Source organism: Acidobacteriota bacterium, from assembly GCA_020853395.1.
Classification (GTDB): domain Bacteria; phylum Acidobacteriota; class Vicinamibacteria; order Vicinamibacterales; family SCN-69-37; genus JADYYY01.
In genome coordinates, this window is record JADYYY010000002.1 from 57,672 (window position 1) to 173,014 (window position 115,343).

The 115,343-nt window shown below is 69.9% G+C and carries 105 protein-coding genes and 1 tRNA gene (2 of these 106 cut by a window edge); 59 read left to right on the plus strand and 47 right to left on the minus strand.

Features of this window, described 5'->3' with window-relative positions; genetic code table 11:
* The 3 genes from IT184_00800 to IT184_00810 all read left to right on the plus strand — a co-directional run.
* Positions 1-1,031: the 3' portion of a hypothetical protein gene (locus tag IT184_00800; GenBank protein ID MCC7007332.1), read on the plus strand. It extends 1,009 nt beyond the left edge of the window; the window shows 1,031 of its 2,040 coding nt (coding positions 1,010-2,040); its start codon lies off the left edge, out of view; its stop codon occupies positions 1,029-1,031.
* A gap of 74 nt (positions 1,032-1,105) precedes the next feature.
* Entirely contained in the window at positions 1,106-2,266 is a 1,161-nt protein-coding gene (locus IT184_00805) for a radical SAM protein (GenBank protein MCC7007333.1), read from the plus strand.
* Positions 2,263-3,222, plus strand: coding sequence for a flippase-like domain-containing protein (locus IT184_00810; protein MCC7007334.1), 960 nt, complete (start codon positions 2,263-2,265; stop codon positions 3,220-3,222). Before IT184_00805 ends, IT184_00810 begins: the two co-directional genes overlap by 4 nt.
* Here IT184_00810 and IT184_00815 read toward each other — a convergent pair.
* Both IT184_00815 and IT184_00820 read right to left on the minus strand, forming a co-directional pair.
* On the minus strand, positions 3,216-4,187 hold the full coding sequence (locus IT184_00815) for a hypothetical protein (GenBank protein ID MCC7007335.1): 972 nt from the start codon (positions 4,185-4,187) through the stop codon (positions 3,216-3,218). The two genes, IT184_00810 and IT184_00815, sit on opposite strands and share 7 nt — an antisense overlap.
* Positions 4,188-4,206: 19 nt before the next feature.
* On the minus strand, positions 4,207-4,719 hold the full coding sequence (locus tag IT184_00820) for a hypothetical protein (GenBank protein ID MCC7007336.1): 513 nt from the start codon (positions 4,717-4,719) through the stop codon (positions 4,207-4,209).
* Between the two features lie 164 nt (positions 4,720-4,883).
* Between IT184_00820 and IT184_00825 the strand changes: the two genes are divergently transcribed.
* The 7 genes from IT184_00825 to IT184_00855 all read left to right on the plus strand — a co-directional run bounded on the left by IT184_00825 (position 4,884) and on the right by IT184_00855 (position 12,727).
* Complete coding sequence (locus IT184_00825) at positions 4,884-6,026, plus strand: hypothetical protein (protein ID MCC7007337.1); 1,143 nt, start codon at positions 4,884-4,886, stop codon at positions 6,024-6,026.
* Entirely contained in the window at positions 6,023-6,757 is a 735-nt protein-coding gene (locus IT184_00830) for a hypothetical protein (GenBank protein ID MCC7007338.1), read from the plus strand. The genes IT184_00825 and IT184_00830 overlap by 4 nt, the downstream gene beginning before the upstream one ends.
* A 24-nt stretch (positions 6,758-6,781) precedes the next feature.
* Positions 6,782-7,834, plus strand: coding sequence for a hypothetical protein (locus tag IT184_00835; protein MCC7007339.1), 1,053 nt, complete (start codon positions 6,782-6,784; stop codon positions 7,832-7,834).
* Positions 7,835-8,173: 339 nt separating this feature from the next.
* Positions 8,174-9,268 (plus strand): radical SAM protein, encoded by a 1,095-nt coding sequence (locus IT184_00840; protein MCC7007340.1) that lies wholly within the window; start codon positions 8,174-8,176, stop codon positions 9,266-9,268.
* A 36-nt stretch (positions 9,269-9,304) separates the two neighbouring features.
* Positions 9,305-9,982, plus strand: a complete 678-nt coding sequence (locus tag IT184_00845) for a glycosyltransferase family 2 protein (protein ID MCC7007341.1) — start codon at positions 9,305-9,307, stop codon at positions 9,980-9,982.
* A 4-nt stretch (positions 9,983-9,986) separates the two neighbouring features.
* Positions 9,987-11,720, plus strand: coding sequence for a glycosyltransferase family 39 protein (locus IT184_00850; GenBank protein ID MCC7007342.1), 1,734 nt, complete (start codon positions 9,987-9,989; stop codon positions 11,718-11,720).
* A 116-nt stretch (positions 11,721-11,836) separates the two neighbouring features.
* The gene (locus tag IT184_00855; GenBank protein ID MCC7007343.1) at positions 11,837-12,727 is read left to right on the plus strand and encodes a hypothetical protein; all 891 of its coding nucleotides are present in this window, start codon (positions 11,837-11,839) and stop codon (positions 12,725-12,727) included.
* Between the two features lie 8 nt (positions 12,728-12,735).
* Here IT184_00855 and IT184_00860 read toward each other — a convergent pair whose 3' ends face one another.
* Positions 12,736-14,259 carry a hypothetical protein gene (locus IT184_00860; GenBank protein ID MCC7007344.1) on the minus strand — a complete coding sequence of 508 codons (1,524 nt, stop codon included), beginning with the start codon at positions 14,257-14,259 and terminating at the stop codon, positions 12,736-12,738.
* A 30-nt stretch (positions 14,260-14,289) separates the two neighbouring features.
* On the opposite strand from IT184_00860, the gene IT184_00865 reads away from it, so the two are divergent.
* A complete protein-coding gene (locus IT184_00865; GenBank protein ID MCC7007345.1) occupies positions 14,290-16,038 on the plus strand; it encodes a hypothetical protein in 1,749 nt (582 codons plus the stop codon).
* A 204-nt stretch (positions 16,039-16,242) separates the two neighbouring features.
* Here the strand turns inward: IT184_00865 and IT184_00870 are convergent, their stop codons facing one another.
* Positions 16,243-16,887, minus strand: a complete 645-nt coding sequence (locus tag IT184_00870; GenBank protein ID MCC7007346.1) for a hypothetical protein — start codon at positions 16,885-16,887, stop codon at positions 16,243-16,245.
* On the opposite strand from IT184_00870, the gene IT184_00875 reads away from it, so the two are divergent.
* Positions 16,859-17,224 carry a hypothetical protein gene (locus IT184_00875; protein MCC7007347.1) on the plus strand — a complete coding sequence of 122 codons (366 nt, stop codon included), beginning with the start codon at positions 16,859-16,861 and terminating at the stop codon, positions 17,222-17,224. The two genes, IT184_00870 and IT184_00875, sit on opposite strands and share 29 nt — an antisense overlap.
* A gap of 95 nt (positions 17,225-17,319) precedes the next feature.
* Here the strand turns inward: IT184_00875 and IT184_00880 are convergent, their stop codons facing one another.
* A complete protein-coding gene (locus tag IT184_00880) occupies positions 17,320-18,336 on the minus strand; it encodes a glycosyltransferase family 2 protein (protein MCC7007348.1) in 1,017 nt (338 codons plus the stop codon).
* 15 nt (positions 18,337-18,351) lie between these two features.
* Positions 18,352-18,963, minus strand: a complete 612-nt coding sequence (locus IT184_00885) for a DedA family protein (protein ID MCC7007349.1) — start codon at positions 18,961-18,963, stop codon at positions 18,352-18,354.
* Between the two features lie 5 nt (positions 18,964-18,968).
* On the opposite strand from IT184_00885, the gene IT184_00890 reads away from it, so the two are divergent.
* A complete protein-coding gene (locus IT184_00890; GenBank protein MCC7007350.1) occupies positions 18,969-20,462 on the plus strand; it encodes a hypothetical protein in 1,494 nt (497 codons plus the stop codon).
* A 215-nt stretch (positions 20,463-20,677) separates the two neighbouring features.
* Here the strand turns inward: IT184_00890 and IT184_00895 are convergent, their stop codons facing one another.
* The 3 genes from IT184_00895 to IT184_00905 all read right to left on the minus strand — a co-directional run bounded on the left by IT184_00895 (position 20,678) and on the right by IT184_00905 (position 22,844).
* The gene (locus IT184_00895) at positions 20,678-21,448 is read right to left on the minus strand and encodes a hypothetical protein (GenBank protein MCC7007351.1); all 771 of its coding nucleotides are present in this window, start codon (positions 21,446-21,448) and stop codon (positions 20,678-20,680) included.
* 154 nt (positions 21,449-21,602) lie between these two features.
* Positions 21,603-22,394 (minus strand): inositol monophosphatase, encoded by a 792-nt coding sequence (locus IT184_00900; GenBank protein MCC7007352.1) that lies wholly within the window; start codon positions 22,392-22,394, stop codon positions 21,603-21,605.
* Positions 22,395-22,409: 15 nt separating this feature from the next.
* Positions 22,410-22,844 carry an ATP-binding protein gene (locus IT184_00905; protein ID MCC7007353.1) on the minus strand — a complete coding sequence of 145 codons (435 nt, stop codon included), beginning with the start codon at positions 22,842-22,844 and terminating at the stop codon, positions 22,410-22,412.
* Between the two features lie 71 nt (positions 22,845-22,915).
* Here IT184_00905 and aroA point away from each other — a divergent pair, with 71 nt between their 5' ends.
* From aroA to IT184_00920, 3 genes are read left to right on the plus strand one after another with little or no spacing between them, the layout of a single operon-like run.
* Positions 22,916-24,271: a 3-phosphoshikimate 1-carboxyvinyltransferase gene (aroA, locus tag IT184_00910; GenBank protein ID MCC7007354.1), complete on the plus strand. Its 1,356-nt coding sequence runs from the start codon at positions 22,916-22,918 to the stop codon at positions 24,269-24,271.
* Entirely contained in the window at positions 24,268-24,804 is a 537-nt protein-coding gene (locus tag IT184_00915; protein MCC7007355.1) for a shikimate kinase, read from the plus strand. Before aroA ends, IT184_00915 begins: the two co-directional genes overlap by 4 nt.
* Positions 24,805-24,806: 2 nt before the next feature.
* Positions 24,807-25,544, plus strand: a complete 738-nt coding sequence (locus IT184_00920) for a metallophosphoesterase family protein (protein MCC7007356.1) — start codon at positions 24,807-24,809, stop codon at positions 25,542-25,544.
* A 36-nt stretch (positions 25,545-25,580) separates the two neighbouring features.
* Here the strand turns inward: IT184_00920 and IT184_00925 are convergent, their stop codons facing one another.
* The 10 genes from IT184_00925 to maf all read right to left on the minus strand — a co-directional run bounded on the left by IT184_00925 (position 25,581) and on the right by maf (position 33,228).
* Positions 25,581-25,733 (minus strand): hypothetical protein, encoded by a 153-nt coding sequence (locus IT184_00925; protein ID MCC7007357.1) that lies wholly within the window; start codon positions 25,731-25,733, stop codon positions 25,581-25,583.
* Positions 25,730-25,888, minus strand: coding sequence for a CcmD family protein (locus IT184_00930; GenBank protein MCC7007358.1), 159 nt, complete (start codon positions 25,886-25,888; stop codon positions 25,730-25,732). The genes IT184_00925 and IT184_00930 overlap by 4 nt, the downstream gene beginning before the upstream one ends.
* Positions 25,889-26,007: 119 nt before the next feature.
* A complete protein-coding gene (gene ccsA / locus IT184_00935) occupies positions 26,008-26,679 on the minus strand; it encodes a cytochrome c biogenesis protein CcsA (protein MCC7007359.1) in 672 nt (223 codons plus the stop codon).
* Positions 26,680-26,681: 2 nt separating this feature from the next.
* A complete protein-coding gene (locus tag IT184_00940; GenBank protein MCC7007360.1) occupies positions 26,682-27,365 on the minus strand; it encodes a heme exporter protein CcmB in 684 nt (227 codons plus the stop codon).
* Complete coding sequence (gene ccmA / locus IT184_00945; protein ID MCC7007361.1) at positions 27,362-28,072, minus strand: heme ABC exporter ATP-binding protein CcmA; 711 nt, start codon at positions 28,070-28,072, stop codon at positions 27,362-27,364. Before ccmA ends, IT184_00940 begins: the two co-directional genes overlap by 4 nt.
* A 44-nt stretch (positions 28,073-28,116) precedes the next feature.
* Positions 28,117-29,151: a hypothetical protein gene (locus IT184_00950; protein ID MCC7007362.1), complete on the minus strand. Its 1,035-nt coding sequence runs from the start codon at positions 29,149-29,151 to the stop codon at positions 28,117-28,119.
* Complete coding sequence (locus IT184_00955; protein ID MCC7007363.1) at positions 29,148-29,726, minus strand: zinc ribbon domain-containing protein; 579 nt, start codon at positions 29,724-29,726, stop codon at positions 29,148-29,150. Before IT184_00955 ends, IT184_00950 begins: the two co-directional genes overlap by 4 nt.
* A complete protein-coding gene (ccsA, locus tag IT184_00960; GenBank protein MCC7007364.1) occupies positions 29,701-32,181 on the minus strand; it encodes a cytochrome c biogenesis protein CcsA in 2,481 nt (826 codons plus the stop codon). Before ccsA (IT184_00960) ends, IT184_00955 begins: the two co-directional genes overlap by 26 nt.
* On the minus strand, positions 32,182-32,589 hold the full coding sequence (locus IT184_00965; protein ID MCC7007365.1) for a cytochrome c maturation protein CcmE: 408 nt from the start codon (positions 32,587-32,589) through the stop codon (positions 32,182-32,184).
* A gap of 12 nt (positions 32,590-32,601) precedes the next feature.
* On the minus strand, positions 32,602-33,228 hold the full coding sequence (maf, locus tag IT184_00970; protein ID MCC7007366.1) for a septum formation inhibitor Maf: 627 nt from the start codon (positions 33,226-33,228) through the stop codon (positions 32,602-32,604).
* A gap of 20 nt (positions 33,229-33,248) precedes the next feature.
* On the opposite strand from maf, the gene IT184_00975 reads away from it, so the two are divergent.
* Genes IT184_00975 through IT184_00985 form a run of 3 tightly spaced genes read left to right on the plus strand, consistent with a single transcriptional unit; the run spans position 33,249 to position 35,599 of the window.
* Positions 33,249-33,533: a DUF721 domain-containing protein gene (locus tag IT184_00975; GenBank protein ID MCC7007367.1), complete on the plus strand. Its 285-nt coding sequence runs from the start codon at positions 33,249-33,251 to the stop codon at positions 33,531-33,533.
* 42 nt (positions 33,534-33,575) lie between these two features.
* Complete coding sequence (locus IT184_00980; GenBank protein MCC7007368.1) at positions 33,576-34,754, plus strand: acetyl-CoA C-acetyltransferase; 1,179 nt, start codon at positions 33,576-33,578, stop codon at positions 34,752-34,754.
* Complete coding sequence (locus IT184_00985; protein MCC7007369.1) at positions 34,754-35,599, plus strand: 3-hydroxybutyryl-CoA dehydrogenase; 846 nt, start codon at positions 34,754-34,756, stop codon at positions 35,597-35,599. Before IT184_00980 ends, IT184_00985 begins: the two co-directional genes overlap by 1 nt.
* A 34-nt stretch (positions 35,600-35,633) precedes the next feature.
* Here the strand turns inward: IT184_00985 and IT184_00990 are convergent, their stop codons facing one another.
* From IT184_00990 to IT184_01025, 8 genes are all read right to left on the minus strand, one after another.
* Positions 35,634-36,269 (minus strand): response regulator transcription factor, encoded by a 636-nt coding sequence (locus IT184_00990; protein MCC7007370.1) that lies wholly within the window; start codon positions 36,267-36,269, stop codon positions 35,634-35,636.
* Complete coding sequence (locus IT184_00995) at positions 36,266-37,582, minus strand: sensor histidine kinase (GenBank protein ID MCC7007371.1); 1,317 nt, start codon at positions 37,580-37,582, stop codon at positions 36,266-36,268. The genes IT184_00990 and IT184_00995 overlap by 4 nt, the downstream gene beginning before the upstream one ends.
* Before the next feature lie 130 nt (positions 37,583-37,712).
* A complete protein-coding gene (locus tag IT184_01000; protein ID MCC7007372.1) occupies positions 37,713-38,450 on the minus strand; it encodes an amino acid ABC transporter ATP-binding protein in 738 nt (245 codons plus the stop codon).
* Positions 38,447-40,471, minus strand: coding sequence for an ABC transporter permease subunit (locus IT184_01005; protein MCC7007373.1), 2,025 nt, complete (start codon positions 40,469-40,471; stop codon positions 38,447-38,449). Before IT184_01005 ends, IT184_01000 begins: the two co-directional genes overlap by 4 nt.
* A 138-nt stretch (positions 40,472-40,609) precedes the next feature.
* On the minus strand, positions 40,610-41,233 hold the full coding sequence (locus IT184_01010; protein ID MCC7007374.1) for a Spy/CpxP family protein refolding chaperone: 624 nt from the start codon (positions 41,231-41,233) through the stop codon (positions 40,610-40,612).
* A 73-nt stretch (positions 41,234-41,306) separates the two neighbouring features.
* Complete coding sequence (locus tag IT184_01015; GenBank protein MCC7007375.1) at positions 41,307-41,801, minus strand: hypothetical protein; 495 nt, start codon at positions 41,799-41,801, stop codon at positions 41,307-41,309.
* Positions 41,798-42,301 (minus strand): hypothetical protein, encoded by a 504-nt coding sequence (locus IT184_01020; GenBank protein ID MCC7007376.1) that lies wholly within the window; start codon positions 42,299-42,301, stop codon positions 41,798-41,800. Before IT184_01020 ends, IT184_01015 begins: the two co-directional genes overlap by 4 nt.
* Complete coding sequence (locus IT184_01025; protein MCC7007377.1) at positions 42,291-42,872, minus strand: sigma-70 family RNA polymerase sigma factor; 582 nt, start codon at positions 42,870-42,872, stop codon at positions 42,291-42,293. The genes IT184_01020 and IT184_01025 overlap by 11 nt, the downstream gene beginning before the upstream one ends.
* A gap of 376 nt (positions 42,873-43,248) precedes the next feature.
* Between IT184_01025 and recA the strand changes: the two genes are divergently transcribed.
* Positions 43,249-44,313 carry a recombinase RecA gene (recA, locus tag IT184_01030; protein ID MCC7007378.1) on the plus strand — a complete coding sequence of 355 codons (1,065 nt, stop codon included), beginning with the start codon at positions 43,249-43,251 and terminating at the stop codon, positions 44,311-44,313.
* A gap of 10 nt (positions 44,314-44,323) precedes the next feature.
* Here recA and IT184_01035 read toward each other — a convergent pair whose 3' ends face one another.
* On the minus strand, positions 44,324-46,234 hold the full coding sequence (locus IT184_01035) for a VWA domain-containing protein (protein MCC7007379.1): 1,911 nt from the start codon (positions 46,232-46,234) through the stop codon (positions 44,324-44,326).
* Between the two features lie 49 nt (positions 46,235-46,283).
* Positions 46,284-46,499 carry a DUF2934 domain-containing protein gene (locus IT184_01040; protein MCC7007380.1) on the minus strand — a complete coding sequence of 72 codons (216 nt, stop codon included), beginning with the start codon at positions 46,497-46,499 and terminating at the stop codon, positions 46,284-46,286.
* Positions 46,500-46,648: 149 nt separating this feature from the next.
* Between IT184_01040 and IT184_01045 the strand changes: the two genes are divergently transcribed.
* The 4 genes from IT184_01045 to IT184_01060 all read left to right on the plus strand — a co-directional run bounded on the left by IT184_01045 (position 46,649) and on the right by IT184_01060 (position 48,764).
* A tRNA-Phe gene (locus tag IT184_01045) sits at positions 46,649-46,724 on the plus strand.
* Positions 46,725-47,108: 384 nt separating this feature from the next.
* Entirely contained in the window at positions 47,109-47,486 is a 378-nt protein-coding gene (locus IT184_01050) for a PadR family transcriptional regulator (GenBank protein MCC7007381.1), read from the plus strand.
* Between the two features lie 2 nt (positions 47,487-47,488).
* A complete protein-coding gene (locus IT184_01055; GenBank protein MCC7007382.1) occupies positions 47,489-48,097 on the plus strand; it encodes an RDD family protein in 609 nt (202 codons plus the stop codon).
* A 271-nt stretch (positions 48,098-48,368) separates the two neighbouring features.
* Positions 48,369-48,764, plus strand: coding sequence for a VOC family protein (locus IT184_01060; protein ID MCC7007383.1), 396 nt, complete (start codon positions 48,369-48,371; stop codon positions 48,762-48,764).
* Between the two features lie 599 nt (positions 48,765-49,363).
* On the opposite strand, the gene IT184_01065 is transcribed toward IT184_01060, so the two are convergent.
* Positions 49,364-49,885 carry a hypothetical protein gene (locus tag IT184_01065; protein MCC7007384.1) on the minus strand — a complete coding sequence of 174 codons (522 nt, stop codon included), beginning with the start codon at positions 49,883-49,885 and terminating at the stop codon, positions 49,364-49,366.
* Positions 49,886-50,541: 656 nt separating this feature from the next.
* Between IT184_01065 and treZ the strand changes: the two genes are divergently transcribed.
* From treZ to IT184_01115, 10 genes are all read left to right on the plus strand, one after another.
* Entirely contained in the window at positions 50,542-52,452 is a 1,911-nt protein-coding gene (gene treZ, locus IT184_01070) for a malto-oligosyltrehalose trehalohydrolase (GenBank protein ID MCC7007385.1), read from the plus strand.
* Positions 52,453-52,463: 11 nt separating this feature from the next.
* The gene (locus tag IT184_01075; protein ID MCC7007386.1) at positions 52,464-54,527 is read left to right on the plus strand and encodes a glycogen debranching enzyme family protein; all 2,064 of its coding nucleotides are present in this window, start codon (positions 52,464-52,466) and stop codon (positions 54,525-54,527) included.
* Positions 54,497-55,261, plus strand: coding sequence for a DUF2071 domain-containing protein (locus IT184_01080; GenBank protein MCC7007387.1), 765 nt, complete (start codon positions 54,497-54,499; stop codon positions 55,259-55,261). The genes IT184_01075 and IT184_01080 overlap by 31 nt, the downstream gene beginning before the upstream one ends.
* 176 nt (positions 55,262-55,437) lie before the next feature.
* Positions 55,438-57,153 carry a glycoside hydrolase family 2 gene (locus IT184_01085; protein MCC7007388.1) on the plus strand — a complete coding sequence of 572 codons (1,716 nt, stop codon included), beginning with the start codon at positions 55,438-55,440 and terminating at the stop codon, positions 57,151-57,153.
* A 115-nt stretch (positions 57,154-57,268) separates the two neighbouring features.
* On the plus strand, positions 57,269-58,477 hold the full coding sequence (locus IT184_01090) for a glycosyltransferase family 1 protein (protein ID MCC7007389.1): 1,209 nt from the start codon (positions 57,269-57,271) through the stop codon (positions 58,475-58,477).
* 26 nt (positions 58,478-58,503) lie between these two features.
* Positions 58,504-59,625 carry a UDP-galactopyranose mutase gene (glf, locus tag IT184_01095; GenBank protein ID MCC7007390.1) on the plus strand — a complete coding sequence of 374 codons (1,122 nt, stop codon included), beginning with the start codon at positions 58,504-58,506 and terminating at the stop codon, positions 59,623-59,625.
* A 61-nt stretch (positions 59,626-59,686) separates the two neighbouring features.
* Positions 59,687-60,304 carry an SDR family NAD(P)-dependent oxidoreductase gene (locus IT184_01100; protein ID MCC7007391.1) on the plus strand — a complete coding sequence of 206 codons (618 nt, stop codon included), beginning with the start codon at positions 59,687-59,689 and terminating at the stop codon, positions 60,302-60,304.
* Positions 60,301-60,726 carry a hypothetical protein gene (locus tag IT184_01105; GenBank protein ID MCC7007392.1) on the plus strand — a complete coding sequence of 142 codons (426 nt, stop codon included), beginning with the start codon at positions 60,301-60,303 and terminating at the stop codon, positions 60,724-60,726. The genes IT184_01100 and IT184_01105 overlap by 4 nt, the downstream gene beginning before the upstream one ends.
* 226 nt (positions 60,727-60,952) lie before the next feature.
* On the plus strand, positions 60,953-61,663 hold the full coding sequence (locus IT184_01110) for a BON domain-containing protein (protein MCC7007393.1): 711 nt from the start codon (positions 60,953-60,955) through the stop codon (positions 61,661-61,663).
* Between the two features lie 87 nt (positions 61,664-61,750).
* Entirely contained in the window at positions 61,751-62,647 is an 897-nt protein-coding gene (locus IT184_01115) for an SDR family oxidoreductase (protein MCC7007394.1), read from the plus strand.
* A 119-nt stretch (positions 62,648-62,766) separates the two neighbouring features.
* Here the strand turns inward: IT184_01115 and IT184_01120 are convergent, their stop codons facing one another.
* Positions 62,767-63,489: a DnaJ domain-containing protein gene (locus tag IT184_01120; GenBank protein MCC7007395.1), complete on the minus strand. Its 723-nt coding sequence runs from the start codon at positions 63,487-63,489 to the stop codon at positions 62,767-62,769.
* A gap of 178 nt (positions 63,490-63,667) precedes the next feature.
* Between IT184_01120 and IT184_01125 the strand changes: the two genes are divergently transcribed.
* The 3 genes from IT184_01125 (at position 63,668) to IT184_01135 (ending at position 67,928) form a co-directional block, all read left to right on the plus strand.
* Positions 63,668-66,046, plus strand: a complete 2,379-nt coding sequence (locus IT184_01125) for a TonB-dependent receptor (GenBank protein MCC7007396.1) — start codon at positions 63,668-63,670, stop codon at positions 66,044-66,046.
* Positions 66,047-66,111: 65 nt separating this feature from the next.
* Positions 66,112-66,726: a hypothetical protein gene (locus tag IT184_01130; GenBank protein ID MCC7007397.1), complete on the plus strand. Its 615-nt coding sequence runs from the start codon at positions 66,112-66,114 to the stop codon at positions 66,724-66,726.
* Positions 66,727-66,782: 56 nt separating this feature from the next.
* Positions 66,783-67,928: a hypothetical protein gene (locus IT184_01135; protein MCC7007398.1), complete on the plus strand. Its 1,146-nt coding sequence runs from the start codon at positions 66,783-66,785 to the stop codon at positions 67,926-67,928.
* Positions 67,929-67,930: 2 nt separating this feature from the next.
* Here IT184_01135 and IT184_01140 read toward each other — a convergent pair whose 3' ends face one another.
* The gene (locus IT184_01140) at positions 67,931-68,371 is read right to left on the minus strand and encodes an FKBP-type peptidyl-prolyl cis-trans isomerase (protein ID MCC7007399.1); all 441 of its coding nucleotides are present in this window, start codon (positions 68,369-68,371) and stop codon (positions 67,931-67,933) included.
* 128 nt (positions 68,372-68,499) lie between these two features.
* Between IT184_01140 and IT184_01145 the strand changes: the two genes are divergently transcribed.
* From IT184_01145 to IT184_01165, 5 genes are all read left to right on the plus strand, one after another.
* The gene (locus IT184_01145; GenBank protein MCC7007400.1) at positions 68,500-71,247 is read left to right on the plus strand and encodes a discoidin domain-containing protein; all 2,748 of its coding nucleotides are present in this window, start codon (positions 68,500-68,502) and stop codon (positions 71,245-71,247) included.
* Positions 71,244-72,137 (plus strand): LamG domain-containing protein, encoded by an 894-nt coding sequence (locus IT184_01150; protein ID MCC7007401.1) that lies wholly within the window; start codon positions 71,244-71,246, stop codon positions 72,135-72,137. Before IT184_01145 ends, IT184_01150 begins: the two co-directional genes overlap by 4 nt.
* Positions 72,138-72,176: 39 nt before the next feature.
* Positions 72,177-74,057, plus strand: a complete 1,881-nt coding sequence (gene cadA / locus IT184_01155; protein ID MCC7007402.1) for a cadmium-translocating P-type ATPase — start codon at positions 72,177-72,179, stop codon at positions 74,055-74,057.
* 110 nt (positions 74,058-74,167) lie between these two features.
* Positions 74,168-75,334 (plus strand): cyclopropane fatty acyl phospholipid synthase, encoded by a 1,167-nt coding sequence (gene cfa, locus IT184_01160; GenBank protein MCC7007403.1) that lies wholly within the window; start codon positions 74,168-74,170, stop codon positions 75,332-75,334.
* Positions 75,335-75,416: 82 nt separating this feature from the next.
* On the plus strand, positions 75,417-75,845 hold the full coding sequence (locus tag IT184_01165; GenBank protein MCC7007404.1) for a thioredoxin fold domain-containing protein: 429 nt from the start codon (positions 75,417-75,419) through the stop codon (positions 75,843-75,845).
* 41 nt (positions 75,846-75,886) lie between these two features.
* On the opposite strand, the gene IT184_01170 is transcribed toward IT184_01165, so the two are convergent.
* From IT184_01170 to IT184_01180, 3 genes are read right to left on the minus strand one after another with little or no spacing between them, the layout of a single operon-like run.
* Entirely contained in the window at positions 75,887-78,556 is a 2,670-nt protein-coding gene (locus tag IT184_01170) for a PAS domain S-box protein (protein ID MCC7007405.1), read from the minus strand.
* A 9-nt stretch (positions 78,557-78,565) separates the two neighbouring features.
* Complete coding sequence (locus IT184_01175) at positions 78,566-79,573, minus strand: hypothetical protein (GenBank protein MCC7007406.1); 1,008 nt, start codon at positions 79,571-79,573, stop codon at positions 78,566-78,568.
* Complete coding sequence (locus tag IT184_01180; protein ID MCC7007407.1) at positions 79,570-80,151, minus strand: methylamine utilization protein; 582 nt, start codon at positions 80,149-80,151, stop codon at positions 79,570-79,572. The genes IT184_01175 and IT184_01180 overlap by 4 nt, the downstream gene beginning before the upstream one ends.
* A 129-nt stretch (positions 80,152-80,280) precedes the next feature.
* Here IT184_01180 and IT184_01185 point away from each other — a divergent pair, with 129 nt between their 5' ends.
* The 5 genes from IT184_01185 to IT184_01205 all read left to right on the plus strand — a co-directional run bounded on the left by IT184_01185 (position 80,281) and on the right by IT184_01205 (position 85,575).
* Positions 80,281-81,279, plus strand: a complete 999-nt coding sequence (locus tag IT184_01185; protein MCC7007408.1) for a response regulator — start codon at positions 80,281-80,283, stop codon at positions 81,277-81,279.
* A gap of 122 nt (positions 81,280-81,401) precedes the next feature.
* A complete protein-coding gene (locus IT184_01190) occupies positions 81,402-81,797 on the plus strand; it encodes a PilZ domain-containing protein (protein MCC7007409.1) in 396 nt (131 codons plus the stop codon).
* A 172-nt stretch (positions 81,798-81,969) separates the two neighbouring features.
* Positions 81,970-82,908: a hypothetical protein gene (locus IT184_01195; protein MCC7007410.1), complete on the plus strand. Its 939-nt coding sequence runs from the start codon at positions 81,970-81,972 to the stop codon at positions 82,906-82,908.
* A gap of 64 nt (positions 82,909-82,972) precedes the next feature.
* A complete protein-coding gene (locus tag IT184_01200) occupies positions 82,973-83,902 on the plus strand; it encodes a c-type cytochrome (protein MCC7007411.1) in 930 nt (309 codons plus the stop codon).
* Positions 83,899-85,575: an acido-empty-quinoprotein group A gene (locus IT184_01205; protein ID MCC7007412.1), complete on the plus strand. Its 1,677-nt coding sequence runs from the start codon at positions 83,899-83,901 to the stop codon at positions 85,573-85,575. The genes IT184_01200 and IT184_01205 overlap by 4 nt, the downstream gene beginning before the upstream one ends.
* Positions 85,576-85,578: 3 nt before the next feature.
* On the opposite strand, the gene IT184_01210 is transcribed toward IT184_01205, so the two are convergent.
* Positions 85,579-86,679 (minus strand): beta-propeller fold lactonase family protein, encoded by a 1,101-nt coding sequence (locus tag IT184_01210; GenBank protein ID MCC7007413.1) that lies wholly within the window; start codon positions 86,677-86,679, stop codon positions 85,579-85,581.
* 236 nt (positions 86,680-86,915) lie between these two features.
* Between IT184_01210 and IT184_01215 the strand changes: the two genes are divergently transcribed.
* Positions 86,916-88,964, plus strand: a complete 2,049-nt coding sequence (locus tag IT184_01215; protein ID MCC7007414.1) for a hypothetical protein — start codon at positions 86,916-86,918, stop codon at positions 88,962-88,964.
* Positions 88,961-89,908 carry a tetratricopeptide repeat protein gene (locus IT184_01220; GenBank protein MCC7007415.1) on the plus strand — a complete coding sequence of 316 codons (948 nt, stop codon included), beginning with the start codon at positions 88,961-88,963 and terminating at the stop codon, positions 89,906-89,908. Before IT184_01215 ends, IT184_01220 begins: the two co-directional genes overlap by 4 nt.
* On the opposite strand, the gene IT184_01225 is transcribed toward IT184_01220, so the two are convergent.
* From IT184_01225 to IT184_01240, 4 genes are all read right to left on the minus strand, one after another.
* Positions 89,866-90,861, minus strand: coding sequence for an NTP transferase domain-containing protein (locus tag IT184_01225; GenBank protein MCC7007416.1), 996 nt, complete (start codon positions 90,859-90,861; stop codon positions 89,866-89,868). The two genes, IT184_01220 and IT184_01225, sit on opposite strands and share 43 nt — an antisense overlap.
* A 349-nt stretch (positions 90,862-91,210) precedes the next feature.
* Positions 91,211-93,490, minus strand: coding sequence for a xanthine dehydrogenase family protein (locus IT184_01230; GenBank protein MCC7007417.1), 2,280 nt, complete (start codon positions 93,488-93,490; stop codon positions 91,211-91,213).
* Positions 93,490-93,966, minus strand: a complete 477-nt coding sequence (locus tag IT184_01235; protein MCC7007418.1) for a (2Fe-2S)-binding protein — start codon at positions 93,964-93,966, stop codon at positions 93,490-93,492. Before IT184_01235 ends, IT184_01230 begins: the two co-directional genes overlap by 1 nt.
* A complete protein-coding gene (locus tag IT184_01240; protein MCC7007419.1) occupies positions 93,966-94,832 on the minus strand; it encodes a xanthine dehydrogenase family protein subunit M in 867 nt (288 codons plus the stop codon). Before IT184_01240 ends, IT184_01235 begins: the two co-directional genes overlap by 1 nt.
* 160 nt (positions 94,833-94,992) lie before the next feature.
* Between IT184_01240 and IT184_01245 the strand changes: the two genes are divergently transcribed.
* Positions 94,993-96,201 carry a Tm-1-like ATP-binding domain-containing protein gene (locus tag IT184_01245; GenBank protein MCC7007420.1) on the plus strand — a complete coding sequence of 403 codons (1,209 nt, stop codon included), beginning with the start codon at positions 94,993-94,995 and terminating at the stop codon, positions 96,199-96,201.
* A gap of 13 nt (positions 96,202-96,214) precedes the next feature.
* Here the strand turns inward: IT184_01245 and IT184_01250 are convergent, their stop codons facing one another.
* Entirely contained in the window at positions 96,215-97,168 is a 954-nt protein-coding gene (locus tag IT184_01250; GenBank protein MCC7007421.1) for a PmoA family protein, read from the minus strand.
* A 165-nt stretch (positions 97,169-97,333) separates the two neighbouring features.
* Here IT184_01250 and IT184_01255 point away from each other — a divergent pair, with 165 nt between their 5' ends.
* From IT184_01255 to IT184_01280, 6 genes are all read left to right on the plus strand, one after another.
* A complete protein-coding gene (locus tag IT184_01255; GenBank protein MCC7007422.1) occupies positions 97,334-97,837 on the plus strand; it encodes a universal stress protein in 504 nt (167 codons plus the stop codon).
* Entirely contained in the window at positions 97,838-98,374 is a 537-nt protein-coding gene (locus IT184_01260) for a hypothetical protein (protein MCC7007423.1), read from the plus strand. It abuts the gene before it with no gap.
* 147 nt (positions 98,375-98,521) lie between these two features.
* On the plus strand, positions 98,522-99,043 hold the full coding sequence (locus IT184_01265; GenBank protein MCC7007424.1) for a universal stress protein: 522 nt from the start codon (positions 98,522-98,524) through the stop codon (positions 99,041-99,043).
* 109 nt (positions 99,044-99,152) lie between these two features.
* Positions 99,153-100,832, plus strand: coding sequence for an STAS domain-containing protein (locus IT184_01270; GenBank protein MCC7007425.1), 1,680 nt, complete (start codon positions 99,153-99,155; stop codon positions 100,830-100,832).
* A 95-nt stretch (positions 100,833-100,927) separates the two neighbouring features.
* Positions 100,928-101,377: an Hsp20/alpha crystallin family protein gene (locus IT184_01275; GenBank protein ID MCC7007426.1), complete on the plus strand. Its 450-nt coding sequence runs from the start codon at positions 100,928-100,930 to the stop codon at positions 101,375-101,377.
* A 155-nt stretch (positions 101,378-101,532) separates the two neighbouring features.
* Complete coding sequence (locus IT184_01280) at positions 101,533-102,897, plus strand: sigma-54-dependent Fis family transcriptional regulator (protein ID MCC7007427.1); 1,365 nt, start codon at positions 101,533-101,535, stop codon at positions 102,895-102,897.
* 44 nt (positions 102,898-102,941) lie between these two features.
* On the opposite strand, the gene IT184_01285 is transcribed toward IT184_01280, so the two are convergent.
* Entirely contained in the window at positions 102,942-104,396 is a 1,455-nt protein-coding gene (locus IT184_01285) for a PAS domain S-box protein (GenBank protein MCC7007428.1), read from the minus strand.
* 164 nt (positions 104,397-104,560) lie between these two features.
* Between IT184_01285 and IT184_01290 the strand changes: the two genes are divergently transcribed.
* The gene (locus tag IT184_01290) at positions 104,561-105,061 is read left to right on the plus strand and encodes a universal stress protein (GenBank protein ID MCC7007429.1); all 501 of its coding nucleotides are present in this window, start codon (positions 104,561-104,563) and stop codon (positions 105,059-105,061) included.
* 10 nt (positions 105,062-105,071) lie between these two features.
* Here IT184_01290 and IT184_01295 read toward each other — a convergent pair whose 3' ends face one another.
* A complete protein-coding gene (locus IT184_01295) occupies positions 105,072-107,780 on the minus strand; it encodes a GNAT family N-acetyltransferase (GenBank protein MCC7007430.1) in 2,709 nt (902 codons plus the stop codon).
* A gap of 676 nt (positions 107,781-108,456) precedes the next feature.
* Positions 108,457-109,212: a hypothetical protein gene (locus IT184_01300; protein MCC7007431.1), complete on the minus strand. Its 756-nt coding sequence runs from the start codon at positions 109,210-109,212 to the stop codon at positions 108,457-108,459.
* 148 nt (positions 109,213-109,360) lie between these two features.
* Here IT184_01300 and IT184_01305 point away from each other — a divergent pair, with 148 nt between their 5' ends.
* Together IT184_01305 and IT184_01310 are read left to right on the plus strand one after the other, a co-directional pair.
* On the plus strand, positions 109,361-110,266 hold the full coding sequence (locus tag IT184_01305) for a universal stress protein (protein ID MCC7007432.1): 906 nt from the start codon (positions 109,361-109,363) through the stop codon (positions 110,264-110,266).
* Positions 110,267-110,296: 30 nt separating this feature from the next.
* The gene (locus IT184_01310; GenBank protein MCC7007433.1) at positions 110,297-112,627 is read left to right on the plus strand and encodes a PQQ-binding-like beta-propeller repeat protein; all 2,331 of its coding nucleotides are present in this window, start codon (positions 110,297-110,299) and stop codon (positions 112,625-112,627) included.
* A 3-nt stretch (positions 112,628-112,630) separates the two neighbouring features.
* Here IT184_01310 and IT184_01315 read toward each other — a convergent pair whose 3' ends face one another.
* The 3 genes from IT184_01315 to IT184_01325 all read right to left on the minus strand — a co-directional run.
* Positions 112,631-113,197, minus strand: coding sequence for a gluconate 2-dehydrogenase subunit 3 family protein (locus IT184_01315; protein MCC7007434.1), 567 nt, complete (start codon positions 113,195-113,197; stop codon positions 112,631-112,633).
* The gene (locus tag IT184_01320) at positions 113,197-114,984 is read right to left on the minus strand and encodes a GMC family oxidoreductase (protein ID MCC7007435.1); all 1,788 of its coding nucleotides are present in this window, start codon (positions 114,982-114,984) and stop codon (positions 113,197-113,199) included. Before IT184_01320 ends, IT184_01315 begins: the two co-directional genes overlap by 1 nt.
* Positions 114,985-115,159: 175 nt before the next feature.
* Positions 115,160-115,343 carry the final stretch of a c-type cytochrome gene (locus IT184_01325; GenBank protein ID MCC7007436.1) on the minus strand. It continues 2,522 nt past the right edge of the window, so the window shows 184 of its 2,706 coding nt (coding positions 2,523-2,706); the start codon falls outside the window, past its right edge; the stop codon is at positions 115,160-115,162.

The window sequence follows — 115,343 nt, forward strand, 5'->3', positions numbered from 1 at the left end:
TCGTGCTGGCTGGGGCCTTGACCGCGGCGGCAGCGGCGGCTTGGCTCTTCTCGACGCACCGCCGTGTCGTTCGGCCCTACGTCACGATCCTGGGCATCGGCGCGATCTGCGCCCTGCCCTTTGCATGGCGGGCGTTCGCGCTCTACGCGGATCGCCGCTCGGAGCTGCGGATCGACTTCTTCCTGCTGCCGCAGCGCATGCTCATCAAGCTGGACCTCGCCGACACGTTTCACGCGATGGCCGCGCGCGTGCTGCCGGAATCGCTGACGCGCCCGGTGGTCGTCGCGGCCGCCACGGTCGTGTTCCTCATCATCGGTCCGGCGCTGCGCTGGATCGGCGTGCCCGCGCTGGTGCGGGCACTGACCGGCACGCGATCGGCTGACGCCGCCGGTGATCCATGGCGCTTGTTGGCGTGGGTCGCGCTCGTCGGCATCGCCACGCCGTTCGTGCTCGTGACCGAGCCGTACCACGACACGCTGCAGTTCTATCAGGCTGGCCTGTACGCGCTGTGGGTGTTCGCCGGCACGTCACTCGTGGCATGGGCGCGGCCGCGTGGCAGGGCCGGCACGGCGATCGCGATCGCGGCCGTGGCCATGACGCTGCCCTCGTCGGTCCACTACCTGGCGAGAAAGTGGCGCGACGATGGGCGACCGCCGTTGACGGTGCTCGATGCGCCGGCGCGGCTCGCCGCAGACTACCTGCGCGGTCGCGATCCACAGACCACGGTCGTGCTGCACGATCGGCCGCTCGAGCCGTCACTGCTCCCGGTCGTCGCCGGGCGCCGCGTGGTGCTGGCGTGGGCGCGGTACGCGGTGGGCAGCGAGGAGCGGCTGGCGGACGTCGAGGCGTTCTACGCGTCAGCCGACGGCGATCCCGACCGCGCGCTCGCCCTGCTCCAGCGCTACCGCGTGAGCCACGTGATCGTGCGGGCCCGCCGCGACCGCGTGCATCCCGCCGTCCTCGCGCGGCTGCTGCCCGTCCTCCGCGCCGACGACCTCACGCTCTACGCCGTGCCGGCAGGGCTGCCGTAGCATCTGCCCTTCCCACCCTGCGCCCTGAGCGCGCTGCCCTTTGCCCCGCTCAGGTGGTACTATCGTCTGGCCTGATGTCCACGCAGACTTTCCGGCTCCGCTACCTCACCAAAGCGGCGGCAGGCGTGCCCCGAGACCTGGTCCAAGGAGCGGTGTCTCACGTCACCGCGATCCGGCCGACCGTGCTGATTTTCAACTGCACGTGGGTCTGCGACGCGCGCTGCGAGATGTGCAACAACTGGAAGTGGGGCAACCGGAAGGAAGACCTCACGCTCGAGCAGCTCGATCGCGTCCTTGCCGGCGATTTCTGGCACGCCGTGGAGAACCTGAACGTCTCGGGCGGCGAACCCACGACCAGAAACGACCTGCCCGACATCGTGGAGCTGTTCGTGCGGCGGCTGCCCCGCCTGCGCAAGGTGGGCATCAACACCACCGGGCTGACTCCGCAGCGTGCGATCCCGATGCTCACGCGCATCGTGGAGTTCTGCGGCGCCCATGACGTCCCCGTCAGCATTCGCGTGTCGCTCGACGGCATCGGCGACGTGCACGGCGAAGTGCGGCACGTCAAGAACGGCTTCGACAAGGCCGTCAAGACCATCGAGGCCATGCAGGCGCTCGCCGCGCGGGCGCCGCACTTCCAGTTCGGGCTGGCGTCGACGATCTTCGCGAAGAACCTCGAGGACGCCACGCGCATCCGCGACTGGGCCCGCGCGCGGAATCTCGACATCGTCTTCAACATGCTCCGGTTCACGGACAACATGCTGCACAACCGTGATCTCGAGCGGACCATCGCGTTCGGGAGCCGCGAGGAAGAGTACATGCGCAAGTTCTTCCTCGACCGCGTGGCCGAGGAGTCGGTGCTGAGCGGCCAGGCGTTCATGTACCTGCACTACGCCGACATGATCGCCAACGGGTACCACCGCACCATGCCCTGCCCGTTCCAGCGGCAGGGGCTGCTGCTGAATCCGAACGGCGATCTCTTCTACTGCGAGAACTCGGCGAAGCTCGGCAACGTGCTCGAGACGCCGGCGGCCGATCTCTACTTCGCGGAGAAGAGCCTCGAGCAGCGGAAGGCCCTGAAGCGCGACACGTGCCCCACGTGCCTGAGCCCGTGCCAAGTCAACGTCGGCGCCATGAAGCAGGTCGTGCCCTACGTGAAGTTCCTCGCCCGCGCCTACCAGGTCAAACACGACCCTACGCGCCATCAGGACACGCTGCCAGACCCCGTGCGGTGATCGCCCGCAGCCTGCTGATTCGACTGGCCGTCGCGACGGGGTTGACCGCGATCATCGTCTGGATGGCCGACCCGCGGGCCATCGGCGCCGCGCTCGCCGGCGTTTCCTGGGGATGGCTCGCCGCCGCGTGTGCGCTCGTGCTCGTCGATCGGGCGGTGATGGCCTACCGGTGGTGGGCGCTGCTCACGCCGCTCGCCCAGCATCGGCCGCGCCTCGCTCCCGTCATGCGGATCTTCTTCGTGAGCACGTTCGTCGGCACGTTCCTGCCGGCGAGCGTGGGCGGCGATGCCGTGCGAGCCTGGAGTCTCTCACGCGAGAACGTGCCCGGACCGGCGGCTGTCGCCTCGGTGGTGCTCGATCGCATGCTGGGCGTGGCCGGCGTGCTGCTCGTCGCGGCGGCCGGCCTCGCGCTGGCGCCTCGCCTGGCGGGCAGCACGGCGGTGCGGGCGGCGTTCGTCGTCACGGCGTTGGGATGCCTGCTGTGTCTGGCCGTGATCTTCAGCGAGCGCGTGGACGACGTCGTCAGACGATCGCTCGCTCGAGCGCCAGGCCGGCTCGGCGCGCTCGCGGCGAATGGCCTGTCCGGCCTTCAGCTCTACCGGACGGAGCACCGGCAGTTGCTGCTCGTGCTGATCGCCTCGGTGGCCGTCCAGGCGCTCCGGATCCTGCAGGCTTGGTTCCTCGGCCTGAGCCTCGGCGTGGCGGCGCCGCTCACGGCGTACATCGCGTTCGTGCCGGTGATCCTGCTGGTGATGTTGCTGCCGGTGACGGTCAACGGCCTCGGCACGGCGCAGGTGGCCTTCGTCTGGGCGTTCGCGCAGGTGGGCGTTTCGAGCGCGGACGCCGTCGCGTTGTCCGTGCTGTTCGTCGGCCTCGGGATCGTCGGCAACCTGCCCGGCGGCGTGCTGTACCTTTCGGCCGCCAGGACGCGCCGCCCGTCGCCCATGCATCAGTGACGGACAGGCGGATGCCAGTGCTGGCGAAAGGCCGCGACGATCGCCGCCGCGGCGATGCGGTGTGCCACGGCGTTGGGGTGCGCGTCGAACTGCGTGATCTGGAGTGACGCCGGGTTCCTGACGGACGCGAACGCCGGCAGCAGGTCGAGGAACGGCACGCCCTCGGCCGCGAAGATCTTCTCCACACGGTCGTCGAGGAACCGGAACGGATACGCCGACGGATCGCGCGTCATGCTGTAGAACGCCGGGAACATCACGCCGCCCGCCGGCACGCCGGCGGCGCGCGCGCGTTCGAGGAAGCGCCGCAGCATCGCGGACGTCTCGACCGACTCCGCGGAGCTCGGATCGCGCAGATGTCGGATGACGAAGTCGGGATAGCCCTCGGTGACGCTGAGCTCGACCTGCAGCCGGTACCAGTCGTCGACCGCGAGGTGATAGAAGGCCGACGATTCTCGCAGCGTGTGGTCGAGCGATACCGGCAGCAGCGGGATCATCTGCGGGCGGTGGCGCTGCATGCCCGACGTCTCGAAGTCGTTCTGGAAGAGCTGGAGCAGCACGAAATCCGGGTGGCAGCCCAGCGCCGTGTCCAGCGTGTCGACGTGTTCGGGCAGGTTGTTGCCGGACAGCCCGAAGTTGAGCACTTGGTACGCCGGACCGAGAAGCCGCTCCATCTCGTTCGTGAATCGGGCGTCTTGCTCGACGCCGACTCCCCATGTGAACGAGTCGCCGATCACGGCGATGCGGTACCGGCTGGGTTCGCTGTCGTCGAACTCCCGTTCACGGAAACCGCGACGGTTGACGTAGACGCGAGGCCGGGGCTCGAAGGCGCGGCCTCTCAGCACGAACCGGGCGGCGGCCTCGGCGGCCGCGAGCGCCAGCACGCAGCTGATGGCCGTCACGCCGACACGCGCCATCGTCCGGCCGAGGTCGAGCCGCCGTCGAGAGGAGGGAGAGGTCACGGGCACGCGTCTCAGGCCCTCCGCATCAGGACGTGCGTTTCAGGCCGGTCCGGCGCGTGGCCCGCAGCACGATGATGGTGCGCTCTTCGACGTGCACGGCGCGCGAGACACGAGTATCGCGAAGGATGCCCGCAACGGCCTCGAGCGCCTGTCGCTCTCCGGGCGGGACGCCCTTCTCCAGCGCATCCCGGATCGACAGCTCGAGTTGCGGCACGTTGCACGGCTGCTTGAGCGAGATCAGCGCGCGGCCGTTGCCGATCGGCACGAGCTCGACGCCCGGCAGGCGCTTCAGCGCGCGCACGGGGGTGACGACGATGACCGCGTGCCGGCCGTAGGCGGTGAGCTCGGCCGGCCCGCTCGCGCGGCGCGTGCGCGCCCGGCGTGGAGCCCGCTCGGCGACGTGCACGATCGCTCTGGCCAGGTCGGCGTCGATCGACGCCAGGTTCTGCAGAACGTCTTCGGGCAGCCGGATGGTGATGGCGCGAGCGGGCCGCCCGAACTTCTTCGGGCGGCCGGGACGGGCTTTGACGAGCGTCATCGATTGCCTCGGGACGGGCGCCATTCTACCCCATCGACTTCCACCGGTCAGGTTTTTGCCGAGAAAATCCATCTGACGGCTAATTATGTTTGTGAAATGAGGTGCACCCTGGATACAATCGCCGCCGGCCGCGCGGTCGTGGTCCCGCCGGTGCACCGTGCCGAATGAGACGATTCATTGCCCCGCATCTCCTCGTGCTGAGCGCCGCCGGATTCCTGGTGGCCTGTCAGAGCAAGACGACCGAACCGTCGCGCACCGTTGTCGTTGGAGACACCGGCGGCGTGTCCGCGGCGCTGACGGCGCCGGCGCCCGACTCGCCCGCCGATCGGACGCAGCTCTCGACGTTGCGTCCCACGCTCACGGTGCGCAACGGCACCTCCACGCAGGCTGGCGCACGCGTCTACGAGTTCCAAGTCTCGGATCAGGCGTCGTTCGCCAGCATCGCGCCCGCGTCGCGCTACTTCGCCGTCGTCGCCAATGCGACGGACGTGGCGGAGGGCACCAACGGCAGCACGAGCTTCACGCCCGCGCAGGATCTGCAGCCGACGACCAGGTTCTACTGGCGGGCGCGGGTGCGGCAGGGCACGGCCGTCTCCCAATGGTCGGAGACGCGGACCTTCAACAGCAAGCTCGTCGGGTACAACCGGCCGGGCGAGCTCTACGACCCGCTGATTCACGGCGAGACGGTCGGCGAGCGCATCGGCGCGACCACGTTCGTGGCCGGCAAAGGCCTGCGGATCGAGAACCAGCAGAGCTACGTCCGGTATGCCCTGCCGCAGACGATCGCCGCCGGCGAGTTCTCGGTCGAGATCGAAGGCCTGCGGCCGAACGGTCCGGGCGGGAAGCTGAAGCTGTTCTCGATGTTCAACGGGACGGGCGACCTGCTCGCGAGCAAGTACCTCATGAACGTCCAGTACCGCGGCGTTCCGGGCAACCCCGACAACGCGATCTCCTTCAAGACCCTCTTCGGCGACGAGGACTACAAGCTCGAGCCGGACTTCGGCACGCGCGCCGCGAACGTCCTGATCGCCGATCCGGCCACCGCGTACTACTGGAAGGCAACGTGGAGCAACGAGTTCAGGCTCACCGTCCAGCGGGGCGGCCCGACTGGGTCCACCTTCTACAACGTCGGCGTCGTCTCGCCGGGCGGCAGCTACGGTCCGAGCCCGCACTACGCCTACCTCGGCGCGACTGACGGCAACTACGGCGTCGAGGACGGCTCCTGGCCTGGCGCCATCTATCGCAACGTCTGGATTGGTAATCGTCCGCGGCCCGAATCGCTCGGGAGCGCGCTCCTCTTCCCATGACACATCGGCGGTCGGTGCGATGCTGGTGCGCCGGTGCGATCGCGCTGGCAGGGCTGACCGTGGCCGCGCGTCCGGTCACGGCGCAGGACGAGCCGCGCGCCCGTGCGTTCGTCAACGTCGATGTCGGCGCGGCGTTGACCGCGAAGGCCGACGACACACGGTTCGTGTTTCCGCTCTACGGCGAAGACGCCAGCGTCGGGCTCGCGCGGAAGATCGGCCGCGGCGGCGTGTGGGATCTCACGGGCGGCGTGACGCTGACGCAGCAGTTCGGCGTCGCCGTCCATTACCGCCGGCTCTCGAGTTCGGCCGCCGGCGCACTCGACGCCTCGCTCCCCGACCCGGCGTTCTTCGACACGGCCCACAGCGTCACCGGCGCCGTCGAATCGCTCGTGCACGAGGAGACCTGGTTCGCCGGGCTGCTCGCCTTCCGCGTCCTGACGAGGCCCGGGCTCGACGTCACCGTGCTCGGGGGTCCTGCCGTGGTGCGCGTGACCCACGAAGTCGCGGCGGACGTCACGGCGCCGACGATCGCCAGCGTCGCGTTGACGCTCGAGAAACGGACTCGCGACTTGATGGGGGGCCAAATCGGCCTGGACGTCCGTCGGATGCTCGGCCGGCGAATCGGCATCGGCGGGTTCGTGCGCTACAGCGCCGCGAAGGGCCATCTCGGCGCGTACCGTGCGGACCTCGGTGGCGTCCAGGTCGGCGGCGGTGCCCGGCTGCGGTTCTGACGGCCGGCGACCAAGAGACCGCTCATGACGAGAAACGGATTCCTCCTCGCCAGCGCGATGGCCGCGCTGATCCTTGCGGCCTGCGACAGCGGCAGTAGTCTCACCTCGCCGTCCGGAACGGGCGGTGATGCCGCGGCCGCGGCAGACGGTTCCACGCTGAAGATCGCGGCCCCTACCCTCATCTCACCCATCAACGGCGCACAGGCCGCCGGGCCGTCGATCGTGCTCACGGTCAGCAACGTGTCCGGCACCTACACGACGTTTCCCGTCACCTACGAGGTCGAAGTACGCGATCCGGCTGGGACGATCGTGGCGCACCCGACGTTCCCGAAAGGCAACGCCGGCTCGAGTTCGTATGCGTTGACGACGCCGCTCGCCTTCGACACGACGCACACCTGGCGCGCTCGCGCGACCTACTCGGGGCGCGTCGGGCCGTGGTCGTCGACCGGCGCGTTCAGGACGGGCCAGGCGGCGTTTCTTTCTGGATCGTCCGTCCTGGATCCGCTCACCACCGGCCGCACGGTCGGCAAGCAGCGCGGCGGGCACTTCGTCGCCGGCCAGGGCTGGCAGGCCGACACGCGCAGCGACGGCATCGACTACGACATCGCGACATGCGCCAGTTGTCGGCTCGAGTTCGACGTCACGAACGTCGGCAACGGTCTCGGCAACGGCGCCGATCTGAAGTTCATCTCGATGGGCGACGCGGCGATGTTCGGCGACTTCAACTCGTTCCGCGACCATCCGTGGAAGATGCACCTCGAGCAGCGCGGTGACGGCGACGGCAAGGGGATGAAGCTGATCTGGCGCAACGGCGCCGTCGGCGACGGCGATCCGGGCGACCACCTCGGACAGGTGCCCTCGAATGGCCCCGCCTGGAGCGCGTCGCGCGTGTTCCATTTCGTGATCCAGTGGGGTCGCACGAGCTACACCGTATCGGTCGACGGGCAGGTCTGGTTCTCGGGCTCGTTCGCCGCGCCGTATGCGCCGCCCAATCATCGCATCTCGCTGGGCACCTACCCGCGTTCCGAAACGCTGGCCGGAGCGATCTGGCGCAATGTGACGGTGACGCCGCAGTAGGCTGATTCGCTCGCGGGGCGGCCTCTGTACGGGTCTGTCGGGCCAGGCCGACCGCGGCTGCCAGCCTGCAAGCACCTGTCGTCGCTCGTGCCGTACCCTGATAAGCTGAGTCGGCGCGACCTCGACGCCCTGTCGGGTGGCAGGCGTTCAGGTCTCTTGCGGGATCCGATGCGCGATCCAGCCTGACGAGCGATTCGGTTCGTCCGGCATTTCGTTCGGCAGCGACAGGGGTCACGGCGGGACACGTCGCTGCAGGCGCGGACGGACCCTGGAAACGGCGGCGGCGCGCGGGCGTGGACGCGCCCTCGCGGTCGGCTCCGGCGCAAGACGATTAGCAGCATGCACACCAATCAGATCGGCCTTGGCGCGTCGGTGCTCGGCGCGAACGTGCGCTCCCCGCGTCTGCCCTACAAGGTGACGTTCGTCGCCACCTACCAGTGCAACTTCCGCTGCGTGATGTGCAACATCTGGCAGAAGAAGAGCACGAACGAGATGACGCCGGCCGAGGTGGAGCAGTTCTTCAGCCGCTGGCCGCAGTTCCGTTGGGTGCATCTGACCGGCGGCGAGCTCTTCATGCGGCGCGATCTCGACGACCTCATCGCGGCCATCCAGCGGAGCTGCCGGTCGCTCTTCCTGCTGAACTTCCCCACGACCGGTTGGTTCGGCGACAAGACCGTCTCGCTCGTCGAGAAGACGCTCGAGCGCGGCGTCGGACGCCTCATGACGACCGTCAGCCTCGACGGCCCGAAAGCGCTGCACGAGTCGCTGCGGGGCCTGCCGGGCAGTTGGGATCGCGCGATCGAGACGTTCCGCCGTCTGCGCGGCATCAGGAGATCGAACTTCCAGACCGTCATCGGCATGACCCTGATGGAGCAGAACGCCGACAAGGTGGACGAGACCGTCGCGGCGGTCCGGCAAGTCATCCCCGATTTCCAGCAGAGCGAGCTGCACCTGAACATCGGGCACGAGTCCGGCCACTACTTCGCGAATCTCGGGAAGGGTGGCGTGTCGGGGCACCATGCGGCGATTCTGCGCGCCGTGGAGGCGCACCGGCGGAAGACCGGGTCGCCGTTGCACCCGGTCAAGTTCCTCGAGGACCGCTACCAGGCGCTCATCCGCAAGTACTACGAGACCGGCCGGTCGCCCCTGCCCTGCACTGCCCTCTCGTCGTCCTGCTTCATCGACACGTACTGGGACATGTACGCGTGCTCGATCTGGGACGAGAAGGTGGGCAACCTGCGCGAGAACGGCTTCGATCTCCGAGCGCTCTGGGATGGTGCGCGCCGGAAGGAACTGCGGGAGGACGTCGTCAACGAGCGCTGCTCCCATTGCTGGACGCCGTGTGAGGCCTACCCCACGATTCTCGGCAACCTCGGCCGGGCGGTGTTCAGCCGGACGTCGGCCGAGAAGACCGCGTTGCCGGCGACGAGCTGACCGCCGGTCCGATCGGTTCGCTGTACACTCTTGCGGATGTCCGCGGCCACGGTCACCGTCGTCATCCCGACGCGCAACGAAGAAGGGATGATCGCCGAGATCATCGACGGCGTCCGGCCCTACGCGGACGAGGTGCTCGTCGTGGACGGCCACTCGACCGACCGCACGGCCGAGATCGCGCGATCGAAGGGCTCCCGCGTCGTCCTCGACAACAAGAAGGGCAAAGGCGAGGCGCTGCGCCTCTCGCTCAAGGAAGCCAAGAGCGACATCGTCGTCTTCATCGACGCCGACGGTTCGCACGACGCGCGCGACATCCCGGCCATGGTGGCGCCGATTCGCGCCGGCACGGCGGACCTCGTCATCGGCTCGCGCGGCCGCGGCGGCAGCGACGAGCTGCACGGCACGGTCGACCAGTTCATCCGGTACATCGGATCGCAATTGATCATGCTGGCGATCAACTACCGCTGGCACGTGCGGCTCACCGACAGCCAGAACGGCTTTCGAGCCATCCGGCGCGACGTCGGCTTGAAACTCGGGCTCACGTCGAACCTGACGACCATCGAGCAGGAAATGCTCATGAAAGCGCTGAAACAGGGCTATCGGGTCGACGAGATTCCCAGCCACGAGTACGAGCGCAAGTGGGGCGAGTCGAAGGTCGTCGTCTGGAAGCTGTGGTTCGCCTACGTCTGGTCGTTCCTTCGCAACCTCGTCTGAGGCCATGGAGAGAGGCGCTCGCACCGGGCTGACCCGCGGCCGCGCGCTGCTCCTGCTGTCGCTCGTCACGCTCGCCGGCGGCGTGCTGCGCTTCGTCGGGATCGGCTGGGGCGCGCCGTACTTCCACTTCCACATGGACGAGCACTACGTGTTCATGGGGGCCGACCTGCTCCGCAAGAGCATGCGCGACGCCGCCATGAGCGGCAAGTTCTTCATGTACGGCCCGCTGGCCATGTACGGCCTGAACGTCGTGCGCAGCGTGTACGAGAGCGTCAGCCACGAGCTGGTGCTGACGGTGTTCGACGATCAGGTCACCTACATGCGGATGGGACGCGCCATCTCGGCGGCGTTCAGCACGGCGACGATCGTGCTGGTGTACGCGATCGCCGCGCGCGTCGCCGGCCGGCTCGCCGGCCTGCTGTCGGCGGCGTGCCTGGCCGTCACGGTGCTGCACGTTCGCGACGCGCACTTCTTCTCCGTGGACATGACGCTGACGTTCTTCTGCGTCCTGACGTGGCTGTGCGCCCTTCGGATGGCCGAGCGCGGCACGGCGCTCTGGAGCGTGCTCACGGGCAGCGCGTTCGCGCTCGCGCTCACGGCGAAGTACTCGGCCGCCTTTCTCGCGATCCCGATCGCGCTGGCCCACCTGCTCTCGCCCGCCCGGCCGTCAGCGCTGCGCGCCTGGGCGTCATGGCGCCGATGGGTGCTCCTCGGCGCCCTCATGGTGGCCGTCACCATCGCGACGTTTCTCGTCGTCGATCCGATGGTCGTCGCCTACTACGACAAGTTCCGCGAGGACGTGCGCCAGCAGATCACCGATCCGCTCACGGGCACGACGCGGCCGATGTACATGGCGCACTTCTCGGACCTGACGCACCCGCGCGTCTTCTGGTTCACGAACCTGCTCTGGTGGGGCATGGGGCCGGCGCTCGAGATCTGGGCGCTGGCCGGCGTGATCTGGCTGCTCGTGCGCCGCAACAAGGCGGCGCTCGTCTCAGCGGTCGTGCCGCTCGCCTACTTCACGGTGGCGGGCAACTCGGTGGCGCCGTTCATCCGCTACGCGATTCCGATGGCCACGGCGCTCTCGGTGGCCGCCGGCGTGCTCAGCGCCGATCTCATCGCGCGCCGGCGATGGCGCCCGCTGGCCATCGCCGCCACGGCCGCCGTCATCGGCACGAGCGCGCTCTGGGCCGTCGCCTACACCCACATCTTCCGGACACCCGACACGCGGCTCGTGGCATCCCGCTGGATCATGCGGAACATCCCGCGCGGCGCCCCGGTCCTCGTCGAGCCGTCGCACAACATCCCTCCGACCGGTTCGCATCTGACGAACGTCGATTTCTACGGCAACTACGTCCTCTTCTATCCGGAGACCGAGCGCCGCGATCACTTCCGGCTCATCGCGCTCGATACGTACCGGAGCCTGTACAACCGCGGCCCGACGGACGAGTGGCGGCGCGAGTACATCGCCTCGCGCCTGCAGCTCGCCGACTGGATCGTCATGGACGACACGTACGTGCAGTGGTTCACGCATCTGCCCGCACCGGAGTACGCCGTGATGAAGCAGTACTACCGCGATCTGTTCGGCGGCCGGCTCGGCTTCGAGCTCGTGCGGACGTTCAAGACCCATCCGTCGCTCTTCGGCTACGAGATCGACGACGATGCGTCGGAGTTCTCGTTCCGGTTGTTCGACCATCCGCGGATCTGGGTGTTCAAGCGGACCGGGGACGCCAGATGACGTGCGCGTTCGGCGCGCCGCGTGCGTGCTCGACGGACGCCGGATGAGGCGGCCCTGCCGTCGACCAGCCGCGGCCGTTTGCCGGTCGACGTCTTTTTCGCCACAATAGCTCTCCTGTGAGCTCACGGATCGTCTCGACGCTGGCTGCGGCCACCACGGTCTGGCTGGCGGCCCTGGCGTCGGGTTCCTGCAACGGCAAGTCGCCGGTCACGCCGGGGCCGACACCGCAACCCGTCAACAACGCGCCGCCGGTCATCCAGACGGTGAGCGTCGCCGCCGGCTCAGGTCGCCTGGAGCCCGACACCGACGTCGAGGTGACGGCGCAGGTGCAGGATGCGGAGTCGACGCCGGCGAGCCTCACGTACGTGTGGTCCGCGACGGTCGGGACGTTCACCGGCTCCGGCCCTGCCGTGAAGTGGCGCTTGGCCAGCGGCGTCGTCTCCGCCCCTACCGCCGTGGTGGTTCGGCTCGAGGTCGTGGAGCGCTATCAGAGCTACGATGCCGCCGGCAATGCGATCACGAAGGAGAACCGCGTCAGCAAGGATGCCGCGGCGTTCATCGTCCACGACTCGGTTGCGGAGATCTCGAAGATCACCGTCCGGTTCCTGGTCGATCTCTTCGGCAACTCCAACGTCCCGGCCGAGGCCTGCGTCGTCGACTTCTGGGACGATTGCCGCGGCAAGTCCGATGAGCTCGGCGACATTCAGGTGAATCGGCAGCTCTTCCAGGTGCTGAGCGCGCAGGCGACCGTGCAGTCGGTGACGTTCCGCAACGCCAACACCGCCGACGTCGTCGCGGCCTGCCGGTGGCAGGACCGCGTCATCGCAAACGGCTCGCAAGGCGTCTCGGAAGGCCCGTGCCTGCTGACCGCCGTCTATCACAACGACCGCTGGTGGCTCTGCAGCAGCAGCGTCGATCACGACCTCTTCCGGCGATGGTGTCTCGACGGCACGTCCTCGTGCATCCCGCCGGCGCCGACGACCTTCAGCATCCGACGCTACGTGTAACCGGGCGATCACTTCGCCGCCGGCGGCAGCCGAGTGCACAGGTAATGGGCGTTGACCCGCTCGCCGGCGTCACAGGGCTGTTCGCTGATGGTGACGAGCGCGGGGCCGGCCTCGTTCGCGAGCCGTTGGTACTCGTCGATGCGCGCGAAGTCCGTCGAGGCGACCTTGATCTGCTCGCGGGCGAGAAACGTGATCTTGTAGGCGCGCCAATAGCCCGCTTCCGCGACGTGCGCGTTCCGCGCGCCCAGCGCCGCGATCACGTCGTGAAGATCGTGCGGGACGCCATGAGCCTCGTAGTAGCGCATGAGCGCGGCATGGTCGGCGGCCGACAGCACGCTCCAGCAGAGCACGGCGGCCACCGTCACGGTCCGGTACCACGCGCGCGTCTCGATCGCGAGATGACAGGCCGTCAGGCCCACTGGCACGAGCAGCACGAGCACGAAGTACCGGTCGACGGGATCGTCGGCGGGCCGCGTCAGCACGTAGACGGCGGCGGCGATGACGCCGACACCCGTGAGATACAAGCCGACGGCCGGAACGCGCGCGGGTGGGCCACGCCGCCACAGCACGAGCACTCGTACGCCGATCAGGCTGAGCGCGGTGAGCAGCGGCCAGCGAAGCCACGCGTGACCGCTCTCGCCCAGCCCGTCGTTCCACGCGCGCGCACCCAACAGCCGCGGTGCGTGCTCGCCAATCATGGCCGCGGTGCGCCCGGGCAGCTCCGCCGCGACGAGCTCCATCCGTTGCCGGAGATTCCCGGCCTGCGACTCGTCGAATCCGCGCAGCAGCTCACCCCGGCTGCCCGGCCCGTAGTAGTCGGCGAACGGTTTGAGCGCCTGGACGGTCTGAACGAGGGCGAGCGCCGCGACGGCGGCAAGCATCCAGTGGCGAAGCCGCTCTCGTGTGAAGAGCCTGTGCTGCCACACGTCGACGACGAGCAGCATCGGAATGGCGTACGCGCTGAACTCGCGGTTCAGGAACGCCAGGGCCGCGATCGCGCCGAGCCACACGGGCCGATCGCGCAGCAGCCATAGCAGCAGGACGTACAGGAAGGGCATGCCGTTGGCGCCGCCGGCGTCGAGGAGCCAGAAGACCGCGGCGCGCGGGGCGAGCGCGTAGAACAGCGCCGGGACGATCGCGAGCAGAGGACGCAGCTCGACGCTGCGGCACAGCAGGACGACGAGGATCGTGACGACGGCGAGGTTCGAGGCCAGAACCGAGCCGGTGAGCGCCGCCACGCTGGGGCCCGCCACCGCGAAGAACGGCACGGCGAGCCATGCCTGCACCGCCAGCAGGTACGGCTGGCCGTAGTAGAAGAGCGGAAACGCCCGCCCTTCGAGCAGGTGCTTGGCCATCAGCCCCGTGATCGCCTGATCCGAGTTGAAGAAGGTCTGATCGTCGATGAGGTAGACGATGCTCCGTGCGATGACGAGCGCCCACGCGATCGCGAGAGCGACGGTCAGCTCGGCGAATGGGCGTGCGACCGCCGCGGCCGCGCGGGGCGGCTCGGCCGTGCGTCGCTCGCTGTGCATGCTCCGCGGTATGCTAGCACGCTCGTTTCGATGACCGGCGATCGCGCGCGATGGCAGGAGACGGCGGGTGTGCTGGCGGGCGCTGCACTGGCCGGCAGTGCCGTATGGTGGCTGCACCGCGTGCCGGCCATGCTCGCGCCGCCCGCGCCTTGTCCGGGCGTACTGGAGCTGGCGGCAGCCGCCATGGCGCGGGCGATGCCGGCGCTGCCGCTCGGCGCCGCGATGGCCCAGGCAAATTCCTGGCTCATGGCCGCCGGCGCGGCTGTGCTCGTGTGGGTCGTCGCGCGCGCGTCGGTCCACTGGGCGGTGGCCGGCGCGATCGGCGTTGCCGCTGCAGCCCTGCCCGTCTTCGATCCGAGCGTGTCCGTCGGAGAAGGCGTCGCGTTTCTCGTCGCCGCACTCACCTTCCTCGCGTTCACTGCCGCACGGTCGAGCGTGCGCTGGTGGCGGATGGGTGCCTTCGGCGTCTTCGTGTCGGCAGCGATCGAGCCTCGCCTCGCGCTCGCGCTGGTCCCGGTCGGCGCCTGGATCCTCCTCGCCGTGGCAGAGCCGCATCGCCGGCCGCCGGCGGTTGCCGGCCTCGTCGTCGCGGCCGTGCTCGTCGCCGTTGCGCCGCCGTTCGTCGCACCGCTGCCCGGCGATCGCCAACCGATGAGCGCTGTGGCGTGCCTGCTGCCGTCGCGTCTTCCGGAAGGGCTCGTCGTCGATCCCGCGTTCGCGCTCTTCGATGGCATCACGCCTTATGTCTTCGGGCTCGCGGCGCTCGGGGCATTTGCGTCGAGGGAACGCTGGCGCGATCGAGGCGTGCAGGCGGGCGCGCTCTATGCGGGCGTACCCGTGCTGCTCGCGCTCTGGACAGGTCCCCTGCGCAGCTTCGCGCTGAGCCCTGCCGCCATCGCGCTCTGGGTTACCGCCGCCGTCGGACTCGGCGAACTGGCCCGCGCGTGTACGACCCGTCGTGCAGGCTGGATAGGTGCGGCGTTCTTCGTCGGCCTCGTGCCGTTCGCGCAAGTCAATGCGATCCGCGAGCCGACGCCTCCCGGTGCGCTCGCCGAAGGCCACGACCGCCTCACGCGTGGCGATGTCGCCGCCATCCTGGGCGCCCTGCCTGACGCCAGCGTCCTCGCCATCGACGATGCGACGACGGACGTGCTGCTGCGCGCGTCGTATCGGAGCTGGCGCGGCACGGGGAAGACGCTGCACGTCGTCAGCGGTCCATCGCTCGAGATTCCACCGGCGATCCCTGGTGCCGGTGAGGTGTACGCGTTTCCCTGGACGGCCCGTCATCTCCTGTCATCAGGGTTTCAGGAGGTCGCGGGGCCACCGGCCGCGCCGTTGCTGACGCACCGGCTGCGACAGGCTGGCGCCTGCGTTCCGGTGCCGCGCACGTGGCGGAGGATCGACGGCCTCAGCCCCGCAAGCGACCTGAGCGTCGGAAGCGTACGCGGCCGCGACGAGGGGCCCGTCATCCTCTACGCGGCGACCGCCGCCCGCCCCACGCCTCAGTCGGTGGACTGGCCGGCCCTCGCGAGCCGCGGATTCAATGCGACCGTCTACGACGCCAGCGGGACAGGCGCGCTCGCACGGCAGATGGACGAAGATGCCGTGCCGATCGAGCTGAGGACGTCAGCGTCGTATGTCACCCGATTCGAGGTCTGGCGAACGCCGGGAGCACCGCGCATCCTTCGGGTTCGGCTGGGCGTGCCGGCACAGGACGTCGTCGCGAGGCTGCAGCTTCCCGACGAGCGGCATCGCCTCGTCGTTTGCCCGGCATATTGAGCGAGAATCCGTCGGCGCGAATCCGACCACCTCGAGCACGTACGGCGGCGATGCTGTGGCGGCGAGCGCGGTAGGGTCCATCCAGCGGCCGTCTTGGCACGACCGCTCTTCGCAACACGACAGAACCTGACGTGGTCGCCCGCCAGAGCACGCCGGCAGCGCGCGGCGAGTCCTGGCCGCGACCACGTCAGGTCACGTCCGCTCTCAGGGCTTGATGGCCGGAACGTACAGGCTCGGCGAGACGTAGTCGTTGTCCGCCCAGCCAGGCCCGTTGCTCCCGCCGTCGCCCGCGTCCGTGATCACCTTGAAGATGTGCCCATCGGGATAGCAGATCCGTGAGATCGAGAACGAGTAGCCCTGCCAGCCGATGATGTTCTCGCCGCCGTTCTTGATCAGCAGCCCGCCGCCTTCATGTCGCAGCAGCCACGCCACTCGCTTGGTGACCTCGAAGGCCCGCGCGCCCGAGCTGCCAGGCTGGATCGCCGAATGGACGCAGTCCACGAGCTCGGGCTTGTCGTTGACGAACGCCGCGCAGTCCTCCCAGGGCTCGGACGTGGATGCCGGCGGCTCGGGAGCCGGTGGCGGCGGTTCCGGCGCGGGCGGCGGCTCGGGTGCCGGCGGGAAGAGGTCCTTCCTGTACAGCGTCTCGTTGCCGGAGAACGCTCCCAGGCACGACGTGCCGGTGAACGACAGGCGCAGCGCTTCGCCGTGATCCTCGATCACGCCGTCCGCCGTCACGTGAATCGCGCAGGTCGTTCCTTCGTACTGACCGGTCGCGTCGACCGTGATGGTCCCGGTGGTGTCGGTCGTGAGCTGCGCCGTGCCCGTGCCGGTGATCGGCATCCCCATGCAGACGGCCGTGAAGCCTCCGCTGACGCTCGTCGCGGTTTTCGCCGTGGCTGACCACTGGAACCGGCCGCACGTCCGGGCCTCGAACGATGCCGGCGCGCTCTCGCCGGCCGACGACCAGGTCGTCGCGAACGCCGATGAGGCCGGCGCTGGTGAGGGAGCCGACGCCGACGCCGAGGTCTGGCTCGGCGACAGCGGGTTGCTGCTGAGGTTCTGCACGTTGCAGCCCGTCACCGCGGTGACGAGCCCGAGAAGACAGATGGATCGAACGGCGGAATGTACACGCATGGCGTTGCCTGAGGAGCGAATGTCGTGCCGGGCAAATCGCTCGAAATAGGCGCCGGAGGGAGGGGGACGGCGCGACGTCCTTGAAACCCGGATTTCAGATCTCGACTGCGACTCGTATCCGATATCGGCCGATGCGGCGTCCGACTACAGGTTCGTGTTCGCGTACACGTCCGAGATCCGCGGATCGAGCGGGCCTGCCACGGCCAGCGGTTCGGCGTCGAGCACTCGGCGGATCGAGTACACCGGTTTGCCCTGCGACTCGTGGTACGTGCGAGCCTGCATTTCCGCGAGCAGGCCGAGCGTCACCAACTGCACGCCCGTGAACACGAACAGGATGCCGAGCAGCAGCAGCCAAGTGCGGTCGCCCGACCAAGCCGTGAAGTACTTCAGATACGCCACGTAGGCGCACACGAGCACGCCGGCGCCGCCCATCACGATGCCGTACAGCCCGAACACCTGGAGCGGACGCGTCGAGTAGCTCACGAGGAACTTGACCGTGAGCAGATCGAGCACCACACGAATCGTCCGTCCGATGCCGTACTTCGATCGGCCGTGCCGGCGCGGCCGGTGGTGCACGGCCTGCTCGGCGATCTTCACGCCCATCTCGCTCGCCAGCGCCGGGATGAACCGGTGGAGCTCGCCGTAGAGCCGCAGCGGCTTGACGACCTCGGCGCGAAAGACCTTCAGCGAGCACCCGTAGTCGTTCAGATGCACGCCGGTGGCCCACGAGATCAGCCGATTCGCGATGTTCGACGGGAGCTTCCGGCTGAGCCACGCATCCTGCCGGTTCTTGCGCCATCCGCACACGATGTCCAGGTCGTCGTCTTCCAGCCGCTTGATCATGGCCGGAATGTCGCGCGGGTCGTTCTGCAGGTCGCCGTCGGCGGTGACGATCAGCCGCCCCCGCGCGCGTGCGAAGCCAGCGGCGAACGCCGCCGTCTGTCCGAAGTTCCGGCGGAACTGCACCACGCGCACGCGCGGATCGTCCCGGTGCAGGCGGGCTAGGATCGCGAACGAGTCGTCGGTGCTGCCGTCGTCGACGAAGAGCAGCTCGTACGTCCGGCCCCACGCGTCGAGCGTCGCTGTCAGCTCCCGGTACAGGTCGTCGAGGTTGGGCGATTCGTCATGGATCGGGATGACGACCGACAGCTCGAGGCTCATGGCGAGACCCTCATTCTAGCGTCTCGTCCGCCGCCGCCAAATCGCCAGCGCAACCCCGACGATGCCGACCGAGACCGCTATCCAGATCGAAATGGCCGGCAGATTGTCGCGGATGAACGCCGTCGCGTGGTCGCCGTACCGGTAGGCCAGCCAGGCCTCGCCGAAGAATCGGGACCCGCGCCCGAGCGCCACCGCGGCAAGGAACGTCGCGGGCGTGATGTTGGCGATCCCGGCGAGCAGCACGAAGATCTTGAACGGCGCGGGCGGCGGCAGGATTGACGGCACGATCACCACGAGCATCCCGTAGCGCCGGAACAGGCCCAGGCCCCGATCGATGTGCTCCGCTCGAAAGCGCTTCCGAAGGAACGCCTCGCCGCCCTTCCGCGCAAGGGCGTAGATCGCATAGCAGCCGGCCGTCGAGCCGAGCGTGGCGCCGAGGGCGTAGTACGGCCAGCGCAAGGGCTCGTGCAGCACCGCCAGCACGAGCAGCGCGTCGGCCACCTCTGGCAGCGACAGGAACGACGAATCCAGGAACGCGACGAGCGCGATGCCCGGGGCGCCGAGCGACTGGGCGAGCGGCTGAATCCACTGCGCGAGGCGCTGGAGAAGGTCAGTAACGCGGTGCATCTACAATGACGACGCGGGCCGGAGCGAACGTGCAGGAGTACAACCGCGTGATTATAGACGAGCCGCGCCGCGAGACTCGCCGGAGACTGTTCTGGGCCGTGCTGTGCGCCAGCGTCGTCGTCGGCACCGCCGGCGCCGTCGCCTTCGCGCGCGAGGGCCTCACGCTCAGCCACTACGACGCGCGCGCACACCTGGTGGTTGCGCGCCGCATCGTCGACAGCCTGACGCCCGGATGGCGGCAGATCGGCGCGGTCTGGCTCCCGCTTCCCCACCTGCTCAACCTGCTGCCAGCGCAGGTCGACTGGAACTTCCGCACTGGGTATCTCAGCGCCGGCCTCTCGATCGCCTCGCTGTCGATCGGGCTCGCGGCGCTGTCCGCCGTCCTTCTCAGAATGACCGGCTCGGTCGCGGCGGCGGCGAGCGCGCCGGCCATCATCCTGCTGAACCCCAACGTGCTCTACCTCCAGAGCACGCCGATGACCGAGCCGCTGCTGTTCGGATGTTCCCTGATCGCGCTGGCGGCAGTCGACGCGTGGATGAGGTCCCCGGGCCGCCGCCACGTCTGGGCGGCTGCCGGCGCTATCGGCGCGCTGACGCTATGCCGGTACGAGGGCTGGGCCATCGGCGCCGCGCTGGCCGGCTGGGCTGCGATCCACCGGCGGCAGGCGGCCCTGCCGCTCGTGGGCGCCTTCGTGGGAGCCGTCGCCGCATTTCTGCTGCTCGGGTGGGGCGCAACCGGCCAATGGTTCGTCGCGTCCGGATTCTTCGTGCCGGACAATCCTGCTCGCCACGACATCCTCGCCGTGCTCCGCGACGTGTGGAACACGACACGCGCGCTCGGTGGCAACCTGCTGGCGGTGGGCGCGCTTGCCGGCACGGCGGCGGCGCTCGGTGCGCGCCGGAGCTCGAACGCGCCGATGCTGCTCGCGCTGGCCGCGGCGGCGGCCCTGCCGGTCGCGGCGTTCTACGAGGGCCATCCGCTCCGCGTCCGCTACATGGTGCCGCTCGTCGTCGCGGCCGGTGCGCTGACGGCGCTGGCGATTGCCGAGTGTCCCCGACGCGCGCGGCCGTGGGTGGCGGCCGCCGTGTGCGCGCTGATCGTCTGGAGCCGGCCGCCTCTGGACGCGACGGCACCGATGGTGACCGAAGCGCAATGGGAGACGCCGTATCGCCTGGAGCGTGAGGCCGTCAGCCGCTACCTCGACGTCCGCTATGACGGCACGCCGATTCTCGCGAGCATGGGCTCGCTCGCGCACTACATGCAGGAGTCGGCGGCGCACGGCCTCTCGCTGAGGAACTTCGTGCACGAAGGCAACGGCGACCTCTGGATCGAGGCGGTGCGAAGCCCGCGCCGCCACGTCCGCTGGATCGCGATCGAGCAGCGTGCGGAGGGCGGCGACGTCCTTGCGCACCGGATGCGGGCCGATCCGACGTTTCTCGAGGGCTTCGACGAGGTCGCCGGCGGAGGCGGCATCTCGCTGTTCAGACGCCGCGATTGACGCCACGGCGGTCGCGATCGGGCTGGAAGCGGCCGCGTCGCAGCGTCGGCGGTCCGTGGTTCCGCGTTGGGTCCAACCCTCGCGCGCCCGGCAAGGCTCGTCACCGCTCGAGAACGCTGCGCGGTCCTTGGTTCCACCGCGCGCGGCCTTGGTCTGGCGGTTCGCCGGTCGGTCGGGCTCAAGACCTGGGTTCTCTCACCCAGACCTGGCCGTCGTCAGAATCGAATCACGAACCCCACGTTCAGGTTGGCGCCGCCCAGATCGATCTTGTCGGCGACGAAGCCGCTCTCGGCGCCGCCCGTCTTCCCCTCCGCGAACTGATGACGGCCTTCGATCGAGAGCGCGTAGATGTCGCCGCCGACGGGAATGCGCAGGCCGTAGACGAACACGGTGCCGGGCGTCCATCCCGAGACCGCGTACGGTTCGCCGTCGTTGTCGTGGATTACGAGCGTCTCGGGATCAACGAAGTCGCCGAACTCGCTGTAGCGAAACCTGATCGCGCTCACGCCGACGCCCACGTACGGCTGCACGGTCGACGCGTTCCCGAACGGCAGGAAGCGCACCATCGCTGTGAGCGGCACCATACGCAGCTTTATGGTCTGCTCGATGTCCCCGAGCGTCCGATCGTCGATCAAATCGCGGTAGACCGATGGCACATTGCGCGAGTAGATCCCGAGCCCGGCGCTGACCTCGACGTTCGGGCCGAAAGCGACGACCCACTCGCCGAACGCCTGAGCGCCGCGGAAGTCCTGCACGCGAATCGCCAGGGCGTCGGTGACGGTCGGGTCGCCGGTCAGGTCGGCCGGCAGGAACTCGCCCCGGATGTTGCGCCGGATGACGTCCGTATTCGACCGCGCATCCAGACCCTTTGGGAAGAACCCGCCAAGCCCGAAATGGATCGATTGCACGACCTGCGCGTGCGCCGCCGAGGCCGGCATCGCGAAGGCGATCAGTAGACCAGCCATGCGGCTCCATCTGCGAATCATGTGCATGCTCCTCGAGAGTGGCCGCGGAGTGCGCCCGACGCGGGTGTGAGCAGAAACAGTGCCAAATGGCCGATCGCCGACAGTACGCTCGGCTTCCGGCGCGCTGTCCTCGACGCAGGCCACCGGCGGGCGACGGCAATGGTCGGGCGCGAGGTCAGGGCCGCGCGCCGTGGCGGGTGCGAAGAAACACGTCGAGCATGCCCTGGTGCAGCGGGCCGTTCGACGCCATGATGTGGCCGGCGAACGGCTGGAACGCCGTGCCGTCGCCCCCCGTCACGGTCCCGCCAGCTTCCTGGACGATCAGCGAGCCGGCGGCGATGTCCCAGGCGTGCAGCTTCTCTTCCCAGTAGCCGTCGAGACGGCCGGCGGCGACGTACGCGAGATCCAGGGCTGCGGATCCCAGTCGCCGCACGGCCTGCGCCTCGCCGAGGAAGGCCGCGAAGGCCCTGACCTGCTCCTCGGGACTGTTGCGCACCGTGTAGGGGAATCCGGTGCACAGCAGCGCGTCGACGAGGTCAGTGACGCCGGTCACGCGGATCGGGCGCCCGTTGAGCCGCGCGCCTCCACCACGTTCGGCGGTGAACAGCTCGTCGGCGATGGGGTCGTAGACGACGCCGATCTCGATCGCGCCGTCGATCTGCAGGGCGATCGACACGCAGAAGATCGCCAGGCCGTGCGCGAAGTTCGTCGTGCCGTCCAGCGGATCGATGATCCACTCGCACCGAGCCCGGCCAGGCGCCAACGCGGCGCCCATCTCCTCGCCGATGACCACGTGCTCGGGGAAGCGGCCGGCGATGAGCGATGTGAAGTGCGCCTCCGCGGCGAGATCGGCCGCCGTCACGAGGTCCACCACACCCTTCTTGCGGACCGGAGGGGCCTGGCGGAAATGCTGGCGGTGAATCCGCCCGCAGGCGAGTGCACCTTCGACGGCCGTGGCGAGGAGCAGCGGGTCGAGCGCCACTCAGGCCAGCTTCTTGGTCATGCGGACGTCCATGCCGCCCTCCGGCCGGCGGGCAATCGTGACGTCGTCCATGAAATTGCGCATGAAGAAGATGCCGCGGCCGCTGGACTTGAGCAGGTTCTCCGGGTCGAGCGGGTTCGCGACCGCGTCGGGTTCGAAGCCCGCGCCTTCGTCCAGGACCCGGATGACGAACTCCTGCGGGTTCACGCGCGGCCGCAGCGTGAACTCCACCGTGACGTGTTTGCTGAGATCCTCGCGGTTGCCGTGCTTGATGGCGTTGATGACCGACTCGCGCACGGCGACGCTGACCCAGTGCGTGATGTCCTCGTCGAGCCCGGCCATCGCCGACAGCCGGTCGCTGAGCAACTGAACGAGATCCAGAAGCTCGAATGAACTCGGCAATTCGAGCTGGATCACGTGGCCGTCGGTCGTCATGCGCGCGGAGTAAGTAACATATTACGCGACAGGGGTTCAAGGAAGGGGCCGGTCCCCCGCCGGACACGACTGTGGCACATCATCGACTCGATCTGCGGCCGGTCCGCGCCATTCACGGCGACGTGCCGGTCCCGGGCGACAAGTCCATCTCTCATCGATACGTAATGCTGGGCAGCCTCGCGCAAGGCGTGACGACGATCGAGCACCTCGCGCCGGGCGCCGACGTGGCCAGCACGGTGCGCTGTTTTCGGGGGCTCGGCGTGCAGATCGAGGACCTCGGCCCGAACGCCGTCCGCATCCACGGACGGGGTCGCGCGGGGCTGCACCGGCCGTCCGCGCCGCTCGACGCCGGCAATTCCGGCACGACCATGCGCCTGATCGCCGGAGTCCTGGCGGGTTGCCCCTTCGAGACCACGGTCGTCGGCGACAGCTCGCTGTCGCGCCGGCCGATGCGCCGGGTGATCGAGCCGCTCACGGCCATGGGGGCGGCCATCGAGTCGCAGGACGGCCGGGCCCCGCTCCTCATCCGCGGCGGCACATTGCACCCGATGACCTGGGAGTGCCGCGTCGCCAGCGCGCAGGTGAAGAGCGCCATCATGCTCGCGGGGCTCGTGCCCGCCGGGACGACGACGGTCGTCGAGCCACAGCCGACCCGCGACCACAGCGAACGTGCGTTCCCCACGTTCGGGCTCGCGGTGCGCGTCACGCCGCCGCGCCCGGCCGGGCTGGCGCCGCTGTCGGCCGAGGCCATCCACGCCGCGCTCACGGGGCCGATCGCCGTCGCGGTGGACGGCGGCCAGGAGGCGATCGCCCCCGCGCGGGCGCTCCACGTGCCAGGCGATCCCTCGACGGCCGCCGTGTGGGCCGCGGCGGCAGCCGCCTTGCCAGGCTCCTCCGTCGAACTCCGCGGTGTCTGCCTCAATCCGCATCGGCTCGGCTTCATCCGCGCCCTCGAACGCATGGGCGCAGTGATCACGATCACGGTGGACGACGAGATCGGCGGCGAGTCGGTCGGCCGCGTCAGGGTCGAGCACGGAGGCCATCGCGCGACGTCCATCGAGCCGGCCGAAGTGCCGAGCCTGATCGACGAGCTGCCCGTGCTGGCCGCGCGAGCCGCGCTCGGCGGGTACCTCGAGGTCGCCGGCGCCGGCGAACTGCGCGTCAAGGAGAGCGACCGCATCACCGCGCTCGTCACCGGGTTCCGGGCGATGGGGGTGAACGCGCACGAACGGCCCGACGGGTTCGTGATCGACGGGGCGACGCCCCCGACGGGTGGAACCGCCGATGCCGCCGGTGACCATCGTCTCGTCATGGCGTTCACGTTGGTCGCCCTGGGTTCGACGGGCCCGTCGGCGGTGACGGATGCTGGCGCGGTCGCCGTGTCGTACCCGCAATTCACGCAGGACCTGGAGAGGCTCACCGCGTGAACACCGACAAGATCTACCTCGTCGGGTTCATGGCGAGCGGCAAGAGCACGGTGGCGCGCGCGCTGGCCTCCCGTCTCCACTGGCGCGCCGAGGACGTGGACGATCTGATCGAGAAGCGCGAGCGCATGACCGTCGCGGAGATCTTCGCCAGGCACGGCGAGCCCTACTTCCGTGCCGCGGAGAAGGACATCCTCGCGCTCCTCCGTCCCATGCGCCACGTCGTCGTCGCGACCGGCGGCGGAACGTTCGTCGATCCAGACAACCGCGCCGCCATCAATCTGGACGGCGTGTCGGTGTGGCTCGACGTGCCGCTGGCGGATCTGATTCCGCGCATGCCGCTCGACGGCCGCCGTCCGCTCGCCGCCGATCGGACCCAGCTCGAGCGCCTGTACGCCGCGCGGCTCGACTGCTATCGGCTGGCGACGGTCCGCGTGAACGCCGCGCGTGTGCCGACGGCGGCGATCGTCGATGCCATTCTCGAGGCCATTCAGCACCTGCCGCCGATTCTGCGGCAGCCCGGGCTCGGCGCCTGACCGTGCGCTATCTGCTGATCAGCGACATCCACGCCAACCTCCAGGCGCTCGAGGCGGTGCTCGAGGACGCCGCGCGCATCGGCTACGACGCGGCGCTCTGTCTGGGCGATCTCGTCGGCTACGGCGCGGATCCCGCCGGCGTGATTCAGCGCATCGACGCGCTTCGGCCCGCCGCCATCGTGCGGGGCAACCACGACAAGGTGTGCGCCGGGCTCGAGCCGCCGACGCTCTTCAACGACGCGGCGCGTCAGTCCGCCGAATGGACCTTCGCCACGCTGTCGGCCGGCGAGCGCGAGCGGCTCGCGCGCCTGCCGAAAGGGCCGGCGAGCGTGGAGGGCTCGGTCGAGATCTGTCATGGCGCGCCCTTCGACGAGGACTACTACGTCTTCACCGAGAACGACGCGAGCCGTGCGATTGACGCGGCGACGGTCCCGCTCTGCTTGTTCGGCCACACGCACGTGCCGGCGATCTTCTCGTCCGCGGACGATCCCGTCGTGCACGACAACGGAACGCCTGCCGGCGAGCTGCGGCTGCCCCGTGCCGGGCCCGCGCTCATCAATGTCGGATCGGTCGGCCAGCCTCGCGACGGCGACCCACGCGCCGCCTACGGCATCGTCGACGTCGCCAAGCGGGTCCTCCAACTGCGCCGCGTGGACTACGACGTCAAGGAAGCGCAGCGCCGTATTCGCGCCGCAGGGCTGCCGGAATGGCTCGCCGTGAGGCTGGGCCGAGGGCAATAGGGGCCGGGGCCGGATCGCTGCCGGCGATCCGGAGTCTCACTGTCGCGACCGTTGTTCCCGCTTCCGAAGCTCCGCCGCATACGCATCGCGCGCCGCGCGCGACCCGAGGATCCAGCCAATCACCACCCCGATCAGGAGCACCGACGGGATGAACAGAAAGTGGCTGGCCGGCATCTCCGCGAAGTTCATCGGCGGGCCTGGAGGCGGGAGTTGACGTCGACCAGATCGCGCTCGACACGCGCGACGCGCCGCCACAGCGAGTAGACGTAGACGACGAGCGCGAGCCAGACGAACGCGTAGGCGGCGAAGACGAGCGGCGCGGCGGGCAACTGCTCCTTCGCCATGTCCTCGGGCCGCACGGGCACGAAGCCCTCCACCGACGGCGGCTGCCCCTGCGCGGCGAAGACGAGCGCGGGCCAGATCGTCGTGGCAATCGCCAGCGCGGCCGTCCAGAGACGTCGAATCACGATTGGTCCTCCAGGGCCAGGTAGGCCCGCTCGAGCGCAGCCGACGTTCGCTCGAGCCTGATCCGCATCAGGAGGAGCGCGGTGAAGAGCAGGGTGATCGCGGTCCAGCAGAACCACAGCGGGATGCCCATGTCCACGGGCAACGTCGGCACCACGCTCGTCTTCGGGTGAATCGTGCGCCAGAGGTTCACGGACCAGTAGATGAACGGCACGAGCGCCATGCCGAAGAAGCCGACCGCAGCGGCGAGCGTCTCGCTGCCCGCGCCGCCGAACCGCCGCAGCAGCAGGTACGAATTGAAGACCATCCACATCACGAACGTCGCCGTGATGCGCGCGTCCCACTCCCACCACACGCCCCACGACTTGCGCGCCCAGAGCGGGCCGGTCACGAGCGTGATGAGGCCGAAGACGACGGTCAGCTCGGCCGCGGCGACGGCGAGCCGATCCGCACCGGCGCGGCGCGTGAAGAGGTAGACCGCGCTCGCGCTTCCGCAGACGAGCGCCGCGATCATCATCGTCATCGCCGACGGGAAGTGGAAGTAGAAGATCTTCTGGACGAGCCCCATCGTCGCTTCGGCCGGCGCGCGGTCGATGACGTAGGGCGCGGCGGTGAACATGACCGCCGAGAGGCCGAGCAGTACTGGGACGAGACGATCGGAGAGGCGCATGCCTATTCGCTCATGACCGGCGCGAACGTCCACAGCGCCAGAGTGACGAAAACCGCATCAAAGAATACCAGCATCGACAGCCACGTTTCCGCCAGCGCCAGGTCCGGCTCCGGCGCGAAGATCGCGGCGGTGCCCTGGATGCCGCCGACGAGCGCCGGGAGCGTGACGGGATAGAGGACGACGGGCAGCAGCACGTCGCGCGACTCGGCGCGCACCAGCATGGCGGCGAACAGCGTTCCGACGGCGGCGAATCCGAGGCTGCCGGCGGCGAGCAGCGCGACGAGCAGGCCAGGCGCGCGCCAGACCGGCGCCTGGAACAGCAGGGCGACGAGCGGCACGAGCAGCAGCTCGACGAGCAGCAGCACGCCGACGATGCCGAAGAGCTTGCCGAGATAGACGGCCGACCGCTCGACGGGCGCGAGCAGCAGCGCCCGCAGCGTCTCGGCCTGCCGTTCCCGCTCGAACGTCCGGCCCAGCGCGAGCGTGCCCGAGAAGGCCACCGACACCCACAGGATCCCCGCCGCCGCGTTGTCCACGGCCCGGCCGTCGCGCACGAAGGCGAAGGAAAAAACGAGCACGACCGAGACGGCGAAGAAGAGCGTCGTGTAGACGAGCTCCCGGCTGCGCGCTTCCACGCGCAGGTCCTTGCGCGCGATGAGCCACGCGGTGCGGATCACGCGGATCACCGGGCGGCCCTCGCGACCGCATCGCGATAGCGCTGCCGCAGCGCCCCGTCGCCGTCCATGGCGATCGTCCGTCCCTCGCGCAGGCAGATCGCATCGTCGACCAGCCCGTCGGCGAGCTCGAAGTCGTGCGTCGCCATCACGACGATCGCCCGCTCGGTCCGAAGCGCGCGGATGCGTTCCACGAGGACGGCGGCCGACGCATCGTCGAGCCCGGTGAACGGCTCGTCGAGCAGGACGAGACGGGGCCGATGCAGCAGCGCGCGCTCGAGCGCGAGGCGCTGGCGGAGCCCGCGCGAGAACTTCCCCGCCCGATCGTGCGCACGCTCGGTGAGCCGCGCCGCCGCGAGCGCGGCCTCGACCCGCGCCGCCGCGTCAGGCAGTCCGTAGAGGTTCGCGAAGAACTCGAGGTTCTCTCTGGCCGTCAGATCCGCATACAGGAAGAGATCATGGCCGAGCACGCCGATGTGGCGGCGCAGCTCGTCGCCCCACTTCGCGGCGGGACGATCGCCGTAGTGCACGTCGCCGGACGTCGGGCGCATGAGGGTCGCGAGCACGCCGAGCAGCGTCGACTTCCCCGATCCGTTCGGGCCGAACAGCCCGACGATGCGGCCGGCAAGGCAATCGAGGGTCACGCGCGAGAGCGCGCGGCGCCGGCCGTAGTGCCGCGAGAGGTCGCGGACGTAGACGGCGTCGAAGTCCGCCGGCACCGCTGAACCGGCGGCGGCCGGCGACCGATCGGGCCGGCCGGTCGTCACGCCGCGAGCGGCCGCGCGCGGCGCGTTCCAGGGGCGAACGCCGCCCACAGGCCGAGACACGCGATCGCGCCGGCCGCGACGAGCGCCACGATCCGCGGCCATCGCGCGTGATGCGGCAGGCCCGTGATCTCGATGCGCAGCGGCGTGCCGGCGGCAATGGCCGGGCCGGTGGCGATGATGAGCGGCTGCCCTTGCTCGGTCGCCGACTGCGTGGACGAGAACTGCGGCGACGTCGCGCCCATCTGTCCCGTCTTCAGCGCAAAGAACTGGAGCTGCTGGAGCGGCGCGGGCCAGCGCTGCTCGAGCACGGCCGTGGGCCCGCTGTACGGCAGCTCGAACCTGACGTTCACCTGCGTGGTGCCCGGCTTGAACGGGCCGGTGACGATGACGCGCGGACCGTTGGCGGAGGCCTGGGGCGACGAGTCCTCGATGAGGGACGTCCCACGCGCGCCGGTCGGCATCTCGACGATGAGCGGGCCGCCGATGTCCACCGGCGTGCGCGCCGTGTTCAGAATCGACAGCACGTAGAAGATCAGCAACTGGTCGTTGCTGAACTCGGCGATGACGCGCGAGCCCGGGCCCAGCACGACCGCGCCGCCCGTGGCCGGTCCGGCGGCTTGGCGCTGCTCGTCGGCCGCACGCGCGGCGGCGTCGGGGTCGAGCGCGGCCAGCACGAACCGGAAGCCCGTCTGTTCGATCGTGACCTCCTGCGACTCGAGGCGCTCGCCGTCGACCGTCGCGGACGCCTTCACCCGGCTTCCCGGCTTCAACCCCGAGAACTGCGCACGTCCCTGCGCGTCGGTGTTCAACGTCGTGGTCTTGCCGTCCACGAGGAACTCGACCGGCACCCCAGCGAGGTTGTTGGCGAAGTTCCCGCGAATCACGCGGACCGACACGGTGCCGGCCGGCAGATCGCTCGCCGGCAGCGGAACACCCGACATCTGGCGGAGGTCGGGCATCTGCGCGTGAAGATGGGCCGCCGCGAGCGCGACGACCACGCACGCCACGGCGGCGATGGCGGCGCGCATCATGCCAGCCGCGCCCCGCAGCTCTTGCAGAACCGCGCGTCGGGCTCGTTGCGCGTCCGGCACGTGCCGCACGTGAGCGCCGCACGCGGCTCTGGGCGGGCGTGCGCGTCGGCGGCGCGGCTCTGGGCCCGGCGTTCAGCCGGCCGCGGCCTCTCGGCGGCCCGCTCCAGCTCGGTCATGATCTCCACGGCGCGGCCGCGCAGCCTGCCGCTCAGGTCGGCAAAATCCGCGTCGCCGATCTTGCCCATCGCCCTGTCGAACTCGAGCTCTTTGATGGACCGCAGGACGAGCGCCTTCTCCTGCTCGAGGAAGGCGCGGCGCTGCTCGCTGACGACCTCGGCCTCGCCCGTCGTTCCGCCGAAGAACCCGGCGACCGCGCGGTGCATCGCGCTCGCGACGAGGCCGGCGCACAGCACCGCCGCGCTGATGAGCAGCAGCGCGGCCGGATGCGTGTGCCGCGCCTGGATCACGGCCCACGTCGCGCCGGCGAGCGACAGCAGCATGTAGAAATGCCAGGGCTGGAATCCGGAATCGCCGCCAGGGCGGCTGCGCTCAGTCGAGCTCCCGGAGCTCGTCATCTAGTCGGTCCTCGAGGTCCTTGCGTGGCGCAACGCCAGCCGCGGCGGCTTCGGATTCGGGCTCGTGTCTGCGCGTCCAGCGGAACGCGATGGCTCCCACCAGCACGATGCCGGCCGCGCCGATGGCATACGGCAGGAGCCACGCCAGCCGGTTGAAGCCCTTGTCGATCGGCTCGGCCAGCACTTCCTGGCTGCCGTAGCGATTCACGAACCAGGCGATGACCGCGTCGCGGTTCTTTCCTTCGGCGACCTGGCCGGCCAGCTCGCCGCGCATGCGATCGGCCTCCGAACAGGTGCACTCGGCGATACGGCGGCGCCCGCACGTGCCGCACATGCAGACGATGTGCTCGGCGAGATCCTTCTCGAGCGGCGAGCGGGGCGTCGCGATCACGAGCTTCGGATTGTCCACGTGCTGGGCGCGCGCGGGCAGCACGCCAGCGCCGGCGACCATCAAGAGAACGAGCGTGGTCGTCACCGCCGATTCGGCCGCCACGCGGCTCGTCGCGAAGGCGAACGTCCGTTCCGGCAGGAGCGCGATGCCGGTGCCCAGAATCATGATCCCGACGCCGAACCAGATCCAGTTGACGAGCGGGTTGATCCGGACGAGCAGGTGCGCCTGCTGCTTCGCGACGTCGTAGTTGACGAGCACGAGGTACAAGTCCTCGCCCACCCCGCGCCTGAGCGCGACCTCCGTCGTCGGCTCGCCTTCGCGGCCGAAGTAGAACCAGCGCGCCGGGTACATCGTCCCGAGGGTCTTGCCGTCGCGCGCGACCTCGAGCTCGGCCGTGATCATCTGCTTCAAGGCGTCCTGCGTGACGGTCAGGGCCCGCGACGTGACGGTGAAGGGCGCGAGCTGGACCTGCTGGCCAGGCTCGAGCTGGACGGTGACGTCACGCTCGAACCCATTGCCGGCGAAGCCCAGGAAGACCAGGACGATGCCGAGGTGCACGACGTAGCCGCCGTAGCGGCGCCGAGAGCGCGCGAACAGTCCCACGAGCGCGGTGAAGTAGTCCGTGCCGGTCGTGGCACGCCGCACGGACGCGCCCCGCGCGAACTCCTGGACGATCGTCGTCGTCACCCACGCACAGAGCGCGAAGCAAAGGCCCGACGCCCACAGGGGGATGCCGGCCGCCCGCGTCCCGACTGCCGTCGCGCCGGCGACGAGCGCGGGCCAGAGGAACTGCCGCCGCAGGTTCGAGAGCGTGGACTTGCGCCAGGCGAGCAGCGGCCCGACGCCCGTCAGGAACAGCAGCGCGAAGCCGACCGGCGTCATCCACTTGTTGAAGAACGGCGCCGCGACGGTCAGCCGTTCGCCCGTGATGGCCTCGCTCAGCGTCGGGAACATCGTCGCGAACAGCACGAAGAACGCGGAGAACAGCAGCACCCAGTTGTTGGCGAGGAAGGCCGCCTCGCGCGAAGCCCACGAGTCGAGCTCGTTGCGGGCCCACAGCAGCGGCATCCGGTAGATCACCAGGCCGAAGCTCACGACCAGTGTGAACACCATGAAGCCGGTGAACATCCAGGCGAGCTCACGGTCCTCGCCGAACGCGTGCACCGACTGGACCACGCCCGACCGCGTCATGAACGTGCCGAAGATCGTCAGGAAGAACGTGACGATGACGAGCGAGACGTTCCAGATCTTCAGCATCCCGCGGCGCTCCTGCACCATCACGGAGTGCAGGAATGCCGTCGCCGTGAACCAGGGCAGCATGCCGGCGTTCTCGACCGGATCCCAGCCCCAGTAGCCGCCCCAGCCCAGCTCCTCGTACGCCCAGAGCCCGCCGAGCGCGAGGCCGACCGTGAGGAACAGCCACGCGACCATCGTCCAGCGGCGCACGGCGCGCAGCCACGAGTCGTCGAGCTGGCCGCTCGCGAGGGCCGCGATGCCGAAGGCGAACGGAATCGTCATCCCGACGAAGCCGAGGTACAGCATCGGCGGATGGATCGCCATGTAGTAGTTCTGGAGCAGCGGGTTCAGCCCCTCACCGTCAGCCGGCGCCGCCGAGAGAAACGTCTCGAACGGGTTGTTGTGGATGACCATGAGGAACAAGAAGAACATCTGGACGACCGAGATCGTCGCGATGACCCAGGGAATCAGCGTGCGGTGCCGCTCGCGGTTCACCCAGACGGCGACGCTGCCGAAGGCCGACAGCAGCGCCACCCAGAACATGATCGACCCGTCGAGGCCGCCCCAGTACGAGGCCAGCTTGTAGAAGAGCGGCTGCGCCGAGTTCGAGTAGTGCTGGACGTACTTGATCCGGTAGTCGCCGATGACGAACGAGTAGATCATCACCGCCGAGCCGAGCAGCATGAGCGCGGTGACGACGTGGAAGAGGCCGATGCCGCCCTGGACGAGCGAGGTCTGCCGGCGACGCGCGCCGGCGAGCGAGGCGGCGAAGGCGCCGCTCGCGGTGACGAACGCGGCGAGCAGCAGGAACGTCCCGAGCGCGGACACTTACTGCCCGCCCTTTGCGGCCTTGGCTTCGGGATCGTACTTCGACGGGCACTTCGCCATGACTTCCTTCGCGTGGAACCCGTCGGGGCCGAGCGTGCCGGTCAGCACGACCTCGGCGCCATCCTTGAAGGTGTCGGGCACGACGCCCGTGTAGCTGGCGAGCACGATCTTGTCACCGTTCTTGACGTTGAAGCGGTAGTCGAGCGTGTCGGGCCGCTTCATGATCGACTTCTCGACGACGAACCCGTGGAGGTTCATCTGCTTGCCGTACCAGGTCTCGGGCGTGTCCATCACTTCGTCGACGTGCTTGTAGTAGGCCGCGCTCTCGCGCATCGTCGTGAAGAGCAGCGCGCCGAGCGCGCCGAAGACGACGACCACGGAGAGGATGGCACGGACGGGTCTGGTCATGGCTGCCTCGCTTCACTCTTCAGGATACGGTCCGGCACCAGGGATATCAACATCGCTTCCGGCCGGCCGCGGCAGGGTGGCCCGGCCGCTCATCTCCTCGAGCAAGCGGGCGAGCCCGGCGATCGGCAGACCGACGACGTTCGTGTACGAGCCGTCGATCCGGGGAATGAACCGCGACGCGCGCCCCTGGATGGCGTAGCCGCCCGCCTTGTCCATCGGTTCTCCCGTGCCGACGTACCAGGTGATGTCGGTCTCCGAGAGCGGCAAGAACCACACGGTGGTGCGCTCGAGGTGCGTGTGCAGGCCGCCACGCGCCGCGACGGCGACGGCCGTCAGCACCTCGTGCGATCGCCCGCTCAGCAAGTGCAGCATGCGGTGCGCCTCGACCGTGTCGCGCGGCTTGCCGAGAATCTCCTCGTCGCGCAGGACCACGGTATCGGCGGCGACGACGATGCGGTGCGGATGCCGCAACGCGGCGGCCGCGGCCTTCAGCCGGGCGACGCGATCGACGTAGAGCACCGCGGCCTCGTCGGGTAGGACCCGTTCGTCCACGTCCATCGGGTCCACGTCGAACTCGAAGCCGGCGGCTTCGAGCAGCTCGGCGCGGCGCGGCGACGCGGAGGCGAGCACGAGGCGCATGGGAGAGTATTGTAGTCGCCGTGCTCCCGCTCGACCATGCCGCGTTGGGCGCGCTCCGCGCGATCCTGGACGCGCAGCCGCTGACCGACGCGAAAGTGATGTTCGCCTGGACGATCGCCGCGGGTCCAGCGCTCGCGCGCGCGGCGACCGTCGCGCGCGGCGAGGACGGCGTCGTGCGCGTGCGGCCGGCGTCCGTGGCGTGGCAGCGCGAGATCCAACGCGCCGTGCCGCTGCTGCGATCACGAATGGCCGACCTGCTCGGGCCGGACGTCGTCGAGAAGCTCGACGTCGTCCCGGCGCGATAGCCGAGCGCCGTGCGGGCGGCGAATGATGGCAGGATCCTCACCATGCGCGAAGCGGTGATCGTCGGCGCCGTTCGAACACCGACCGGCAAGTTTCTCGGCACGCTCAAGGACGTCTCCGCCACCGAGTTGGGAGCGATCGCCATCGCGGCCCTGCTCGAGCGGACGGCAGTCGACCCGGCCGTCATCGACGAGTGCATCATGGGCAACGTCGTCGGCGCCGGGCTCGGACAGGCACCGGCGCGGCAGGCAGCACTCCACGGCGGGCTGCCCCATGCGGTCGCCGCGCTGACGATCAACAAGGTGTGCGGCTCCGGCCTGAAAGCCGTGATGCTCGCGGCCCAGGGCATCGCGGCCGGCGACATCGACGCCGCGATCGCGGGCGGCATGGAGTCGATGAGCAACTGCCCGTATCTGCTGCAAGGCGCCCGCGACGGCCTGCGGATGGGCCATCGCCAGCTCGTGGACTCGATGATCCTCGACGGCCTCTGGGATCCGTTCCACGACATCCATATGGGCATGACCGGCGAGCACGTCGCGGAGATCCACCAGGTGACGCGTGAAGCGCAGGATCGGTACGCGGTCGAAAGCCACCGCCGCGCGGCCCTGGCGACGGCGTCCGGCTGGTTCCGCGACGAGATCGTGCCGGTCGAGGTTCGGACGAAGAGCGCCCCCGTCGTGCTCGACCGTGACGAGAGCGTTCGCGGCGACACCAGCGTCGAGGCGCTCGGCCGTCTGAAGCCGGCGTTCAAGCGCGACGGCACCGTGACGGCCGGCAACGCGCCGGGCGTGAACGACGCGGCCGCCGCCCTCCTCGTGACGAGCGCCGACATGGCGCGTACGCACGGCCTCGAGCCGATGGCCCGAATCGTCGGCTCGGCCACCTCGGGTCTCGAGCCGAAGCTCGTCATGATGACGCCCGTCGAGGCCGTGCGGAAGCTCCTGCGCCGGATCGGCTGGACGATCGACGACGTCGAGCTCGTGGAGCTGAACGAGGCGTTTTCCGTTCAAGCCGTGGCGGTCACGCGCGAGCTGGGCCTCGACCCCGAGCGCGTCAACGTCCACGGCGGCGCCGTCGCGTTGGGCCATCCGATCGGCGCGAGCGGTGCGCGCATCCTGACCACGCTGCTCTACGCGCTGCGGCGGACCGGCAGAACGCGCGGCATCGCCACGCTCTGTCTTGGCGGCGGCAACGGCGTCGCGTTGGCGGTGGAGGCACTGTGATTCGAGAAGTCGGCGTCGCGGGTGCGGGGACGATGGGCGCGGGCATCGCGCAGGCATTTGCCCAGGCGGGATATCGGGTGCGCCTGTACGATTCGGCACCCGAAGCCTACGCCCGAGCGCGCGAGGCGATCGAACGCAGCCTCGCGAAGCTCGTCGAGAAGCAGGCGATCGGATCCGCGGACCGGGAGGCGGCGCTCGGCCGCATCCATCGTGCCGCGTCGATCGAGGCGCTGGACGCCGCCGACTTCGTGATCGAGGCCATCGTCGAAGACGCGGACGAGAAGCGGACGCTTTTCACGGCGCTCGACGCGCTCGTCCGGCCGGACGTCGTCCTCGCGTCGAACACGTCCTCCATCCAGATCGCCACGCTGGCGGCCGTGACGCGTCGTCCGGCACAGATCGTCGGCATGCACTTCATGAACCCGGTGCCGCTCATGCCGCTCGTGGAAGTCGTGCGCGCGGTCACGACGTCGCACGCGACCGTGGAGGTCGTGACGGCGCTCGCCCGGTCGCTCGGCAAGACGCCCGTCGAAGCCGCGGATCGCCCGGGCTTCATCGCCAACCGCGTGCTGATGCCGATGATCAACGAGGCCGTGTCGGCGCTCGCCGACGCGGTCGGTACCGCCGAAGCGATCGACACCGTCATGAAGCTCGGGATGCGCCACCCGATGGGCCCGCTCGCGCTCGCGGATCTCATCGGCCTCGACGTCTGCGCCGCGATCATGGACGTGATGGCGAAAGGCCTCGGCAGCGACAAGTACGCGCCCCATTCGCTGCTGCGACGCATGGTCGCGCAAGGAAAGCTCGGACGAAAGACGGGCGAGGGCTTCTATCGATATCGGTAGCCAGCGCCGCGACTCGGCGTGTCCGCACGGGCCGTCACAAGTCCTCGACCGAGATCAGCCGGCGCCGGATCGCCTCGACGACGACCTGCCCGCGGCTTTCGACTTGCAGCTTGTCGAGGACGTGCGCGACGTGCGACTTGACCGTCTGTTCGCCGATCTCCAGAGCCGCGGCGATCTGCTTGTTGGACTTGCCGAGCGCGACGAGGCGCATGACCTCGAGCTCTCTCGGCGTGAGCGGCGTGGCAGGCGCCGCAGACGCCAGCACGGCGCCCGCCGCCGTCGGATCGATGTAGGTGCGCCCGTGCGCGACGGCCCGGATCGCCGACACCAGCGTTTCGGGCTCGGCATCCTTCCTGAGGTAGCCGACGGCTCCGGCACGCAGCACCGCGATCATCCGCGGCTCGTCCACCGACGCGGTCAGCGCGAGCACCTTCAAGCCCGGCATCCGCGCGACCGCCCGCCGCGTGGTTTCGATGCCGTCCAAGCCGCCGGGGATCAGAAGATCCTGCAGCACGACGTCCGGCCGCCACTCGGTTAGATGACGCAGCAGCTCTTCCCCGCTCGCCGCAATCCCGACGATGCGGAAGTCGGGAAACGATTCGAGCCAGGCCTTCAGGCTCCGGGTGACGACGCGATGGTCGTCCACGAGGGCGACGGCGATGGGCGTCACGACGTTGCGGCGACAAGGCGGCGCGCACGGCGCCAGGCGACGGCGTAGCGGACACAGTTGAACGCGAAGAGGCCCAGCGGGAGAAACGACGCCGAGAACGTCAGCGGCACCCACCGGGCGAGGAAGATCACGGCGAGCGCCAGCGTCGCGAGCCCGTAGGCCACCGCGCGAGTCCTGAAGTACGCCGGCTCGACCAGATACAGCGGCATCCACACCACGAGCGACGTTCCGCCGCCGAGCCGAGTTCCTATTTCCGCATGGCCTTTGTGTTCGCGGGCTCTTTCGCGAATGTTGTCCAGACCCTGTCCGGCGGACGTTCGATTCCCATCGACGCCTACGCCATCGTCCTCGACGGCCAACTCCACTGAGTGCGCCGTGCCGTGCAGCGAGACGTGGACCGCCGTTGCCCTCGCGTGACGCGCGACGTTCGAGAGCGCTTCCTGGGCAATTCGGTAGAGCGCGTCAGGCGCGCCCGGTGGAAGCAGCCCGCTCGGCGGCAGCGCTCCGATCTCGAGGGTCACCTTCGCACCCGTCCGGAGCTCGAGCGCCTCGCACTCGCGTCGCAACGCGTCACGCAGGCCGGACAGCTCGATCGGCGAGGTGCGCAGGCCCGCGATGAGCGAGTCGAGCTCGGTCATCGCCGAGCGGGCGCCGTCTCGAATCCGCGCGAGCGCCGCCGCGGCCTCCGCCGGATCGCCTGCAAGGCGGGCTTCGGCGGTCGCGGCGGACGTCTGGATCGCGAATATCTGCTGCTTCACGGCGTCGTGGAGATCCCGAGCGAACCGGGCACGTTCCTCGAGCGCGGCCGCCTTCCGGATTTCGTGCTCGTATCTCGAGCGCATTTGAAGATCGAGCTGGAGGTCAGGGACGAGCGTCACGAGGGAGTGCGTCGTGCGCCGTCCCCGATCCTCGACGACCGCTTGACCGGCCAAGAGCAGGCTGGAGACGAGCAGCGCCACGTTGAGGCCGGCGCCATACCAGCGCGGAACGTCGTAGCCCCAGATCGCCCGTGCCTGCAAGAGCAGGACGCTCGCCAGCAGCCAGTGCCCGCCGACGAACCACCGGAGCGCCCGCCGTCCGGCATGGTCCTCGTCGAACTGCTGCAGCCCGGCGGCGGCGCAGGCCAGCAGGAGCGCCGACCCGCCGGCGATCCTGACGAGCGCGTCAGGACGCGCTCCCGGCCAATTCAACGCGCCGTGAATCCAGACCGGGCCCCACAGGAAGACCAGCAGGCCGAAGGCGGCGACTCCAACGGCGTAGGCTCGGAACACCACGCGAGGCGTCACCAGATCGAGCTGACCGGAGCGCACCATGGCGCGAGTGTAGGACCGAACGCGCCCGCCGCGCATCCGCCAAAGGACCGGCAGCGGCGTCACTCGTTCAGGGGAGGCTGCCGTCGAGGCTGCAGGAGATCACGGCCGCGGACGGTGACCGCTCCGCCGTTCAGCGTGCGTTGAGCAGCCGCTTCGTCTCGCCGTGCCGCGGCCGTTCCAGCACGTCCTGCGGCGGTCCCGATTCGACGACCACGCCCTGGGCGAGGACGATGACGGCGGTCGCGTAGTCGCGGACGAAGTCCACGTCGTGCGACGTGAGGAGCAGCGCGCGCCCGGTCGCGGCGATCGCTCGCAGCGTGTCGCCGAGGCTGTTGCGCCGCGCGGGATCGAGCGATGCCGTCGGCTCGTCGAGCAAGAGCAGCGGCGGATCGGTCGCGAGCGCTCGAGCGATCGCCACGCGCTGTGCTTCTCCGCCCGACAGCTCGCGCGGCAGCGCGCCGCCGCGATGGCCGACACCGAGCTCGTCGAGCAGGGTCTGCGCACGGGTGCGCGCCGCGGCCGGCGCCACGCGCTGGACGTGCACGGGCGCGAGCGCCACGTTCTCGATCGCCGTGAGGTGGTCGAACAGATGATGCGCCTGGAACACGAGCCCGACGTGGCGGCGGAGCGACGCCAGCGCCGCGTGGGGCGACGCGCCGGTGTCGAGACGCACTGGGCCGACGACGATCGCGCCGGCGTCGAAGGGCTCGAGGCCCGTCACCGCGCGCAGGATCGTCGTCTTGCCCGAGCCCGAGAGGCCCATGAGCGCGACGATCCCGTGCGGCGGCACTTCGAAGGACACGCCGCGCAGGATCTCGCGCGCACCACGGCGCAGGCCGAGCGACGCGACGCTCAAGACCGCGCTCACGAGATCGTCGCCGCCTTCCAGCGTTCCTCGAGGCGCCGCGCCAGATGCGCGAGCGGCAGCGACATCGCGAGGTACAGCCCGGCGCACAGCAGCCCGGGGACGACCCAGCTCCCGAGATTCGTCGCGAAGATCTGCGTCTGCTTGGTGAGCTCCATGACCGTCAGCACGGAGACGAGCGACGAGTCCTTGAGCATCGCGACGAAGTCGTTCGTCATCGGCGCGAGCGCCAGGCGGAACGCCTGCGGTCCGCGCACGAGCCGGAGCGTCTGCCGCTCGGTGAAGCCGAGCACGCGCGCGGCCTCGAGCTGGCCCTTCGGCACGGCTTCCAGCGCCCCACGGTAGATCTCGCTTTCGTAGGCGGCGTAGTTCAGCCCGAGACCGATCAGCGCGGCCGCGAACGCTGGCAGGCGGATCACCGACGCGAGGCCGTAGTAGATGACGAAGAGCTGCAGCAGGATCGGCGTGCCGCGCATGACCTCGACATAGCCGGTCAGCAGCAGCCGCACGATGGCCGGCCCGTACACGCGGCCGATCGCGATCGCCGCGCCGAGCAGAATCGCCAGCGACATCGAGAGACCCGAGAGCACGAGCGTGACGGCCGCGGCCGAGAAGAGCGCCGGGAGGTACGCGCGGGTCATCGCCAGGGACGACATCCGAGGCTGCCCTTCTTCAGCGCCATCTCGAAAGCCCGAATCGGCGGCACGTCCCTGCGGCGTCTCGCCGGCCAGCACCCTCGCGTAGAGCGCCGGCTGATCGGCGTTCCACACCTGCCAGCGCCGGAAGATCGTCTCCAGCCGGCCGTCCTGCATGGCGGCTTCGAGAACCCCGTTGATCTGGTCACGGAGTGCGCGCTGCGCTGGCGCCAGAATGCCGACGTAGTGGCCGACCGCGACGGCCTCGGGATGCGTGACGATGCCTCCGACGCGCCGCATCGACCGCTCGGCGATCACGTGGTCGAGCAGCACCGCGTCCACCCGCCCGGCCACCAGGTCCGTATACGGGTGCACGTCATCGTCGTACGAGACGGGCCGGAGGCCGTGATCGCGTTCGGCGGCGAGCAGGATCTCGTACGCGAGCGTGCCGCCGAGCGTCGCGACACGACGGCCGCGCAAGTCGGAGAGCGCGCGGAACCGATCGCGGTCGGCCGCGCGCACGGTGAGCACCTCGCGGAACTCGTAGTACGGAACCGTGACGGCGAGCGCGGCGCGGCGTGCCGGCGAATCCTCGACGCCGCCGAGGCCCACGTCGAAGTCACCGCGCGCGACCGACTGGTCGAGCGAGGTGAACGTGATCTGGATGAACTCCGCGCGGCGGCCGAGGTCCTTGGCGATGAGCTCGGCGATCTCGACGTCGAAGCCGCGCAGTCGATCGGGACGCGCCGGGTCGGCTTCGATGAAGGGCGCGCCGCCTTCGGCGTCCGCGCCCCAACGAAGCGGCGGCGCGGGCTGCGCATTCGCCGGTGCCCCAAGGGCGAGGATCGCGACCACCGCCGAGGCGAGCAGCCGCCGGACGGGCACGCGCGACCGCCAACGCCAGACGAGCGCGACGATCGGCAGCAGCAGCGCGAGCTCGCGGAGAAGTGCGAGCGCGTTGTGCGTGAAGAACACCGGCCCGTCGTAGTGCCGCCAGATCGGCATGAACAGCGCGACGCCGGTCTGCCAGTGCTCGCGCGAGAACGGCCAGCGGATCATCACGCCGATGGGCGGCGTGCCGTCGGGCGAGAGCGCGTCGAACAGCGGATGGCTGAAATACGCGAGCAGCGCGGTGAGCCAGATGCGTGCACGGGTCGGCGCGATCGGCCAACGCCACACTGCCGCCGCGGTCGCGACGATCAGGGCCGCGCCGAGACTGTGCGTTTCGCGGCTGTGCCGGTCGACGAGCAGGTCGAGGTCCGGCGACATCCCGATCGCCGCGAGCACGCCCGCCTGCACCAGCAGCGATCGGCGGCTGGTCGTCGCTGGCGCCGCGACGGCCCACCCGATCGCGATGGCGCCGAGCGCGTGTCCGACGGGAGAAGGCACGGCGGGATCATAGGGTACCGGCGCGGCCGGGCCGCTGTGCTGGTCCGAGCCCGCGTCACTCGACGGAACGGCGCATCGGTCTCAGCGAGGCCGATGCGCCGTCTTCACGCTCTCCGCGAGCCTTGGGTGCGCTGTGCGCTACTGCCCTCGGCCACGAGGTCCTTGGAACCTTGGTCCCTGGAACCGCTGTCCCGCGGAACCTTGGAACCTCGGTCCCCTGCCTCCCTGGAACCCTGGTCCACCGGGACCTCGGCCACCTCGTCCGCGGAACCGCGGTCCCGTGGTTCTGGCCGTCTGCCGCTGCTCGGGCGTGAGCACGTCCGCAATCGCGGCGTCGGACTTCACGCGTGCGTCGAGGATCTGTTTCTCGAGCGTCGCCACGCGCGCGGCGAGCGAGGAGACCTTGCCGTTGTCGCGGCTGTCGGCGAAGAGCTCACGATGCAGATTGCGGCGCGCGAGAACGAGCTCGTCCGTGAGCGGCGCGACCTCGTCGCGCGACTTCCGAACGATGGCGCTGATCGTCTTCTGCTGATCGTCGGTCAGGTTGAGCCGCGGACCGGCGAAGCCGGCGGGCCCGCCGCGGCCTGCGCCGCCGCGCCCGTCGGGCACCCGGTCGGGAACCGCCTGGGCCGGGGCCGACGCCTCGGGCGCGGGCGGGCCGCCGCCGCGCCGAGGGCCGCCGGCGCGCTGCGCGTCGACGGTGACGGCCACCGACAGCGCGATCAGCGAGGCGGCACCGATGGTGACGAGATGAGTGCGCATGAACGACCTCCTGGAGAACGGCGTCGCAACCGGGCGACGCGTGCTGATCCAGTAGACCGCGCGCACCAGCGATTTATTCCCCGCCCCGGCGGCCGCGCCCTCCCGCGCGTCCGTCACCCCGCCCGAACAAGCCGTTGCGTGCTCCCCCGGGGCCCAGCAGCCGGCCGCGAAGGTTCTGGAACCGCTCCCGCTGTTCGGGCGTCAGCACGGCGCTCACCTCTTCCTGGAGGGCACGCTGTTCGGCGACGAACTGCTGGCGCGTCTGATCCTGCAGCGAGCGAATTCGCTCGTCACGCCGCCGCAGGATGTCGACAACGGCCGCGCGCTGCTCCGCTGTGAGCCGAAGCGCGCGGTCCAGCCGATTCGCGTTGATCTCGGCAACCTCGGCGGACGTCAGGCCCGCGCCTCGGCCGCCGCGCCCGGTGAGGCCAGGCAGCGGCGCGATGCCGGCGGACGCGGGCGGCGGCGCGAAGCGCCAGCGGCGGTCGACGATGATGCCGGCGAGCGCGCCGGTGGCGAAGACGATCGTCACGAACGCCGCGAGCCACACCTTCGAGTTGCCGGTCATTGCGGGATCTCCTGGAGCGCGTCGGCCAGCGGCGTGTCCGGATCGGCGAACAGCATCAGCGACATCACCTCGTCGGGAGCGGTCTCGTCGGTCGCGAGCGCAGCGGTGGCCACGCTCGACGTCGCGCCGCCCGTCACGAGCGGCGCCGCGTCGGCAGTCGACGTGCTGCTGGTTTGCCAAGCGAAGGCCGCGATCGCGAGCGCCGCCGTGACGGGCGCGAGGCGCCACGTCCAGCGCCGGGAATCGAAGCGCTCCCACCACGGGGCGGGTGCCTCGCGCTCGATCGCGCGCACGACGCGGGCCGCGAACCCCGGCACAGCCGCCGCGCGTGGCTGCGCGGCGAGCGCGCCGTGCACGAGCTGCTGGGTCGCGAGCGCGGCACGGCAGCCCTCGCACGACGCGGTGTGACGCAACAGCCGATCGAGGTCGGCCGGCGCGATCGATCCGTCGCCGGCCCTCACGAGCAGCGGCACGTATTCCGGACAGGCGTCACGTGTCATGGTCGGTCTCCGTGCCCAGCAACGCGGCGCGCAGTCGCTGGCGACCGCGGAAGAGCCGCGATTCGACCGTGCCGATCGGCAGGCTCAGCGCGGCCGCGATCTCGCGATAGTCGAGCCCCTCGATGTCGCGCAGCACGAGCACCTCGCGGAACTCGATCGGCACCGCCGCCAGCGCGCGGTTCACGCGGTCGCGATCGACGAGCGCCCGCTCTACGTCGGCCGGCGAGGGCATCTCGGCGAGGACATCGTCGCCGGGCGCGTCCTCACGCCGATCGCGCCGCCGCGAGACGTGCGTTCGCGCCGTGTTGGCGGCGATGCGATATAGCCAGGTGCGAAAGAGGCTGCCCCCGCGAAAGCCCCTCAGCCCCTGGAACGCGCGGAGGAACACCTCCTGCGCGACGTCCTCCGCCTCGTCCGGCCGCGGCAGGAGCGCTCGGGCGACGTTGACGATCCGGTGCTGGTACTTCTCGACGAGCAGGCCGAAGGCCTGCACGTCGCCCGCGCGCGATCGTTCGACGAGCGGCTGATCCTCATCGCCCGCCTGCGCGCCGGCCGGCGCCTGTGCTGTCACGTTCTTCAGACTCTCATGCGGGGGCGATTATTCCCGCCAGCGATCGGACGCGCCCGCAGCCCGCCACGGCCTCGCGTCGGCCATCACGCCGGCGGCCGGCGTCTCGGACCAGTCGGCTCTCACTCCACCTCTGTGTCCCGCCCTGTCAGACCACCCCGGCAGAATCTGCAAAGGGAATCGGGCGACCGGTACGCAGAATCTGCGGCCAAGCACGAGAGGCGAAAGTCCATCACGCGTGTAAGTTGCTCAATAGTAGGAGGATAAGCTCATCATGTGGTCTGATTTTCGCTTGACACCAGGCTGGCACGCTCCTAGAATCCCGTCCGGTCCGGCACGCGTCACGCCCTTCGGCGGCGGCGCTTCACTGAGGAGTCCCATGGCAGCACCCGTAGAACGATTCGAACGGCACGACGACCGGACGGACAAGGAACGCCTGAAGGCGGTCGAGATGGCGGTCGGCCAGATTGAAAAGCAGTTCGGCAAGGGGTCGATCATGCGGCTCGGCGGCAAGGACGCCATCGCGCCGATCGCCTCGATCTCGACCGGATCGATCAGCGTGGACTGGGCGCTCGGCGTGGGCGGGCTGCCGCGCGGGCGCGTCATCGAGATCTTCGGACCGGAGTCCTCGGGCAAGACCACCCTGGCGCTGCAGACGATCGCCCAGGCGCAGAAGCTCGGCGGCGTGGCGGCCTTCGTCGACGCCGAGCACGCGCTCGACGCGCAGTACGCGCAGAAGCTCGGCATCGATCTCGAGAACCTGCTCGTCTCGCAGCCCGACAACGGCGAACAGGCGCTCGAAATCGTCGAGGTCCTCGTCCGCTCCAACGGCGTCGACGTCGTCGTCGTGGACTCGGTCGCGGCGCTCGTTCCGCGCGCGGAGATCGAGGGCGAGATGGGCGAAGCGCAGGTCGGCCTGCAGGCGCGCCTGATGTCGCAGGCCCTCCGCAAGCTCACCGGCGTGGTCTCGAAATCGAAGACCTGTCTCATCTTCATCAACCAGCTTCGCGAGAAGATCGGCGTGATGTTCGGCAACCCGGAGACGACGACCGGCGGCCGCGCGCTGAAGTTCTACTCGTCGGTGCGGGTCGACATCCGTCGCATCGGCGCCATCAAGGACGGCGAGACGACCGTCGGCGGCCGCACGCGGATCAAGATCGTCAAGAACAAGCTCGCACCGCCCTTCCGCGAGGCCGAGTTCGACGTGATGTACGGCGAAGGCATCTCGCGCGAGGGGGACCTCGTCGACCAGGGCGTCGAACACAAGATCATCGACAAGAGCGGCACCTGGTTCTCGTACGGCGGCGAGCGGATGGGCCAGGGACGAGAGAACGCGAAAGCGTTTCTCAAGGCGAATCCCGACATCGCCATGGCGATCGAGCAGAAGCTTCGTCAGGCCCTGGGCCTGCCGCCGATCGGCGGTGGCTCGGCCGCGGGGGAATGACGATCCGCGCTCACTCGACGTGAAACCGGATCTGCCGGCCCGTCTTCATCGGGCCGGCAGCCGCTTGCACCTGCAGCAGGTACTCCCCAGGTTCGAGTTCGGCCAACGGCAGCTCCAGGCGGTACTCGGCCGTCCGAACCGTCGGCTGCCCGCCGTCGACGTTCACCGTCTCGGCGCGTTCGAACACGACGCGATCGGCTTCGTCGCGGAGCCGAGCCGTAACGGCGATCGCCCCGGCATCCTTCGAAGACTGATAGAGCCGGAGCACGGCGGCCGCCTGCTCGTGCGCGCCGAAGGTCCGCGCCGTGGTCGGCGTGAATGGCAGCAGCGCGGCGAGCGGATCGCTGCCGCTGGCGCGCGACGCGGGCACCCGCGTGAGCACGAGGCCGGAGGCTGACAGCGCTTCGCGTGCGAAATCCGGCACCGTGACGTACACGAAGGCGCTGCCGGCGCGGCCCGTCGCCGAGCTGTCGGCCGCGAGCCGAATCTCGTAGCGGCCCGGCGCGAGATCGAGCCGGCTGCCCAGGTCGTAATGCACGACGTCGGCCGCCGTCGGCCGCCGCGTCAGCTCCAGCTTCGTCGTCGCCACGCCCTTCGAACGCCGATCGCCAGTGGCCTGGCTGAAGGCGCGCACCGCGATGTCGATCACTTCACGCGCCGGCGCGTCCGGTCCACGATCGAGACCCGCGACCACGGCAACCGCCGCGCCCGCCGGCGTCGCGAACGGCGCCGCCGTCAGGCTGAGCGGCAGATCGCCGACCGGCCGGGCGCCGGCCATCGCGTTGTCGAGCGCGGTGGGCACGACTTTGGCCGGCGCGCTCTTCGTGTTCGATCCGCTGTAGTAACCGCTGCGCGTCCGGACCGTGACCCCAGGATGGGAAACGCGCACTTCGACCCGCCGGAATCCGTCGCTGCCGGACGACGGCGGCTCGACGCCGAGCATGTAGTACGAGCCGGTCTCCACCAGCATCTCGGACACGCGGGCGTCTGGCGCGTTGGTCCGCGTGACGATGCGGCCGCCCGTGTTGTCCGCGAACATGCCCATGACGGACGAGGTGTTCGGGCTGATGTCGATCCCGAGCGAGTCAGCCAGACCGCGTGTGTCGTACTGGTAGACGTTCACGTTCGCTCGCTGCAGGGCCCGAAACGTCCGCTCGAGATCGGGGCCGGAGTCCCACAGGGCAGCGCTGTCGCCTGCCTTCGTCATGCCGTCCACGCCGCCGATGCTCTGCGGACCCGTGGTGTAGTTTCCTTCCGGGCTGATGTAGGCGATCGCCTTGCGGCGGCCCGGCCAACTGTCGCGCATGAAGTCGCTGACGGCACGCAGCGTCGCCGTCACGCACTCGTTGTGCGGGCAGGCCATCGACGGCGGCGGTTCCGGCAGCGCGGGGCGGCTCGACGTGAAGCGATCGATCGCCTCGCGGATGCGTGACACGTCGGTCGTGAACTCCTGCCCCTTCTCGTGCGAGAAGGTGTAGATCACCGCCGCGTAGTCGGAACGGCCGAGCTCGTCGACGATGGCGTGAGCGATCCGCTTCGCCTGGAGCACGTCGGCCGGGTTCACGGCGACATTCCAGTCGTCGAGGAGCAGGACGATCAGCCGGTCAGGCTCGAAGCGATTGGAGACGACGTCCGGCGCGACCTCGTGGAGCCAGGCGGCCGCGCTGACGTGGCGCTCGGGCACGTCCACCGCGTTGAAGGCGACGATGGGGAGCGGCGTGCCGCGTTCGAGCACCGTGAAGTCACGCGCGGTGAGGCCGCGGACCGGCCGGCGGTCGTCGTCGAGGACCGAGACGTCGAGCGTGACCAGGTCGACGCCCGCGCGGAACGTCGGTGGCAGTTCGGCGGGCGGCGTCTGCTGCGCATCCGGGACCGCCAGCCACGCGAGGCCGAGCACAAGGCCGAGGAAGGCGCGGCGCATGGAGATGTCGGGCGACGTGCCAGTGTACACCGGCCCCCGCGCGAAGCCGTCAGTCCTCGCGATTCTCCTCGGCGATCTCGAGGTCGACTTCGCGCTCGGCCTGCAGCCAGTCGTCGAGATCCTGACCGGCCTCGCCGCCCCGCGCTTCGTAGATCTCGTAGGCGCGTGCGGCGACGCGCTCGAGCCGCTGGTCGCGCATCTCTTCCGCGGGCGTCGGCAGCGCGGTCTCGTCGGGAGCAACCTTCGGTGTCTTTCGCCTGGCCATGAGGCACCTCCGTGCAGAGCTGACCCACTCTACCGCCTTGCCGCGTCACCTGCGGCACCGCACTGAGCAGCCGATCGAGCGAGGTCGCCGCCGTGCCAATCGCCCGCACCTGAGATATGATTCGTCGTCTGTACGGCGCTTGCCCGAGTGCCGAGGTAGCTCAGTTGGTAGAGCACGTGACTGAAAATCACGGTGTCGGCAGTTCGATTCTGCCCCTCGGCACCATTCGCCATCTTCTCATCCAGTAGCAGCTTCGACGAAGCCGTACCGTCGACGACACGCATCCGCGTCCGGTGCGATGCGCGCTGAGGCCTGACGCAATTCCAGTCGAACGAGTCGGGCGCGCCGCGAGCTGCCATCGACGCGGAATCCAGCGTTGACGTCATCACCGTTGGCTGCGGGGTCTTGGCAGCCTCGCAGTGAGCCATCGACTCCATGGACCGGCAGGCCTGAAGTCGACCCTGCCGGGGAACGAGTCCAGTCGAGCGGTGGCGAACGCGCTTGCCGCCGACTGGTTCAGGGAGATCCTGGCTCTTGCCTCGCGTCACGTGAGCCGCTGAGCGGCCTGTTGCTTCATATATCTTGCGTAACAATATATATGGCCATACAATGGCTGTCGTGGACGCCGACGAGAGTCGCAACGGCGCGCGAAGAAGCATCGAGCGCGAGCTGAAGCGCGGCACGCTCGAGTTGATCGTCCTGCACCTGCTGGCCCCAGGCGAAGCCTACGGGTACGAGATCGGCTCCGCGCTCGCCACCGCGAGCGATGGGACGCTGACGGTGACGGACGGCACGCTCTACCCCGTCCTGTATCGCCTCGAGCGAGCCGGGTTCGTCCAGGTCCGGTGGGACACGCCCGAGCGTGGCGTACCGCGCAAGTACTACAGGCTCGCACCGGCCGGCCATGCCGAGCTGGCCCGGCTGGAACACGAGTGGACCACCTTTGCCACCGCCATGGCGAAGCTGCTGCGCAACGAGAGGAGCTGACCGTGACCACGTTTGATAGCTATCTCGAGCAGGTACTCGATCGGATCCCTCGTCACCTGCCGTTGCGCGATCAGGTGGCGCAGGACCTCAGGAGCACGTTCGCCGATCGACAGGCGCGCGGCGAGGGCGCCGATGAGGCAATCCGACAACTGGGGGATCCCACCGCGCTGGCGGAGTCGTACCTGTCGGCTGTGCCGATGAGGCCGGCGCCCTTCATGGCCCGCGTCGGCGCGAAGCTCGTGGACGCGTTGCTCTACGGCATGGCGCTGCCGATTCCGGCGATCGTCTTGCTGCGGATGACGTTCACCGGCACCAACACAGGTCCAAGGACCATCGCGGTCGTTTTGATCCTTGGATTGATCGGGATGGGGTTCTGGCTCCTGAGCGCCGCGGCCGAGACGCGGTACGGCCGAACGCCTGGCAAGAAGCTGATGGGCCTGCACGTCGTGCGCGAATCGGGTCGTCGCATCGGCTTCGGTCAAGCCATCGTCCGCCAGTTGCCGATGTTCCTGAACATCTTCTGGATCGACGCGCTGTTCGCGCTGTTCACCGAGCGACATCAGCGCGCGTTCGAGCTGCTGTCGCGCACGCGCACCGTGCGCGACGCGTAGGGTGCGCGCACCTCCCTATCGAGCCGCTCGACATGTCTCTGCCGGCAGCAATCCGCCTTGCCGGTGCGTTCGCCGCTTCGTGGCCTCACACGCTGGTCAGGTGACGCCTGAGGGCGTCGGCCCGATGGCGCACCAAGAACGTCTTCGTCTCCGAGCTGGATGATCTGGTTGTGTATGATTCGCCAGGCCAGGGGCGAAGAAGCTTTCGCGCGCCGCGATCGCAGAAGCGGGCGCGAGGCCATTTCCTCTCGCCTCATCACGAGGGAACTCCGTGCGACTCGATGTCTACGTGAACTATCGCGGCACGTGCGAGGCCGCGTTCCGATTCTACGAGCAGCACCTCGGCGGCCACATCACCTCCATCGTCCGGCACGAGGAGCAGCCGAATCCGAACGTGCCCTCGGACTGGGGTGAGAAGGTGCTGCACGCTCGCGTCGAGATCGGCACGACATCGCTGATGGGGGCCGACATGCCACACGCCGAGCCGATGCGCAGCGCGTACCTGACGCTCACGCTCGATACCGAGGCAGACGCGGAACGCGTCTATGCGCTGTTGGCGGACGGCGGTGAGATCTTCATGAAGATGGAGAAGACCGGCTTCGCAAACCGGTTCGCGATGCTGCGCGACCGCTTCGGCACATCCTGGATGCTGCTGCAGCAGTCGTAGCGCGCACGCGGCGCTCCGATCGCGAGACGAATCGCCTCGCGGTGGGATGGACCGCATGTCGACGCTCAACCCTGTACGTCTGCGCGAGCTCGACACTTCGGACGCTGCTCTTCGTGCGATGCTCGAGATTCTGCGCGATCAGATGGGCAAGACGTACATCATCGTCTACACGCTCAACGAGCCGCGAGAATCCGGCCTCCTGCGCAACTTCGTGCCGACACCATCCGCGTGAAGGCAGTCATCTTGCAAAGGGTGTCGAACGCTTCTCCCCCAGGAGCCCGACGTCCATGCACTTCGACTGGCGCCCGTCGCTGCCGCTCACCTGTCCCGAATGTCTCGGCGACGCGGCGCTCCATCGATCGCGAATCCGCTTGTACGAGTGGCCCCTGCTGCTCGTCACCGGCGCGCGGCCATACCGGTGTCACGGGTGTGGATGGCGAGTCTGGGTACGGCTCACCATGCACTCGCACGCGTAGGCTCGGTCGCCATTCACGGAACGATCACCCAGCGCCGCCACGCCGCAGCCGATCGCCGTGCGCACGGAGCATCCAGGACGCCCGCGCGCACGGCCCTCTACGTGTTCGATGTCGCAACAGCGCTCAGTCGCCCACCGGCTTGGTGGCCGGGCAGGTATTCGCCAGCCGCGTGATGCGCTTCACCGTCACCTTCTGGAGGTCGGCGTCGGCCGTCTTCGCGTCCTTGTCGTCGCCGGCCTTGTCGTCGCCGGCCTTCTGTTCGCCGCCGGGGGCGCGCGACTCGCTCGAGCTACTGGCACCGACCGGCGAGGCGGCCACGATCCGCACGTGGCTGTTGAGCACCGGCTTGATCTGATCCGGCGTGGCGTTGATGTCGAGCGCGAATCGCTGACCCTTGCTGTCCTTATCTGCGGTCTCCAGCCTGGCGTTGTCGAGGAAGTACGCGTTGGGACCCGAGCCCTGAACGAGGCAGCCGACGAACGTCGCGTCAGTGGCGTCGTCCGAAGACGAGGGCGGCTGCGCGCTCTGCGGCGCGGGCGCCTGCGAGGAAGGCGATGGCGACGCTGGGCTCGGAGAATCCTGCGCGGCGACGAGCGCGCCGGCAACGACAATGCTGGCAAAGACACCGAAGAGATTGCGAGTCATTTGAACGTCCTCTCATGAGTTGCGGAGAAACGCGTGCTGGGGGACGCCGCTCGATCTCAGGTCAAACGCCGTGCCAGGCAGCGACGCACGCGGTCGGGCGACGGCGGGGCGGCTCCGTGGGGAGCCGTGAACTTTCTGCCCGGCCGCCGCGCGCGAGCTGTGTTGGGGACACTGGTCGCGAGGCCATCCGGTCTGCCCGGCGCGTCGCCACATCGGGCTCGGCCAGGCGCGACCGCGACGTGCTACATGGCAGGAACACGGAGCTGACGATCCGGGACGTGCGTCGCATCGGCGCGCGGGCCGTCCGCTGCGAGGGTCGCGCCCGAGACGGTGCGGCAGCCTTTCCGCCTCGCCCTGGTCTGGATCAGCACCGTGTAGCCGCCGGCACGCGCCGCGAGCATCTCTCAGGACGATGCCTGTCGATTGCTTGGCGTGGCGTCCGAGAGGTTTCGCAGGCGGCGTGACGACCCGAAGAATCCAGGTTCGCTGCGGCGGTCGGCGTGCCGTTGCCCTGCGCGTGTGGTAACTGTGCCGTGTCTAGGCTCACGTCTCGCGCTCGCGCCCGCGTGCCCGGCACATCACTCGCGGAAGATGATCGGCATGGGACTTGAATCGCGAGGAATCGCCCGACGGCCGTGGCCGCCGGCGATCACGTGATGCCTTCAGACGCTCCCGCACCGGTGGCGATCACACCACGTCGTTTCAGCATCGGCGCAGAAGCGCAGGCCGGCGGTGGCGTGCACTTCCGCGTGTGGGCTCCGGCCGCAGGCCGCGTCGACGTCGTGTTCTCCGACAAGGACGGCACGCCGTCCGGCCGCGCGTTGCCGCTCTTGCCAGAGGCCGACGGCTACTTCGCGGCGATGGCAGAGACGCCCGCCGGCGCGCGGTACTGGATCCAACTCGACGGCCAGAACCGCTATGCGGATCCGGCGTCGCGCTTTCAACCCGAGGGACCGCATGGACCGTCCGCCGTGATCGATCCGTTCGCCTTCCGGTGGACGGATGCCGCGTGGGGCGGCATCACGGCGCCGGCACCGATCGCTTACGAGCTCCATGTCGGGACGTTCACCGCGGAGGGCACGTGGCGCGCCGCGGCGGCGAGACTTCCCGCGCTCGCCGCGCTCGGTGTGGAGGTCATCGAGCTCATGCCGGTCGCCGAATTCCCCGGGCGATTCGGCTGGGGGTACGACGGCGTGCTGCTCTTCGCGCCGACGCGGCTCTACGGCGAGCCCGACGACATGCGGGCCTTCGTCGATCAGGCCCACGCTCTCGGTCTCGGCGTCATCCTCGACGTCGTCTACAACCACGTCGGACCGGACGGCTGCCACCTCGCGAAGTTCTCGCCTGACTACTTCTCGCCCACCCCCACCGAATGGGGCCAGGCGATCAACTATGACGGGCGGCACTGCGGCGGCGCGCGGGAGATGGTCGTGGCGAACGCTGGGTACTGGATCGAGGAGTTCCACGTCGACGGATTGCGCCTCGACGCGACGCAGTCCATCAAGGACACGTCGAAGGTGCACATCCTCACCGAGGTCGTCGCCGAGGTGCGTCAGCGCGCCCGCGGACGACGGACCTGGATCGTCGCGGAGAACGAACCGCAGGAGAGCGGGCTGCTCCGCGCGGAGCGGATGAACGGCCATCCGCTCGACGCGCTCTGGAACGACGACTTCCACCACAGCGCACACGTTGCGCTCACGGGCCGCCGCGAGGCGTACTACACGGACTATCGGGGTCGGCCGCAGGAGTTCGTGTCCGCCGTCAAGTACGGGTTCCTCTATCAAGGGCAGTGGTACGCGTGGCAGCGGCAGCGCCGCGGGCAGTCGGCGCGCGGATTGCCTCCAGCGTCCTTCGTCTGTTTCCTCGAGAATCACGATCAGGTCGCGAACTCGCGTGCCGGGCTCCGTCTGCATCAGATGACGAGCCCTGGCCGGCTGCGTGCGATGACCGCGTTGCTGCTCCTGGGACCGTGGGCGCCGCTCCTCTTCCAAGGACAGGAGTTCGCGGCGTCGGCGCCGTTCCTGTACTTCGCGGATCATGGCGGCGATCTCGCCGGCGCCGTGCGATCGGGCCGGCGCGAGTTCCTCGCGCAGTTTCCAAGCCTTGCGGCGCCGGATCTGCCGTTCGCTGCGCCAGAGGATCCCGAGACGTTCCGCCGCTGCGCGCTCGACTGGCGCGAGCGCGCGCTCCATACGGAGGCGGTCGACCTGCACCGGACCCTAATCGCGCTCCGCCGCACCGATCCGGCCTTCCACGACGCTGCGCGCTTCTCGTGGGACGGTGCCGTCCTGAGCGACTCCGCGTTCGCGTTGCGCGCGATGGACCGGCCGACTGACGACGGCCCGCCATCGCGTCACGACCGTCTGGTCGTGATCAACCTCGGCGCCGACGCGCGGCTCGACGTCGTGCCCGAGCCGCTGCTTTCGCCAGCACCGGCGGCCAACTGGCGCATCGTGTGGTCGAGCGAGGATCCGGCCCATGGCGGCGCCGGCACGCCGCCGCTCGGCGACATCTGGACGCTGCCAGCCGAGAGCGCGCTCGTGCTCGCGCCGGAGGATGCGCCATGAGCGGCGTGCCGATGCCGCGCCGCGAGCTGGTCTTTCCTGCCGGCGACCTGATCGATCCGTCGCTCGAGTGGCTCGTGACCAACGGCCTCGGCGGCTACGCGTCGGGCCCGGTGCGCGGCGGGCTCACACGCCGGTTTCACGGGCTGCTCATCGCGTCGCTGCCGGCGCCGGTCGGCCGCCTCATGTGTCTCAACCTCCTGCGCGTGACGGTCGACGACGGCACGACGTCGGCGTGCCTGGATCACGAGGCGTTCGACGCGCTGGCCACCGGCGTCGTGCGCCCGGCGCAGTTCACGCTCCATGCCGGCCTTCCCGTCTGGCGATACGAGGCTCATGCCTGGACGATCGATAAACGCATCGTCATGCCGTACGGACAGAACACGACGCACGTGTTGTTCACGATCGTGCGCAGCGAGGGGCCGCTCGAGCTGCGGCTTCGGCCGATGTTCCAGATTCGCCCTCATGAGGGGCTGCTGACCGCCGACACGCCGCCGGTCCACGCGACTGCCGTCGAGTCCGGCGCCGCCGAGACGATGGTGACGGGCACGAGCCTGGCGATCCGCTGGATGGCGCGCGGCGAGGACGTCCGCGATCTCGCGGAGGCCGCGACCGCGGTGGCGGAGTACCCGATCGAGCACGCGCGCGGCTACGACTACCAGGGCACGCTCGTCAGTCCCGGCGCCTACGTGGTGCGCGCCGCGGCCGGCCACGACGTGTCGTTCACCGTGTCCACCGAGCCGTGGTCCGCCGTGCGGGCGGTCGCGCCGGCCGACGCGCTCGCGGCGGAACACGCGCGTCGGCGCTCGCTCTTGCAGCTCGCAGGCGATCCCCGGGGCCTCGCTGCCGAGCTCACCCTTGCGGCCGATCAGTTCATCGTCGCGCCGGTGGGACGTAGTTCCGAGGTCGCGCGCGCGCGGGCGCACGGCGAGGAGCCGCGCAGCGTGATCGCCGGCTATCACTGGTTCACCGATTGGGGCCGCGACACGATGATCAGCCTCGAAGGGCTGGCGCTCGCGACCGGCCGCTGGCGCGAGGCCGCGTGGATCCTGCGCACGTTCGCGCATCACGTGCGCGATGGCCTCATCCCCAACATGTTTCCCGAAGGTGAGCACCTGGGCCTGTACCACACAGCCGACGCGAGCCTGTGGTTCTTCCACGCCGTGCACCGCTACGGCGCGATCACCGGCGACCGCACGCTCTGCGAGGAGCTCCGCCCCGCGCTCGTCGCGATCGCCGAGCATCACGTCGCCGGCACCCGCTTCGGGATCGCGATCGATCCGGCGGACGGCCTGCTGCGCCAAGGCGCGGAAGGCTATCAGCTCACGTGGATGGATGCGAAGGTCGGCGACTGGGTGGTAACGCCCCGGCGCGGGAAGGCGGTGGAGATCAACGCGCTCTGGTACAACGCGATGCGCCTGCTCGCGCGCTGGGACGTCGAGTCGGGCCGCGACGCCGACGCCGCACGCTGGCGCGGACACGCGGATCGCGCCGCCGCCTCCTTCAACCAGCGGTTCTGGAATCCGGCGGCGGGCCATCTGTTCGACGTGATCGACGGCGGCGCCGGCGACGACCCGGCGTGCCGCCCGAATCAGTTGCTCGCGATCTCGCTCGATCATCCGGTGCTCGATCCGGTCCACTGGCAGCCCGTGCTCGACGTCATCGTCCGCGAGCTGCTCACGCCCGTGGGGCTGCGCACGCTCTCCCCGCACCATCCCGACTACCGGCGGACGTACGACGGGAACCTGCACGCGCGGGACGCGGCCTACCATCAGGGCACCGTCTGGCCGTGGCTGATCGGTCCGTTCATCGACGCCTGGCGCCGCGCCCACCCCGACGATCACGAGATGCCACGGCGGGCGCTCGCCGCGTTTCCGGCCGAGATGAGCAGGACGGGCGTGGGATCGCTGCCCGAGATCTTCGATGCGGAGGCGCCGTTTCACGCGCGCGGCTGCATTGCGCAGGCCTGGAGCGTTGCTGAAGTGCTGCGCACCTGGCGCCTTCTGCGCGACGCGTCACCCGAGCCCGCCTCGTCGCTCGCCCACGCATGGTCTCGCGACGCTCACCCTTCTCGGTAACGGCCCATCGCGGGTGGCCGCTGCCGGACGCGCCCTGGATCATGGCGCAGCGCTGGCACGACCTGCTCTTCGCGCACTGGCCCTGTGATCCTGCCCCGCTCCGACGTCTGCTGCCCGCCCGCCTTTCGCTCGACGTGCGCGATGGCTGTGCCTGGGTCGGCGTCGTGCCCTTCGTCGTCCGAGGCCTGCGCCTGCGCGGGCTGCCGCCGTTCCCCACGGCACACGCCTTTCCGGAGCTGAACGTTCGCACGTACGTCACGATCGACGACAAACCCGGCGTCTGGTTCTTCAGCCTCGACGCGGCGTCCACCCTCGCCGTCGTCGGTGCACGCCTGGGATTCTCGCTGCCGTATTTCCGTGCGGCAATGCAGGCCGGCCGCGTCAAGGGCGAGATGCGCTTCACGAGCGTACGTCGCGGACGCCGGCGCGCACGGTTCGCGGCGAGGTACAGGCCGCACGGCCAGACGTTCAACGCCGTGCCGGGATCGCTGGAGCACTTCCTGACCGAACGCTACTGTCTCTACGCGGCGAACCGCGCGGGACGGCTGTGGCGAGCCGAGATCCAGCATCCACCGTGGAGCCTCCGAGCCGCGAGCGCAGAGATCGACGTCAACACGGTTGCGGCGGCGGCCCGCGTCCGTCTTCCGGCCGGATCTCCGCTCCTGCACTTCTCGCTGCGCCAGGACGTGCGCGTGTGGGCGCCGGTCGGCGTCGGCAGACGATTCGCGCGTTGACGGCCGTGCGCTGCTCTGTCTACCCTGAAGGTCTCCCCGCACGCAGATCCCGGTGCGTCGTATCCGGGCGATCGTGAGCCGTGGCTCAGCAGTCCGTCATCACTCCCACGTCGTCGCCGCTCGTCGGATTCGATGGGCATCCCTATCCCAGGCATCAGCTCCGCCGTCGCGACTGGATGTCGGCGAACGGCGTCTGGCACTTCGCGATCGATCCGGCCGGTACCATCTCCGATCCGGGCGCTGTGCGCTGGGCCGGCGAGATCGTCGTGCCGTACTCGCCGGAGGCGCCTGCGAGCGGCATCGGCGACACCGGATTGTACAGCGCGTGCTGGTACCGGCGCGCGATCGAGGTGCCGTCGCTCGCCGAGGGCGAGCGGCTGCTCTTGCACTTCGGCGCGGTGGACTATCGCGCCACCGTCTGGGTGAACGGCCATCTCGCGGGCGAGCACGAGGGCGGCTACACCCCGTTCACGTTCGACATCACGCCTCATGTCGCCGGCACACGCGACGCCGACATCGTCGTATGGGCGTACGACGATCCGCAGGATCTCGCGAAGCCGCGCGGCAAGCAGGACTGGCTGCTGCGCGCGCACTCGATCTGGTATCCGCGGACGACGGGCATCTGGCAGACGGTGTGGCTCGAGCGCGTCCCGGCCACGTGGATCGGCGCGCTGCGCTGGACGCCGAACCTCGTGCGCTGGGAGATCGGCTGTGCGGCCGTGCTGCACGGCGCACCCTGCGACGGCGCGCGTCTCCACCTGCTGCTCCGGACCGACGACGCCGTCCTGGTGGACGACTCGTACCTCGTCGTCGGCGGCGAGGTGCATCGCCGCGTCGCGCTGTCCGACCCCGGCATCGACGATTTCCGCAACGAGCTCCTGTGGAGCCCTGAATCGCCGCGCCTGATCGACGCCGAGCTTCGGCTGACGACCGCCGACGGCCGCCTGCTCGACACGGTCCAGAGCTACACAGCGCTGCGATCGATTACCGTCGACGGCGACCGGATCATCCTGAACGGCCGTCCGTACGGCTTGCGACTCGTGCTCGATCAGGGGTACTGGCCGGAGACGGGCCTCACGCCGCCTGGCGACAATGCGCTGAGGAAGGACGTCGAGCTCGCGAAGGCGATGGGGTTCAACGGCGTCCGCAAGCACCAGAAGCTCGAGGATCCCGGTTATCTCTACTGGGCGGATCGGCTCGGTCTACTCGTCTGGGGCGAGATGCCGAGCGCGTATCGCTTCACGCAGGACTCGACGCAGCGGACGACGCGCGAATGGATGGCCGCGATCGGCCGCGACTACAGCCATCCGTGCATCGTGGCGTGGGTGCCGTTCAACGAGTCGTGGGGCGTGCCGAATCTGCCGCTGAACGAAGCCGAGCGTCACTACGTGCGCGCGCTCTATCACCTCACGCGCACGCTCGATCCGACGCGGCCGGTCGTGGGCAACGACGGATGGGAAAGCGTGGCGACCGACATCATCGGCATCCACGACTACGACGGCGATCCGGAGCGGCTCGCCCGACGCTACCGCGCGGACGAGATCCTGCCGCGGCTCTTCAAACGCGAGCGTCCGGGCGGACGGCTGCTCGTGCTCGAGGGCGAGCGGCACGCCGATCAGCCGATCATCCTCAGCGAGTTCGGCGGCATCTCGATCGTGGATCGCTCCGATCGGACCTGGGGCTACTCGCACGCCAGCTCGTCGTCGGCGCTCGCCGACCGCTACGCGGCGCTGCTGCGATCGGTGCGATCGCTCGGGCTGTTCTCCGGCTTCTGCTACACGCAGTTCGCCGACACGTATCAGGAAGCCAACGGCTTGCTCTTCGCCGATCGCACGCCGAAGTTTCCGATCGAGGCGATCGCGGCGGCCACGCGCGGCGCCGCCGAGCGCTGACGGCGGCCGCGCGACGGCATTGCCGAAGGTATCCCACGGCGTGCCACTCGCGCCGGCGCGCGGACCGCGATCGCCAAGACGCTGCGCGGCACAGCTTTTGAAATCTTCGCGGCGCATGACGACTTCCTTTCGCCCGGCGGCCGCTGCCGCCGCGGCCGATCTGCTCTGCTTCAGCCACCTCCGCTGGACGTACGTCTTTCAGCGCCCGCAGCACCTGATGGTGCGGTTCAGCCGAACGCGACGCGTGTTCTTCGTCGAGGAGCCGCTCTTCGATGCCGAGCGCGCGCACGTCACGGTCTCGACCTCGAACGGCGTCCACGTCGTCGTGCCGCACCTGCCGCAGGGTCTGGACGCGGGCGGCGCGATCGCCGCGCAGCGACGACTGCTCGACTGCGTGCTCGCGGGCTATGAGATCGAGCGGCCGATCGTCTGGCTCTACACGCCGATGGCGCTGCCGATCTTCGAGGGGCTCGAGGTGAGCGGGATCGTCTACGACTGCATGGACGAGCTCGCCGGGTTCGCGGGCGCGCCGCAGGGCTTGCGCGAGCGTGAGCAGGCGCTCCTGCGCCGGGCGGACGTCGTCTTCACCGGCGGCGTGTCGCTGTACGAGGCGAAGAAGCGCCTGCATCGCAACATCCATCCGATGCCGAGCAGCGTGGACGTGGCGCACTTCCGCCGCGCCCGCGGCCGCTGCCAGCCCCCGCTCGACCAGCGGCGGATCGCGCGGCCGCGGCTCGGCTTCTGCGGCGTGATCGACGAGCGGATGAACATCGAGCTCGTCCAGGCGGTCGCCGAACGGAACCCGGCGTGGCAGTTCGTGATGCTCGGGCCGGTCTGCAAGATCGATCCGGAGTCGCTGCCGCGCCGCGAGAACGTCCACTATCTCGGCATGAAGGCGTACGACGATCTGCCGGCGTACATGGCGGGCTGGGACGTGGCGCTCATGCCGTTCGCGCACAACGACGCGACGCGCTACATCAGCCCGACGAAGACGCCGGAGTACCTCGCGGCGGGATGCCCGGTCGTCTCCACGTCGATCCGCGACGTCGTCCGGCCCTACGGCGAGCTGGGCCTCGTCGAGATCGCCGATTCGGTGGAGGAGTTCGAGGCCGCCGTGCGCCGATCGCTCACGCCGGCGGGCCGCGACGCGGTGAAGCGTGCCGAAGCCTTCCTGTCGCGCCTGTCCTGGGATCAGACGTTCGCGTCCATGCACCGGCTGATCGAGGAAGCCGTTGGGCAGCAGGCCCAGACGCGCATCGAGGAGGAACGGCCGGCGCGGCCGGTGTCGTTCGTGCCCGCGTTTGCGCCGCAGAGCACGATGTGAGCGGCGAGCGGACGGGACCGGCGTCGATGTTCGACTACCTCATCGTGGGCGCCGGCTTCGCCGGCAGCGTGATGGCAGAGCGGCTGGCGGCCGACGCCGGCCGCAGCGTCCTGCTCATCGATCGCCGCCGGCACATCGCCGGCAACGCGTACGACCACTACGACGATGCGGGGATCCTCGTGCACCGGTACGGACCTCACATCTTCCACACCAACTCGCGCGAAGTGTTCGATTACCTGTCGAGATTCACCGAGTGGCGGCCGTACCAGCACCGGGTCCAGGCGTGGGTGGACGGCCAGCTCGTGCCGATTCCGATCAACCTCGACACGGTCAACACGCTCTACGGCCTGCAGCTCACGTCGTTCGAGCTCGTCACGTTCTTCGAGCGCGTGGCGGAGCGGCCCGCCGCGATCCGCACCTCCGAGGACGTGATCGTGAGCAAGGTCGGCCGCGAGCTGTACGAGAAATTCTTCCGCAACTACACGCGCAAGCAGTGGGACTGCGATCCGTCGGAGCTCGACGCGTCGGTGACGGCCCGCGTGCCGGTGCGAACGAACCGCGACGACCGGTACTTCACCGACACGTACCAGGCGATGCCGCGGCACGGGCTCACGCGGATGTTCGAGCGCATGCTCGCCCACCCGAAGATCAAGGTGCTGCTCAACACGGACTATCGCGAGGTGCGCAGCGTCATCCCGCATCGTGAGGTCATCTTCACCGGGCCGATCGACGAGTACTTCGACTATCGGTTCGGACGGCTCCCTTACCGATCGCTGGACTTCAGGTTCGAGACCTTCAATACGGACCGCGTTCAGCCGGTGGCGGTCATCAACTACCCGAACGAGAACCCGTACACGCGCGTCACCGAGTTCAAGCACCTGACCGGCCAGGAGCACCCGAAGACCACCGTCGTGTACGAGCACCCGAAGGCCGAGGGCGATCCGTACTACCCGGTGCAGCGGCCGGAGAACCTCGAGCTGTACCGCAAGTACCAGATGCTGGCGGCCACGCTGCCGAACGTGCACTTCGTCGGGCGCCTCGGCACGTACCGCTACTACAACATGGACCAGGTCACCGCGCAGGCGCTGACGCTCTACGCGAAGCTGACCGGCCAGACACGCCGCGACGCGCTGGCGAATCCAGCGTAGTCGGAGGCGGCCGCCGCAGCGCGGCGCGGCGGCCGCCTCACCTTGATGCGAGGAGCACGTCATGGCTCGGACCAGCGCACCGTCCTTCCCGGCGTCCGCCTTGCTGCCCGTGGTGGCGTTCGGAGGGGCGATGCTCGCCGGCGCCCTGCTCAAATCCTCGCCGCGCCGGACGTCGTTCCGCGATCAGGTCGTTCTCATCACCGGCGGATCGCGGGGGCTCGGTCTGGCCCTCGCGGAACGGTTCGCCGTCGAGAGCGCCCAGATCGTGCTCGTCGCCCGCTCGCAGGACCAGCTCGAGCGCGCCGCCGAGCGGGTGCGCGCCCGTGGCGCAGCGAGCGTGCTGATCCGCGTTTGTGACATCCGCGATCGAGCCGGCGTCGAGCGGGCCGTGGCCGACACGATTCGGGAGCGCGGCCGCATCGACGTGCTGGTCAACAACGCCGGGATCATCCAGGTCACGCCGTTCGAGCACGCGCAGCTCGAGGATTTCCCCTTCATTTCATCCGGGCGTGCCTCCCCCATTTCGTTGCGCAAGGCGGCGGCCGCATCATCAACATCTCGTCTGTCGGCGGGCGCCTCGCGCTGCCGCACCTGCTGCCGTACTGCGTGGGCAAATTCGCCCTCGCCGGGCTGTCCGACGGGCTGCACGCGGAGCTCCGGCGCCACCACATCGTCGTGACGACGGCGACGCCGCACCTCATGCGGACCGGGTCTCATCGGAATCCGCTCGTGCGCGGGCAGCACAAGAAGGAGGCGGTCCTGTTCGCGCTCGCGGGCAGCCCGCTCACAGCGATCGATGCCGGCCGCGCGGCCGCGATGATCGTCGAAGCGTCACGCATCGGGCGCGCGCGAATTGCGCCCGGCTGGCCCGCGCGCGCCGCGCAACTGCTCCAGGCCGCCGCGCCAGAGGCCGCGGCCGCGCTGCTGGCCGCCCTCGCCACGTGGGTGCTTCCGGGGCCGGCGCCGCGTCCGGCCGGCGATCGCGGCCGGCAGTCGCGAGACATCGACACCGGCGTGCTCGCCCGTGTGTTCGCGACCGAGGCCGCCAGGCGGTACAACCAGCGGATCTCGCCCGACGAAGCGGCGCAATCGAGCGCGTGACGTCCGCACGTTGACCCTCCGGTTCCCCATCTCGACGGCACGGGCATCCGTGCGGGAAGCCACGCACATCAACCCCGTGGCCCCGGATCTGCACGCATTCAGCCGTAGCCCGTCGCGCGACCCACGGATCGCGACGCAAGTCGAGACCCGCGGCGCTGGAGGCGACGAGGCTCCAGACCACCCCATAGGACCCGGGACCCGGGACCGTGACTAGAAAGAGGCTTCAATGCGGAATCATCAACAACACCACGAATCGCGGTGGCGCAGCGACGATGAGTTCGAGCGGGCGAACTCCGGCCGGCGAGCCCAGCGCGCCCAGTCCGATGCCGTCGAACACGGCGCGGATGACCTCCTGGACGGTGACGGGCACGGCGACGCGTCCGAGCCCTGGGACGTCGAATGGGTCCGTCGTGACGACCCGCGAGAGGCGGGGGCTGGCGCACGCGAGGTGCGCGGCGACCTCGACCTTCCTGGTGAGTATCGAAGCGCGCGATCGAACGAGGCGCCGGTGGGACCGCGGCGCGGGCACCGGGGCGCCAATGACCTCGCGTCGCCCGGGTCACACGCCGGTAAGGGGCCACGCGGCTATCGCCGCACCGACGAGCGCATCTGGGAGGACGTCTGCGAACGGCTGGCGTGCGATCCCGATCTCGATGCGAGCGACATCGAGGTCTCGGTCAGCGACGGCGACGTCCAGCTCGAGGGTGACGTCGCGTCCGAGCCAGCCAGGCGCGCGGCCGAGGAGATCGCCGCCTCCGCGTTCGGCGTGCAGCGCGTCGAGAACCGGCTGCGCGTGCGGCTGTTCGCCGGGGCCGATCATCCGGTCGCCTCAGCGCCGCCGCCGGTGATCGAAGGCTACACCGCGGGCGCGAGCGACGGTTCGCGGAAGGCGGACGGCGAGGCGGACGGCGAGCGCCGGCACTCGCGGCATCAGTGACGTGGGCTCGCCCGCACGGAGGCGCCCGCGACGTGCCGCGCGCCGACCGCGCCACGTGACGCGCGGTGCCGACCAGGAGATCGCAGGATGGCGAAGACGCGAACGCGCACACGGGCCGCCTCGGACCGCCGGCCGAAGCCGCCGTTTCCGAAGCAGCATCAGCCGAAGCCCGGCCGCGAATCCGAGCTCGAGCCCCGCCCGAAGTACGAGGCACCCGACTACCGGGCGTCCGGCAAGCTCAACGGCAACGTGGCGATCGTGACGGGAGGCGACTCGGGGATCGGCCGTGCCGTCGCCGTCCTGTTCGCTCGCGAGGGCGCCGACGTCGCGCTCGTGTTCCTTCCCGAGGAGCGCGACGACGCCGAGGAAACGGCGCGCGCCATCGAAGGTGCCGGACGCCGCGCCCTCCTCATCGCGGGCGATCTTCGCCGGCCGGCGTTCTGCCGGCGCGTCATCGCCACGACCGTCCGGCGATGGGGCCGGCTCGACGTCCTGGTCAACAACGCGGCGTTCCAGCAGCACCAGCCGTCCATCGCCGAGATCAGCGACGCCCAATGGACGCGGACGTTCGAGACCAACATCTTCGCGATGTTCTGGCTGACGCAAGCGGCGCTGCCCCATCTCCGGCCGGGCGCCGCGATCATCAACACCGGCTCGATCGTCGGCCTCAACGGCAGCGGCAAGCTCCTCGACTACGCGTCGACCAAAGGCGCGATTCACGCCTTCACGAAGTCGCTCGCCCAGTCGCTGGTGGATCGGGAGATTCGAGTGAACTGCGTGGCGCCAGGGCCGGTGTGGACGCCGCTCAACCCGTCGGATCGTCCGCCGGACGAGGTCGCCACGTTCGGCCAGGACACGCCGATGGGCCGGCCCGGCCAGCCGGAGGAAATCGCCCCGGCCTACGTGTTCTTCGCGTCGAACGCCGACTCGAGCTACATCACCGGCGAAGTGCTGACGATCACCGGCGGCAAGACGGTCGCGTGAGCCGTCGAGGATGCGAGCCTGAAGTGTGAGTCCAGAGGCTTGCGGTCGTGGTCTTGCCGCGGTCCCCTGCAACGGCCGGCGACGTCCCGGGCGGGCCGCGACGCGCGTGGCGTCCGAAATCAGATCAACTTCGACACGATCCCGCCCGGCGCGAGGTTGATTCGCAGCGTGAGGAACGCGACGCCGACGCTCCACGGCTCGTCGCGATGCTCCAGCCCGTGGTGCACATGGCGGACGACGCCGATGGCGTCGCAGAAGGCACACGTCAAGCGGAGCCGATCCTCCGGGCTCAGCCGGTGGGCGGTCGTGAATCGCAGGCCGGAAATCGATAGATCGCGCGTCGTGCCGGTGAGCGGCGCCCCGTAGGGATAGGCGAAGTGGAACGCCAGCGGCCATTCCCGGCTGATGCGGTGGAACGCCCGGCGAGCCGTGTCGTCCTGCTCGTGCATGCTGGCTGGATAGAGCGGGCTGGCGCACAACGCGCAGATGGCCGACGGCCGCGTCAGATCTCGCGCCGGGTGCAGCGTGCCGCAGAACTCGCACGCCGTGACGGGCGACGCCGCGGCTTGGCGTGGAGCTTCATCGGCCGGAGGCAGCAGGACCGCGGCCTCGGCGCGCCGTTCGGAGGCGGCCGCCAGGGTTCGGTCGTAGCGGGCCCGCGCCTCGGGATCGCTCAGCACCGCGAACGCGTCGTTGATGCGGGCCGCCATGTCCGGATCGCCGCCGAGGTCCGGGTGCATGCGGAGCCGCCGCATGAGCGTCAGGTAGCTCATGTGGACGATCTCGCGTGGCGCGTCCGGCTGCACGTGCAGCACTTCGTAGTGCGTCGGCGTGCGGACCATGTGCGTGAGCGTGTCCCGGACCGGTAGTCGGCCGCGCGGCGTCGATCTTGAGCCGAGGCACGCACCGTCGGAATTCGCGGATAATAGCGAGGCCTGACGAATGTGTTCTGGACGCCGGCCTGGCCGGTCCGCTCGCTCCGGGCGGGCCGGACGCGATCGGCTACACGGATTCGAGGTCATGACAGCATCGACGGCATTCTTCCTCAGTCAGCTCCTCCTCGCGCTACCAGGCGGGAGCCCGATCCAGCAGGCCCCCGCGACCACTACCGCCTCTACCGCCACCACCGTCTCGGGCGTCGTCCGTGACGCTGGCGGCGGCGTGATTGCGGGCGCCAACGTCATCGTCCGCGTGGCGTCCGGTGCCGAACGTCAGGGCGTCGCGGGCTCGGACGGCCGGTTCAGCGTCACGGCGCCCGCGCCCGGCGCCGTGACGGTCATCGTTCGCGCCGACGGGTTCGCCGAGTTCCGCCGGACGTTCGCCGCCGGCGAGCCCGCCGGCGCCGTCGAGGCGACGCTCGCCGCGGCCGGCATCACCGAGCAGGTCAGCGTGACGCCGACGCGCACCGAACAGCGGCTGGGCGACGTCCCGGCCGCCGTGAACGTGATCGCCAAGGAAGAGATCCGCCAGACGCCGGCCGTCGTCGCCGACGACGTGCTGCGCCGGCTGCCGGAGTTCAGTCTGTTCCGCCGGTCGAGCAGCATCTCGGCGCACCCGACGAGCCAGGGCGTGTCGCTGCGCGGCATCGGACCGAGCGGCGTGAGCCGCAGCCTCGTGCTGCTCGACGGCGTCCCGTTCAACGACGCGTTCGGCGGATGGGTGTACTGGACCGCGCTCCCGATCGAGAGCGCCGAGCGGATCGAGGTCGTCAACGGCGCGTCGTCGAGCCTGTACGGCAGCTACGCGATGGGCGGCGTGCTGAACGTCGTGACGAGCCAGCCGACGCGGCGGACCGTCGAGATGAAGGCGCAGTACGGCAACCGGTCCACGCCCAAGCTCGACCTGCGCGCGAGCGACGTGTGGGGCAAGGTGGGCGTCGCCGTGGACGCCACGGCCTTCGACACCGACGGCTATGCCAACGTGCTGCCCTCGCAGCGCGGCGGCGTCGACAACAACGTCGCCGTTCAGTACAAGAACGTCGCCGTCAAGCTCGACTACAACCCGACGGACCGGGTGCACGCGTTCGTCCGGGCCGGTTACTTCACGGAAGAGCGCGCCAACGGCAAGCGCACGAGCTTCACGCCGACGATCGAGGAATCGAACGACACGGCCTGGACGTACACGAGCGGCGGCGTGCGCGCGGTGCTGCCCGACTCGAGCAGCCTGCAGGCGACGGTCTTCACCGACGCCAAGGAGTTCCACAGCAACTTCCTCGCGATCCCCGATGCGGGCACGACCAGGAACGTCGGGCGCCTCTCGCTGACGCAGACCGTGCCGACCGACGCGGTCGGCGGCATGGCGCAGTGGTCGCGCGTGTTCCGCGGCCGCCACGCGGTGACCGGCGGCATGGACTTCCGCTGGGTGGACGGCGACAGCGTGGAGGACGCGTACGACGCGCAGACCGGCGCGAACAAGACGCTCCACCGGGTGGCGGGCGGCACGCAGCGGCTCTTCGGCCTGTTCGTGCAGGATGTCATCACGCCGACCGATCGGCTGACGGTGACGCTGAGCGCGCGAGTCGACCGCTGGCGGAACTACGACGCGCACAATGTCGAGACCATGCTCTCGAACGGCGCCGTGAGTGATCCGGACCTGGCCGACAAGCAGGACACGGTGGTGAGCCCACGCGTCGGCGTGCTCTACCGCCTGACCGATCGCGTTTCGGTGTGGGGCGACCTGGCGTCCGGCTTCCGCGCGCCGACGCTGAACGAGCTGTACCGGCGGTTCTCGCTCGGCGCGCAGGTCACGCTCGCGAACCCGGCGCTCGGGCCCGAGCGGCTCGTGGGCGGCGAATTCGGCATCAACATCCTGCCCGTCCGGGGGCTGACCTGGCGCACGACGGTGTTCGACAACCGGATGAAAGACCCGGTCGCGAACGTCACGCAACCATCTCCGCCCAACACGCTGAAACGAGAGAACCTGGGGCGCACACGTATTTGGGGCATTCAGACGGACGCGGACTACCGCATCGGCGACCACGTCCGCGTCGGCGGCGCCTACATCTACGACATCGCCAAGGTGCGCGAGAACGACGTGAACCCGGCGCTGGTCGACCGTTACCTGCAGCAGGTGCCGAAGCACCGCGGCGCGTTCCAGTTCCAGTACGCCGATCCGAAGTACTTCAGTGCCGGCGTCGACGTGCAGGCCGTGGGCGATCAGTTCGACGACGATCTCAACACGCCGGCGCGCGTGCTTCCGGGCTACGCCGTCGTCAACGCCAGCGTCTCGCGCGCGCTCGGCCCGACGCTCCAAATCTTCCTCGCCGCGCAGAACCTCTTCGACAAGGAGTTCTGGATCGGCACGGCCAGCGACGCCAGCGGCAATCCGATCGCGCCGACGCTCATCGGCATGCCGCGGCTCGTCAGCGTCGGGCTCAGGATTCGCGTGCAGGGACGGTAGAGCTGGCCTCGCGCACCGTACCCGTTCAGGTTGCCCCCGAGCTGACGGGCCTCGTCTCCCCCGCCGTGCTGGCGCTGGATAAGGTCGTCGTGCGCGAGCACGACGCACCACTCGACGTCGCGATCCATCAGGCCGCGATCGCTGACGCGGCGTCGGCCGAGCGCGCCGGCGTCACCGCAGCGGTGCGGGCGATGTACCGCCGTGTCGGCATCGATCCCACCAAGACACGGCCCTCGTCGGAGGCGCTCCTGCGGCGCGTCCGGAAGGGCGAGCCGCTTCCGCGCGTCAACACCGCGGTAGACATCGTCAACTGGTGCTCGCTGGAGTCGCAGTTGCCGTTCGGGCTCTACGATCTCGCCGCGATCGACGGCGGCGTCACGCTCCGCCTCGGTGCCACGGGGGAGCAGTACGGCGGAATCCGCAAGGACGTCGTGCACCTCGACGGGCGGTTGACGCTCGCCGATGCGCGCGGCCCGTTCGGAAACCCGACCTCGGACTCCGCCCGCACGATGGTCACGACCGCGACGACGCGGCTGCTCGTCGTGATCTTCGCCCCGGCCACGCTGCCGGGCGCCATCGTCCAAAGGGCGCTCGCCGTCACGCGCGAGCGGCTCGTCAGGTTCTGCGGCGGCGTCTCGGCCGACGCGGACCGTGACAGTCCAGGCGGTCCCGACTCATAATCGGCGGGATGTTCAGGCGGTGGCGTCCCCGAGATGCACCGTGGAGGAGCGGAAACATGATGCGATGCTGGCGATCCCTCGTATGGGTCGCCTTGCTCTCGGCGGGCCACGTCTCGGCGGCCGCCGCGCAGACGCTGGTGCTGCGCAATGTCGGAGCCGCGGCTTCGGTCGAGGTCGTGTACGAAAGCGAGGTCGTCGGCAAGGGAGCGCCTGACCCGGCGGGCACCGCACAGATTCCGCTCACCCTGCCGCTCGCGCCAGGAACGACCGAGCACGTGCTCCAGTTCCAGGTCGATCGCTGTCAGAACCTGGTTCGCGTCGGCTTGGCGGACCGGGACCGGCTGATCCCGGCGGCGCCGCCGGAATGCGAGCGGCAGGAGCTGACCGGGCTCTACGTCATCCGGCGCAACACGTCCGTCGTCATCGACCTGCAGACGGCGACGCCGATGCTGCTCGTGCGTCAGGGGCCACCGCCGCCCCAGTGGCTGAGAGGCGACTACACCGGCGACATGCCGGCCGTCGTGCAGCCGCGGGCCGTGACCCTCTCGATCGGCCTCACGCTCCCCCGCCTGATGAAGACGTTCGCGCTGGCCTGCGGCGACGTGCGGCCCTGCACGGCGACGGACTTCAAGCCGGCGGTCACCTTCGGCGGCACCTACTGGTTCCGCAATTCGCTCGGCGCCGAGGTGAGCCTCATCAAGGGCGCGACGCTCGAGGCGCGTGGCACCGAGGATCCTCTGACGTTCACCCACCGCTTCGAGACCGACATCCTGACGCTCGCCGGCACGACGGGCGGTCTCTTCGGCACGGTCCGCGTCTACGCGCGAGGTGGGCTCAACTACCATCGCGCGACGTCGACGGTGGATCAGACGCTGGCGGATCGGCAGCAGGGCGATGTCCTCATCAAAGGCGAGTCCGAGCGCTTCATCGTCAACACCGAAGGCTGGGGATGGATGTTCGGCGGGGGCTTCGAGTGGTACCTCAGGCCGCCTTTCGGCATCTTCGCCGAGGGCGCGTTCCACAAAGTCAAGGGGAAGGCAGTGGGACCGGGAGAGACCGTCGTGAACGAGCGCGTCATCGCCATCACGGCGGGCGGCCGGCTCTATCTTCCCAGCCCGTTCGGGCGCGGCGGTGCACCCGCGCGCCCCGTGCCCGTGCCAGCAGCGCCCGACCCGGCCGCGGCCGCGCCGGCGGCACCGTAGCGCTACTGGATCGCGACGAGCTCGACTTCGAAGATCAGCGTCGAATTCGGCGGGATCGCGCCGGAGCGCGTGTCGCCGTAGGCCTTCGACGGCGGGAGCACGAGCCGGCGCGTGCCGCCGACGCGGATGCCCTCGAGCCCGTCGTCCCAGCCGGTGATGACTTCACCGAGACCCAGCGTGAACGCGTACGGCGTGCGGCCGCTCGACGTGTCGAAGATCGCACCTTTGTTGTCGGGCCGGCTCCCGTCGTAGATCCACCCGGTGTACTCCACGAGGACGAGCTGGCCGCGCGTGGCGACATCGCCCGTGCCCACGACGAGATCCGTCGTGCTGAACGGCGCGTAGACGGACGGCGCGGTGACCGCGCTGCGGCATCCCGTCCCCGCCATGACGGCCGCGCACAGCCATGCGGCGATTCCCATCCGACCGATACGCCCGATCATCGTCCGTCCGCTCCAGCGCTCGTGCGCTGGCGAAATTCTGTCATGAATCTGCCGCGCGCGGGCATCCGTCCGATTGACCCTCTCGAACAGCCGGTGGTATAAGCCGCTGACTCCAACACGAAGGAAGTATGACATTGCGATCGAGGTCCTTCATCGCTGCGTGCGCGATCGTCGGCGCCGCGCTGGTCGTGCTGTCGGCGCAGGCGCCGTCTCCGCCGGCCCAGCCGGGCGGTGCTATTCAGACGCCAACCGGCGGCCGCGGGCCGGGTGCCGCGCCGGACGCCGACGATCCGGCCAACGCCGCGGCGGACCTCTCGCCGAAACCGCCCGTGCTTCCGCTGCGGCCCGAGCAACAGGCCAGGCGGTTCTGGCTTCCTCCGGGCTTCCGGATCGAACCCGTGCTCTCGGATCCGCTGATCGACTCGGCCGCCGCCATCACGTTCGACGGCAACGGCCGCATGTACCTCGTGGAGCTGCGCGGATACGAGCAGACCATCGATGGCATCGACGCGCTGCAGCCGATCGGGCGCATCTCGCGGCACGAGGACCGCGACGCCGACGGGTCGTTCGAGACGCACAGCGTGTTCGTCGATCGGCTGCTGTTCCCCCGCTTCGCGATGCCGTTCGGCCCCGACAGCGTGCTCGTGCTCGAGACGAACAACGACGAAGTCTGGCGGTACTCCGACACGAACGACGACGGCGTCGCCGATCGCCGTGAGCTGTTCACGGCGAGCTTCGGCCGCGGCGGCAGCATGGAGTCCCAGCCGTCCGGCCTGCTGTGGGCGATGGACAACTGGCTCTACAGCACGGTCAACGCGTTCCGCGTGCGGTGGACGCCGCACGGCGTCCTGCGCGAGCCGACCGGACCGAACCGCGCGCAGTGGAGCGTGGCGCAGGACGACGACGGCAAGGTCTGGTTCCAGCACGGCGCGAGCGGCATGCCGGGCTACTTCCAGTTCCCGGTGCACTACGGCAACTTCGACTGGCCCGATCAGTTCGAGCCGGACCTGAACATCCTCTGGGGTGCCCCGATTCTCGTGGGCGACATCCAGGCCGGTATTCCGGGGACGCGGCTGCCGGACGGCTCGCTCGTCTACGGCACCGCGTCGGCGGGCAACGAGGTCTTCCGAGGGCACCGGCTTCCTGCCGACATGGTCGGCGACTACTTCTACGGCGAGACCGTGGCGCGCGCCGTCCGTCGTCTGAAGGTCGTCAAGGACGGCGGGCTGACGCAGCTCCGCAACGCCTATCCGCGGTCCGAGTTCATCCGCTCGCTGGATCCGCTGTTCCGTCCCGTCGACGTGGCGACGGGCCCCGATGGCGTCATGTACATCGCCGACATGTACCGCGGGATCATCGAGGGCGCGCTCTGGGCCAAGGAAGGCACCTATCTCCGGCAGAAGATCCGCCAGTACCAGTTGGACAAGGTGCTCGGATACGGGCGAGTCTGGCGCGTGACCTACGACGGCATCGCGCCGGACCGCACGCGGCCGCGGATGTTGTCGGAGACGTCTCAGCAGCTCGTCGCGCACCTCGCCCACCCGAATGGCTGGTGGCGCGACACGGCGCAGCAGCTCCTCGTGTTGAGGCAGGACGCCTCGGTCGTGCCGGCCTTGCAGCGGCTCACGCGCCCGCCGGCCGCGCTGCTCACGCGGTTCCACGCGCTCTGGACGATCGAAGGGCTGGGGGCGCTCGACGCATCGCTCGCCCGGACACTGCTCAGGGATCCCGAGCCGCGCATGCGCATCCAGGCGATCCGTGCGAGCGAGTCGCTCTACAAGGCCGGCGACCGCTCGTTGGCCGCGGACTGGCGGCAGGCCGCCGGCGACGCGGATCCCGACGTGATCATCCAGGCGATGCTCACGATGAATCTCCTGAAGGCGCCGGACCTCTCCACGACGGTCGGATCCGCGAGGGAACGGCATCGGGCGCGCGGCGTGCAGTTCGTTGCCGATCGCGTGCTCAACCCGCCGGCGGCGGCCGGCGGCGCCGGGCGCGGTGGGCTCTTCACGCCAGACCAGCAGGACTCGATCGCCCGCGGCAATACGGCCTACAACGAGATCTGCTTCTCGTGCCATGGCGACGACGGGCGCGGCACGCCGCAGCCGGGAGCCTCGGTGGGCCTCACGATGGCGCCGTCGCTCGCCGGCTCCGCGAGGGTGATGGCGCATCGCGACTACCTCATCACGTCCCTGCTCCACGGCGTCACCGGGCCGATTGACGGCCGCACGTATCCAGAGGTGATGGCGCCGATGGGATCGAACTCGGATCAGTGGATCGCCGACGTCGCGAGCTACGTGCGCAACGCGTTCGGCAACAGCGCGCCGCCGGTGACGCCAGGCGACGTCGCGCGGGTCCGGGCCGCGACCGCCGGCCGCCAAGGACTGCGGACCGTGGCGGCCATCGAGGCGGCGCTGCCTCGCGTGCTCGTGCCGGACGCGACGTGGCGCGTGAGCGCCAGCCACAACGCCGACAGCGCGCGCGGCGCGCTCGACTACTCGCGCTGGACGACCGGCGTCGCTCAGCAGCCCGGCATGTGGTTCCAGATCGAGCTGCCGTCGCCCGCCGCGTTGACCGAGGTGCAGTTCGAGTCGCAGGCGATCGGCGGCGGGCGCGGCGGGCCGCCGCCCACCGCGGCGTTCCCGCGAGCGTTCCGCGTCGAGGTCTCGATGGACGGCACGGCCTGGCAAACGGTCGTCGCGGACGGACGCGGCCAGGGGCGCACCACCGCCGCCGCATTCGCGCCGGCAACGGCCCGCTTCGTCCGCATCACGCAGACCGCGGCGCTCGACGGGGCGCCACCTTGGACGATCGAGCGGCTGCGACTCTACGCCGCGCCAGCGGCATCGGCGGCTGGCCGGGGAGGTTCCCAATGACGATGCGTCTGTCCTGGGCTGCGGCGTGCGCCGCGGGCCTGCTGCTCCTCGGGGGCATGCTCGTGATCGAGGAGATCCCCGTGCAGGCGCAAGCCGGTCTGCGCGCGGCGCTCACCTTCCACGCCGGGTTCGACAACGGCGTGAACGCCGTGCACGCCGCCGGAGATCGAACGCTCTACTCCGCGCCGACGTTTGCCCGTCGCCAGGAGGGCACGCCGGGCCTGCCGGCGACCGGCGAGGTGCAGGTCGCCTCGGGCCTCGGACGCTTCGGCGACGCCCTGCGCTTCACCGCGCGCCGCCACCCGTCCGTGTTCTTCAAAGCGCAGCGCAACGTGCCCTACGCCAAGACGAACTGGGCCGGCACCGTGTCGTTCTGGCTGAGCGTCGATCCGGCCGGCGAGCTCGATCCGGGATTCTGCGATCCCGTTCAGATCACGCCGCACGCCTGGAACAACGCGGCCTTCTTCGTCGAGTTCGAGAAGACCGCGACCGCGACGCCCTTCCGGCTCGGGGTCTACGCCGATCTGAACGTCTGGAATCCGACGAACCGCCGCTTCGAGGACATTCCCGGACCCGAGCGTCCGCTCGTCACCGTGGAGCAGCCGCCGTTCGGCAAGGGCAAGTGGACGCACGTGGCCTTCACGTTCGATCGATTCAACACGGGCGAGCCGGACGGCGTGGCGCGGCTCTACCTCGACGGTCAGCCCGCGGGCGCGCTCACGGCGCGCCGGCAGACGTTCACCTGGGACCCGGCCCAGGCCGCGATCAACATCGGCGCCGGGTACGTCGGCATGTTCGACGAGCTGTCGGTGTTCGGACGCGTGCTCTCGGATGCGGAGATCAAAGCGCTCCACGCGCTCCCGACCGGCGTGGCAGGCCTGCTGCCGTAGCGGATCCGGCCGTCCGCCTCACGCGGCCGGGCCCCGGCGATCGGGACGGCGGAGTACGCTAGACGCGTGTCGTTGTGGCGTCGCCCATCCACGCGCATCGGTGCGCTCGCGATCGTCTGTCTCGTCGCGCACGTGGGGCTCGCGCACGGCGCGGGCGTTGGACGTCACGCTGCGGACCTGCCGCTGCTCGTCGCGTTGGCCGCCGGAGGTGGCCCGCTGGTCGCGCAGCTTGCGCGTCACGCCTGGCGCGGCGAGTTCGGCGCCGACCTGCTCGCCGGCATCTCGATCCTGACCTCGATCGCGCTCGGCGAGTACCTGGCCGGGACGATCGTCGTCCTCATGCTCTCGGGCGGACAGGTCCTCGAGGACTACGCGATCGGTCGCGCCTCTTCCGCCCTGACGGCCCTCGCGGCGCGGATGCCCACCATCGCGCACCGCGTCGACGCGCAGGCGACGAGCGACGTGCCGGTCGAGGCGCTCGCGGTCGGCGACGTCGTCGAGATCCACCCGCACGAGATCTGCCCGGTCGATGGCGTGGTGATCGCCGGCCACGGGCGGATGGACGAGTCCTATCTCACCGGAGAGCCGTTCGAGATCACGAAGACGCAGGGCTCGCCGGTGATCTCCGGCGCGCGAAATGGCGACGCGCGGCTCACCGTTCGCGCCACGCGGCGCGCAAACGACTCGCGCTATGCCCGCGTCATGGCCGTCATGCGCGACGCCGAGCAGCGGCGTCCGCGCCTTCGACGGCTCGGCGACGAGCTGGCCATCGTCTACACGCCGCTCGCCGTCGGGCTCGCGGGAGCGGCCTGGCTCGTCACCGGCGATCCCGTCCGCTTCCTCGCCGTCGTGGTCATCGCGACGCCCTGTCCCCTGCTGATCGGGATCCCGGTCGCCATCATCGGCGCGGTGTCGCTCGCGGCGCGCCGCGCGATCATCGTCAAGAGCCCCGTCGTGCTCGAGCAGATCACGAGTTGCCGGACCGCCATCTTCGACAAGACGGGCACGCTGACGTACGGCGAGCCGGAGCTGGTCGAGCAGACGACGGCAGACGGCCAGGATGCGCGCGAGATGCTGGCGCTCGTCGCGAGCGCGGAGCGCTACTCCAAGCATCCGCTGGCGCGCGCGATCGCCGCGGCCGCCGCGAAGGCCGGGTTCGCGCTGAGCGACGCCACCGAGGTGAGCGAGCCGCCGGGCGCGGGCATGCGTGCCGTCGTTCGAGGCCGGCGGATCCACCTGCAGAGCCGGCGCGCGTTCGTGGCGTCGCCCGCCGGCGCCGGCGTGGCGCTGCCGGCCGAAGCGGGCGGGCTGGAGTGCCTGGTCGCGATCGACGGCCGCTTCGCCGCGCTCCTGCGGTTCCGCGACGCGCCCCGCGCCGAGAGCCGGGACTTCGTCAGCCACCTGGCGCCCGCGCACCACTTCGATCGCGTGATGATCGTCTCGGGCGACCGGCGGGCGGAGGTCGCGTTCCTCGCCGAGCGTGTGGGGATCGGCGCGATCCATGCCGAGCAGACGCCCGAGCAGAAGCTCGAGCTCGTCCGCCAGGAGACGGCCAGAGCGCGAACGCTCTACGTCGGCGACGGGATCAACGACGCGCCGGCGATGAAAGCCGCCACCGTCGGCATCGCGCTCGGACGCAACACCGAGGTCACCGCCGAGGCGGCCGACGTCGTCATCCTCGACAACACCCTTCGCAAAGTGGACGAGGTGCTGCACATCGGACGGCACATGCGGGCGGTCGCCCTGCAGAGCGCGATCGGGGGCATGGCGCTGAGCCTGGCCGGGATGCTGGCCGCGGCCGCGGGCCTGCTCACGCCCGTCAACGCCGCGATTGGCCAGGAGATCATCGACGTGCTCGCCGTGCTGAATGCGTTGCGTGCCGGCGTCGCCCCGGCCCAGATTCAGGACTTCGAACGGTAGTCTCGCGAGGGGCTCCTGTGGGGCGTTTCGTGCTGTCGAGTCCCCCATCAGGGCCCTTGCGCGGCGTGACACTTGGCGAGATTGTTGTTCTGATCGTTCGAGACGGAACGATGGCCGACACCCTTGGGTTCCTGGCGTCTCCACCGTCGAATCACACGGCAACCGCCTGGGCCTGGCGGCGTCTCGGGGCGCTCGTGGCGCCTGCCGGGCTCGTGCTGAACGGCCGCCACCTCTGGGATCCTCAGCTCCACAGTGCGTCGGCCGCGTGGCGCATCCTGCTCGGCGGCACGCTCGGCGCCGGCGAGGCGTACGTTGACGGCGACTGGGACTGCGCCGCGCTCGACGTGCTCACGGCGCGCCTGCTCGCCGCCGAAGCCGATCGGCCGCTCGCCTGGCGCGCATCGGCGATCGCCCAGGCACTCGCCGCGCGAGTCGTGAACGGGCAGACGAAGCGGCGCGCGCGCCGGGCGATCACGAGCCACTACGATCTCGACGACGCGCTCTACGAGGCGATGCTCGGCCCGACGATGGCGTACAGTTGCGGCTACTGGCGCGCCGCGACGACGCTCGACGAGGCGCAGCGGGCGAAGTGGGCGCTCGTCTGCCGGAAGCTCGCGCTGACGCCCGGTCAGCGGCTGCTCGACGTCGGCTGCGGCTGGGGCGGGTTCGCCGAGTATGCCGCTCGGCATCATGACGTGAAGATCGTGGGCATCACCGTCTCGCCGAGCCAGGCCGCGGCAGCACGCGCACGCTGTGCGGGCCTGCCGATCGACATCGTCGAGTGCGACTACCGCGACGTCCGCGGCCGCTTCGATCGAATCGTGTCGATCGGAATGTTCGAACACGTCGGACCGCGGAATTACCGAGCCTACTTCGACACGATGCGCCGCCTGCTGACGGAGGACGGCCTGATGCTCCTGCACACGATCGGCGGCCTCGTCTCGCGGCGCACGACCGATGCCTGGATCGACCGGCACGTGTTTCCGGGATCCGTGCTGCCGTCAGCCGCACAGATCGCGCGCGCGCTCGAGGGCCGCTTCGTGATCGAGGATTGGCACAACTTCGGTGCGGATTACGACCGGACGCTGATGGCGTGGCACGCGAGGTTCGAGGTGGCGTGGCCCGCGCTGGCGCACCGGTATCCGGAGCGCTTCCGCCGGCTCTGGCGCTACTACCTGCTCACCTGCGCGGGCACGTTCCGCGCGCGCCGCAATCAGCTCTGGCAGCTCGTGCTGTCTCCCCATGGCGTCGCCGGCGGGCACCGCCGGTTGGCCTGACGCACGCCGACACGTCGGCTGGCGAGCGGCATCCAAGATCTGAACGTTCTCGGCGACGAGTTCGCGTGGAGAGAAGGCGTCGATGATTCTCACGTGCAGCCAGTGTGGACAGAAGAACCGCATCGGAGCTGGGGCGCTCGCCGCCCAGTCGCGCTGTGGCCAGTGCAAGGCTCCGCTCGGACCGTTGTCCTGGCCGCTCGACGCGGATTCCGCGCTCTTCGACGCCATCCTGCAGGAAGCGCGCGTGCCCGTGCTCGTGGATTTCTGGGCCGCGTGGTGCGGCCCTTGCCGCATGGCGGCGCCCGAGGTGAAGCGCACGGCGGAGATCATGGCCGGACGCGCGGTCGTGCTGAAGGTCGACACGGAACGGCATCCGGAGCTCGCTGCGCGCTACCGTGTGAGCAGCATTCCGAACTTCCTGGTCCTCAAGGACGGCCGCGTCTTCTCGCAGCAGGCTGGCGCCGTGCGCCACGCAGAGATGGCGCGCTGGCTGGAAGCCGCCGGCGCGTGATCGACGTTCCCGAGCCACCGCTCTGGCGGCACGATCGCCGCTCAACCTGCCGAGGCGTTCGCACCCGCGGCGGCCGCCTCGTCCGCTTCGCCGCCCGCTCCACGGCGCTCGAGCAACTCGCGGACCTTCCGGCGCAGCGTCGACGGCACGAAGGGCTTCTGGAGAAACCCGGCCCCGAGCGTCTTGGCGTAGACGGCCGTCGACGGATCGCTCGCGTATCCTGACGTGAACAGCACGCACAGATCGGGCCGCAGTTCTCGAAGTCTCGTCACGAGCTCGCGCCCGCCCATCACCGGCATGACGACGTCCGTGACGACCGCGTCGATCGAGTCGAGCGCGCTGGCCGCGATGCGCATGGCCTCCTCGCCGTTCTGCGCCTCGAGCACGCGATAGCCGGCCGCCGCAAGGGCTTCGCGCGCCATGCTGCGCACGGCCTCGTTGTCCTCGACGAGCAGCAGCGTCTCGCCGGTCACGGCCGGCGATGAGGCCGGCTCGGACACCGCATCCGCCTGCGACGCCGGCGCGCTCGTTCCCGGCAGCGTGATGACGAACGCCGTGCCGAGGTTCGGCGCGCTGTCGACCGAGATCCGGCCGCCGCTCTGCTGCACGATGCCGTACACGGTCGCCAGGCCGAGGCCGGTGCCGCGTCCTACGGGCTTCGTCGTGTAGAACGGCTCGAAGATGTGCGCGCGCACCTCGGGCGTCATCCCGCACCCGGTGTCGCCCACCGTGAGCCGCACGTCGTCCGTGCCGGCGTCGCCATCCATCGACGTGGCGATCGTCAGCCGTCCGCCGTTCGGCATCGCGTCGCGCGCGTTGACCGCGAGGTTGAGCAGCACCTGTGTCAACTGGCCAGGGTCGGCCTTGACGCACCGGATGCCGGGCTCGAGGGCAAGGACCAGCTCGACCGATTCGCCGACGAGCCGGCGCACCAGGCTTTCGGCATCGATGACGATCGTGTTGAGATCGACGACGACCGGCTGCAGCACCTGCTTGCGGCTGAACGCGAGCAGGTCGCGCGTGAGCGCCGCGGCATGCCGGCCCGCGCGCTGGACTTCCAATAGATGCGGGTGCGCCGCCGCGGCGGTCGGCGTCTCGTCGAGCAGCAGATCGGTGTAGCCCAGGATGGCGGTCAGCAGGTTGTTGAAATCGTGTGCGACGCCGCCGGCCAGCCGTCCGATGGCCTCCATCTTCTGCGCATGACGCAACTGTTCCTCACGCTGCTGCAGAGCACGCGCGGCGTCGTGCCGATCGGTGATGTCGCGCACGATGCCGGTGACGAACCGCTCGGGACCGGCGGTCCAGGTCGCCGCCGACACCTCGACGGCGACGCTCGAGCCGTCGCGCCGGCGGGCGCGGTACTCTGCCGTGCGCTGGAGCCAGCCGCTCGTGCCGGCCAGCACCTCGCTGAACACGCGGGCGGCATCGGCCTGCAGTTCGTCGGGCACGAGCAGCGTGAGCGGCTGCGCGATCGCTTCCTGCTCGGTGTAGCCGAACAGCCGTTCGGCGCCCGGATTCCAGAACTGGATCGTGCCGTGCGCGTCCACCGAGATGATCGCGTCGTTGGCCGAGTCGGTGATGGCGCGGAACCGCTCGTACGCGATGTGCAGCTCCTGCGTGCGGGCCTGGACCTGTTCGTGCGAGTCCCTGAGCACGGCCGTCATGTGGTTGAACGCCTGCGCCATGCGCCGCGTCTCGACGGGCCCGCGCGGGGGCACGTGCCGCTGCCAGCGTCCCGCGGCGATCTCCGTGGCGGCATCCGCGAGATCGCGGATCGGACGCGTGAGGCGGCGGCCGAACACCACCGTGCTGCCCACGGCGACCACGAGCGTCACGACCGTCAGCCAGCGCAGCGTGGACTCGATGCGCGCGAGGGCCATGGCCGTCGGCGACCAGTCCTTCAGCAGCAGCAGCGCGAGATCGCGCTGTGCGGCGTCGAGCACGTCGAAGCGACCGACGTACTGCGCGCCTCCCAGCGGGCGCACGTCGGTCGCGCCGTGCAGCACGCGCAACGCGTCGGGCTGCGTGCGCACCAACACGTCGAGCGCTTGCCTCGCATCGCCGGTCAGGCTGCTGCCGCACAGGTGCCCGCACAGGAAGCTGACCTCGCTGTTCGTGATGGCCGCCAGCTCCGCCGCGACCTGGTCGTCGAACCGGAACGCGGCCGTGAACGACCCGATCAACTCGCGACCGAACAGCGCGGGTTCGGAGACGACCAGGAACAGATCGGCGCCGAGCAGCGTGATGACGCTGGCCGACGAGCCGCCGACGGCCGCCATGAGCGGGCCCACGAGCTGGGGAACCGACGCCTGATGCGCGCCGACGCCCGAGCGGCCGAGCCAGCGGCCCGACGCGTCCGTGACGACGCAGAGCTGCGCGCCGAGCTTCGCGCAGTACTCCGCCGTCATGTGATCGATGGTCGGGGCGTCAGCGGCGACTTCCGGCGCCGCGAGCGAGGCTCGGAAAACCGGCAGATCGACGATCAGCCGCGTGGCCTTGGCCGCCGCCTGCCGGCGCGTCTCGGTCAGCCGGGTGAACGCGACGTGCGCCGCCGCGAGGTCGTCGGCCGATCGAGCCAGCGAGTAGCGGGTCACGATGGCGCGGGTCGCGATCAGCATCGCGGCGAGCGAGAGCACGGCGATGCCAACGATGCTGACGAGCACGCGGGCTTCGAGCCTGGCATGCCACGGGATCGCCGAGGGCTGCCGCATGACGCGACCTCAGAATCGCAGCGTCTGCGTCACGCCGACGTCAATCGCGGTGTGCCGGCCGGTGCGCAGCGCCTGCGGCTGGTGGACGACGTTGACGAACACCGCGAGCGGCCGGAGGACGCGCAGCCGGGCCCCTGCGGTGTACCGGCGAAGGAAGCTCGAGCGGCTGTCCGCGAGGTAGTCGAGCCGGTCGAGCCGCGCCACGGCCGTGACGGGGCCCATGCCCACGCGGTGCACGATGACGTCGACGTACCCGCCGCGGGTGCTCGTGCCGTCGAAGGGCTGGCCCGTGATCCACTCGCCGCGCAGCATCACGCCGCCGCGCATCCAGCGCGCGTCCACGCCGGTGAAGCGCATGCGCCCCGACACCCACGGGCCTTCGCGGTAGGCTTCCGAGTCGAGACGGCTGACGCCGAGGACCAGCGCGCGGTAGACGCCTTGCGCCCGCACGACGACGTCGCGGGTGCGCGGCCGTGGATCGTCGCCAGGATCGCCCGGCGTGCCGAAGCTGGCTTCGACGGTGAGCGACGCACGGCCCGCGAGCACCGAGACGCCGTGCTCGAGCGCGGTGTTCGACAAGGCCCAGTTGCCGCCGTAGCGGATCAGCGGCGCGCGCGCGAACCCGAAGTAGCCGTGATCGCTTCGTCCCGAGATGCCGAACGGCGTGCGGTATCGTCCGCCGCGCACGCCGAAGATCAGGCCGCGCGCCGTGGCCGTGCGCTCGACGTACGTCTCCATCACGTGAAGCCGGTCGTCGTACGGGAACGACGTGCCGAAGGCGTCGGAACCGGTTACGCCCGTCGCGGCCCAGGTCGCCTCGACTTGCGCGCGCCAGCCGCGGCCCACGGCTCCGAACAACCGGACTTGCACGCCGCCCGCCGTGGCCTCATCTGTCGAATGGCCGACGGTCATGTCGGTTTCCCGTGTCAGCGACACCTGAGCGCCAGCCGGCGCGGGACCCATCAGGATGAGGGCGACGGCGCTTCCGGCGGCGAGCGTCCAGCCTCCGGACGTCACGGCCACGACACCTCGAGCGGCGCCCCGGACGACGGATCGAACTCGCCGTTCAGGACGGGCCCGCCGGGACGCCACGCGTGGTAGCGCGTCGGCGCCGCGGGGAGGTTCGGGATCACGAACCGCCCGCCGCGATCGGACACCGCGTAGTAAGCCGTCTCGAGGACCATGACGTACGCGGCCATCTGCGGATGGATGTTGCAGAACACCCGGCTGAGGCCCGGCCGATCGAACGGCACTTCCTTCACCATGCCGACCGGGTAGAGTCCCAGGTCGAACTTGCGGCTGTCGTGAAACGAGAAGACGTTGTGAAAGACGCGGTCGTGATTCGGAAACTTGACGCGCGTCCCGACGCGCACGGCGAGCACGTGCGGGAAGAACTGCATATCGCGCTGGTTCAGCACCGCGTCCGCCTGGGACGAGGGGGCCGGCGGCTGGCCGTCGGCAACGTCCAGCCAGATGACGGCGTCGGCCACCGGCCGGCCTGACGCGAGCGCGAGGCCGGTGAGATTGTTCGCGACGAGCGCGCGTGATGGCAACAACGCCACGAGCGCCAGCGCGGCCGCGAGAGGACGCCTCATGCCGCGACCACGTAGCAAGGCGCATGCCCGGCGATCTGCTGCCGGATGCGACAACGCGTTGCGCGTCACCGCGCAGTCCTGCGCGACCGTCGTGTGAGTGCCAGCTCGGGTGGAGTAACATCACGCGCGATGTTGTCGCCCTCGCGGTCGGGACGTGCGGCGCCAGGCGGAACGATCCTCGTCGTCGACGATCTGGACGCCAACCTCAGCCTGCTCGATCACATCCTGTCCGCGCAGGGCTATCGCGTGGCCCGCGCCCGCGACGGCGAGGAGGCGCTCGACCTCGTCATGCGCGAACGTCCCGACCTCGTGCTCTCGGACGTGCGCATGCCGAAGTGCGACGGCTTCGATCTGTGCCGCGCGCTGAAGTCGTCGCCGGAAACGCGGCTCACGCCGGTCGTGCTGATGACCGGCGCGGCCGAGGCGGCCGACCGCATCAAGGCGATCGAAGCCGGCGCCAACGACTTCGTGACCAAGCCGATCGATCAGGCCGAGCTGAAGGCGCGGGTCCGATCGCTCATGCAGCTCAAGCGGTACACCGACGAGCTGGACTCGGCCGAGGAGGTGCTGCGCAGCCTCGCGCTCATGATCGAGGCGCGCGATTCCTACACCGACGGCCATTGTCAGCGCCTTTCACGCTACGCCACCGAGCTCGGGCTGAAGCTGAATCTGGAGGAGGACGACCTGCAGGCGCTCGCGCGCGGCGGCTACTTCCACGACATCGGCAAGATCGCCGTCCCGGACGCCATCCTGTTGAAGCCCGGACCGCTCACGGCGCGTGAGCAGGAGCGCATGCGCGAGCATCCGGTCGTCGGCGACCGGCTCTGCGGCAACCTGCGCGCGCTCGGCCGCGTGCGCGCCATCGTCCGCCATCATCACGAACGGCTCGACGGCAGCGGCTACCCCGACGGGCTCCGCGGCGACCAGATCCCCCTGCTGGCGCAAGTCATCGGCGTCGTCGACGTCTACGACGCGCTCACGACGGTGCGGCCCTATCGCGCGCCGCTCGATCAGCGGCTGGCGCTGGCCGAGCTGCAGCGCGAGGCCGGCCGCGGCCTCTTCCGTCGGGATCTCGTCGAGGCGTTCGTCGAGACGCGGCAGACCGGCGCGCCCGTGCCGGAACTGTAATCGGTCGCTCAAAACCGTGCGCGCCGGCCCGGGCAGTGCCGGTGCGACGTCGGGGCGGGCACTGCCGGTGTCGGGGCTCCATCGGAAGTCGTGGCACGTAGATTGCGTTTTGCGGCCGGCGTATGGAGCTCCTCAAGTACACCGCGGTCCCCTCCCCCGCTCAGATGGACCGGCGACGTACCCCGAGGCTCACGCCGACCGGGGAAGTACACGCCGAGGTCTTCGGCACGAGCGCGCGCATCACGATCACCGACGTCAGCCATCACGGCATGAAGGTGCAGGCCACGGCGCCGTTCTGGCCCGGGACGCGGCACGTCATCCGCGTCTCCGCCGGACACGCCGCGCCCATCGACCTGCTCGCGACCGTGGTCCACTGCCAGCGTGCCGTCACCGACTGCGGCGCGCCCTGCTTCGTCGTCGGCTGGCAGTTCGTGCCGGGCACGCCGGGCACCGATGAAGCCGCCATGCGCCTCGTCGACCTCGTGACCGGCGACGGACCGTCCGGCCTCGCCTCCTGATCCGGAACACCTCGATTCGACGCGACGGCACGCGAGCGAACACGCCGCCGACTGATCCATCGCCGCGCGCGCTGCGCCGGTGATCCGGCGGGCGTGCACCGTCGTCGCGCCTTCACGGCGGACCTCGCCGCGGCCGCGAGGGGCGTCGGCTATACTCGGCAGCGAGGGCCTTATGCTGCATCCGCTTCGACCGACGCTCGTCGGCGTGCTCGTACTGTGTTCGCTCGTCTGGATGGCGCCCGGCGATCTGAGGGCGCAGGCCGACACCCGGCGAATCTACGTGTCGGTGCTCGACAAGGACAGCAAGCCCGTGCTCGACATGCAGGGCGCGGAGTTCGAGGTAAAAGAGGGCGGCAAGGCCGTGTCGCTGGGCGACGTGAAGCTGGCCGCCCGGCCGGTGCGGGTGGCGCTGATCATCTCGGATCGCGGGACGGGTCAGTTCCAGGGCGCGGCGCTCCGCTTCGTCGAAGCGGTCCTCGGCCACGGCGAAGTCGCGATCACCGGCATCTCGACGCAGCCCGAGCGCTTCTCCGATTACTCCGACAGCGTGGACGTCCTGCGCGAGGGGCTTCTGCGGATCGGCCGGCGCGCGATGGCGAGCGGCGCGAGCGCTCAGCTCGTGGAAGCGATCCTCGAGGCGACCAAGGACATCGACCGCGAAGGCTACCGGCCCGCGGTTGTCATCATGCGCAACGGCGGGGAGGGGCCGACACCGGTCCGCGCCGAGACCGTGCGCGAAGCCATCCGCCGCACCGGTGCGGTGCTCTACGCGATCTCGACCACCGGCACGCAAGGGATCCAGCGCGGCAACCCGACGACCCCGGCGACCGCGGCGGGCGTCGCGCAGGCCGCGGCGCAGTCCGAGGTGCAGGAAGGCATGCTCACGCTCGGCACGATCCTCGGCGAGGGGTCGAAGGACTCGGGCGGCTATCACGATCAGGTCGTCGCGACGACGCTGATTCCGACGATGCAGAGGCTCGCGGCCGAACTGGTGAACCAGTACGAGATCACCTACACGTTGCCGGCAGGAGTCAAGCCGAACGATCGCGTGTCCGTGTCCTCGAAGCGCAAGGGGCTGACGGTCCGAGCGCCGACGCGGATTGCCAATTGATCGGCTCGGGCAGGCCCGCCGCGCCGGTGGCGCCACAGGACCAGGAGTACGTGTCTTCATGCGTGTGAGACGAATCCTCAGCGGCGCCGGAAGTCTGGCGCTCGTCGCCGGCCTCGCGCTGCCGATGAGCGCGCCATCGGAGGCGGCGCAGAACGCACCGGCGACGCCGGCCGCGCCGGCGGCGCGCGGTGGACGGCAGGCCGGCCCGCAGGCGCCGGCCGGCGGCGGCCGCGGTCGCGCGACGTTTCCGGCGCAGCAGCGTCCGCCTGCCGACCCGGCGCTCGTCGCGCGCGGCCAGAGCCTCTACAGCGTGTCGTGCACGAGCTGCCACGGCGGCGATCTGCGCGGCGGCCAGCTCGGCGGCCCGAACCTGCTGCGATCGCCGGTCGTGCTCGCCGACGATCTCGCCACGCTGCTCCAGCCGATCCTGCAGGGCAGCCGCGCGGAACGCGGGATGCCGGCGATTCCGCTCCCGCCCGATGCCGTGAACGCCGTCGCGGCGTACCTCCACAGCGTCGTGGCACAGAGCCGCGGCCAGGGCGCACCGCCGCCCGGGCCTCCCGTCGTCCTCAACGTGCTCGTCGGCGATCCGGCCGCGGGCGCCGCGTACTTCGCCGCGAAGTGCAGCACGTGTCACTCGCCGACCGGCGATCTGCAGGGGCTCGCCTCGCGCGTGCCGGATCCGAAAGCGCTGCAGAACCTCTGGGTGGCGGGCGGCGGCGGCCGCGGTGCCGCCGCGTCTCCCCGCCGCATCGTCACCGCCACGGTCACGCCGGCGTCGGGGCCGGCGGTGTCCGGACGGCTCGTCAAGATCGACGACTTCATCGTGACGCTGGCGCTCGGGGACGGGCGACTGCGCAGCTTCGGCCGCGAGCGCGAAGACGTGCCGCGCGTCGAGATCCGCGACCCGCTCTCGGCGCATCGCGATCTGCTCCGCGTCTACACCAACAAAGACATGCACGACGTCACGGCGTACTTGGCGACTCTGAAATGACCCGCACACGATTGCTGTTCGCGCTCGCACTCCTGTCGACCCCGATGCTGCTCTCCGCGCAGGGCGGTGGCATTGCTCCCGAGCAGCTCGCCGCCCCGCTCGGCGACTCGTGGCCAACCTATTCCGGCGACTACTCCGGCCGCCGCTACAGCGCGCTGAAGGAGGTCGACACCAGCACCGTGCGCCATCTTTCGCTCGCCTGGATGAGCCGCATGCCGGCCGGCTCTGCGACGCCCGGCCGCGGCGGCGGCGCGGCGATGCAGGTGGGCGGTTTCGGCAGCGGCGACTTCCCAGCCGGCTCGGCGCCGACGGTCAAAGGCACGCCGCTCATGGTGGACGGCACGCTCTACGTTTCGGCCCCGGACAATGCCTGGGCGGTCGACGCGCGCGATGGGCGCCTGCTGTGGCACTACTTCTGGAAGACGCGCGGCGGCACGCACATCGCGAACCGCGGGCTCGGGATCTGGAACGATTTCCTCTACATGGTGACGCCCGACAACTACCTCGTGTCGCTCGACGCGAAGACGGGCAGGGAACGGTGGAACAAGGTCCACGCGGATTTCAACCAGCAGTACTTCTCGACGACCGCGCCGATCGTCGCCGGCAATCACGTGCTCGTCGGGACGGGCAATGATCTCGACTCACCCGGCTACATGCAGTCGTTCGATCCGGTCACCGGCGACGTCCAGTGGCGCACGTACCTCGTGCCGATGAACGCCGGCGATCCCGGCCTCGAGACCTGGCCGAGCCTCGAGGCGGCACGCTACGGGGGCGCGCATCCGTGGCTGCCGGGCGTCTTCGATCCCGAGACGCGGCTGTACATCTTCGGCACCGGGAACCCGACGCCGGCCTACACGCCGGGGCGCGGTGAGGGGGACAACCTGTACACGTGCTCGCTCGTCGCGCTCGACGTGGACACCGGGAAGATGGCGTGGCACTTCCAGACGTCGCCGCACGACACGCACGACTGGGACTCGGCCCAGACGCCGATTCTGATCGACGCGGTCGTCAACGGCCGCCCGCGGAAGCTGGTCTCGACGGCCGCGCGCAACGGCTACTTCTACACGGTCGACCGCGTCACGGGTGAACCGGTCGTGACGGTGCCGTACGGCCTCACGACCAACTGGGGCGTACACGTGCGCCCGAACGGCACCGTGCAGCGCGATCCCGACAAGGATCCGATCATTCCTGGCGCCATCGTCTCGCCGAACGCATCCGGCACCATCAACTGGGAGCCGCCGGCGTACAACCCGAATACGAAGCTCTTCTACGTGTCGGAACGGAACGTCTTCTCGATCTTCTACCTGACGGATCCCGATCCGAGAGGATCCATGGGGCTCGGCGGCCACGAGAAGATCGACGTGGGCACCGGCGGCAACTTCCTGACCGCCGTCGATCCGACCACCGGGCGCATTGCCTGGCGCCGGCCGTACGTCGGCGCCACCGGGCTCGCGGGCGGCGGTGGCGGGCTGTTGACCACGGCCGGCAACCTCGTCTTCACGAGCGACGCAGGCGGCAACTTCGTCGCCTACGATGCGGCCACGGGCGCGCCGCTGTGGCACACGCGAATCGGCACCGCCACGAACCCGCCGATCACGTACCGGCTCGACGGCCGGCAGCACGTGCTCGTGGCGGTCAACGACACGCTGTTCGACTTCGTGCTGAACCCGTGACGCTCAGCGCCCCTTGGCGACAACGCCCCAGGGGCTTCCGCCGGTGACGATCCGCTTCACCTGGCCCGTCGCGACGTCGATGACGCTGACGTCCTTCGATGGGCCGTTCGCCGTGTAGAGCGTCGCGCCATCGGCGCTGAGGGCGATGCCCCAGGGCCGATCGCCGACCTCGCCGATCGTGCGCGCGGGCTTGCGCGACGCGACGTCGATGACGCCGACCGACTTCGCGCGGCCGAGCGACACGAACAGCTCCTTGCCGTCGTTCGACAGGACCGCGCCCATCGGCCGCGGCGGAACCGGGCCGTCCTTCGGCAGCGCGATCGTCGCGGTCACTTTGTGCGTACCGGCGTCGAAGACCGTGATGGCTCCGCCGTTCTCTCCGGTCACGAAGCCCGTACGGCCGTCGGCGGTGAACACGACCGACCGCGGCCGCGCGGCCGCCTTCATGCGGGCGACGACTTTCAGCGCCGTGGTGTCGACGGCCACCACCTCGTTCTCCTCTTCACAGGTGACGTAGACGACCTTGCCGTCCGGACGAATCGTCACACCCTCCGGCTCCTCGCCGACCTTCACCCGTGCGCGCACGGTGCCGGTGCCGAGGTCGACGACCGACATCTCCGCGGTCTCCTCGTTCGAGACGAACAGCGTGCGGCCATCGTCGCTCACGTCGAACGACTCGGGATCCTGGCCGCTCTGCATCACGGTCGCGACCTTGTGCGTCGCGAGATCCACGACGCCGATCCCGTCGGCGCTGCGATCGCCAGGCGGAAGCGTGCTCTCGTCGACGCCGGGCGCGGCAATCGGTGACCCCGACAGCGCCACGTACAGCTTGGTCCCGTCCGGCGAAATCTGGAGCCCGCGAGGACGTTTGCCGACCGCGATCCGCTGAATGACGCTGCCCGCATCGGGATCCACGACGACGATCTCGCCGCCGGTCTCGTCGGACACATAGAGCTTCACGCGGGGTTCAGGAGCCGGCGCAGGCGTCGTGGCCGCCGGAGCTGGTGTACTGCTCTGTCCGCACCCGGCCGCGACCACCGCCGCGACGAGCACCGCCCGCACGCCCAGGCCACCGGACCACCATCCACGATATGAACCTCGCATACGCCGCTCCTCTCAGTGTGCTCAGTGTGCAGAACCGCTCTCAGGACTCGCGGCTCCAGGACGCTCTCTTACGAGAACGAAATCATCGCACAGATCCGTCAGCCACTTCGGCAGGCGGCGCTCGCTGCTCCGGCGGATCTCGGCCTCGAACGGGACTCTCTTCGCCGTCCAGGCTGGACCACTTCTTGCGCTCGCCGCGAGCCTGGACGTTCACCATGTTCCCAGCCTCGAATCGCATGTCCCCAGTGCCGGCCGACCTGCCCGGCGTCGACACCGACACGACTCAAAGCAGACGCCTGTCCGCCGACGGCCTCGGCGAACGATGGCTCGTCCAGGACCCGACCCACGGTCCGCTGGAGATCCTGAGACTGCAGCGGACGTTCATCGACGCGCCTGAGTTCGAGGCCCGACTTCGACTCCGCGTGGACGACCTGCGCCAGCTCCGGCATCCGGCGCTGGCGGTCGCTCGCAGCGTCGAGTGGCTCGATGGCGGCGAGGGACTGGGCGTGGTCTCGCCGCACGTGCCCGGGCGCCGGCTCGCCGACGTGCTCGCTCAAGCGCGAGGCGCGGCATTTGCGCTCGAGTTCGTCCGTCAAGTGACGCCGGCGGTCTGTGCGATTCAGCAGGTGCGTCCCGGATTCGCCCACGGATTGCTGACGCCCGATCGGATTGTCGTCACCCGCGACGGCCGTCTCGTGATCGTCGACTTGCCGTTTGCACCAGCCGTCGAGTCGATGCGCTGGTCCGCGGCGCAACTGCGACAGGAGCTCGGGATTGCGGTTCCGGACGCACCGGGCGCCGTTCCGCTCGATCCTCGGCTCGACGTCGTGCAGATCGGGTTCATCGCCTTGGCGCTGCTCCTCGGCCGGCGGCTCGAGCCTTCGGATTTTCGCGGCAACATCCCGGCCCTGATGGAGGAGGCCGGACGTCGCGGGGCTGACACGCGTGACATGCGCTCATGGCTCGAGCAGGCGCTTCAGCTCGTCGAGACGCCGTTCGAGTGCGCGCTCGACGCGCTCGAGGCGCTGACGGCCGCCGGATCCGGTACGGTCGTCGCCTTTCGTGGAGCGGATGCGGCTCGGCCCAGCGACGCCGAGACGCCGCAGCAGCCGGCGGCCGCGCCACCCTCCCTCGCGACAGGGCCAGTGGCTCCGCCGGTGCCGCTGTCTTCTCACCAGGCGCTCGGTGCTTCTTCGGTCGCTGAACGGCGAGTGCCTACACCATCTGCGGAGCCCGAGGCTCCTGGAGTTGCATCCGCACCGGCGACGAGCGATCCAGCGAGCCGCGTCGCGCCGCGCAGCGCATCGGTGGGCGCTCGATCCGGCGCACCGGTCGTCGCGCCGCCGTCGATCCAGGATCGCGCACCGCAACCGCCACCTCCATCCGTCGAGTCGCCTCGTTCCGTCGCGCCAGCCGTCACGACGATCCCGACGTCGCCGCTCTCGTCGATCGCATCGGATGACGCGCCCGAGCCGAGTGCGGCACCTATGGTCCCGATGCCAGTACCTGTCGAGAAGAGCTCCTCGTCTCGGAAGCCCATGAGGCTCGGCCTCGTCCATTGGGTGCTCATCGCGCTCGCGGTCGTGGCGAGCGTTCAAGCCGCGGCCATCGCGGGGCTGCTGACGTCACAGCCGACGTCGCCGGCCGTGCCCTCGGTGACGATCGCCGCGCCGGCCCTCGGCCGGGCACCGGCGGCCGCACCGTCCGCCGATCAGCCCGACGTGACGCCGGCGCCCGCTCCTGCTGCGGGCACGTCGCCGGCCGCGCCGGGAGCTTCGGCATCTTCGGTTCCTGTTCCGCCGCCGCCTGCCCCGCCGGCCAGCGCCGGTGCTGCGCCAGCCGAGAGCACACCGGCTCGTGCGAAGCCGACGGGTCAGGTTGGCGGCGTGAGGGTCATGGCGCCATTCGACTGCCAGGTGTTCGAAGCCGGCGTCCTGATCGGCACGACCGCCGGTCCCATTGCTCTCCCCGAAGGCAGCCACGATCTCGAGCTCGTCAACGAGGCGATCGCGCTGCGCGTCAAGCAGCGGATTGCCGTGAAGCCGGGCGAGCTGGCGAACGTGACGCTCGCCGTTCCGAACGGGCGCGTCAACATCAACGCGGCGCCGTGGGCGAGCGTCTCGATCGACGGCACCGCCGCGGGCGACACGCCGCTCGCCAACGTGTCGCTGCCGGCCGGCTCGCACGAGTTCCTGTTCCGCCATCCGCAGCTCGGCGAGCAGCGCATCGTCGCGCTCGTGAAGGCCGAGGGCGTGACGCGGGTGAGCGCGAGCTTCCAGCGATGATTCGCCTGGCGATCGGCGGGCTGGTCGCGGCCGCGCTGCTGGCGGCGCCGCCTCGCGCGGCTGGACAGGAGTCGCTCGCGCGCGCGAAGGACTACTACGCGTCGGCGTCGTACGACGAAGCGCTGCGCGTGCTCCAGCAACTGCGCGGGCGCGCGCCCGACGATCCCGACGTTGCGGCCTACGAGATGTTCTGCCTGCTGGCCATGGGCCAGGACGCTCAGGCACGCGCCGCCGTCGAACAAATCGTGCGGCGCGATCCGCTGTACCGCCCGCCGGCGACGGAGACGTCGCCGCGCGTCCGCGCGTACTTCGAGGACGTCCGCCGGCCGCTGCTGGCGCCGCTCGTCCGGGAGCTGTACGCGAACGCCCGAAGGCACCTCGATCGGCGCGAGCTCGCGCCCGCCTCCCTCGGATTCGATCGGGTCGTCGCGCTCATCGACGAGCTCGGGCCGCACGACGATCCCGGCCTGGCGGACTTGCGGCTGCTCGCCGTCGGGTTCCGTGATCTCGCCCGCGTCACGCCGTCCGGCACCGCCGATGAGGTCGCGAGCGGAAGTCCTGCACCCGCCGTGTCCGGACCGACGGCGGCTGCGCCGCCCGCGCCAGCGCCGGCCGAGGCGCCTGCGCCATCGGCCGATCCGCCGCGCATCTACGGGCCCGACGATGCCGACGTCACGCCGCCAACAGCGCTGTCTCGGGACATCCCGTCGTGGAAGCCGATGAGCGCCACCGATCGGCTGCGCAACTATCGCGGCCAGCTCGAGCTGCTGGTGGATGGCGCCGGAAAGGTCACGGCGATCACCGTCGTGCAGCGGGTGCATCCCGAGTACGACCGCGCGCTCATCCGTGCCGCGGCCGAATGGACGTTCCGGCCGGCGACCCGCGCGGGCGTCCCGGTGCCCTACAGGTTGGTCGTCGATATCGTGCTGGCGGCCCGCCCGTAGCCGGATCGGCTGTCGTCGCCGGAGCCGGCTGCGCTCTGAGCCGTCCGGCCGGCGCGTCGGTCGGCCGAGCGGTCTGCTCGCCGCGCCCTGGCAGAACACCTCACGCGGTACCACTGGTGCAGCCGCTCTGGCGTGCCGAGATCTGACCAGCCCATAGCCGCGGGCCAGATGTACGCGCTCAGCCGCCGTGCGCGTCCGAGAACGTCGCGCGAGAAGTCGTGTGCCGGCAGTGCGGCGTAAGCCGACTCCAGGAACGTGCCGCGCTCGGCCGGAGGCAAGCGAAGCGCCGCGTCGAAGACGCCGTGCAGATCGGGCAAGAGCTCCACGTAGAGATCGCGGATCGCGCTCGCGCGCCCCACGATCACCATCGTGTTCCAGACCGCGCCGCGAGCGAGCAACCGCGTGGCAACCTCGCTCGTCGGCTTCTCGACGAACGCCGAGACCGGCACGAACCCGCCGGGCTCGCTCCCCTCGCCGAGCGAGATCCAGCCGTAGTCGTCGCGCGGTGCCGCGGCTTCCACGCCGAACAGCACGAGATCGTTGCGCTGCTGTGCGCGCCGCGCCGCCTCCGCCACTCCTCGCCGGAACGTCGCATCGTCCAACACGCCATGATCGGACGGGGTGATCACGACGATGGCGTCAGGCTGCGTATCGAGGACGGGCGTGAGCGCCAGCAGCACGCCCGCGGCCGTTCCGCGATCGCGCGGCTGCACGACGACGGTCGTGCCGGCCCCCGCCACCTCGCCGGCAACCACGTAGTCGACGTGGCTCGCGTCGACGATCACCACCGTCCTCGACGGTGGCGCCAGCGGCTGCAGACGATCGAGCGTTTGGCCCAACAGCGACGTGCCGCACGGTGCGCGATAGAACTGCTTGGGCACGCCGCCCGTCACCGCGGCCAGTCGCTTGCCCGCTCCCGCGGCAAGAACGACGGTCCACAGTTGGTCTCGCATGGCGTGCTCCTCGAATGCCCGCGGACGGACCCGGCAGGCCTGGAGGGGGGCGTGCGGTTCCAGGCTTCTTCGAGCTCCGCGGAGTCGTGAGTTGTGAGCGTGAGCTCCGAGCGACCGCATGACGCGATGACACTCGAGAACCACTTCTCAGACGTCGACGGTGTTCCAACGCTTCTCTAGCAGGATCGGTGCCGGAATAGGCAAGCCTTCCCGAACGCGTGTCGAGCACTCGCCGTCGCATCGCGATGCGGGCGCGAGGGATAGTTCCTGAGTCCGGGAAATATTTCCCGGCGCGGGACCGAGACGGGGATCGAGCGCGAGCCGATGGTGCGCGCTCGGTCGCCGACGGCTACCGTGTCAGCGTGGGCTTCTCGGCCTCTTGCTGGTTCTGCTTCTCCTGGATGGCTCGCCAGATGCGCTCCGGCGTGAGAGGCAGGTCGCGAATCTCCACGCCAACGGCCTCGCCGATCGCTGCGCCAATCGCCGCGGCGATCGCCAGGATGCCGCCTTCGCCGGCGCCCTTCGCGCCGTACGGGCCGGGGCCGTCGTGGTTCTCGATCAGAATCGAGTGGAGCTCGCGCGGGACGTCCTGCACCGTCGGAATCCGGTAGTCGAGCGCCCCGAGGTTGAGGATCCGGCCGTGCTCGTTGAGGATGAGGTGCTCCATCAGCGAGTGGCCGAGGCCCATCACCGCCGCGCCCTCGTCCTGCGCCTCCACCTGCTGCGGATTCAACGCGTGGCCGATATCGCTCGCGAGCACCAGCTTGACGATCTCGACGGTGCCCACTTCGGGATCGACCTCCACCTCGGCCGCCGAGCACATGAACTCCCAGAACTCCGGCCGTCCTCCGAGCGGATGCGTCGGCACGTAGCCGCCCCCGCGTTCCTCGCCGACGCCGATCAGCTCTCCTCGCGGCGGCCCGAACCGCGCCTTCAAGACGTCGACGTAGGAGAGCTCGCGGTCCGGCAGGCGGACGCGTCCGGGCTCGACCTGGATCCGCTCTTCGTCCAACGCGAACGCCTCAGCGGCCAGCGTGCGCAGCCGTCGTCTGATCTCGGCGCACGCCTTCAGGATCGCGTTGCCCATGAACACGGTCGACCGGCTGGCCGACGTCGAGGAGTCGTACGGCACGACGGCCGTGTCGCCCATCACGACGGCCACCTCGTCCAGCTTCAGCCCGAGCTCCTGCGCGGCGATCTGCGCGAAGACGGTCCGCGCACCCTGGCCCATGTCGGACGTGCCGGACAGGATCGTCGCGCTCCCGTCGTAGTGCAAACGGACGATGGCGAGGGAGGCGGACGCGGTGGACGAGCTCTTCAGCCCGAGCGAGATGCCGCGGCCGCGGTGCTTCGGGAGCGGACGGTGCCAGTCGGCTGCCGCGGTCGCCTTCCGGATCGCGCTCCCCCAGTCGCCATCGGCCGGCGTGTCGTTCGGGATGAACGCTTCGCCTTTCGCCGGCACGTTGCGCAGGCGGATCTCGGCAGGATCGAGGCCGAGCAGGCGCGCGGCCTTCGTGAGCTGCGATTCCACGGCCCACGACGCCTGCGGCGTGCCGAACCCGCGGAACGCGGTCGTCGGAGTGGTGTGCGACAGGATGGCGCGCGCGATGACGCGGGCGTTCGGCGTGTGGTACGGACCGCATGCCGCATAGCTCGCCTTGCTGACGACGCGAATGCCGATGTCGGCGTAGGCGCCGAGGAGGAAGTGGCCTTCGAGATCCTGGAACACGATGCGCCCGTCGCTCGTGAACCCCGTGCGCGCCCGCACCGTGGCCGACGTCCGCCTCACCTGCTGGAACGTCTCCTCGAGCGTGAGGATCAGCCGCACCGGCCGTCCAACCTCGAGGGCGAGGTACGCCATCAGCGGCTCGAACTTCGGCCAGCCCTTGCCGCCGAAGCCGCCGCCCGGGTCCGGCGAGATGACACGCACTCTCGAGATCGGCCAGCCGAGCGCGGCCGCCACGACGCGCTGCAGCACGAACGGATGCTGCATCGGGCTCCAGATCGTCACGCCGTGCTCGTCGGGCGCCGCCATGTAGCCGTGCGGCTCGATCGCGAAGTGCGTGATCATCGGGAACTCGTAGTCGTGCTCGAGGACGAGGTCCGCGCACGCGGCGTCGACGTCACCCCACCCGAACGTCCACTCGTTCAGCCGGTTCGTCTGCGCGAGCGGGCCCTTGCCGCGGAGGGCGGGGTCCTGCACGAGCGGTGCGCCGGGCGCGAGCGCCTGATCGACGGTGAGCACGGCCGGCAGTTCCTCGGACACGACGCGGACGAGCGCCGCGGCGTCCTCGGCGGCGTCGATCGTCTCGGCCACGACGGCCGCGACCGGCTCGCCGAAGAACTTCGTCTCGCCGACGGCGAGCAGCGGCCGATCCGTGACGGCCGGCCCGAAGCGCGGCATTGGCACCGGCAGGTCGGCCGGCGTGACGATCCGTCTGACGCCCGGGACCTTCAACGCCTCGGCCACGTCGATGCGATCGATCCGGGCGCGAGCGACGCCCAGGTGCACGAGCTTCACGTGCAGGACGTTCTCGAGATGGATGTCGGCGATGTACTGCTGCGCGCCGGTGACGCGCTCGCGGCCGCCGACGCGAAGCGGCGACTGGCCGATGAGAGGGTCGGCCATCACCGCCCGGCCTTTGCCGCGGCCGCGACCGCTTCGATGATCCGGTGGTACCCGCCGCACCGGCACAGATTGCCGGAGAGCCCGTCCTGAATCTCGGCCGGCGTCGGGTCGGGATTGGTCATCAGCAGGTACTTCGCCGACATGATCATGCCCGGGATGCAGAAGCCGCACTGCACCGCGCCCTTCTCGAGGAACGCCGCCTGCACCGCATCGAGCTGGCCGTTCACCGCCAGCCCTTCGATCGTGGTGACGGCGTGCCCGTCGGCTTCGGCTGCGAGCACGAGGCAGGAACAGATCGCCCGGCCATCGAGCAGCACCGTGCAGGCGCCACACTCGCCCTCCGCGCAGCATTCCTTCGTGCCCGTGAGCTGCAGTCGATCGCGCAGCAGGTCGAGCAGCGTGTGGTGCGGCTGGACGGCGGCCGTCGCCGGCACACCGTTCACCGTGAAGGAAATCGACACCAGGTCGGGGGTCATCAACGCGACTCGTTTCTCGTCGTCAGCCGATCGATCGCCGTCGTCCAACTACGCCGGCTCATCACCGCCAGCATCGCCTGGCGATACTCACGCCCGCCGCGCACGTCGGAGATCGGCCGCGCGTGGCCGATCAGGCGCTGAATCGCCGCGTCGCGATCGTGCGCCGGCGCGTCCGGCGCGAACGCGCCGCTCGCATCGGCGACGAGAATCGGCGTCGGCGCGACGGCCCCGAATGCGAACCGCGCCTGGCCGTCGCGCGTGACGGAACAACAAAGGTTGATCGTGGCCAGATCGACCCCGCGGCGGCGGGTCACCCGGCCGAACGCGGCGCCGACCGGCGCTGCCGGCACCGGCAGGTCGATGGCCGTGACGAGCTCTCCCCGGCCGACGACCGTCTTTCCCGGGCCGAGGAAGAACGTCTCGAGCGGCACCTGCCGCGTGCCGTGCGGGCCCGCAAGGTGCACGATGGCGCCGTAGACGAGCAGCGCGGGCGCCGTGTCGGCCGCCGGCGACGCGTTGCAGATGTTGCCGGCGAGCGTGGCGCGGTTCCGGATCTGCACGGACCCGACGACCGAGGCGGCGTCGGCGAGCGCGGGAAAATGGCGCCGCACGCGGGCGTCGGCGATGAGGTCGGTCATCACGGTTCGCGCGCCGACGCGAAGCACGCCGTCCGTCTCCACGATGCCGGCGTCGAGCTCGGGCACGTCCTTGACGTCGAGCACGACGGCGGGACGCAGGTGGCCCAGGCGCAGACGCACGAGCACGTCGGTGCCGCCGGCGAGCACTCGCGCGGCGGCGCCGTGCTCGTCGAGCACGGCGATCGCCTCGCTCATCGTGCGCGGTCTGAGATACCGGAACGCGGCCACGTCAACGCCTCGCGGCCGAGCGCGCATCGCCTCTCGGCTCGGTGGCGCTGCCCGATGCCGTGTCCGCAATCCGTTCCCGAGCATGCGGCGCGCGGGAGCCTGTTGGAGCGGCTGTGGTAAGTTGCTCGCGCACGGACATCCATCGACGGCGGACTCGCATATGGCGGCATCAATTGTAGTCATTGGCGCGCTCGACACCAAAGGCGAGGAGGTCGCGTTCCTGCGCGATCAGATCGCCGGGCGCGGTCATCGCACGATCGTGATCGACTCCGGCGTGCTCGGCCAGCCGACGTTCCCTGCCGACATCGGCCGCGAAGAAGTCGCCCAAGCCGGCGGCGTGCCGCTCGCCGATCTGGTGGCCGAGTCGGATCGCGGCCACGCCGTCACGGTCATGACGAACGGCATGCGCGAGGTCGTGCTCCGCCTGCACGCCGAGGGCAAGGTCGACGCGATCATCGGCATGGGCGGCGGCGCTGGCACGGCGGTGGCGACCGCCGCGATGCGCGCGCTGCCGCTCGGCATTCCGAAGGTCATGGTCTCGACGCTCGCCAGCAGCGACGTGCGCGGCTTCGTCGGCGTCAAGGACATCACGATGATGCCGACGATCGTCGACATCAGCGGCCTGAACCGCATCAGCCGGGCGGTCTTCACGCGCGCCGCGGGCGCGATCTGCGGCATGGCCGAGGCGAAAGTCCCGCCAGCGGCCGACAAGCCGCTCGTCGCGGCCTCGATGTTCGGCAACACGACGAAGTGCGTCGAAGCCGCGCGCGCGATCATCGAGCGCGCCGGCTTCGAGGTGCTCGTCTTCCACGCCACCGGGAGCGGCGGGCAGACGATGGAGAGCCTCATCGAGGCCGGCGACATCGCGGGCGTGCTCGACGTCACGCTCACCGAGTGGGCCGACGAGCTGCTCGGCGGCGTGATGTCGGCGGGCCCGACGCGGCTCGATGCCGCCGCCAACGCTGGCGTGCCGGCGGCCGTCGCGCCCGGCTGTCTCGACATGGTCTGCTTCTGGAAACCCGACAGCATTCCGGAGAAGTACCGCAATCGGAAGATCTACATCCACAACCCGAACATCACGCTGATCCGCACGACGCCCGAGGACAACGTCGAGCTCGGACGCATCATCGCGGGCAAGCTGAACGCCTCGACCGGCCCTGTCGCGGTCTACTTCCCGCTGCGCGGGCTCTCGGTGGTCTCGACGACCGGCGGGCCCTACTCCTGGCCCGAAGCGGATCAGGCGCTGCTCGACTCACTCAGGCAGCACCTGCGCAAGGACATCCCCGTCCACGTGTTCGACACGCACATCAACGATCCGGAGTTCGCCAAGGCGATGGCCGACGGCCTCCTCGGCATGCTGAAGCGCTAGCCGCGGCGGTAGGTCAGCGCTGGCGCCATTCCGCGGCCATGCGGTCGAGCAGGCCTGCGGGGAACGGGCCGTCGTGCGCGACGGCGCGATAGCGGAGGACGAACGGGGTGCCGGCAGCAATCGTCACCGGCGCGAGCGCGGAGACGCACGGGTTGAGGAACGACACGCCCCTGGGTTCGTGCCACGTGGACGTCGGATTCGACGGGTGATCGATGACCGCCGAGGCGATGACCGTGCCGTCCGGCAGCGTGAGCGTGTGGCTGTACCAATCGCGCGCCGGCCAGTTCTTCGTCGCGTCCGTGGCGTTCGAGTCCGGCAGCGTCACTTCGCCGTTCGCGTCGCTCAACACGTAGGCACCGTCCTTCCGGCAGCGGAAACAGAAGCCGGTGAACGCCATCTGATTGAGCGTGACCTCGTAGCCGGACGTGAACGTGTACGTCAGATCCAGGACGCGTGCGCCCTGCGATTCGCCGACGCGCATGGCGGCCGCCTCCGTCAGCACGGCCTCGGTGCCGATGCGCCAGTCGTTCGTGACGGCGATCTCGGCCGACGTCGCATCGGATCGCACGAGGCGCAGGTCGCGGTTCACGATCACGCGGTCCTCGACCGGCGCGAACCGTCCCCATCCCCAGAAGTCCGCCTTCTGCGTGGCGCCGCCCTTCGTGAAGGTCATGTCGTGCCACGCGAAGAAGATGCCGCGGTGATCGCGATGATCGGCCGGCGCGATGTCGGTGGCTCGCTGGCCGGCCAGCGTGTTGAACGGATGCACGCAGCAGGCGCTGTTGCCGGCGAGCGGCACGTCCGCCGGCTTGCTCGTCAGGTAGCCGAGGACGATCCGGCCCTGCGGATCGCGCAGCGTACGTCCCGCGCCCTCGGCGTCGAAGGTGAACGCGCTCGCCTGGGCCCGCGTGCGCGAGGTGAGCGCCGCGGCGCCGGCCAGCCCGAAGAACACTCGACGGGTCATCATGCGTGCGATCCTCCCGATACTTGCGCATCCTACACGAACTGGAACTATTGCCTGCAAGGCCGAAAACGCCCGGGCTGCGCCGCCGCGGCCGGTCAGGCCGCGTCATCGCCCTTGCGCCATCGTCGTGGCACGGGTCATGCTGACTGCACGCCGAAGGGGGCGTCCATGGTCGCGCTGCACCACGTGCTCGTCGCAACGGATTTCGGCGAAGCCGCCGACGTCGCGCTCCGGTACGGCCGCGAGCTCGCGCGCACGTTCGGCGCCGACCTGCACGTCCTGCACGTCGTCGAGGACGTGGCCAGCCGCGCGCTGGTGATGGCGGCCGGCACGCCGGAGGAGATCGCGCTCGCGCAAACGGGCATGGAGGAAGACGCCAGCCGCCGGCTCGACGGCCTCCTGACCGACGACGAGCGCCGCGAACTGCGCGCGACGACCGCAATCGAGATCGCGACCACGCCCGCCGCCACGATCGTCGCGTACGCCCGGCGGATCGATGCCGGCCTCATCGTGATCGGCACGCACGGGCGTGGTCCGGTGACCCACCTGCTGCTCGGCAACGTCGCCGAGCGCGTCGTGAGGACCGCACCCTGTCCGGTGCTCACGGTCCGGCATCCGGAACACGACTTCGTCGTGCCGGATCCGGCAGCTCCCGCGGCCGAGGAGGCCTAGGTGATGGGCGCATTCCTGTATCGGCTGATGGGCGCGGCCATGCTCGACGCCGGCGCGTACGAAGGCATCGAGAGCGACCGCCGCGCGACGCTCCAGGCCGGGGTCGTGGTGGTGCTTTCGAGCCTCGCCGCCGGCCTCGGCGCGGGCGGCGTGTACGGACCGCGGCCCGGAACGCTGGCCGCGTTCTCCGCCCTGGCGCTCGTCACCTGGATCGCGTGGGCGACGCTCGTGCTGCAGATCGGCGGACGATGGCTGCCGGAATCCGGCACGCGCGCCGACGCCGGGCAGTTGCTGCGCACGATCGGCTTCGCGGCCGCGCCAGGATTGCTACAGGCGCTGGCCGTCTTCCCTCGCATGGCGTGGCCCGTGTTCCTCGCCGCCTGGTTCTGGATGCTTGCGGCGATGGTGGTCGCCGTGAAGCACGCGCTCGACTACCGCAGCACGGCGCGCGCCGTCGCCGTGTGCGTCCTCTCCGCCGGGCTGGCGCTCGCGCTCGCGATCGTGCTCGGTGTGGTCTTCGGCACGCCAGTCTCCTGATCCGGGTCGCAGGCCGTCCGCTGGCCCGGAATATCCCGAGCGTTCCGCGAATTCGGCCGGCGCCGAGCCGGCTGCCGACGCGCGACGGCCGTGAAGGCCGACCACTCACCGCGTCCGGAGACTGGCATGTCTCCTGCTGCTCTGCCGATGAATACCATGCAGGCACGCGACGTGGGTTCCGGCGCCCTTCCTCCGGCCAACATCCTGGTGCCCACCGATTTCGGCGTGGCCGCGAACCTCGCCCTCGACCACGGTCGAAGCCTCGCCCGCGCCTACGGCGCCACGCTGCACATCGTGCACGTCATGAAGGACGCATCGACGGCGGCCGTCATCGACGCACCGGCCGCCGAATACGACCGCGCTGACGCCGATCTCGAACGCCACAATCGCGAGCGGCTGGAGGCGCTGGCGGTCTCGAGCGAGCCGGGTGTGCCGGTGAAGACCGAGATCCTGCGGTCCGCCAGCCCTGCGTTGGCCATCCTTGGCTACGCGCGACGCGCGGCGGCGGATTTGATCGTGATGGGCACGCACGGCCGCAGCGCGATCAGCGACTTCATCCTCGGCAGCGTCGCGCAGAAGGTCATCCGCTCGGCGGCGTGCCCGGTCATGACCGTGCGGGCATCCAGCCCCGTCGACCAGCCGACGGAACGGGGCACGCACGTGTTCTGACGGCAAGGGCCGGCGGCGCCGCCGGTTGTCGCGAGCTCGGCACGGTCATGACCCGGCGCGTTAAGATCTCGAAAGTCCCTGGCGCTCCGATGCCCGGGCTTCGACGCCGATGACCTCATCGATTCCGCTCCCCAAGTCCGTTCTTGCGCTCCGGCAGTACGACCTCCACACGTTCCGGCACGATCTCGTCGCCGGCGTGACGGTGGGTCTGGTCGCGCTGCCGCTCGCGTTGGCATTCGCGATCGCGTCGGGGCTTCCACCCCAGTCCGGAATCTACTGCGCCATCGTCACCGGGTTCCTGATCTCAGCGTTGGGCGGCTCGCGCGTCCAGATTGGCGGGCCCACCGGCGCCTTCGTGGTCGTCGTCGCCGGCATCGTCGCCACGTACGGGCCGATTGGCCTCTTCATGTGCACGATGATGGCCGGCGTCATGCTGATCATCGCGGGACTGACGGGCGTCGGCTCGTTCATCAAGTTCATCCCGCGGCCGGTCATCATCGGGTTCACGAACGGCATCGCGGTGCTGATCGCCAGCACGCAAATCAAGGACTTCCTCGGGTTGACGACGGAGGCCAATCCAGGCGAGTTCCTGCAGCGGATGCGCGAGATCGGCACGCATCTCGGCACGCTGCACCCGACAACGACGGCCGTCGGCGTGGTCACGCTGGTCACGGCGCTGGCGGTGAACCGCTGGGTGAAGGCCATCCCCGGGACGGTGGCCGCGCTCGTGCTCGGCACCGGGCTGGCGTTCGCGTTCGGGTTGCACGTCGAGACGGTCGGCACGCGGTTCGGCGGCGTGCCGTCGGGTTTACCGAGCCTGCACGTCCCGCGCTTCGAGCTCTCGCTCGTCTTGACGCTGCTCTCGCCGGCGTTGACGGTCGCGACGCTCGGCGCGATCGAATCGCTCATGTCGGCCGTCGTTGCCGACCGGATGAGCGGCGATCGGCACAATCCAAACGTCGAGTTGTTCGCGCAGGGCGTCGCCAATGTCATGTCGCCGCTGTTCGGCGGCCTGCCAGCCACGGGCGCCATCGCCCGGACGGCGACGAACATCCGATCCGGCGCGCGGACGCCGGTGGCCGGGATGATTCACGCGCTGACGCTGCTCGCCGTGCTGCTGGTGCTCGCGCCGGTCGCCGCGCGCATTCCGATGGCCGTGCTGGCCGGTCTGCTCTTCGTGGTCGCGTGGAACATGGGCGAGTGGCACGAGATCCGGCCGCTGCTCCGCCAGACGAAGGCCGACATCGCGGTCTGGGCCGTGACGTTCGGCCTGACGGTTCTGGCCGACCTGACCGTCGCGGTCGAGGTCGGGATGTTCCTCGCGGCCGCCCTGTTCGTTCGACGCGTCTCGGTCACGACGACGGTCTCGCGCGTCACGCCCGACTACGTGCGGGAAGGCGTCGTCCACATCCTGCAGGACAAGCCGATTCCCGACTACGTCACGGTGTTCCGCATCCAGGGGCCGCTGCTCTTCGGCACGGCCGACAAGGTGCGGCGGGTGACCGACCGGACCGCGGAGCTGCCGCCGGTCGTGATCTTCCGCCTGCGCAACATGACGGCGGTCGATGCCACCGGCCTCAAGGCGCTCGAGGACGCGGCCCGCGAGCTCCGGACGTCGGGCCGTGTCGCGATTTTCTGCGGTGCGCGGCCGCAGCCGGCTGCCGTGCTCCGCCAGGCGGGTTTCCATGAGCACGTCGGCACCGAGAACGTGTGTCCGCACATCGCCGCCGCGCTCGAGCGCGCCAGGGTGGTGCACGAGTCGATGAGGACATCCTCGCCTTCGGCCTGAAACATTCCTGACGCGCCGCAGCGACGGCCGCCCGGCGGTCCGTCGGCCGTCAGGCATGCGCCTTGCTCTCTGACGCGTGTGTGCAAGGAGGCAACATGAACCTGACCAGATTCGATCCATTCCGTGAGCTCGACCTGTTGACCACCCGTCTCAACCGGATGCTGGGGCCGACCTTTCCGCAGAGCGGCGTGCTCGACGAGAGCATGCGGTTCGGCGACTGGTCGCCCGCCATGGACGTGGAGGAAACCGAGAAGGAGTACGTGGTGAAGGCCGACCTTCCTGCCATCCCGAAGGAGGACGTGAAGGTTCGTGTGGAAGACGGCGTGCTCACCGTCGAAGGTGAACGCAAGCAGGAGAAGGAAGAGAAAGGCAAGAAGTACCATCGCACCGAGCGGAGCTACGGCAAGTTCGTGCGTCGGCTGGCGTTGCCGAGCGACGTCGACCAGCAGCAGATCGCGGCGGAGTGCAAGGACGGCGTGCTGCTCGTCCGGCTGCCGAAGAAAGTGGCCGCGGCGCCCAAGGCCGTCGACGTCAAGATCGCGTGAACGACGCTCGAAGGGGGGACGGCCAGTCCCCCCTCCCCCTCCGTTCCCCGCCCGCTCCCTCCCACGACTGCCGTTTCTCCCTCCAATCGATGTAGGCTTGCAGGGCAAGATGCGCCGAGCGCGTCGCATGGTTCGCGCTGGTGGACAAGGACGGCATGGCACACGAAACCATTCTCGTGGTGGATGACGAGCCGCTGATTCGCCGGGCGATTGCGCGGCGGCTCCAGACGGCCGGTTACGACGTGCTCGAGGCCGAGGACGGCCGCACGGCGATCGATCGCGCCTCGGCCGGCGTCGACCTGGCGATTCTCGACTACAAGCTGCCCGACATCGACGGCGTCGCCGTGCTGAAGCAGCTCAAGCAGGCCGACCAGGATCTGCTCGTGATTCTGCTGACCGCGTACGCCGACGTCGACACCGCGGTCGCGGCGATGAAGCTCGGCGCGTATCACTTCGCCAACAAGCCCTTCGATCTCGAGGCGCTCGTCGCCATCGTCGAGCAGGCGCTCGAGACGACGCGCCTTCGGCGGGAAGTCCGTCAGATTCGACAGAGCCAGGGCGAGCCCTACAGCCTCGATCGCATCGTGGGCGACTCGGCCGAGATGCGCGAGTTCAAGTCGCTGCTGAAGCGCATCGCCTCGAGCCCGGCTTCCACCGTGCTGCTCACCGGCGAGAGCGGCACCGGCAAGGACCTCGCCGCGAAGGTCCTCCACTACACGAGCAGCCGCGCGGGCCGGCCCTTCGTCAACATCACCTGCTCGGCGTTGCCCGAAACGCTGCTCGAGAGCGAGCTCTTCGGCCACGAGCGCGGCGCGTTCACCGACGCGCGGCAACAGAAGCGCGGCCTGCTCGAGCAAGCCGACCACGGCACCGTCTTCCTCGACGAGATCGGCGAGATGACGGCGCCGCTCCAGGCCAAGCTGCTCCGGTTCCTCGAGGAGAAGACGTTCCGGCGCGTCGGCGGCTCGATGGACATCCGCGTCGACGTCCGCGTCGTGGCGGCGACGAACCGCAACCTCGAGGAGGAAGTGCGGCAGAACCGCTTTCGCGAAGATCTGTTCTACCGCCTCAACGTCCTGCCCCTGAAGCTGCCCCCGCTGCGCGCGCATCTGGAGGACGTCCCGGCGCTCGCGACCTACTACATCGGCAACTTCAACCGCGAGTTCAAGAAGAACGTCCAGGGTGTGTCGCCAGCCGCGCTCCGCGCCTTGACGAGCTACGGCTGGCCCGGCAACGTGCGCGAGCTGCGCAATGCCGTGGAGCGGGCGATGCTGCTCGCGTCGGGCGATCTGCTCGAGCCGGCGGACTTCCCGATCGCCGCGGCGCAGCAGAGCAGCCATGCCGTCGAGCTGCCGGCCGGCGGGCTGAAGCTGGACGAGATCGAGCGAAGCCTGGTGCTGCAGGCGCTGCAGCGCACGGGCTGGAACCAGACGCGCGCGGCCAAGCTCCTCGGCCTGAACCGCGATCAGATCCACTACCGCATCGAGAAGTTCAAGCTCGAGGCGCCGGAGACGAACTGACGCGCCGGCGCAGGCCAGCGCGCACGGCGGCCGACGACGCGCGATCAATCCGCCAGCGGCAGGCTGAGCCGGATCGTGGTGCCGTCGGGACCGGATTCCAGGATCTCGACCGTGCCGCGGTGCGATTCGGCGATGCGGCGCACCGTCGGCAGGCCCAGGCCGGTGCCTCGGCTCTTGGTCGTGAAGAAGGGCGTGAACACCCGCTCGCGGTTCTCCGGCGGGATGCCGGGGCCGTGATCGATGACGTCGATGTGCAGCCGGCCGTCGGAGGTCGTCGTGCGGAGCGTGAGATCGCCGCGCCCACGCATCGCATGGCCGGCGTTGATCAGCAGGTTCTGCAGCGCGATCTTCATCAACTGGGGATCCGCCAGCACGGTGCCGGCCGTGGGCTCCACGTGGATGTTCAACTGCTGCGCCTGCGGGTCGCTCCTGAAGAACGCCAGGGCGCCCTGGAGCAGGTCGCCGACGTCGATCGCCTGCACCACCGGCTGGGGCGGCCTGGCGAACAGCAGCATGTCGCTCATGAGCTTGTTCAGCACGTCGACGCGCTGCAGCACTTCCTTGACGACCTGCTGCTCCTCGCCGCCGGGCGGCAGGTAGGTCGCGAGCATCTGGACGGCGCCGCTCACGGCGGCCAGCGGGTTCTTCACTTCGTGCGCGAGCACGGCGGCGAGCTCGCCGACGCGCGCGAGGCCGGACTCCTGCCGCAGCTTCATCTCCATCGCCACGCGATCCGTCAGGTCGCGCACGATGCCGGTGAACTTGCTCTCGCCGTCGATGATGGCCTCGCCCACCGAGAGGTGAATCGGGAAGGTCGATCCATCGCGCCGGCGGCCGGTCACCTCTCGGCCGATGCCGATGATGCGCGGCTGCCGGGTCCGGAGGTAGCGCGCCATGTAGGCGTCGTGCTCCAACGCGTAGGGCTCCGGCATCAGCATCGACACGTTGCGGCCAATCACGTCGTCGGCGCGGTAGCCGAACAACCGCTCCGCGCCAGGGTTGAACGACTCGATGCGGCCCCTCCGATCGCAGACGACGATACCGTCGACGGCCGATTCGATGATGGCGCGCCACCGCGCCTCGCTCGCGCGCATGGCGCGGGCCGCGCGGCGTTCGTCGCTGATGTCGCGCACGATGACGGCGACGCCGGCCGGCGCGCCGCCGGCGGCAGGCAGCCGCGACAACGAGACGGCGACCTGGACCGCCGCGCCCCGCCGCGTGAGATGCACGGTCTCGAGCGAGATCTCGGGGCGCCGCGCTGAGAGCTGATCGAGCACCCGCTCGTGCTCGGCTCGATGAGCGTCGGGCACGAGCATCGTGAAGGGCTGGCCGATGACCTCCGCGGCGCCGAATCCGTACGTCCCGATGGCGCCCTGGCTCCAGCGCGCGATGCGACGGTCGGCGTCGAGCGTCAGAATCGCGTCCTCCGAGTAGGCGAGGACGGCGGCAAGGAGCGGGTGCGTCTCAGCGGTCGCGGTGGTCTCCGACAAGTCGCTCACGGACGAGAATGATACCGCCGGCACTCTGAGAAGGGCGCGGCGGCGAGACGCCCCTCGCGTTCGAGGGCGATCCCGTTGTATATCTGGCGCGCGTGTGAGCGCGCCGCTGAGGACGCGTCCGCGATCTCATTCCGAGACCGCGGCAGCGGCGACGAGGTATCTCGATGGCGAAGATTCGCACGATTCTGGTTCCCACGGACTTCAGCGATGCGTCGGCCGCGGCGTTCAAGTACGCCGGCAATCTCGCGGCCGGTTTGAAGTGCCGCCTCCACGTCCTGCACGTCGTGGCCAACCCGTTCATCTCGGATCCCTGGGGAGCGGAGGCCTTTGCGCTGCGGATCGCCGACATGCTGGCCCAGTCGGAGGAGTCCGCCAAGAAGCAGCTCAAGGCGCTCGTCCCGACATCCGGCCCGCTCGCGGGCCGCGTCCGGACCTCGACCGCCCGCGGAGGCGCCGTCGAGGAGATCCTCGACTACGTCAAGCGGCATCCCGTCGACATGATCGTCATGGGCACGCACGGACGCGGCCTGGCTGGCCGGTGGCTGCTCGGGAGCGTCGCCGATCGCGTGGTCCGCCACTCCCCCGTTCCAGTGCTCACGGTGCCGGCGGCAGGTACTGCATCGCGACCGGCGGCTGCCCGGCGCTCGTCGCCGAAGACCGACTAGCGCCAGCGCCTCACGCGCCGGCCACGGCGGCCACGCGGATTCGCGCATCCACCACGCGGCAGCCCTGCCCGTCTGGCAGAACGAGCACCGGGTTGAGGTCGAGCTCCGCGATCTCGGGCACCGCCTCGGCCAGGAGCGACACCCTGGCGACGAGCTCCTCGACGGCGGCACGGTCGGCTGCCGGCCGGCCGCGGTAGCCCGCCAGCAGACGACCGGCCCGCGTCTCGTCCACGAGCGAGGCGACGTCCCGATCCGTCAGCGGCGATAGCCGGAACTGGACGTCGCCGAGCACCTCGACGCTCGTGCCCCCCAGACCGAAGCCGACGAGCGGGCCGAACAGCGGATCGCGAATCATCCCCACGATGGTCTCGACGCCTTGCTCGATCATCGGCTGGAGCACGACGCCCTCGAATTGCAGGCCGTGCGCCCGAGCCCGTCCGGCCAACGTCTCGAACGCGGTCGCCACGTCCTCAACCGAAGCGAGATTCGTGATCACGCCGCCGACCTCGGTCTTGTGGACGACGCCGACCGCGCTCATCTTCGCGACGAGCGGCAGGCCGAGCGTCACGGCCTGCGCTCGCGCCTCCTCCGCCGTGTGCGCGAGCACGGTCGCGATCATCGGAATGCCCGCCGCGCGCGCCACCGTTCGCATCTCGTCCTGAGACAACCATCCGGCACCGCGACCGGCGGCCGCGTCACGGCACACGGCTCGCGCCGTCTGCCGATCGAGATCCGGGTAGTCCCAGAACACGCCGGGTGGCGCCTGGCGCCAGGCGGCGTACGCGGCGACCTTGCCGAGCGCGCGCGCCGCGTTCTCCGGAAACACGTAGAGCGGGATACGCTCGTCGCCGGCGCGCAGGGCCGGCTTGGGTCCGGCCGCCATGACGCAAGCGACCACCGGCCTGGCGGCGCCTTCCTTCGACCTGGCCTCGATCACGCCGGCTTCGATGGCGGCCAGAACGGCCGGCATCGACGACTCGTCGAGCGACGTGTAGAGCACGAGCAAGGCGTCGACGTCGGGGCTCGTCAGCATCGTCTCGACCGCGCGCCGGTACTCGTCGGCACCGGCTGTCGCGATCATGTCGACCGGATTCGAGATGCCCGCCTCGGGAGGAAGGAACGCGCGGAACACCTCGCGGGTCGCGGCGCCGAGCTCCGGCACCGTCAGGCCTGCCGCGGTGCAGGCATCGGCCGCGAGGATACCGGGGCCGCCCGCGTTCGTCACGATGCCGACGCGCGGTCCGGCAGGAAGCGGCTGCGCCTCGAGGCACGTCGCGATATCGAGCAAATCGTCCGTGGTCTCGGCCCGAATCACCCCGGTCTGCCGGAAGAGCGCCGTGACAGCCGCGTCGTTGGCCGCCAGCGCAGCGGTATGACTGCCGGCCGCGCGCGAACCGGCCAACGTGCGCCCGGCCTTGACGGCGACGATGGGCTTGCGGCGCGAGACGCGGCGGGCGATCCGGCCGAACCGCTGCGGGTTGCCGAACGACTCGAGGTACAACGCGATCACCGACGTCTCGGGATCCGCCTCCCAATACTGCAGCAGGTCGTTGCCCGAGATGTCGGCCTTGTTGCCGACGCTGACGAACGTCGAGAGGCCGAGCTGCCGTTCGGCGGCGAGCGCCAGGACGATCACCCCGAGGGCGCCGCTCTGGGACAGCAGGGCGAGGCGGCCGGCCGGCGGAAAGAGCGGCGAGAACGACGCGTTGAGCGAGACGTCGGGGCGCGCGTTCATGATGCCCATGCAGTTCGGGCCGACCATGCGCATGCCGTAGCCGCGGACCTGGTCGAGCAACGCCGCCTGGCGGCGGCGGCCCTCGGCGCCGGCTTCCGCGAAGCCGGCGCTGATGACGACCAGCCCCTTCACCCCTGCTGCCGCGCACTCGTCCACGACCGACGGCACCGACGTGTACGGCACCGCGATGATCGCAACGTCCACTGGCGCGCCGATGTCGCCGATCGACGTGTGGGCGCGCATGCCGGCGACGGCGTCGGCCGATCGGGCGATCGGGTACGTCGATCCCTTGAAGCCGCCGCGCACAATCGCGTCGAACACCCGGCGGCCGATCGACGACGGGCTGCGGGAGACGCCGATCACCGCGACACTCCGGGGACACAGCACGCGGCGCATCGACGCCGACGTGGCGACGCGCTCGCGTTCCTCGGCCGCCCAGACGGCCGCCGCGGTCGGAACGAGCGTCAGCTCGACGAGCACGCGGTCCGGCTCGGCGACGGCGCGCTGTTCGAAGCCCGATTGCCGGAAGACGTCGAGCATCGCGAGGTTCTGTGGCGGCACGGCCGCGCGAAAGACGTGGATCCCGTGACGGGCGGCGTCGACGATCAGCCGCTCGAGCAGCGCCGTGGCGAGCCCGAGCCCCTGTGCCGCTTCGTCCACGGCGAAGGCCACCTCCGCCGAGGCATCCGAGAGCCGGACGTACGAACCGACACCGATGATCGCCGGCGCATGCGCCACGGTCCGCCGTGCCACGAGCGTGAACGCCTGATCGGGTGGTCGGCCATCGGGCTCTGGCCGCAGGCCGGCCGCTCGCGAGAAGCGCGCGAGCAGCGCTGGATCGTGGAAGCCTGAAAGGAAGGCCGTCAGCGCTTCGGCGTCGGCGGCGTCCGCAGGGCGGATCGCCGCCACCGTGCCGTCGCGCAGCACCACACGTCCCGTACGATCGTCCTCGACTGGCAAATGCAGCGGCGCCACGGATCGCATGCGTCGAACCTCGCAGTCAGCGTACACAACAAGGGCAAAGGGCAAAGGGCAGAGGGCAAAGGGCAGAGGTAAAGGGCGGAGGGGAAAGGAAGGGACGAAGGGGACGAAGGGACAAGGGCGGCCACGGGACAAGACGGTCGACAAGGGCGCTCCAAGGGACAAGGGCGGCTCAAAGCACGGGGTGACCAAGAGACAAGGGCGGGTCCAAGGGACAAGGAGCCCAAGACAAGAGCGGCCAAGGGACACGGGCGGCCACGGGACACGGGCGGTCCAAGGAAAGCGGACGGCCCAAAGGACGAATCGGCGCTCCGTTGGTTCAGGTTGCGCCGTTCGAACAGGTCTCGGGGCGGTCATCGACGACGTGGGGCTCGCTAGTTGGGGCCGCTGCTGCGAGCGCGGTGCGATGCGTGGATGTCGGGGTGGCCGCACGCCGGGTCCTGACCGGCACATCACCACCGCCCGGCGCCGCGCTCGCCGCGCACGTAATTGCCGCGAGCGTCAACCGGTGGCGTATCTCGGGCAGGGGGCGGAGGCGTGCTTGCGTGGGCCAGCCTGCGACGCGCGCCCGGCGATGCCAATCCGCCGGACACACCCTTCACCCTTTTCCCTTTCCCCTCTTTTCCCCTTCGCCCTTTACCTTTGCCCTCTGCCCTTTGCCCTTTGCCCTTTGCCCTTCTCAGGGTAGCGTCTTCGGTCCCCACAGCTTCCGGTGGAGCTGGTGGCACTCGGCGCAGGAGCCGAGGATCACGGCGTAGGCGGCGACCCGCTCCGGTGCGGTGTCGGCTGCGGCGGCGCGAGCCGCGGCTTTGTGCACGCGGGTCTCTGCTGCGCGGATTTCCTTCGTGAGCCTATGATCCGGCGGCAGGTCGGCGGCGGCGAGCGGCGCCGTCTCGAGGCGTTCCGCGCCGAGCTGCCAGTCGGTACTCGACGGCACGAACAGGCCCTGTTCCAGCAAGTGGACCGCCTGCAGGTGCTCCAGCATGTGGCCGACGAGCCCGCCGACGTCCGGTGTGGCCCGCCGTGCAATCGCTGGCCGGACACCGGCCGTACGGTGGCATTCGCCGCACTCGGCGAAGAGCGTCGCGGTGGCACGCGCGGCCTGAGCGAGGTTCGTCGCCTCTGCCGCGCGCCGTCCTGCCACGCGGATCGGGAAGAGGAACGGCTGCGAGGTCGGCGGGAGGCCGGCAGGCAGCTCGATCTCGGCGAGCTCGCGGGCCGGCGGCCGCACGGCCGCAAGGTCGCCGCGGATGACCGCCTCGTGCACCTTCGTGATCTGCAGGAAATGATGCGCCATCTCCGCGCGCCGCTCGGGCAACGACGCCGCGCCCTGCGCGTGCACGACGCCTGGCGCCTCGTGGATCTGGAGCAGCAGAACGCCGGCGAAGATCAGGACCGGGCCTGCCGCGGTCAACGCTCTGATGGGCTGTCTCATGATGCGCCCCCGGCGATCTGCCGCAAACCCCATGCCGCACACGCCCACGGCCGAGCCGGAAGTCGAGATACGATGGACGCGGGTTATTCCCGAGCGCCCTGCAGTTCTTTCGCAGACGCGCTGACCCGCTGTTCCGAAGGAGACGTTCGTGGCTCACGCGCCCGCTGTCCTCTGTCCCGTCGACTTCTCCACCGCCTCGCGTGGCGCACTGCGCTACGCCGCGGCGGTAGCGGAGCACTTCGGGTCCGCGCTGCTCGTCCTGACCGTGAGCGACCCGCTCTTGACCGAGGTGGCGGAGCTGCAGATGGGCGCCGCCTGGCTCGAGGACAACGTCGAAACCGAACTGCGACGCTTCGTCGACGAAACGCTGGGCGGCGGCCGGGCCGTCACGCCCGAGCTCATCGCCACCACGGGGAAGGCTCCCCAGCGGATTCTCGACGTCGCGCGCGACCGCGGCGTCGACCTGGTCGTCATGAGCAGCCACGGGCTCACCGGCATTCGCAAGCTGTTCTTCGGCGCGACGACCGAACGCGTGCTTCGCGAAACCGACGTGCCGGTGCTCGTGACGCCCGCCGCCGACGAAGGGCCGGGCGATCTCGACGAGCTCAAAGGCACCGGCCGCCCCGTGCTCGTGCCGGTCGAGCTTTCGGTCGAGGGGGTCGCGTCCCGCCAACTGACCGTCGCCGCCGCCGTCTGTCAGGCGCTCGACGTGCCGTTGCTCTTCGCGCACGTCGTCGAACCGCTGCGCATTCCCGTACCGGTCCCGATGTCGTTGCCCAACGTCGACGCCGAGCGCCGGACGCGCGCCGAGTCGCTCTTCGCTCAGTTGACCGCGACCCTGCCCGCGGCGATCAAGCGGGAGGCTCTCGTCGCTTACGGCGATCCGGCCGAGGAGATCGCGAAGATCGCCAAGGACCGTCACGCCGGCCTGATCGTGATGGGCCTCCACGCGACGTCGCTGACGGGACCGCGGATGGGATCGGTCACCTATCGCGTGCTCTGTCTCGCGCCGACGGTCGTGCTCGCGCTGCCTCCGGCATCGCCGGCCGCGTGATAGCCTGTCACTCCGTACGAGGCCACTGACATGTCGAGCGCCCTCTTCTCATGGTCACGCCGGCGGCTCCGCGCCGGGTTCCTGTGCATCGCTGCCGCCCTGCTCCTGATGGTCAGCGCCGGCGCCCTCACCGCGGCGCGCAGCTCGAAATGGTGGTGGGACAACCTCGGCGGGCCGACGAGCTCGCACTACGTGGACCTCGATCAGGTGAACAAGGCGAACGTCGGCCGGCTCGAGGTCGCCTGGTTCTATCCCTACGGCAACCTCGGCTTCAACCCGATCGTCGTCGAAGACGTGATGTACGTGTCCGGGCGCAACAACGCGCTCATCGCGCTCGACGCGTCGACCGGAAAGGAAATCTGGATCCACGAGAACATCCCGGGCTTGTCGGTGCGCGGCGTCAACTACTGGCAGAGCACCGACGGCAAGGACAAGCGCATCCTGTTCACGACCGGGCCGTTCCTTCAGGCGCTCGACGCGAAGACCGGCAAGTCGGTCCTGGCGTTCGGCACGAACGGCCACGTGGATCTGCGCCAGGGCCTCGACCGCGGCGAGTACGGCGTGCGCGTGCCGAACCCCGGCAAGGTGTTCGAGAACCTGCTGATCCTCGGGTCGGCGCCCGGTGAGGGCTGGATGTCGCCGCCCGGCGACATTCGCGCGTACGACGTGCAGACCGGCAAGCTCGTGTGGCAGTTCCACACCGTGCCGCGTCCCGGCGAGTTCGGCTACGAGACGTGGCCGAAAGACGCGTACAAGTACGTCGGCGGCGCCAACACGTGGGGCGAGATGTCCGTCGACGAAGCGCGCGGCATCGTGTACTTGCCGACGGGGTCGGGCACGTACGACTTCTACGGCGGCGATCGGCACGGCGCGAATCTCTTCGCCAACTGCCTGCTCGCGCTCGACGCGAGGACGGGCAAGCGGCTGTGGCACTTCCAGAACATCCACCACGACCTCTGGGACTGGGACAACGTCTCGGCGCCGCAGCTCGTGACCATCCGCCACAACGGCCGGCGGGTCGATGCGGTGGCGATGGCCGGCAAGACGGGGTTCCTCTACGTCTTCGATCGCGTCTCGGGCCAGCCGATCTGGCCGATCGAGGAGCGCCCGGTGCCGCAAACCGACGTGCCGGGCGAGCAGTCGTGGCCGACGCAGCCCTTCCCCACCGTCGTGCCGCCGTTCGGCCGTCAGCACTTCACCGTGGACGACATCAACCCGTGGCTGCTCACCAAGGAGCAGCAGGACGACTGGAAAGCGCGCGTCCCGGCGATGCGCAACGAAGGGCTCTTCACGCCGCCCGCGCTCCGCGAGACGGTGTCGATGCCGGGCAACCAGGGCGGTTCCAACTGGGGCACGACGGCCGCCAATCCCGACAAGGGCTACGTCTACGTCCTCAACATCGACGCGGTCGCCATCCTGAAGCTCGATGACGTGCGGCAGAAGGTGGGCGGGTTCCAATCCATGGGCGCCGGCATCGAAGCGGGTCGCGCCGCCTTCAACGCGCGGTGCGCCGAGTGCCACGGCGAGGACATGAAGAACCCGAAAGACGATGCCCCGAGCCTTGTCGGGGTGACGGAACGCTACAGCGAGGACATCATCGCGCAGACGGTGACGGGCGGCTACGGCAACATGCGCGCCGTGCCGAACGTCGACAACGTCGAGCTGACGGCGATTCTGACCTACCTCGCGGCGAGCAGCGGCAGCGGCGGTCCGGCCGGCCGCGGGGCCGCGCCGCCGGCGTTTCCCGCCGGACCGGTCGTCGCGTCGGGCGGCGCGCCGATTCCCGCCCTCCAGAACGCGTCCGGCGCCACGCCACCGGCCCGCCGGTATCCCGGCAACGGCGCGAACGGCGGCAACGCCGCCTATCCGGAAGGCGTCGCCGTGCCGGCAACCCGGTACGTCAGCGAATGGGGCGTCCAAGCGCTCGCGACCAAGCCGCCGTACAGCACCTTGACGGCCTACGACCTGAACACGGGCGCGATCAAATGGCAGATCCCCACTGGCGACGATCCGGCAACGATCGCGGCCGGCGGTCCGAAGAACACGGGCTCGCCGATGCTGCGCAACGGCATCATGCCGACCAAGGCCGGGCTGATCTTCATGGCGGGCAACGACGGCAAGATGCGCGCGTACGACGAAGAGACCGGCAAGACCGTCTGGGAAGGCCCGCTGCCCGGGCCTTCACGCGGCGTGCCGGCGATCTACGAGTCGAAAGGCCGGCAGTTCATCGTCGTCGCCGCGCTGCCCCCTGGCGGAGGTCGCGGCGGCGCCGTCGGTACGAACGTCCCGGGCGGGCCGGCGAAGCCGGTCGATCCCAACGCGCCGCGCGGCTACATCGCGTTCGCGCTTCCGAGAAGGTAGCGCCTACTTCTCCGTTCGGACGTCGTAGCCGACGAACTCCTGCAGGTAGACGTTGCCCTGGTATTCCATCTCCCGATGGATGCCGATCTCCGACGTGTAGTACGCGAACGCGACGCGAGACTTGAGCGTCACGAAGAACTTCTCCGCCGCGCTCTCGGGACTCGCCTCTTTCGAGGCGATGGCGGTCAGGAGCGCGACGCGTTCAGCCGGGGTGGCCTCGAGGAAGGTCTTGCCGCTCGTGCGGCGGCTGAGATCGTCGATCGCGGCCAGCCCGTCGCGCCACTCGTTGCGTTCCTCGGCGGTCCAGGCGTCGGCGAGCTCGCCGTCGATGTAGGCGGCAACACGCGCCGCCCGCGCGCCCGGCGAGTGGCTGTCGGTCGGGATGATCTCTTCGGCCAGCTCGTCGACGAGCGAGTATTCGCTCGTCGTGAAGAACCGTGGAGACGCGGCCTGGCCCGCCGACAGCACACGCCGCACGCCGAGCGTCGACGTGATCGCCGCGCTCGCCGCGGCGATCTTCAGCACGTCTCGCCGGTCGAGCCGAGGATCCCGACGATCGCCGTCCGCCATCAGAGCCGTCCTCTCCTGAATTCTTCCGCGAGGTAGTCGCAGGAGCGCCAGGCGAGCGCCATGATCGTCCAGGTGGGATTCTGGCACGACGCGCTCACGTGGCTGCTGCCGTCGACGACGAACAGGTTCTTCACGTCGTGTGACTGCTGGAACTGGTTCAGCACCGACGTGCGCCTGTCGGAGCCCATGCGCGCCGTGCCCAGCTCGTGGATCGACCACCCTTCGGTGAGCGGTGTGCGGCTCACGCCCACGATCTCGAACCCGGCGGCCTCGAACATCTCCTGGGCCGTGTTCGCCATGTCCTCGCACATCTTCTTCTCGTTGTCGCCGAACTGGTAGTGGAAGCGCAGTACCGGAATGCCCCACCGGTCTGTCGTATTGGGGTCGAGAGCGACGTAGTTCTCGTAGCGGGCCAGCACTTCGCCGAACCCGCCCATCTCGATGTAGGCGCCCGACAGATCGCGCACGCGCTTCTTGTAGTCGGCGCCGAAGCCCGGCTGGTCGCTCGCCGCGAACATCGAATTGCCCGCGCTGCCCTCGAAGCCGTAGCCGCGGATGAAATCCGTGCGGCGCTCCTTCAGGTTGCGGAATCTGGGCACGTAGAACCCGCCCGGCCGCCCGTCGTCGATCGTGCGCGGCGCGCCGATGCGGTCCTTCACGAGGCCGCGGACGCCCGGCCCCATGATGTGCTCGCAGAAGTTGTGGCCCACGTGGCCGCTCGAGTTGCCGATGCCGTTCGGGTGCGCCTGCGACTTGGACAGCAGCATGATGCGCGCGCTCTCGAGCGTTGACGCCGCCAGCACGACGACGCGAGCGCGGGCCTCGTAGGCGCGGCCCGTCTCCGCATCGAGAAACGCCACGCCGCTCGCCTTGCCCGTACGCTCGTCCACGAGGACTTCGCGCACGACGGCATTCGTGCGCAGCGACAGGCGGCCGGTGTCCTGTGCCGGGTAGATGAGCCCGGTCGGCGAGTCGAACACCGCGTGGATGTCGCAGCCGCCCGGACGCCGCGCGCACGCGCCGCGCCCGAAGCATCGGCTCCTGTACTTGTTGTGCTCAAGCCCGTCGGTCGTCACGCCCGCGCGGTAGGGCGTGACCGTCCGTCCCATCGCCGCCATCTTCGCGCGCAGCGTCGCCTCGGCGGCCGTGAGCCGCGTCGGCCGTTGGAAGATGCTGTCGGGCAGGTGCGGCAGGTGCTCCGCTACGCCAGAGATGCCGAGGTAGCGGTCGACCCGGTCGTAGTAAGGCGCGATGTCCTTGTACGAAATCGGCCAATCCTCGCCGTAGCCGTCCCGGCGTCGCGCTTTGAAGTCGTAGTCCGAAAGACGCAGCGCGAGCCGGCCCCAGATGGTCGTCTTGCCACCCAGCGTGCGGGCCCGAACCCACGCGTAGCGCGTGCCCGTGTACGGGTGGTCTTTCTCGTCGACCATGAAGTTGCGGCTGTAGTCGGCACCATTGCCGCCCTGGATGTAGTTGTAGACCTTGTCGTACGGCTGACCGGCGCCGTAGGGCGGCTGCCGGATCGTGTACTCGTTGAGCGTGAGGGCGTGATGACCTGGCGGCATCTGGCCACGGCGCGGATGCTCGTACGGCCACTCCATCGACTTCAGCTCGCGGTCGAGATCGAGCTTCTTGCCCGCCTCGAGCATCAGCACCTCGAGCCCCTTCGAGGTGAGCACGTGCGCGGCCATCCCGCCGGCGGCGCCCGACCCGACGACGATCGCGTCGTAGGTGCGCGTCAGGTCGGCATCGGGCTGGGGCGTCTGAAGGAACCGGAGAAGCGGCATGGAACTCTGTTTGTCAAGAAACTGTGACAACGGAACTTTTCTGCGCCGCGCGCAGTCTTAGGATGTGAATGCTCGCCTTCCATCCATTACCGCACGTCACGATCTCATCCTGATTCGTTCCGCGTTCGCGGATTCTTACCCAGGCCCCGGCGCACGTTGCCGGGGCCGCGCATTTTCAGCGGCCTGGCGCCGCCCGCATCAACCCCGTCAGCTCGTCGTCGGTCCACGGATTCGTCCGCCCGGCCGTCTCGGCCCTCACGGCCGCGACCTCTTCCGGCGCAACTGGCGCGCCCGCCTGATTCCATTCCCGGCGGATGTAGGTCAGCACGCTCGACACGTCGGCATCGGTCATGGTCGCG

Excerpts from the sequence above, each read along its gene's own strand:
- IT184_00820 (MCC7007336.1), bottom strand. The coding sequence starts at position 4,719 with ATGACGCTCGTCAAAGCCCGTCCCGGCCGCCCGAAGAAGTTCGGGCGG.
- ccsA (MCC7007359.1), bottom strand. The coding sequence starts at position 26,679 with ATGCGCCTCTCCGATCGTCTCGTCCCAGTACTGCTCGGCCTCTCGGCG.
- IT184_00845 (MCC7007341.1), top strand. The coding sequence starts at position 9,305 with ATGTCCGCGGCCACGGTCACCGTCGTCATCCCGACGCGCAACGAAGAA.
- IT184_01310 (MCC7007433.1), top strand. The coding sequence starts at position 110,297 with ATGTCGAGCGCCCTCTTCTCATGGTCACGCCGGCGGCTCCGCGCCGGG.
- IT184_01190 (MCC7007409.1), top strand. The coding sequence starts at position 81,402 with ATGGAGCTCCTCAAGTACACCGCGGTCCCCTCCCCCGCTCAGATGGAC.
- IT184_01125 (MCC7007396.1), top strand. The coding sequence starts at position 63,668 with ATGACAGCATCGACGGCATTCTTCCTCAGTCAGCTCCTCCTCGCGCTA.
- IT184_00965 (MCC7007365.1), bottom strand. The coding sequence starts at position 32,589 with ATGACCAGACCCGTCCGTGCCATCCTCTCCGTGGTCGTCGTCTTCGGC.
- IT184_01275 (MCC7007426.1), top strand. The coding sequence starts at position 100,928 with ATGAACCTGACCAGATTCGATCCATTCCGTGAGCTCGACCTGTTGACC.
- IT184_00950 (MCC7007362.1), bottom strand. The coding sequence starts at position 29,151 with ATGATGCGCGCCGCCATCGCCGCCGTGGCGTGCGTGGTCGTCGCGCTC.
- IT184_00840 (MCC7007340.1), top strand. The coding sequence starts at position 8,174 with ATGCACACCAATCAGATCGGCCTTGGCGCGTCGGTGCTCGGCGCGAAC.
- IT184_00895 (MCC7007351.1), bottom strand. The coding sequence starts at position 21,448 with ATGATTCGCAGATGGAGCCGCATGGCTGGTCTACTGATCGCCTTCGCG.
- IT184_01080 (MCC7007387.1), top strand. The coding sequence starts at position 54,497 with ATGGTCTCGCGACGCTCACCCTTCTCGGTAACGGCCCATCGCGGGTGG.
- IT184_01100 (MCC7007391.1), top strand. The coding sequence starts at position 59,687 with ATGGCTCGGACCAGCGCACCGTCCTTCCCGGCGTCCGCCTTGCTGCCC.
- IT184_01145 (MCC7007400.1), top strand. The coding sequence starts at position 68,500 with ATGACATTGCGATCGAGGTCCTTCATCGCTGCGTGCGCGATCGTCGGC.
- IT184_01215 (MCC7007414.1), top strand. The coding sequence starts at position 86,916 with ATGTCCCCAGTGCCGGCCGACCTGCCCGGCGTCGACACCGACACGACT.
- treZ (MCC7007385.1), top strand. The coding sequence starts at position 50,542 with ATGCCTTCAGACGCTCCCGCACCGGTGGCGATCACACCACGTCGTTTC.
- IT184_01150 (MCC7007401.1), top strand. The coding sequence starts at position 71,244 with ATGACGATGCGTCTGTCCTGGGCTGCGGCGTGCGCCGCGGGCCTGCTG.
- IT184_01010 (MCC7007374.1), bottom strand. The coding sequence starts at position 41,233 with ATGCGCACTCATCTCGTCACCATCGGTGCCGCCTCGCTGATCGCGCTG.
- cfa (MCC7007403.1), top strand. The coding sequence starts at position 74,168 with ATGGCCGACACCCTTGGGTTCCTGGCGTCTCCACCGTCGAATCACACG.
- IT184_01205 (MCC7007412.1), top strand. The coding sequence starts at position 83,899 with ATGACCCGCACACGATTGCTGTTCGCGCTCGCACTCCTGTCGACCCCG.
- maf (MCC7007366.1), bottom strand. The coding sequence starts at position 33,228 with ATGCGCCTCGTGCTCGCCTCCGCGTCGCCGCGCCGCGCCGAGCTGCTC.
- IT184_01065 (MCC7007384.1), bottom strand. The coding sequence starts at position 49,885 with ATGACTCGCAATCTCTTCGGTGTCTTTGCCAGCATTGTCGTTGCCGGC.
- IT184_01315 (MCC7007434.1), bottom strand. The coding sequence starts at position 113,197 with ATGGCGGACGGCGATCGTCGGGATCCTCGGCTCGACCGGCGAGACGTG.
- IT184_00850 (MCC7007342.1), top strand. The coding sequence starts at position 9,987 with ATGGAGAGAGGCGCTCGCACCGGGCTGACCCGCGGCCGCGCGCTGCTC.
- IT184_00905 (MCC7007353.1), bottom strand. The coding sequence starts at position 22,844 with ATGACGACCGACGGCCACGTGATCCAGCTCGAATTGCCGAGTTCATTC.
- IT184_01265 (MCC7007424.1), top strand. The coding sequence starts at position 98,522 with ATGAATACCATGCAGGCACGCGACGTGGGTTCCGGCGCCCTTCCTCCG.
- IT184_01135 (MCC7007398.1), top strand. The coding sequence starts at position 66,783 with ATGATGCGATGCTGGCGATCCCTCGTATGGGTCGCCTTGCTCTCGGCG.
- IT184_01210 (MCC7007413.1), bottom strand. The coding sequence starts at position 86,679 with ATGCGAGGTTCATATCGTGGATGGTGGTCCGGTGGCCTGGGCGTGCGG.
- IT184_01250 (MCC7007421.1), bottom strand. The coding sequence starts at position 97,168 with ATGATGACCCGTCGAGTGTTCTTCGGGCTGGCCGGCGCCGCGGCGCTC.
- IT184_01015 (MCC7007375.1), bottom strand. The coding sequence starts at position 41,801 with ATGACCGGCAACTCGAAGGTGTGGCTCGCGGCGTTCGTGACGATCGTC.
- IT184_00930 (MCC7007358.1), bottom strand. The coding sequence starts at position 25,888 with ATGGCGAAGGAGCAGTTGCCCGCCGCGCCGCTCGTCTTCGCCGCCTAC.
- IT184_01115 (MCC7007394.1), top strand. The coding sequence starts at position 61,751 with ATGGCGAAGACGCGAACGCGCACACGGGCCGCCTCGGACCGCCGGCCG.
- IT184_01185 (MCC7007408.1), top strand. The coding sequence starts at position 80,281 with ATGTTGTCGCCCTCGCGGTCGGGACGTGCGGCGCCAGGCGGAACGATC.
- IT184_01170 (MCC7007405.1), bottom strand. The coding sequence starts at position 78,556 with ATGCGGCAGCCCTCGGCGATCCCGTGGCATGCCAGGCTCGAAGCCCGC.
- IT184_00825 (MCC7007337.1), top strand. The coding sequence starts at position 4,884 with ATGAGACGATTCATTGCCCCGCATCTCCTCGTGCTGAGCGCCGCCGGA.
- IT184_01085 (MCC7007388.1), top strand. The coding sequence starts at position 55,438 with ATGTCGGCGAACGGCGTCTGGCACTTCGCGATCGATCCGGCCGGTACC.
- glf (MCC7007390.1), top strand. The coding sequence starts at position 58,504 with ATGTTCGACTACCTCATCGTGGGCGCCGGCTTCGCCGGCAGCGTGATG.
- IT184_00980 (MCC7007368.1), top strand. The coding sequence starts at position 33,576 with ATGCGCGAAGCGGTGATCGTCGGCGCCGTTCGAACACCGACCGGCAAG.
- IT184_01280 (MCC7007427.1), top strand. The coding sequence starts at position 101,533 with ATGGCACACGAAACCATTCTCGTGGTGGATGACGAGCCGCTGATTCGC.
- IT184_01180 (MCC7007407.1), bottom strand. The coding sequence starts at position 80,151 with ATGAGGCGTCCTCTCGCGGCCGCGCTGGCGCTCGTGGCGTTGTTGCCA.
- IT184_01075 (MCC7007386.1), top strand. The coding sequence starts at position 52,464 with ATGCCGCGCCGCGAGCTGGTCTTTCCTGCCGGCGACCTGATCGATCCG.
- IT184_00835 (MCC7007339.1), top strand. The coding sequence starts at position 6,782 with ATGACGAGAAACGGATTCCTCCTCGCCAGCGCGATGGCCGCGCTGATC.
- IT184_01140 (MCC7007399.1), bottom strand. The coding sequence starts at position 68,371 with ATGATCGGGCGTATCGGTCGGATGGGAATCGCCGCATGGCTGTGCGCG.
- IT184_00865 (MCC7007345.1), top strand. The coding sequence starts at position 14,290 with ATGACCGGCGATCGCGCGCGATGGCAGGAGACGGCGGGTGTGCTGGCG.
- IT184_01225 (MCC7007416.1), bottom strand. The coding sequence starts at position 90,861 with ATGCGAGACCAACTGTGGACCGTCGTTCTTGCCGCGGGAGCGGGCAAG.
- IT184_00860 (MCC7007344.1), bottom strand. The coding sequence starts at position 14,259 with ATGCACAGCGAGCGACGCACGGCCGAGCCGCCCCGCGCGGCCGCGGCG.
- IT184_01110 (MCC7007393.1), top strand. The coding sequence starts at position 60,953 with ATGCGGAATCATCAACAACACCACGAATCGCGGTGGCGCAGCGACGAT.
- IT184_01270 (MCC7007425.1), top strand. The coding sequence starts at position 99,153 with ATGACCTCATCGATTCCGCTCCCCAAGTCCGTTCTTGCGCTCCGGCAG.
- IT184_00890 (MCC7007350.1), top strand. The coding sequence starts at position 18,969 with ATGACGACGCGGGCCGGAGCGAACGTGCAGGAGTACAACCGCGTGATT.
- IT184_01320 (MCC7007435.1), bottom strand. The coding sequence starts at position 114,984 with ATGCCGCTTCTCCGGTTCCTTCAGACGCCCCAGCCCGATGCCGACCTG.
- IT184_00995 (MCC7007371.1), bottom strand. The coding sequence starts at position 37,582 with ATGGTGCGCTCCGGTCAGCTCGATCTGGTGACGCCTCGCGTGGTGTTC.
- IT184_00885 (MCC7007349.1), bottom strand. The coding sequence starts at position 18,963 with ATGCACCGCGTTACTGACCTTCTCCAGCGCCTCGCGCAGTGGATTCAG.
- IT184_00830 (MCC7007338.1), top strand. The coding sequence starts at position 6,023 with ATGACACATCGGCGGTCGGTGCGATGCTGGTGCGCCGGTGCGATCGCG.
- IT184_01300 (MCC7007431.1), bottom strand. The coding sequence starts at position 109,212 with ATGAGACAGCCCATCAGAGCGTTGACCGCGGCAGGCCCGGTCCTGATC.
- IT184_01165 (MCC7007404.1), top strand. The coding sequence starts at position 75,417 with ATGATTCTCACGTGCAGCCAGTGTGGACAGAAGAACCGCATCGGAGCT.
- IT184_01020 (MCC7007376.1), bottom strand. The coding sequence starts at position 42,301 with ATGACACGTGACGCCTGTCCGGAATACGTGCCGCTGCTCGTGAGGGCC.
- IT184_00880 (MCC7007348.1), bottom strand. The coding sequence starts at position 18,336 with ATGAGCCTCGAGCTGTCGGTCGTCATCCCGATCCATGACGAATCGCCC.
- IT184_00805 (MCC7007333.1), top strand. The coding sequence starts at position 1,106 with ATGTCCACGCAGACTTTCCGGCTCCGCTACCTCACCAAAGCGGCGGCA.
- IT184_01050 (MCC7007381.1), top strand. The coding sequence starts at position 47,109 with ATGGCTGTCGTGGACGCCGACGAGAGTCGCAACGGCGCGCGAAGAAGC.
- IT184_01090 (MCC7007389.1), top strand. The coding sequence starts at position 57,269 with ATGACGACTTCCTTTCGCCCGGCGGCCGCTGCCGCCGCGGCCGATCTG.
- IT184_01255 (MCC7007422.1), top strand. The coding sequence starts at position 97,334 with ATGGTCGCGCTGCACCACGTGCTCGTCGCAACGGATTTCGGCGAAGCC.
- IT184_01120 (MCC7007395.1), bottom strand. The coding sequence starts at position 63,489 with ATGGTCCGCACGCCGACGCACTACGAAGTGCTGCACGTGCAGCCGGAC.
- IT184_00870 (MCC7007346.1), bottom strand. The coding sequence starts at position 16,887 with ATGGGGATGCCGATCACCGGCACGGGCACGGCGCAGCTCACGACCGAC.
- IT184_01245 (MCC7007420.1), top strand. The coding sequence starts at position 94,993 with ATGGCGGCATCAATTGTAGTCATTGGCGCGCTCGACACCAAAGGCGAG.
- IT184_01035 (MCC7007379.1), bottom strand. The coding sequence starts at position 46,234 with ATGCGCCGCGCCTTCCTCGGCCTTGTGCTCGGCCTCGCGTGGCTGGCG.
- IT184_00955 (MCC7007363.1), bottom strand. The coding sequence starts at position 29,726 with ATGACGAGCTCCGGGAGCTCGACTGAGCGCAGCCGCCCTGGCGGCGAT.
- IT184_01195 (MCC7007410.1), top strand. The coding sequence starts at position 81,970 with ATGCTGCATCCGCTTCGACCGACGCTCGTCGGCGTGCTCGTACTGTGT.
- IT184_01295 (MCC7007430.1), bottom strand. The coding sequence starts at position 107,780 with ATGCGATCCGTGGCGCCGCTGCATTTGCCAGTCGAGGACGATCGTACG.
- IT184_01220 (MCC7007415.1), top strand. The coding sequence starts at position 88,961 with ATGATTCGCCTGGCGATCGGCGGGCTGGTCGCGGCCGCGCTGCTGGCG.
- IT184_01230 (MCC7007417.1), bottom strand. The coding sequence starts at position 93,490 with ATGGCCGACCCTCTCATCGGCCAGTCGCCGCTTCGCGTCGGCGGCCGC.
- IT184_01040 (MCC7007380.1), bottom strand. The coding sequence starts at position 46,499 with ATGGCCAGGCGAAAGACACCGAAGGTTGCTCCCGACGAGACCGCGCTG.
- IT184_01235 (MCC7007418.1), bottom strand. The coding sequence starts at position 93,966 with ATGACCCCCGACCTGGTGTCGATTTCCTTCACGGTGAACGGTGTGCCG.
- IT184_00925 (MCC7007357.1), bottom strand. The coding sequence starts at position 25,733 with ATGAACTTCGCGGAGATGCCGGCCAGCCACTTTCTGTTCATCCCGTCG.
- recA (MCC7007378.1), top strand. The coding sequence starts at position 43,249 with ATGGCAGCACCCGTAGAACGATTCGAACGGCACGACGACCGGACGGAC.
- IT184_01290 (MCC7007429.1), top strand. The coding sequence starts at position 104,561 with ATGGCGAAGATTCGCACGATTCTGGTTCCCACGGACTTCAGCGATGCG.